Annotated in this window: 110 protein-coding genes and 2 riboswitches (1 of these 112 running past the window's edge); of the genes, 50 read left to right on the plus strand and 60 right to left on the minus strand. The window is 64.5% G+C overall.

Annotation, left to right across the window (positions count from 1 at the left end):
- Positions 1-508: the 3' end of a flavin-containing monooxygenase gene (locus P6U30_RS34495; protein WP_407170610.1), read on the plus strand. The gene continues 1,280 nt to the left of window position 1, outside the view; 508 of the gene's 1,788 nt are visible here — the last part of the coding sequence; its start codon lies beyond the left edge, outside the window; its stop codon occupies positions 506-508.
- A gap of 95 nt (positions 509-603) precedes the next feature.
- Here the strand turns inward: P6U30_RS34495 and P6U30_RS34500 are convergent, their stop codons facing one another.
- Positions 604-2,367 (minus strand): chloride channel protein, encoded by a 1,764-nt coding sequence (locus P6U30_RS34500; RefSeq protein ID WP_407167139.1) that lies wholly within the window; start codon positions 2,365-2,367, stop codon positions 604-606.
- Between the two features lie 193 nt (positions 2,368-2,560).
- Here P6U30_RS34500 and P6U30_RS34505 point away from each other — a divergent pair, with 193 nt between their 5' ends.
- Together P6U30_RS34505 and P6U30_RS34510 are read left to right on the plus strand one after the other, a co-directional pair.
- The gene (locus P6U30_RS34505) at positions 2,561-3,118 is read left to right on the plus strand and encodes an HNH endonuclease (RefSeq protein WP_407148928.1); all 558 of its coding nucleotides are present in this window, start codon (positions 2,561-2,563) and stop codon (positions 3,116-3,118) included.
- Between the two features lie 191 nt (positions 3,119-3,309).
- Positions 3,310-4,365 carry a hypothetical protein gene (locus P6U30_RS34510; RefSeq protein ID WP_407167140.1) on the plus strand — a complete coding sequence of 352 codons (1,056 nt, stop codon included), beginning with the start codon at positions 3,310-3,312 and terminating at the stop codon, positions 4,363-4,365.
- A 76-nt stretch (positions 4,366-4,441) separates the two neighbouring features.
- On the opposite strand, the gene P6U30_RS34515 is transcribed toward P6U30_RS34510, so the two are convergent.
- The 6 genes from P6U30_RS34515 to P6U30_RS34540 all read right to left on the minus strand — a co-directional run bounded on the left by P6U30_RS34515 (position 4,442) and on the right by P6U30_RS34540 (position 13,763).
- Complete coding sequence (locus tag P6U30_RS34515) at positions 4,442-5,593, minus strand: efflux RND transporter periplasmic adaptor subunit (protein ID WP_407167141.1); 1,152 nt, start codon at positions 5,591-5,593, stop codon at positions 4,442-4,444.
- Positions 5,594-5,673: 80 nt separating this feature from the next.
- The gene (locus P6U30_RS34520; protein WP_407167142.1) at positions 5,674-8,862 is read right to left on the minus strand and encodes an efflux RND transporter permease subunit; all 3,189 of its coding nucleotides are present in this window, start codon (positions 8,860-8,862) and stop codon (positions 5,674-5,676) included.
- 361 nt (positions 8,863-9,223) lie between these two features.
- Positions 9,224-10,465 (minus strand): S1C family serine protease, encoded by a 1,242-nt coding sequence (locus tag P6U30_RS34525; protein WP_407167143.1) that lies wholly within the window; start codon positions 10,463-10,465, stop codon positions 9,224-9,226.
- Positions 10,466-10,628: 163 nt separating this feature from the next.
- The gene (locus P6U30_RS34530; protein WP_407167144.1) at positions 10,629-11,858 is read right to left on the minus strand and encodes a PQQ-binding-like beta-propeller repeat protein; all 1,230 of its coding nucleotides are present in this window, start codon (positions 11,856-11,858) and stop codon (positions 10,629-10,631) included.
- Positions 11,859-12,226: 368 nt separating this feature from the next.
- Positions 12,227-12,553, minus strand: a complete 327-nt coding sequence (locus tag P6U30_RS34535; RefSeq protein WP_407167145.1) for an antibiotic biosynthesis monooxygenase family protein — start codon at positions 12,551-12,553, stop codon at positions 12,227-12,229.
- A 19-nt stretch (positions 12,554-12,572) separates the two neighbouring features.
- Positions 12,573-13,763 (minus strand): NADH-quinone oxidoreductase subunit D, encoded by a 1,191-nt coding sequence (locus P6U30_RS34540; RefSeq protein ID WP_407167146.1) that lies wholly within the window; start codon positions 13,761-13,763, stop codon positions 12,573-12,575.
- A 208-nt stretch (positions 13,764-13,971) separates the two neighbouring features.
- On the opposite strand from P6U30_RS34540, the gene P6U30_RS34545 reads away from it, so the two are divergent.
- Genes P6U30_RS34545 through tal form a run of 3 tightly spaced genes read left to right on the plus strand, consistent with a single transcriptional unit; the run spans position 13,972 to position 16,994 of the window.
- The gene (locus P6U30_RS34545) at positions 13,972-14,892 is read left to right on the plus strand and encodes a hypothetical protein (protein WP_407167147.1); all 921 of its coding nucleotides are present in this window, start codon (positions 13,972-13,974) and stop codon (positions 14,890-14,892) included.
- Positions 14,879-15,826: an NAD(P)-dependent oxidoreductase gene (locus tag P6U30_RS34550; RefSeq protein ID WP_407167148.1), complete on the plus strand. Its 948-nt coding sequence runs from the start codon at positions 14,879-14,881 to the stop codon at positions 15,824-15,826. Before P6U30_RS34545 ends, P6U30_RS34550 begins: the two co-directional genes overlap by 14 nt.
- A gap of 43 nt (positions 15,827-15,869) precedes the next feature.
- A complete protein-coding gene (gene tal / locus P6U30_RS34555; protein ID WP_407167149.1) occupies positions 15,870-16,994 on the plus strand; it encodes a transaldolase in 1,125 nt (374 codons plus the stop codon).
- A gap of 173 nt (positions 16,995-17,167) precedes the next feature.
- Here tal and P6U30_RS34560 read toward each other — a convergent pair whose 3' ends face one another.
- The 5 genes from P6U30_RS34560 to P6U30_RS34580 form a co-directional block, all read right to left on the minus strand.
- The gene (locus tag P6U30_RS34560) at positions 17,168-17,317 is read right to left on the minus strand and encodes a hypothetical protein (protein ID WP_407167150.1); all 150 of its coding nucleotides are present in this window, start codon (positions 17,315-17,317) and stop codon (positions 17,168-17,170) included.
- Between the two features lie 100 nt (positions 17,318-17,417).
- Entirely contained in the window at positions 17,418-17,990 is a 573-nt protein-coding gene (locus tag P6U30_RS34565) for a hypothetical protein (protein ID WP_407167151.1), read from the minus strand.
- On the minus strand, positions 17,872-18,126 hold the full coding sequence (locus tag P6U30_RS34570; RefSeq protein WP_407167152.1) for a hypothetical protein: 255 nt from the start codon (positions 18,124-18,126) through the stop codon (positions 17,872-17,874). Before P6U30_RS34570 ends, P6U30_RS34565 begins: the two co-directional genes overlap by 119 nt.
- Before the next feature lie 2 nt (positions 18,127-18,128).
- Positions 18,129-18,311, minus strand: coding sequence for a hypothetical protein (locus P6U30_RS34575; RefSeq protein ID WP_407167153.1), 183 nt, complete (start codon positions 18,309-18,311; stop codon positions 18,129-18,131).
- Positions 18,312-18,361: 50 nt separating this feature from the next.
- Entirely contained in the window at positions 18,362-18,808 is a 447-nt protein-coding gene (locus P6U30_RS34580) for a DUF2267 domain-containing protein (RefSeq protein WP_407167154.1), read from the minus strand.
- 330 nt (positions 18,809-19,138) lie between these two features.
- Between P6U30_RS34580 and P6U30_RS34585 the strand changes: the two genes are divergently transcribed.
- From P6U30_RS34585 to P6U30_RS34595, 3 genes are all read left to right on the plus strand, one after another.
- The gene (locus tag P6U30_RS34585; protein ID WP_407167155.1) at positions 19,139-19,573 is read left to right on the plus strand and encodes a CBS domain-containing protein; all 435 of its coding nucleotides are present in this window, start codon (positions 19,139-19,141) and stop codon (positions 19,571-19,573) included.
- A gap of 63 nt (positions 19,574-19,636) precedes the next feature.
- Positions 19,637-20,101 carry a YbhB/YbcL family Raf kinase inhibitor-like protein gene (locus P6U30_RS34590; protein WP_407167156.1) on the plus strand — a complete coding sequence of 155 codons (465 nt, stop codon included), beginning with the start codon at positions 19,637-19,639 and terminating at the stop codon, positions 20,099-20,101.
- 80 nt (positions 20,102-20,181) lie between these two features.
- The gene (locus tag P6U30_RS34595; RefSeq protein ID WP_407167157.1) at positions 20,182-20,376 is read left to right on the plus strand and encodes a hypothetical protein; all 195 of its coding nucleotides are present in this window, start codon (positions 20,182-20,184) and stop codon (positions 20,374-20,376) included.
- Between the two features lie 111 nt (positions 20,377-20,487).
- Here P6U30_RS34595 and P6U30_RS34600 read toward each other — a convergent pair whose 3' ends face one another.
- The 3 genes from P6U30_RS34600 to cobU all read right to left on the minus strand — a co-directional run bounded on the left by P6U30_RS34600 (position 20,488) and on the right by cobU (position 24,331).
- Entirely contained in the window at positions 20,488-22,755 is a 2,268-nt protein-coding gene (locus tag P6U30_RS34600) for a TonB-dependent receptor (RefSeq protein ID WP_407167158.1), read from the minus strand.
- 103 nt (positions 22,756-22,858) lie between these two features.
- A riboswitch (cobalamin riboswitch) is annotated at positions 22,859-23,057 on the minus strand.
- A gap of 118 nt (positions 23,058-23,175) precedes the next feature.
- Positions 23,176-23,808: a 5,6-dimethylbenzimidazole synthase gene (gene bluB, locus P6U30_RS34605; protein WP_407167159.1), complete on the minus strand. Its 633-nt coding sequence runs from the start codon at positions 23,806-23,808 to the stop codon at positions 23,176-23,178.
- Between the two features lie 19 nt (positions 23,809-23,827).
- Positions 23,828-24,331: a bifunctional adenosylcobinamide kinase/adenosylcobinamide-phosphate guanylyltransferase gene (gene cobU / locus P6U30_RS34610; protein ID WP_407167160.1), complete on the minus strand. Its 504-nt coding sequence runs from the start codon at positions 24,329-24,331 to the stop codon at positions 23,828-23,830.
- 127 nt (positions 24,332-24,458) lie between these two features.
- On the opposite strand from cobU, the gene cbiB reads away from it, so the two are divergent.
- Together cbiB and cobD are read left to right on the plus strand one after the other, a co-directional pair.
- Positions 24,459-25,400, plus strand: a complete 942-nt coding sequence (gene cbiB, locus P6U30_RS34615; RefSeq protein ID WP_407167161.1) for an adenosylcobinamide-phosphate synthase CbiB — start codon at positions 24,459-24,461, stop codon at positions 25,398-25,400.
- An 11-nt stretch (positions 25,401-25,411) separates the two neighbouring features.
- Positions 25,412-26,377 (plus strand): threonine-phosphate decarboxylase CobD, encoded by a 966-nt coding sequence (gene cobD / locus P6U30_RS34620; protein ID WP_407167162.1) that lies wholly within the window; start codon positions 25,412-25,414, stop codon positions 26,375-26,377.
- A 4-nt stretch (positions 26,378-26,381) separates the two neighbouring features.
- Here cobD and P6U30_RS34625 read toward each other — a convergent pair whose 3' ends face one another.
- Positions 26,382-27,830 (minus strand): cobyric acid synthase, encoded by a 1,449-nt coding sequence (locus P6U30_RS34625; protein ID WP_407167163.1) that lies wholly within the window; start codon positions 27,828-27,830, stop codon positions 26,382-26,384.
- Positions 27,831-27,850: 20 nt separating this feature from the next.
- Positions 27,851-28,501, minus strand: a complete 651-nt coding sequence (cobO, locus tag P6U30_RS34630; RefSeq protein WP_407170611.1) for a cob(I)yrinic acid a,c-diamide adenosyltransferase — start codon at positions 28,499-28,501, stop codon at positions 27,851-27,853.
- A gap of 42 nt (positions 28,502-28,543) precedes the next feature.
- Positions 28,544-28,754: riboswitch (cobalamin riboswitch) on the plus strand.
- A gap of 90 nt (positions 28,755-28,844) precedes the next feature.
- On the opposite strand from cobO, the gene P6U30_RS34635 reads away from it, so the two are divergent.
- Genes P6U30_RS34635 through cobJ form a run of 7 tightly spaced genes read left to right on the plus strand, consistent with a single transcriptional unit; the run spans position 28,845 to position 36,752 of the window.
- The gene (locus P6U30_RS34635; protein ID WP_407167164.1) at positions 28,845-29,219 is read left to right on the plus strand and encodes a DUF1636 family protein; all 375 of its coding nucleotides are present in this window, start codon (positions 28,845-28,847) and stop codon (positions 29,217-29,219) included.
- On the plus strand, positions 29,216-30,250 hold the full coding sequence (cobW, locus tag P6U30_RS34640; protein ID WP_407167165.1) for a cobalamin biosynthesis protein CobW: 1,035 nt from the start codon (positions 29,216-29,218) through the stop codon (positions 30,248-30,250). Before P6U30_RS34635 ends, cobW begins: the two co-directional genes overlap by 4 nt.
- Positions 30,250-33,498, plus strand: a complete 3,249-nt coding sequence (gene cobN, locus P6U30_RS34645; protein ID WP_407167166.1) for a cobaltochelatase subunit CobN — start codon at positions 30,250-30,252, stop codon at positions 33,496-33,498. Before cobW ends, cobN begins: the two co-directional genes overlap by 1 nt.
- A complete protein-coding gene (gene cobG, locus P6U30_RS34650) occupies positions 33,495-34,658 on the plus strand; it encodes a precorrin-3B synthase (RefSeq protein WP_407167167.1) in 1,164 nt (387 codons plus the stop codon). Before cobN ends, cobG begins: the two co-directional genes overlap by 4 nt.
- On the plus strand, positions 34,658-35,287 hold the full coding sequence (locus P6U30_RS34655) for a precorrin-8X methylmutase (RefSeq protein WP_407167168.1): 630 nt from the start codon (positions 34,658-34,660) through the stop codon (positions 35,285-35,287). Before cobG ends, P6U30_RS34655 begins: the two co-directional genes overlap by 1 nt.
- Positions 35,288-35,289: 2 nt before the next feature.
- Complete coding sequence (locus P6U30_RS34660; protein WP_407167169.1) at positions 35,290-36,021, plus strand: precorrin-2 C(20)-methyltransferase; 732 nt, start codon at positions 35,290-35,292, stop codon at positions 36,019-36,021.
- Positions 36,018-36,752: a precorrin-3B C(17)-methyltransferase gene (gene cobJ, locus P6U30_RS34665; protein WP_407167170.1), complete on the plus strand. Its 735-nt coding sequence runs from the start codon at positions 36,018-36,020 to the stop codon at positions 36,750-36,752. Before P6U30_RS34660 ends, cobJ begins: the two co-directional genes overlap by 4 nt.
- On the opposite strand, the gene P6U30_RS34670 is transcribed toward cobJ, so the two are convergent.
- Positions 36,728-37,477, minus strand: coding sequence for a cobalt-precorrin-6A reductase (locus tag P6U30_RS34670; protein ID WP_407167171.1), 750 nt, complete (start codon positions 37,475-37,477; stop codon positions 36,728-36,730). The two genes, cobJ and P6U30_RS34670, sit on opposite strands and share 25 nt — an antisense overlap.
- On the opposite strand from P6U30_RS34670, the gene cbiE reads away from it, so the two are divergent.
- From cbiE to cobF, 6 genes are read left to right on the plus strand one after another with little or no spacing between them, the layout of a single operon-like run.
- Positions 37,476-38,657: a precorrin-6y C5,15-methyltransferase (decarboxylating) subunit CbiE gene (cbiE, locus tag P6U30_RS34675; protein ID WP_407167172.1), complete on the plus strand. Its 1,182-nt coding sequence runs from the start codon at positions 37,476-37,478 to the stop codon at positions 38,655-38,657. The two genes, P6U30_RS34670 and cbiE, sit on opposite strands and share 2 nt — an antisense overlap.
- Positions 38,654-39,022, plus strand: a complete 369-nt coding sequence (locus tag P6U30_RS34680; protein WP_407167173.1) for a cobalamin biosynthesis protein — start codon at positions 38,654-38,656, stop codon at positions 39,020-39,022. Before cbiE ends, P6U30_RS34680 begins: the two co-directional genes overlap by 4 nt.
- Positions 39,019-39,801 (plus strand): precorrin-4 C(11)-methyltransferase, encoded by a 783-nt coding sequence (gene cobM, locus P6U30_RS34685; protein ID WP_407167174.1) that lies wholly within the window; start codon positions 39,019-39,021, stop codon positions 39,799-39,801. The genes P6U30_RS34680 and cobM overlap by 4 nt, the downstream gene beginning before the upstream one ends.
- Positions 39,801-41,111, plus strand: coding sequence for a cobyrinate a,c-diamide synthase (locus P6U30_RS34690; protein ID WP_407167175.1), 1,311 nt, complete (start codon positions 39,801-39,803; stop codon positions 41,109-41,111). The genes cobM and P6U30_RS34690 overlap by 1 nt, the downstream gene beginning before the upstream one ends.
- Positions 41,108-41,836, plus strand: a complete 729-nt coding sequence (gene cobA / locus P6U30_RS34695) for a uroporphyrinogen-III C-methyltransferase (protein ID WP_407167176.1) — start codon at positions 41,108-41,110, stop codon at positions 41,834-41,836. Before P6U30_RS34690 ends, cobA begins: the two co-directional genes overlap by 4 nt.
- 7 nt (positions 41,837-41,843) lie before the next feature.
- Positions 41,844-42,602, plus strand: a complete 759-nt coding sequence (gene cobF, locus P6U30_RS34700) for a precorrin-6A synthase (deacetylating) (protein WP_407167177.1) — start codon at positions 41,844-41,846, stop codon at positions 42,600-42,602.
- Between the two features lie 26 nt (positions 42,603-42,628).
- Here the strand turns inward: cobF and P6U30_RS34705 are convergent, their stop codons facing one another.
- Both P6U30_RS34705 and P6U30_RS34710 read right to left on the minus strand, forming a co-directional pair.
- The gene (locus tag P6U30_RS34705) at positions 42,629-43,558 is read right to left on the minus strand and encodes a CobW family GTP-binding protein (protein WP_407167178.1); all 930 of its coding nucleotides are present in this window, start codon (positions 43,556-43,558) and stop codon (positions 42,629-42,631) included.
- 2 nt (positions 43,559-43,560) lie between these two features.
- Positions 43,561-45,054: an amidohydrolase family protein gene (locus P6U30_RS34710; protein ID WP_407167179.1), complete on the minus strand. Its 1,494-nt coding sequence runs from the start codon at positions 45,052-45,054 to the stop codon at positions 43,561-43,563.
- A 233-nt stretch (positions 45,055-45,287) separates the two neighbouring features.
- Between P6U30_RS34710 and P6U30_RS34715 the strand changes: the two genes are divergently transcribed.
- Entirely contained in the window at positions 45,288-46,109 is an 822-nt protein-coding gene (locus P6U30_RS34715; RefSeq protein WP_407167180.1) for an alpha/beta fold hydrolase, read from the plus strand.
- A gap of 71 nt (positions 46,110-46,180) precedes the next feature.
- Here P6U30_RS34715 and P6U30_RS34720 read toward each other — a convergent pair whose 3' ends face one another.
- The gene (locus tag P6U30_RS34720; protein ID WP_407167181.1) at positions 46,181-48,037 is read right to left on the minus strand and encodes an ABC transporter ATP-binding protein/permease; all 1,857 of its coding nucleotides are present in this window, start codon (positions 48,035-48,037) and stop codon (positions 46,181-46,183) included.
- A gap of 193 nt (positions 48,038-48,230) precedes the next feature.
- On the opposite strand from P6U30_RS34720, the gene rpmE reads away from it, so the two are divergent.
- On the plus strand, positions 48,231-48,458 hold the full coding sequence (gene rpmE, locus P6U30_RS34725) for a 50S ribosomal protein L31 (RefSeq protein WP_407167182.1): 228 nt from the start codon (positions 48,231-48,233) through the stop codon (positions 48,456-48,458).
- 73 nt (positions 48,459-48,531) lie between these two features.
- On the opposite strand, the gene P6U30_RS34730 is transcribed toward rpmE, so the two are convergent.
- Both P6U30_RS34730 and P6U30_RS34735 read right to left on the minus strand, forming a co-directional pair.
- Complete coding sequence (locus tag P6U30_RS34730; protein WP_407167183.1) at positions 48,532-49,158, minus strand: LysE family translocator; 627 nt, start codon at positions 49,156-49,158, stop codon at positions 48,532-48,534.
- 7 nt (positions 49,159-49,165) lie between these two features.
- Positions 49,166-49,792 carry an FMN-binding negative transcriptional regulator gene (locus P6U30_RS34735; RefSeq protein ID WP_407167184.1) on the minus strand — a complete coding sequence of 209 codons (627 nt, stop codon included), beginning with the start codon at positions 49,790-49,792 and terminating at the stop codon, positions 49,166-49,168.
- A gap of 87 nt (positions 49,793-49,879) precedes the next feature.
- Between P6U30_RS34735 and P6U30_RS34740 the strand changes: the two genes are divergently transcribed.
- Positions 49,880-51,388, plus strand: coding sequence for a PLP-dependent aminotransferase family protein (locus tag P6U30_RS34740; protein WP_407167185.1), 1,509 nt, complete (start codon positions 49,880-49,882; stop codon positions 51,386-51,388).
- 18 nt (positions 51,389-51,406) lie between these two features.
- On the opposite strand, the gene P6U30_RS34745 is transcribed toward P6U30_RS34740, so the two are convergent.
- The 3 genes from P6U30_RS34745 to P6U30_RS34755 form a co-directional block, all read right to left on the minus strand.
- On the minus strand, positions 51,407-51,919 hold the full coding sequence (locus P6U30_RS34745) for a DUF1465 family protein (RefSeq protein WP_407148977.1): 513 nt from the start codon (positions 51,917-51,919) through the stop codon (positions 51,407-51,409).
- 530 nt (positions 51,920-52,449) lie between these two features.
- Positions 52,450-53,253: a transposase gene (locus P6U30_RS34750; RefSeq protein ID WP_407167186.1), complete on the minus strand. Its 804-nt coding sequence runs from the start codon at positions 53,251-53,253 to the stop codon at positions 52,450-52,452.
- A 501-nt stretch (positions 53,254-53,754) separates the two neighbouring features.
- Entirely contained in the window at positions 53,755-53,946 is a 192-nt protein-coding gene (locus tag P6U30_RS34755; RefSeq protein ID WP_407148978.1) for a DUF1192 domain-containing protein, read from the minus strand.
- Positions 53,947-54,217: 271 nt separating this feature from the next.
- On the opposite strand from P6U30_RS34755, the gene metG reads away from it, so the two are divergent.
- The 3 genes from metG to P6U30_RS34770 all read left to right on the plus strand — a co-directional run bounded on the left by metG (position 54,218) and on the right by P6U30_RS34770 (position 59,968).
- Entirely contained in the window at positions 54,218-55,897 is a 1,680-nt protein-coding gene (gene metG, locus P6U30_RS34760; RefSeq protein ID WP_407167187.1) for a methionine--tRNA ligase, read from the plus strand.
- A gap of 72 nt (positions 55,898-55,969) precedes the next feature.
- A complete protein-coding gene (locus P6U30_RS34765; RefSeq protein WP_407167188.1) occupies positions 55,970-56,971 on the plus strand; it encodes an NAD(P)H-quinone oxidoreductase in 1,002 nt (333 codons plus the stop codon).
- Positions 56,972-57,091: 120 nt separating this feature from the next.
- A complete protein-coding gene (locus P6U30_RS34770; RefSeq protein ID WP_407167189.1) occupies positions 57,092-59,968 on the plus strand; it encodes an EAL domain-containing protein in 2,877 nt (958 codons plus the stop codon).
- A gap of 127 nt (positions 59,969-60,095) precedes the next feature.
- Here the strand turns inward: P6U30_RS34770 and P6U30_RS34775 are convergent, their stop codons facing one another.
- The 3 genes from P6U30_RS34775 to galU all read right to left on the minus strand — a co-directional run bounded on the left by P6U30_RS34775 (position 60,096) and on the right by galU (position 63,381).
- Positions 60,096-61,271, minus strand: coding sequence for an IS481 family transposase (locus P6U30_RS34775; protein WP_407164520.1), 1,176 nt, complete (start codon positions 61,269-61,271; stop codon positions 60,096-60,098).
- Positions 61,272-61,381: 110 nt separating this feature from the next.
- Positions 61,382-61,654: a hypothetical protein gene (locus P6U30_RS34780; protein ID WP_407167190.1), complete on the minus strand. Its 273-nt coding sequence runs from the start codon at positions 61,652-61,654 to the stop codon at positions 61,382-61,384.
- Between the two features lie 851 nt (positions 61,655-62,505).
- A complete protein-coding gene (gene galU, locus P6U30_RS34785) occupies positions 62,506-63,381 on the minus strand; it encodes a UTP--glucose-1-phosphate uridylyltransferase GalU (RefSeq protein ID WP_407167191.1) in 876 nt (291 codons plus the stop codon).
- Positions 63,382-63,603: 222 nt separating this feature from the next.
- On the opposite strand from galU, the gene P6U30_RS34790 reads away from it, so the two are divergent.
- Both P6U30_RS34790 and P6U30_RS34795 read left to right on the plus strand, forming a co-directional pair.
- The gene (locus P6U30_RS34790) at positions 63,604-64,992 is read left to right on the plus strand and encodes a lytic murein transglycosylase (protein WP_407167192.1); all 1,389 of its coding nucleotides are present in this window, start codon (positions 63,604-63,606) and stop codon (positions 64,990-64,992) included.
- Between the two features lie 213 nt (positions 64,993-65,205).
- Complete coding sequence (locus tag P6U30_RS34795) at positions 65,206-66,891, plus strand: SGNH family hydrolase (RefSeq protein WP_407167193.1); 1,686 nt, start codon at positions 65,206-65,208, stop codon at positions 66,889-66,891.
- Between the two features lie 324 nt (positions 66,892-67,215).
- Here P6U30_RS34795 and P6U30_RS34800 read toward each other — a convergent pair whose 3' ends face one another.
- Both P6U30_RS34800 and P6U30_RS34805 read right to left on the minus strand, forming a co-directional pair.
- Positions 67,216-67,590 (minus strand): CsbD family protein, encoded by a 375-nt coding sequence (locus P6U30_RS34800; protein ID WP_407167194.1) that lies wholly within the window; start codon positions 67,588-67,590, stop codon positions 67,216-67,218.
- A gap of 67 nt (positions 67,591-67,657) precedes the next feature.
- Positions 67,658-68,392 (minus strand): SDR family NAD(P)-dependent oxidoreductase, encoded by a 735-nt coding sequence (locus tag P6U30_RS34805; protein ID WP_407167195.1) that lies wholly within the window; start codon positions 68,390-68,392, stop codon positions 67,658-67,660.
- Between the two features lie 183 nt (positions 68,393-68,575).
- Here P6U30_RS34805 and P6U30_RS34810 point away from each other — a divergent pair, with 183 nt between their 5' ends.
- A complete protein-coding gene (locus tag P6U30_RS34810) occupies positions 68,576-69,355 on the plus strand; it encodes an SDR family NAD(P)-dependent oxidoreductase (RefSeq protein ID WP_407167196.1) in 780 nt (259 codons plus the stop codon).
- Between the two features lie 162 nt (positions 69,356-69,517).
- Positions 69,518-70,405, plus strand: a complete 888-nt coding sequence (locus P6U30_RS34815; protein WP_407167197.1) for a TauD/TfdA dioxygenase family protein — start codon at positions 69,518-69,520, stop codon at positions 70,403-70,405.
- A 294-nt stretch (positions 70,406-70,699) separates the two neighbouring features.
- Here the strand turns inward: P6U30_RS34815 and P6U30_RS34820 are convergent, their stop codons facing one another.
- Positions 70,700-71,350 (minus strand): YqgE/AlgH family protein, encoded by a 651-nt coding sequence (locus tag P6U30_RS34820; protein WP_407167198.1) that lies wholly within the window; start codon positions 71,348-71,350, stop codon positions 70,700-70,702.
- A 136-nt stretch (positions 71,351-71,486) separates the two neighbouring features.
- Between P6U30_RS34820 and P6U30_RS34825 the strand changes: the two genes are divergently transcribed.
- The 4 genes from P6U30_RS34825 (at position 71,487) to P6U30_RS34840 (ending at position 74,398) form a co-directional block, all read left to right on the plus strand.
- Positions 71,487-72,323 carry a protein-disulfide reductase DsbD domain-containing protein gene (locus P6U30_RS34825; RefSeq protein ID WP_407167199.1) on the plus strand — a complete coding sequence of 279 codons (837 nt, stop codon included), beginning with the start codon at positions 71,487-71,489 and terminating at the stop codon, positions 72,321-72,323.
- 112 nt (positions 72,324-72,435) lie between these two features.
- Positions 72,436-73,827 (plus strand): lipopolysaccharide biosynthesis protein, encoded by a 1,392-nt coding sequence (locus tag P6U30_RS34830; RefSeq protein ID WP_407167200.1) that lies wholly within the window; start codon positions 72,436-72,438, stop codon positions 73,825-73,827.
- A gap of 104 nt (positions 73,828-73,931) precedes the next feature.
- Positions 73,932-74,096 (plus strand): hypothetical protein, encoded by a 165-nt coding sequence (locus P6U30_RS34835; RefSeq protein ID WP_407167201.1) that lies wholly within the window; start codon positions 73,932-73,934, stop codon positions 74,094-74,096.
- Positions 74,093-74,398: a type II toxin-antitoxin system RelE/ParE family toxin gene (locus P6U30_RS34840; RefSeq protein WP_407167202.1), complete on the plus strand. Its 306-nt coding sequence runs from the start codon at positions 74,093-74,095 to the stop codon at positions 74,396-74,398. The genes P6U30_RS34835 and P6U30_RS34840 overlap by 4 nt, the downstream gene beginning before the upstream one ends.
- Before the next feature lie 98 nt (positions 74,399-74,496).
- Here the strand turns inward: P6U30_RS34840 and P6U30_RS34845 are convergent, their stop codons facing one another.
- The 12 genes from P6U30_RS34845 to cysG all read right to left on the minus strand — a co-directional run bounded on the left by P6U30_RS34845 (position 74,497) and on the right by cysG (position 86,178).
- Positions 74,497-75,285: a 3-hydroxybutyrate dehydrogenase gene (locus P6U30_RS34845; protein ID WP_407167203.1), complete on the minus strand. Its 789-nt coding sequence runs from the start codon at positions 75,283-75,285 to the stop codon at positions 74,497-74,499.
- Positions 75,286-75,297: 12 nt separating this feature from the next.
- Positions 75,298-76,467 carry a DUF3734 domain-containing protein gene (locus P6U30_RS34850; RefSeq protein WP_407167204.1) on the minus strand — a complete coding sequence of 390 codons (1,170 nt, stop codon included), beginning with the start codon at positions 76,465-76,467 and terminating at the stop codon, positions 75,298-75,300.
- A gap of 105 nt (positions 76,468-76,572) precedes the next feature.
- On the minus strand, positions 76,573-77,070 hold the full coding sequence (locus P6U30_RS34855) for a CAP domain-containing protein (RefSeq protein WP_407152682.1): 498 nt from the start codon (positions 77,068-77,070) through the stop codon (positions 76,573-76,575).
- 272 nt (positions 77,071-77,342) lie between these two features.
- Positions 77,343-78,392: a sulfate/molybdate ABC transporter ATP-binding protein gene (locus P6U30_RS34860; protein ID WP_407167205.1), complete on the minus strand. Its 1,050-nt coding sequence runs from the start codon at positions 78,390-78,392 to the stop codon at positions 77,343-77,345.
- Positions 78,382-79,224 (minus strand): sulfate ABC transporter permease subunit CysW, encoded by an 843-nt coding sequence (gene cysW, locus P6U30_RS34865; protein WP_407170612.1) that lies wholly within the window; start codon positions 79,222-79,224, stop codon positions 78,382-78,384. The genes P6U30_RS34860 and cysW overlap by 11 nt, the downstream gene beginning before the upstream one ends.
- A 123-nt stretch (positions 79,225-79,347) precedes the next feature.
- Positions 79,348-80,133, minus strand: a complete 786-nt coding sequence (gene cysT, locus P6U30_RS34870) for a sulfate ABC transporter permease subunit CysT (RefSeq protein ID WP_280978298.1) — start codon at positions 80,131-80,133, stop codon at positions 79,348-79,350.
- 181 nt (positions 80,134-80,314) lie between these two features.
- Complete coding sequence (locus tag P6U30_RS34875; protein ID WP_407167206.1) at positions 80,315-81,304, minus strand: sulfate ABC transporter substrate-binding protein; 990 nt, start codon at positions 81,302-81,304, stop codon at positions 80,315-80,317.
- Positions 81,305-81,511: 207 nt separating this feature from the next.
- Positions 81,512-82,237, minus strand: a complete 726-nt coding sequence (locus P6U30_RS34880) for a phosphoadenylyl-sulfate reductase (RefSeq protein ID WP_407170613.1) — start codon at positions 82,235-82,237, stop codon at positions 81,512-81,514.
- A 2-nt stretch (positions 82,238-82,239) separates the two neighbouring features.
- A complete protein-coding gene (locus tag P6U30_RS34885) occupies positions 82,240-82,758 on the minus strand; it encodes a DUF934 domain-containing protein (protein WP_407167207.1) in 519 nt (172 codons plus the stop codon).
- Positions 82,745-84,400 carry a nitrite/sulfite reductase gene (locus P6U30_RS34890; RefSeq protein ID WP_407167208.1) on the minus strand — a complete coding sequence of 552 codons (1,656 nt, stop codon included), beginning with the start codon at positions 84,398-84,400 and terminating at the stop codon, positions 82,745-82,747. Before P6U30_RS34890 ends, P6U30_RS34885 begins: the two co-directional genes overlap by 14 nt.
- Before the next feature lie 27 nt (positions 84,401-84,427).
- The gene (locus tag P6U30_RS34895; RefSeq protein WP_407167209.1) at positions 84,428-84,745 is read right to left on the minus strand and encodes a DUF2849 domain-containing protein; all 318 of its coding nucleotides are present in this window, start codon (positions 84,743-84,745) and stop codon (positions 84,428-84,430) included.
- Positions 84,742-86,178 (minus strand): siroheme synthase CysG, encoded by a 1,437-nt coding sequence (gene cysG / locus P6U30_RS34900; protein ID WP_407167210.1) that lies wholly within the window; start codon positions 86,176-86,178, stop codon positions 84,742-84,744. Before cysG ends, P6U30_RS34895 begins: the two co-directional genes overlap by 4 nt.
- Before the next feature lie 248 nt (positions 86,179-86,426).
- Here cysG and cysD point away from each other — a divergent pair, with 248 nt between their 5' ends.
- From cysD to P6U30_RS34915, 3 genes are all read left to right on the plus strand, one after another.
- Positions 86,427-87,221, plus strand: coding sequence for a sulfate adenylyltransferase subunit CysD (gene cysD, locus P6U30_RS34905; RefSeq protein ID WP_407170614.1), 795 nt, complete (start codon positions 86,427-86,429; stop codon positions 87,219-87,221).
- Positions 87,222-87,245: 24 nt separating this feature from the next.
- Positions 87,246-89,165, plus strand: a complete 1,920-nt coding sequence (gene cysC, locus P6U30_RS34910; RefSeq protein WP_407167211.1) for an adenylyl-sulfate kinase — start codon at positions 87,246-87,248, stop codon at positions 89,163-89,165.
- A 255-nt stretch (positions 89,166-89,420) separates the two neighbouring features.
- Positions 89,421-91,583, plus strand: coding sequence for a malate synthase G (locus P6U30_RS34915; protein WP_407167212.1), 2,163 nt, complete (start codon positions 89,421-89,423; stop codon positions 91,581-91,583).
- A 71-nt stretch (positions 91,584-91,654) separates the two neighbouring features.
- On the opposite strand, the gene P6U30_RS34920 is transcribed toward P6U30_RS34915, so the two are convergent.
- The 3 genes from P6U30_RS34920 to P6U30_RS34930 form a co-directional block, all read right to left on the minus strand.
- A complete protein-coding gene (locus tag P6U30_RS34920; protein WP_407167213.1) occupies positions 91,655-91,810 on the minus strand; it encodes a Thivi_2564 family membrane protein in 156 nt (51 codons plus the stop codon).
- Between the two features lie 98 nt (positions 91,811-91,908).
- Positions 91,909-92,541 (minus strand): DUF2865 domain-containing protein, encoded by a 633-nt coding sequence (locus P6U30_RS34925; RefSeq protein ID WP_407167214.1) that lies wholly within the window; start codon positions 92,539-92,541, stop codon positions 91,909-91,911.
- A 7-nt stretch (positions 92,542-92,548) separates the two neighbouring features.
- On the minus strand, positions 92,549-93,358 hold the full coding sequence (locus tag P6U30_RS34930; RefSeq protein ID WP_407167215.1) for a L,D-transpeptidase: 810 nt from the start codon (positions 93,356-93,358) through the stop codon (positions 92,549-92,551).
- A 230-nt stretch (positions 93,359-93,588) separates the two neighbouring features.
- Here P6U30_RS34930 and P6U30_RS34935 point away from each other — a divergent pair, with 230 nt between their 5' ends.
- The 3 genes from P6U30_RS34935 to P6U30_RS34945 all read left to right on the plus strand — a co-directional run bounded on the left by P6U30_RS34935 (position 93,589) and on the right by P6U30_RS34945 (position 95,771).
- Positions 93,589-94,701 (plus strand): AI-2E family transporter, encoded by a 1,113-nt coding sequence (locus P6U30_RS34935; protein WP_407167216.1) that lies wholly within the window; start codon positions 93,589-93,591, stop codon positions 94,699-94,701.
- A gap of 169 nt (positions 94,702-94,870) precedes the next feature.
- Positions 94,871-95,206: a YqjD family protein gene (locus tag P6U30_RS34940; protein ID WP_407167217.1), complete on the plus strand. Its 336-nt coding sequence runs from the start codon at positions 94,871-94,873 to the stop codon at positions 95,204-95,206.
- A gap of 130 nt (positions 95,207-95,336) precedes the next feature.
- Complete coding sequence (locus tag P6U30_RS34945) at positions 95,337-95,771, plus strand: hypothetical protein (RefSeq protein ID WP_407167218.1); 435 nt, start codon at positions 95,337-95,339, stop codon at positions 95,769-95,771.
- A 956-nt stretch (positions 95,772-96,727) separates the two neighbouring features.
- Here the strand turns inward: P6U30_RS34945 and P6U30_RS34950 are convergent.
- From P6U30_RS34950 to P6U30_RS34965, 4 genes are all read right to left on the minus strand, one after another.
- Entirely contained in the window at positions 96,728-97,222 is a 495-nt protein-coding gene (locus tag P6U30_RS34950) for a hypothetical protein (protein WP_407167219.1), read from the minus strand.
- Between the two features lie 190 nt (positions 97,223-97,412).
- Positions 97,413-98,339, minus strand: a complete 927-nt coding sequence (locus tag P6U30_RS34955; RefSeq protein WP_407167220.1) for a DMT family transporter — start codon at positions 98,337-98,339, stop codon at positions 97,413-97,415.
- A gap of 78 nt (positions 98,340-98,417) precedes the next feature.
- Positions 98,418-99,098, minus strand: coding sequence for a transglutaminase family protein (locus tag P6U30_RS34960; RefSeq protein WP_407167221.1), 681 nt, complete (start codon positions 99,096-99,098; stop codon positions 98,418-98,420).
- A gap of 170 nt (positions 99,099-99,268) precedes the next feature.
- The gene (locus P6U30_RS34965; protein WP_407149017.1) at positions 99,269-99,493 is read right to left on the minus strand and encodes a hypothetical protein; all 225 of its coding nucleotides are present in this window, start codon (positions 99,491-99,493) and stop codon (positions 99,269-99,271) included.
- Between the two features lie 180 nt (positions 99,494-99,673).
- Between P6U30_RS34965 and P6U30_RS34970 the strand changes: the two genes are divergently transcribed.
- Positions 99,674-99,934: a hypothetical protein gene (locus P6U30_RS34970; RefSeq protein WP_407167222.1), complete on the plus strand. Its 261-nt coding sequence runs from the start codon at positions 99,674-99,676 to the stop codon at positions 99,932-99,934.
- A 642-nt stretch (positions 99,935-100,576) separates the two neighbouring features.
- On the opposite strand, the gene P6U30_RS34975 is transcribed toward P6U30_RS34970, so the two are convergent.
- Both P6U30_RS34975 and P6U30_RS34980 read right to left on the minus strand, forming a co-directional pair.
- On the minus strand, positions 100,577-100,774 hold the full coding sequence (locus P6U30_RS34975) for a hypothetical protein (RefSeq protein ID WP_407167223.1): 198 nt from the start codon (positions 100,772-100,774) through the stop codon (positions 100,577-100,579).
- A complete protein-coding gene (locus P6U30_RS34980; protein ID WP_407167224.1) occupies positions 100,731-100,916 on the minus strand; it encodes a hypothetical protein in 186 nt (61 codons plus the stop codon). The genes P6U30_RS34975 and P6U30_RS34980 overlap by 44 nt, the downstream gene beginning before the upstream one ends.
- A gap of 178 nt (positions 100,917-101,094) precedes the next feature.
- On the opposite strand from P6U30_RS34980, the gene P6U30_RS34985 reads away from it, so the two are divergent.
- A complete protein-coding gene (locus tag P6U30_RS34985; protein WP_407170615.1) occupies positions 101,095-101,343 on the plus strand; it encodes a hypothetical protein in 249 nt (82 codons plus the stop codon).
- Positions 101,344-101,389: 46 nt separating this feature from the next.
- On the opposite strand, the gene P6U30_RS34990 is transcribed toward P6U30_RS34985, so the two are convergent.
- The 3 genes from P6U30_RS34990 to P6U30_RS35000 all read right to left on the minus strand — a co-directional run bounded on the left by P6U30_RS34990 (position 101,390) and on the right by P6U30_RS35000 (position 103,443).
- Positions 101,390-101,530 carry a hypothetical protein gene (locus P6U30_RS34990; protein ID WP_407149022.1) on the minus strand — a complete coding sequence of 47 codons (141 nt, stop codon included), beginning with the start codon at positions 101,528-101,530 and terminating at the stop codon, positions 101,390-101,392.
- A 78-nt stretch (positions 101,531-101,608) separates the two neighbouring features.
- Positions 101,609-102,490, minus strand: a complete 882-nt coding sequence (locus P6U30_RS34995; protein ID WP_407167225.1) for a DMT family transporter — start codon at positions 102,488-102,490, stop codon at positions 101,609-101,611.
- 143 nt (positions 102,491-102,633) lie between these two features.
- A complete protein-coding gene (locus P6U30_RS35000; protein ID WP_280982628.1) occupies positions 102,634-103,443 on the minus strand; it encodes a response regulator in 810 nt (269 codons plus the stop codon).
- A gap of 283 nt (positions 103,444-103,726) precedes the next feature.
- Between P6U30_RS35000 and P6U30_RS35005 the strand changes: the two genes are divergently transcribed.
- Both P6U30_RS35005 and P6U30_RS35010 read left to right on the plus strand, forming a co-directional pair.
- A complete protein-coding gene (locus P6U30_RS35005) occupies positions 103,727-103,930 on the plus strand; it encodes a NepR family anti-sigma factor (RefSeq protein WP_280974221.1) in 204 nt (67 codons plus the stop codon).
- A complete protein-coding gene (locus P6U30_RS35010; RefSeq protein WP_066515735.1) occupies positions 103,930-104,478 on the plus strand; it encodes a sigma-70 family RNA polymerase sigma factor in 549 nt (182 codons plus the stop codon). Before P6U30_RS35005 ends, P6U30_RS35010 begins: the two co-directional genes overlap by 1 nt.
- Positions 104,479-104,660: 182 nt before the next feature.
- On the opposite strand, the gene P6U30_RS35015 is transcribed toward P6U30_RS35010, so the two are convergent.
- Positions 104,661-107,564: an EAL domain-containing protein gene (locus tag P6U30_RS35015; protein ID WP_407167226.1), complete on the minus strand. Its 2,904-nt coding sequence runs from the start codon at positions 107,562-107,564 to the stop codon at positions 104,661-104,663.
- Between the two features lie 235 nt (positions 107,565-107,799).
- Here P6U30_RS35015 and P6U30_RS35020 point away from each other — a divergent pair, with 235 nt between their 5' ends.
- The gene (locus tag P6U30_RS35020) at positions 107,800-108,141 is read left to right on the plus strand and encodes a methylamine utilization protein (RefSeq protein WP_407167227.1); all 342 of its coding nucleotides are present in this window, start codon (positions 107,800-107,802) and stop codon (positions 108,139-108,141) included.
- Between the two features lie 32 nt (positions 108,142-108,173).
- Here the strand turns inward: P6U30_RS35020 and P6U30_RS35025 are convergent, their stop codons facing one another.
- Positions 108,174-109,157, minus strand: a complete 984-nt coding sequence (locus P6U30_RS35025; protein WP_407170616.1) for a hypothetical protein — start codon at positions 109,155-109,157, stop codon at positions 108,174-108,176.
- 297 nt (positions 109,158-109,454) lie between these two features.
- Between P6U30_RS35025 and P6U30_RS35030 the strand changes: the two genes are divergently transcribed.
- A complete protein-coding gene (locus P6U30_RS35030; RefSeq protein WP_407149026.1) occupies positions 109,455-109,616 on the plus strand; it encodes a hypothetical protein in 162 nt (53 codons plus the stop codon).
- A gap of 17 nt (positions 109,617-109,633) precedes the next feature.
- Here P6U30_RS35030 and P6U30_RS35035 read toward each other — a convergent pair whose 3' ends face one another.
- On the minus strand, positions 109,634-110,659 hold the full coding sequence (locus tag P6U30_RS35035; RefSeq protein WP_407167228.1) for a cytochrome-c peroxidase: 1,026 nt from the start codon (positions 110,657-110,659) through the stop codon (positions 109,634-109,636).
- 198 nt (positions 110,660-110,857) lie between these two features.
- Positions 110,858-112,522, minus strand: coding sequence for an HWE histidine kinase domain-containing protein (locus P6U30_RS35040; protein WP_407167229.1), 1,665 nt, complete (start codon positions 112,520-112,522; stop codon positions 110,858-110,860).
- Positions 112,523-112,776: the final 254 nt, after the last annotated feature.

The raw sequence follows: 112,776 nt of genomic DNA on the forward strand, positions 1-112,776 counted from the left end.
GGACAAGCCGCTGCTCGATGACCTCGCCCGGGTCGGCTTCAAGCTCGATTTCGGCGACGGCGGCACGGGCTGGCAGTTCAAATACCTCACCCGCGGCGGCGGTTACTACTTCAACGTCGGCTGCTCGGACCTCGTCGCGAGCGGCGCGATCAAGCTCAAGCAATTTGCCGACATCGAGACCTTCGTAGCCGAGGGCGCGCGGCTGAGGAACGGCGAGACGCTTGCAGCCGACCTCATCGTGCTCGCGACCGGCTACCGGCCGCAGGAGGAGCTGGTGAAAAAGCTGTTCGGCGAGGCGATGGCCGCGAAGGTCGGCTCGATCTGGGGCTTCGGCGACGGCCAGGAGCTGCGCAACATGTACACGCGCACGCCGCAGCCCGGCCTGTGGTTCATCGCCGGCAGCCTCGCGCAATGCCGTATCAACTCGCGCTACCTCGCCCTGCAGATCAAGGCGATCGAGGAAGGCCTGTTGCCGCGCGACGTCGGGCCTGTGGCAAAACTTCCGTAACCTTCAGCCCGCGCAGCCAGATGGATTGCTTCGCTGCGCTCGCAATGATGGCCGCCTCACTCCGGCTTGACACTGGACGCCGTCACTTCGCGAAGTCAAACCTCCCCGATCACCTCGCGCCGGCGCTGCTCGGACTCTTCCGCATAGCGCCGCATCGCGTGGGCCTCGGTGAGCAAGCCGATCGGCCGCCGGTCGCTGTCGTCCTCGACCACGGCAAGCGACTCGGCCTCGGCGGCGTCGAACACTGCGATCGCCTCCTGGATGTTCATCACCGGATGCAGCACCACATCCGCGTAGCGCAAGATGGTAGCAAGCCCCTTGTCGGCCGCGAGATCGGGCGCGTGGGCATCCGCGACCAGCGCCAATCCGGCATAATGCCCCTGGCCGTCGATCGCGACGACCTGCGTCTTTGAACCCGGCGGGAATTTCTCGCGGAATGTCTTGATCGGCATCGCGGCATCCACCGTCGCCATGTCCTGCCGCATCATCTTGCCGACGGTGAGATCGCGGATCCAGCCGACGTCGGCGGCGCTGCGGATGGTCTCGCCGCGCAAATGCAGCCGCCAGGTCGCGAACGAATAGCCGAACAGTTCGCGCGTGATCATCGTCGAGATGATGACAGCGACCAGCACCGCGGCGGAGAGCCAGAGATTGCCGGTCGATTCCAGCGCGATGAACGACATCGTCAGGGGACCGCCGATCACCGAGGCCGACAGCGCGCTCATGCCGATCACCGCATAAGCGTTGGGATCGAGGCTCAAGCCCGGCCAGACCACGTCGACGCCGGCGGCGAACAGGCGGCCGCCGAGCGCGCCCATGAACAGCGTGGCAAAGAACAATCCGCCGCGAAAGCCGGTGCCGAGCGAGACAATGGAGGCCATCGCCTTCAGCACGAAGATGCCGGCGATGACGGCGAGCGGCATCGCCGCAAGTCCGGCGACATACAGCGCGCCGTGGCCCGACGACATCACCTGCGGCGTCACCAGAGCCATGGCGCCGACAGCAAGCCCGCCGAGCGCCGGCCGCAACGGTGGCCAGAGCCGGATCTTCGTCAGCAGCGTCTCGCACAGCGTGACCCCGCGCATGATCGCAATGCCGGTCAGCGCTGCGATGATGCCGAGCAGCGTGGCGATCGCGATATCCCGCCCGAGCAGATCGCCGACGGTTCCGACGCCGACCCCGAGTGGCAGCAGCGCGAAGGCGTGGGCCACGAAATAGCCGGTGACCGCAGCCACGCCGACCGGCGTCAGGCTCGCCGGCGTATAGCCACCGATCACAAGTTCGAAAGCATAGAAGGCGCCCGCCAGCGGCGCACCGAACGCGCCGGCGATCGCCGCCGCCGCACCACATCCGACCATGATTCGCTGGTCGTTGCGGCGCAGATGGAAACCACGGCCGAGCGAGGCGGCGAGGCCGCTGGCGAGCTGAGTGTAGCCGGCCTCGAGCCCGACCGAGGCGCCGACGCCGCTCGACCAGATCGTCTGCAACGCCACGATCAAGCTGCCGCGGAACGACATCCGCCCGCCATAGAGTGCGTTGGCCTCGATCGGGTCGATTTCGCGGGCCGGCCGAACGCGCAGCAGCAGGAGGAACGCGATCCCCAGCAGCAGTCCGCCGAGCCCGGGAACCACGATCGCACGCAGCGGATCGATGCTCGGCTGGCTCGACAGCCGCTCACCCCACGGCAAATTGAACAGCATGGCATGCAGCGCCGTGACCAGCCCGCTCATGGTCGCCACAACGAGCCCGCCCACGGCCCCGATCAGCGCGGCCAGCACCACCAGGCTTGTTTCGTGCGCGCGCACGAATGCGCGGAGCCGGCGCGGCGCCTCCAAATAGCTGGACGTCGTGGTCGTCATCGGCAGGATCCGTCGGTGGCCGACAAAGGCCTCCCGGCTCCCTTTAGCGGGCCTGACGGGGCGGATGCAATCGGGGCAGGAACATGGCAGCGCAGGGCGGATAAGCCGCGCAACGCTCTTCACAATCCCGTCACGCTGCCTGTAGTATGTGAGTGCATGCTGCTTCGCAGCTAATGGGAGTCAGGAGCGTTATTTGAACGCACATGTCTCGCAAGGCGGATGGCCGGTCCTGGTGCTGAACGCGGACTTCCGGCCGCTGAGTTACTACCCGCTGTCGCTCTGGTCCTGGCAGGACGCGATCAAGGCGGTGTTCCTCGATCGCGTCAACATCGTCGAATACTACGACAGGGCGGTACGAAGTCCTTCCTTCGAAATCCAACTGCCGAGCGTCGTATCCCTCAAGTCCTTCGTCAAGCCGACCACCCACCCCGCCTTCACCCGCTTCAACGTCTTCCTTCGCGATCGCTTCGTCTGCCAATATTGTCTCTCGGGCGACGACCTCACCTTCGATCACATCATTCCGCGCAGCAAGGGTGGCCAGACCACCTGGGAGAACGTCGTCGCTGCCTGCTCGCCCTGCAATCTGCGCAAGGGCAACCTGACGCCGCAGCAGGCCAAGATGTTTCCGAAGCAGACCCCTTTCGCGCCGACGGTGCACCAGCTCCACCGCAACGGCCGCCTGTTCCCGCCAAACTACCTGCACGAAAGCTGGCTCGACTATCTCTACTGGGACACAGAGCTCGATCCGTAAACGTAGGTCGACGCTTACAAGCGCCCCACTATTTGTTCCCTTACCTTGCAGTCTGCCAACTGCCGCGCGGTCATCCGCTATTGCGGGGCCAGTGCGTATCCGGCTAACCTTTTGGTGGCGGGGCTTCGTTGGAGGCAGGGATTGTGCATCCACGCTTGGTCGTTCTGTCAGCCCTGTGCCGCGACATCACGATGCCGATCCTGGTCGTGCTCATTGTGGCGTCGTCTGGCCCGATGCGCCTTCGCGACGATCTTGGCCTGACGCCCGCAACACGCAGCGCTCCGCCATCTCTGCCCCACGCCGCGACCGACGTCACCGTAGATTTGAGCGCGCACGCCAGTGTCAACGCGCCGGTCACTGACGTGTCCGCAAACGAGCCCGCGACATCGATTCCAGCGACATCGATTGACGGGCTGGCCGGGACAGACATTGAAACAATTCCACCGGCTGCGTTGACGCCCGAGCGAGAGGCTGTGCAGCCGACAGCTCTTCCCCCGTCGGGCAGTAGCGACGACCAGAACACAGAGGCGACCGACGCCGCCGTTGTTGACGAATGCCTGGTCCTGGAAGTTTGCGTCGATCGATATCTGTGGGCGCTCTATCAGCGCGCTCCCAAGGAGGACACAATAAAGACCGAGACGTCCGAACAGGTCTCTGCGAAGAAGAAGGGCAAACTGGTCACGATCACAAAGACGATCGCAAAGCTCACCGATGAAGATTTTTCGTGGAAGGACGCGAAAGCTGCCGACAGGGCCGGCATGTCTCTGGAGGCCTACGTCATCGGTGGGATGGATCGTGACTTCAAACTGAAGCTATTCTACATGCTTCATGCGGCCCAGAAGGAAGGCCTGTCGCCCGGCATCACCAGCGGCTTTCGTGACGACTATCGCCAATCAATTGCAAGCGGCCTGAAGGCTGCCGACAACCGTTCCTATCACGGCGGTACTCTTCGCGGAGGCTATGGCCACGGACTGGCGGCCGACATCGTCAGCATCGACGGCGCAACGCGGACACAGCGATATGCTTCGAGTCAAATTCTCTGGAAGTGGCTTGATGAGCACGGCGGCGAGTTTGGCATCGGACGCCCCTACCTTGATAGAGACCCACCCCACGTCGGCCCGATCGACGGACAGGAATACGCCGAACACCGTCTTGGTGTCCGGACCAGGCGAGTTGAAGCGGCAGAAAAGCAGAGCTCACCTGGAAAACACACGATCGGAAAGCGCGCCAAAACAGCGAGGCTGTGACCAGATCAAGATGCGATTGAATTGAGATCATGCTCACGCTCAAAGCGCGGTAACGCTTCAACTCAATCGCATCGCTCTAGTGCGTCGAGGCAGTCTGGTCATTTGCAGCGCCGTCCTTGACCGGCATGCCGTCGGCAATGTCGATGGGCGGATTCAGTATGACCCGCTCACCCGGATCGAGGCCTTGCTTGACCTCGACCTCGGCGCCATTGTCCGCTGCAAGCTCGATATGCCGCAAATGTGCGCGGCCGCCTGCGGCGATCGCAACGCTGAGGCCCCGCTCATCGAAGATGACGGCTTCGGCCGGCACGATGATGACCGGTCGCTTGCGCGGAATACTGAACCGGACCGTGCAGTAGAGGCCGGGATGAAGCGTGCCGTCCGTGTTGTCGACGTCGACTTCCGTCAAGAGGGTCCGCGTGCCGGCCTGCAAAGCGTTGGCATTGCGGGAGATCGTCCCCCGGAAGGTCCGCCCCGGAATTTCCGGCACGATGACGTCGGCCTGCGCACCGTCCTCGATCGCCAGCGCTGCATCTTGTGGCACGTAAGACTGGACGCGCAGAGTATTGGTGCGCGCGATCGAAAACAATGGTGTCCCGGTGGCGGTATCCGCGGTCACCAGGCTTCCGACATCGACTTGACGCGAAGTTATGATGCCGTCAAAGGGCGCGGTCACGCGCTCGAAGCCCGTGAGTTGCTCAAGCCGCGAGACTTGCGCCTGTTGCGCGGCGAGGTTGGCCGTGGCGACGCGGACCCCGGCCGACTGCGCCGCGAACCCCAGGCGGTCGGTGTCGCCCTGCTGCTGGGACTGCCAGCCCTGCCCCACAAGGCGGGATGTCCGTTCGTTGTTCGAGCGCGCGAGTTGCTCGTTGGCGCGGGCTTGTTCGAGCGCGGCTTCGAGCTGAGTCTCCTGCGCCCGCGCCTGAACCAGTTGCTGGTCAAGATCCGGCGCAGCTATCGTCGCCAGGAGATCACCGGCATGCACACGGCTGCCGATGTCGATCCTGCGCTCCTTGATGTATCCCGTCGCCCGCGCAAAAAGCGTGGCGTTCTCGAATGCCTCCGTCGTACCCGTCAGGCTAAATGTTCTCGGATTGGTTGTTGCGTTGGCCGACCGGGTGCGCACGGCCGGCACCATGTTCTGCTCATGCCTCAATGTTTGTTGCGCCATCGCGCTGCTTTGCCCGCGCCGCCAGGCGCCATAGCCGATGAGGCTGCCGATCAGCACAACGGCAACCAGCAGCGCGCCCCAGGCGACGCGGCGGCGCCGCCCGGATTGATCATGGTCAGGCTGCCGTTCGGGTTCGATCATTGCTGGTCCTCACCTGCATTCCGGCGTTGAGGTCTCGTCCGGACTTGCTCATGGCGGCCCAGTACGGAATAGAGATATGGGACGATCAGCAACGTCGTGATGGTGCCCATCAGGACCCCTCCAATGACCGCGCGCGCGAGCACGGCGTTCTGCTCGTTGCCCGCACTGCCGAGCGCCATCGGAATCATGCCAACCACCATGGCGGCTGCCGTCATCAACACCGGGCGCAATCTGGTCTTGCCCGCCTCGTGCGCCGCCTCTGTTGCCCCGACGCCCGCCTGGCGCCGCTCCCGCGCGAACGCCACGAGGAGGATCGAGTTTGCGGAAGCGACTCCTATCGCCATGATCGCGCCCATCAATGAAGGCACGCTCAACGGCGTTTCAGTCGCAAACAGCATGAGCACGATGCCACAGCCCGCGCCCGGCAGCGCCAGAAGCACGGCGAGCGGATCGAGAAAGCTCTGGAAGTTGACGACCATCAACAGGTAGACGAAGAGGACGGCGAACAGAAGTCCGATCAGCAGATCCTTGAATGCGGAGTTCATGCTTTCGATTTGGCCGCGTACGGCGATGCGATTACCCGGCTTGAGCTTGCCCTGGAAATCGCTGACGATCGCCTGGATCTTCCTCGCCGTTGTGCCGAGATCGGAATCCTGCACGCTGCCGTAGATGTCGTAGGCCGGCTGAACGTTCGAGTGATTGAAGACGGATTGCACCGACTGCCGTGTCATGCTTGCGATGTTTCCGAGCACATTGGGGACCGGCGCTTGCGTGCCGGCTTGGCTTGTAATCGGCGTATTCTTGATGTCGTCGACGCTCCCGATCCGGTATTGCGGCGTCTGAACTGCAAGATAGTAGGGAATTCCGGCCTTTGGATCCGTCCAGAAGTTGGGTGAAACCTGCTCCGACGAACTCAGGCTGGTATTGATGTCGTTGGCGACGCTGTTGACGGTGAGCCCCAGTTCCTGCGCGCGATTGCGGTCAATGTCGTAGTGCAGTTCGGGCGCATCGAGCTCCTGTTGGATGTGCACGTCCACAAGACCCGGCAGAGCGCTCAAGCGCTGCTTCAGCGTCTTGGCAAGCTCGCGATTGCCGGCGCGGTCCTGCCCTTGCACCTCGACGTCGATCTGCGAGGGGATACCGAAGTTGAGGATCTGGGTGACCATATCGGCCGGCTGAAAATAGAAGAGAACGTCGGGGAACGCCTGATGCAACTCCTCGCGCAGGCTTCTGACATAGTCGGCGGTGGGACGATGGCCTTCATTGAGCGAGATCAGGATTTGTCCATCATTCACCCCGATCGTGGAGCCATCCGTGAAGGCGAGGTTATAGAGCCGCTGGGGCAATCCGATATTATCGAGAACGAGACCAAGATCCTCCGGCTTGATGTGCTCGCGGATCTTGTTCTCGACGGCCTGGAAGGTGCGCTCGGTATCCTCGATGCGCGTTCGCGCAGGTGCGCGCACGTGAAGCTGAATCAATCCAGCATCGACCGGTGGGAAGAAATCGAGACCGACGAACGGGGCGAGTCCAATCGCTCCGCCGACGATGGCGACAGCGACGACCGGGACCACGATTCGGCGGGCCAGGAGACTGCCGAGCAGCCAATCATAGAACTCACGGAAGCGCTCGAAACCGCGGGTAAAGTGCCCGTGAAACCACGCCAGGAATCTCGCGGGGGCCGACTGGCCGGAATCCCCCGCATGTTCGCTCCGCAGCAGGAAGCTGATGATGATCGGGGTGAGCGTGCGTGCAATCAGGTAAGACGCAAGCATCGCAAATGATACGGCAAGCCCCAGTGGCGTGAACAGGAAGCGCGCTGGTCCCTGCAGGAAGAACAGCGACACGAAGACCGAGCAGATAGCCAGCGTCGAGACGAGGGTCGGAAGGGCGATGCCGGCGGAGCCCTCAAGCACGGCCTGATCGAAATCCATACGGCGCTCGAACAGCCGGTGCGTGTTCTCGATCGCTACCGTGGAATCATCGACGAGGATACCGATAGCCAGTGCAAGGCCGCCGAGCGTCATGGTGTTGATGGTCTGTCCCATCACTGCAAGTACGGCGATCGAGGTGAAGATCGAGAGCGGAATCGAAACCGTGACGATCAACATCGAGCGCCACGACCCGAGGAAGAGCAAGATCATCAGCGCCGTCAGCGCCGTCGCGATCAAGCCCTCGCGCACCACCCCGTCGATCGCCTCGGATACAAAGGCAGACTGATCGAACAGAGGCCGAATCTCCATTCCGGGCGGAGCCGCCTTCTGAATCTCCGGAAGCGCCGCCTTGACGCGATTCACAACGTCGAGGGTGGACGCGTCGCCGTTCTTGATGATTGTAAGCAGGATCGAGTGGCGGTCCTCGGCGCGTACCACGTTCTGCTGCACAGCCCAGCCATCACGGACATGAGCGACGTCCTTGAGCGCCACCGTCGTATTGCCGACTTGGCGAATCGGCACGCTGTTCAACGCTTCGACGGTCGACGGTTGCGCGTTGATGCCGACGATGTATTGCTTGCTCCCGATCTTGGCGTCGCCTGAAGGCAGCGTCAGACTTTGCGCATTGACGGCGTTGACCACGTCAGTCGGCGTCACGCCTTTCGCGCGCAGCGCCTCCGGGTCTATATCAACCATGACCTGACGATACTTGCCGCCGTAAGGCGTGGGTAGTGTGATGCCCTGGATCGGCGCAAGCGCTTGCCGCATGCGATAGATGCCGTAATCATAGAGTTGCTGCTCGTTGAGACGATCTGAACTCAGGCTCAGTTGGAGCACCGGCACGCTGGACGCGTTGTACTGGACCACGATAGGCGGCTGAATGCCTTGGGGCATCAGGCTGCGGATCGAGTTGCTCGCCGAGACAATCTGACTCATCGCGAGATCGACATTGACGTTGGGCTGAAAGTAGATTTTCTCGACACTGATGCCGGACAGCGTCTGCGACTCGATGTTGCGCACATTATTGACGCTCGAGCTGATCGAATACTCGCTATATGTGGTGACCCGCTGTTCCATCTCCTCCGGCGTGAGGCCGGTATATTGCCAGATCAGCGTGATGACGGGGACATCGATCCGCGGAAAAATATCCTTAGGCGAGCTCAGGATCGCGCTCACGCCAAGAACCAGCATGGCCAGCGCCATGACATAGAACGTATGTCGATACTTCAGAGCAAAGTGTACGATCGCCATCAGAGCATTCCGGTGTCGCGGATGATCTGCGCCGAGCCGGGTCTTTGCGATCCCGTTCTGACACGACGGCTGGGTAAAGCGAGCGCATGTTGGATCGTTCCGACAGACGCGTAGCGCGCGCATGCATCGCGTGATTTTGAAGCTCTGCGGCCGCGAGCGACGATCATACCCGTCCGCTCGCGCCGGACTTAGTCAGCACTGCTGCTGCATACCGGCCTTGCGGATAGAGCGGCCATCCCTGCGAAACACGAATGGCCTGCCTCGCGCGGCCTCCTGGACGCCGGACAAGCCCGACGAGTGCGACTCGATTGTTTATCGATGCGCGCGTCGGGGAGACTTGGCCCGGCCATTGGTCCTCCACTTATCCCGGATCGGGGGACGAAGACTCGGATTGATCGGGCAGCCGGTCCAAGGTCACATTTAGTGAACTCTCCTGCCCATTGCGAATCATCGCGACTCGAATCGAGGAGCCGGGTGACATCGCATGGATCTTCTTTGTCAGGTCGTTGGCAGTCTTGATTGGCTGACCATCAACCGACGTGATCACATCTCCGCTCTTTAATCCGCCTTTCGCGGCGGGGCCGTCGCTGCGAACATTCGCAACGATCGCACCATGAAGATTGCTCATGCCGAGACTGTCAGCGATTTCGGGCGTCACCGATTGGACTTCGGCCTGCATGGATCCGCGCGTGACGCTGCCCTTGTCCTTCAATTGGGGGATCACGGATTTGGCGGTATCGGCCGGTACTGCGAAAGCTACTCCTGCCCAGCCTCCGGATGGCGAGACGATCATACTGTTGACGCCGATGACCTCGCCGCTGGTGTTAAAGCTCGGTCCGCCCGAGTCACCGGTGTTGATTGGCGCATCGATCTGGATGAATCCTTCGCTGGCGCCGGTCCCGATTTCACGCTCGCGCGCCGAAACGATGCCCGCCGTGACCGTCCCACCGAGCCCAAACGGACTGCCCGCGGTGAGGATCCATTCCCCCACGCGAGGAGGCTGGTCGGCGAGCCTCACGTAGCTGAAATCCGTCCGCCCATCGACCTTGAGCAAGGCAAGGTCGCTGAGCGAATCCGCCCCGACGACTCGCGCCTGATAGGTCTTGTTATCGTTCGTCCGGATCTGAACAGTCTTGTTGTGTTCGACAACATGGCTGTTTGTCACGGCATAGCCGTCTGATGAGATGAAGAAGCCTGATCCAACCGCAACCGCTTCACGCGCATTCGGCTTCTGCGCTGAGCCCGATCCATCGGAGTCCGGCATCTTTTCCTCGTCTTCGTCGTTCGGAGTGCGTTGATCGGGCACACCAAACTGGAAGGGCTGACCGGGAAGCACTTTCCGCGTCGCTGCGGTCCGGGAGACGACTCCGATCACCGCGGGCTGCACTTTTTCCGCGAGGTCGGCAAAGTTAGGTGCACCGTCATGCCGGGTATCCGCCACACGATGCATCCAGACCGGCGCCCTCATGGAGGATCCGGCGATATTGGGTTGATTGGGTTGCGAATGCACGATGCTCGCACTCACCAGGGTCGCAGGAGCGATGATGCTCCCTATGAGAAATGCTCGGGCGTAGAAGGACAGGTTTGGGTATTCCATTCTCATGTCCATGTCTCGTTGTTGCCCAGCCGGCTTGCCATTGTTCCCGAGGTCCAACGATTTGCCGGGAGGGCCGTTCCAATTGCCCTCTCGCCAAGATCAGTCGTGCGGGCTTGCGTGCACGGGATCAGGCGCGTGCATAAGGGCTCGTACCGAGGCGGTACGGGGCTCAGAACTTGAAAGCGTAAACACGTTCATCGGCCCCGATATACAGCCGGTCCTTCGTCGCGATGACCGACTGAAAGCGTCTGAGGCCGCGCAGGGTCTCGCTGGCATAAATCTGCTCGCCGGTATCGCCCCGGAACGCGTGCAGCCGATTGTCCCCTTCAGCGCCGAGCATCCACACGATCGGATTGGAATGCCCGTCCGTGGTTGTCACAATGGGAGAGCCACGGCCGCGGACAGCGCCGCACCACGCCGTGGCCATCGCCGGCTTGGCGCCTGCCGTGATCTTTAAGACGGTCAGTTCACCCCGCTTCTCCGGGCACTGCGCGCCCTGAGCCCGGAACGCGACAAAGACGCCGTCGTCGGCGCGGTAGGAGGCGGGCGAGGTGATGATCAACGACTGCGATACTACTTTCACCGCCAACTGGCCACCGATGCCACCGAGATCATTGCGATCGAGAAGATAGGCCTTGCCATCCTTGCCCAGTGCCAGGATCAGCGCGTGATCGCCGCCCGCGCTGGGAACGTCGAGAGGAATTGGATTGCTACCTCCAAGATCGACATCGCCGGCATCGAGTGTTTTCCAGTCTGACGGGGCAAAATAATCCTTCTTGTCGTCGCTGCGGTGCAGGTCCGCGCCAACACGAAACACGGCTTCGCCGTCGCTCCAAGTTTGCGCGCCAAATGTATTGCCGGTGGTGAAATAGATGTCATGTCCGACAACGCTCGGTCCGCCAGGCGACCAGCTCCCGCCCCCACGCGCCCGTGTCTGGAAACTGATCAGCTTGCTCGGATCACGCAGGGGAATTCCGACGATCCAGCCATGATAATTGCCGCAATCGCCGAAATGGCCGCCGAAGGCGACGTAGAGCGTGCCGTCAAGCAATGTAAGCGCGCTGCGTTGGTTCTGCACGCTCGCATCGAAGTGCCGCCCCGTCGTTTGCAACACACCGGCAACGTCAATCGGCCAGCCGGGAAGAACGCTGCCATCCCTCATCGAAAGGGCGAACACCTGATGGCTCGGCCCGCTTGCCCGCTCGACCGCCGCATCGAAATAAATGGCTTGCGTTGCGGGATCGATGACCGGTGTGCCGGTGATGCCAAGCGGATTGATGTTTCCGCACGGCAATGACGACGCCCGCACGGGACGCCCGACCGTGCGTTTCCACAGTTCCTTGCCAGTGGTCGCATCCAGGGCATACACGACGTCGTCTTCAGTCGCCACGAACAGCATCCCGCTGTTCGCTCCGGGAGGCTGCCAGTAAAGCGGCTGGGCATATGTGGGCCCCGCGATACTGGCGTTGAACATCCCGTCGGTCTGGATCGATTTGGCCTTCTCCCAGGACAGTGCCGGGACGACATAGTGGCCGCTCCGGCCGCTATCAGCGTGGTAGGTCAGGACTGCACTGTCCTGGGCGCCGGCCGATGGGGCTGACAGCGCAAGAGAGACGGCTCCAGCCAGCGCAATTGAAATCGACGAGGCGCGCCGGCTGTAGATGTGCCCGACGACCCTGCTACTCGGCGCCCACCAACACGGGGAGCCGTTCGCATCATCCTGATGGCTTGCTCCGCGGCCCAACAAAGCTCCGAGGCAAAGCCAGCTCACTGTCGATCACCAAGGACCTCGGTAATTTCATAGAGGTGGGGATCGATCCCGTCAGTCACGCTTTCGAACTGGCTCCAGGCCTTCCGGAATTCGGGCGATTGGTGTGCTGCCCGGAGCTGGTCGCGGGTTTCCCATTGAACATAATTCACGATCCGGCGCCCATCGAGGCTTCGATGCAGGCTGATCGAAATGAATCCCGGTTGACGCTGCATGAAGCGAGCGCGCTCCGTCATGAGCGACAATGCCTCGGCCTGCTTCTGCGGTTCAGCTTCGATGATGGTAATCTGCGTGACGGGCCGTTGTTTGGTTTCGGTACGCGGCATGATGCTCTCCTTTGCAAGGTTATCGATCGATCTCTCCGAAAACGATATCCAGCGAACCGATGATCGCGGCGACATCGGCCAGCAAATGTCCGCGACAGAGCAGGTCCATCGCCTGCAGATGCGCGAACGAAGGTGCGCGGATCTTGCACCTGTAGGGCTGGTTCGTCCCGTCGGAGACCAGATAGACACCGAATTCGCCCTTGGGAGCCTCTACGGCCGCATAGACCTCGCCGGCGGGAACGCGAAAGCCCTCCGTGTAAAGCTTGAAGTGGTGGATGAGAGCTTCCATCGAACGCTTCATCTCACCGCGGCGTGGGGGAAACACCTTGTTGTCCTGCACGGCGACGGGACCCTGCCCATCGGGTTCGCGGAGCTTGCTGATACACTGTCGCATGATGCGCACCGACTGGCGCATTTCCTCCATGCGAACCAGATAGCGGTCATAGCAATCGCCGTTCTTGCCAATTGGAATATCGAAATCCATTTCCGGATAGCATTCGTAAGGCTGCGCCTTGCGCAGGTCCCAGGCGGCGCCGGAGCCACGCACCATGACGCCCGAAAAGCCAAGCCCCCAGGCTTGCTTCAGCGTGACCCTGCCGACGTCGACGTTGCGTTGCTTGAAGATGCGAAGTCCCGTCAACAAGCGATCCAGATCGTCCACCACACGCAAGAACGGATCGCAGAAGGTCTCAATGTCGTCGATCAGCTTCGGCGGCAGATCCTGATGCACACCACCGACACGGAAGAAGGTGGCGTGCATGCGCGCGCCGGATGCCCGTTCGTAGAACACCATCAGCTTTTCGCGCTCTTCAAATCCCCATAACGGCGGAGTGAGCGCTCCGACATCCATCGCCTGGGTCGTGATGTTGAGAAGATGGGAAAGCAGGCGTCCGATCTCACAATAGAGCACGCGGATCAACTGGCCGCGGCGCGGCACTTCGAGGCCGAGCAGCTTTTCGGCGGCAAGGCAGAATGCATGTTCCTGATTCATCGGCGCGACATAATCGAGCCGGTCGAAGTACCCGATCGATTGCAGATAGGTCTTGTGTTCGATCAGCTTCTCGGTGCCTCGATGCAGCAAGCCGATGTGAGGATCGACACGACGAACCACTTCGCCATCGAGCTCGAGCACCAGACGAAGCACCCCGTGGGCCGAAGGGTGTTGCGGACCGAAATTGACGGTGAAATTGCGAAGCCCTGCTTCAGCCATGGCAAACTCGCGGTTATGGCGCCGGTGGATCCGTGACCGGCGTAGCTTGATCACGCGTACTGCTGGCGCGGTAACCCCCGGCGCAGTGGCGCCGCCACGAGCGATCAATGGCGCCGACGGCTAAAGGACGCTTGCGGAACGTACGACGCAGCCTCGGAAATGGGTCGTCGGATGATCAGTATGGCGTCGAACGCAGCCCAGCTCGCGTTTGTTCCTAAAGCTCGCGCGGCCTTCGCGGGAAGTTGTACGAGCTCACCATGCTCCGGATGGAACTCAGGAACGCCTGCACCTGCATTCAGTTAGCCAAATGCAAGAGGCACAAGATTCTGAGCATGGCCGCGAGATGGCTTCTGTAGGACGCAGACGCGGCGGTCGTCAGGCTGAAGCTTCGGAGGAGATCGTCGAAAAAGGCGACATCTATTTCGCCTACCGACCGCGGGTCGGGGAACACAGTGCCGAAGGCTTGGCTGACGTCCAGCGCTTTTACATGGTGATGAAACCGGAAAAGCAGCCGCGGCTTCGCGTGGCTGTCCTCGGGCGCAAGCGACTACCTGAAGCGCGTGACCACGAGCGCATATGGGGCTTCGTCGAGGCAATCGAGCGCGGTCCTAATGTCGAGGAGGAATTCCGAACCCATCGTTATGCGAGCAGGACGCGCGGCGAACGCACGCAGCCGCCGGTGCGGCCAGCCGGCGAAGGGGTTTACGCGCTGATCAGGCGTGACCGCAGCCTGCATCTGACCTACGAACTCGAACTGCCGGAGCGGCCGGGCGACGTTCAGCAGGAGCTGAATATCGAGCGCGAGGCGGCCTACATTCTCTCCATCAAGAATCCCGACGCCGGCTCACCGCCCGGCGCGGGACTATCGGAACGAGATGAGGCGCGCTACCCGAGACCGCTTGAGAGGGAATTCCGCGGTCGGCGCTTTGCATCTGAAGACCCACGCCTTCTCGACTATGAGGGCGCCGAGTTCATCCTCATTGGTGCCCGCGCCGACCCCGAGCGCGCCTATGCGGTCGACATCGAGACCGAGCGCGAAACTGCCCGCAGTGCCGACATCTTCCGGCAGCTCAAGATGTCGCGGCGCGAGCATCCGATCGGTCCGCTGATCAAGGGTGAATGGCGATAGCCGAGGCTCCTGCGGAGCCAGAATTTGCGGAGGAACAGGGATGGACGTTGGCTTTATCGGGCTAGGAGCCATGGGATCCGCCATGGCGCGCCGGCTCATCGAACTCGGTCACCATGTGCGGGTCTGGAATCGCTCGCCTGAGCCCATTGACAGCATCGTGCGAATGGGGGCGCATCGTGCCGACACGCCGCAGGATGCGCTTTCCGCACCAGCCGCCATCACTATGCTGGCCAACGACGAGGCCGTGCGCTCCGTGCTGCTTGAAAGCGGAGCGCTACGCTCGTCTTCGCGTGGGCTCGTTCACGTGGTGACCGCCACGATCTCGGTCGATCTGGCGAAGCAACTGGAGAAGGTCCACTCCGAGTGCGGCGTCGCTTACGTGGCGGCTCCGGTGCTCGGTCGGCCCGATGTCGCTGCGCAAGGCGGGCTGCACGTGCTTGCGGCGGGAGACGCATCGGCGATCGGATGCGCCCAACCGCTGCTCGATGCCATCGGCAAGAAGACCTGGTACGTGTCGGACCAGCCGCATAAAGCCAACGTTGCAAAGGTCGCCGCCAACCTGCTGCTGGCATCCGCGATTGAGACGATGGCTGAGGCGATCACGCTTGCGGAGCGTCACCAGCTCGATCCAGCGCGCATGATGGCGGCGCTGACGGGAAGCTTGTTCTCGGCTCCCGTATATCAGACCTATGGCGAGCTTATCTTGAATCGGACATTCGAGCCCGCCCTCTTCAAGGCGAGCCTCGGCTTGAAGGATGTGAACCTGGCGGTTTCAGCCGGCGAGTCGGCCGGCGTTCCGTTACCGATCGCCGGCCTGGTGCATGACTCGCTGCTCGACGCCATCGCGCATGGTCATGGTGAGTCCGACTGGGCCGCGTTGGCCACCGCATCGGCACGGCGGGCGGGTCTCGAGGGCAATTTCCGAAAGCATTGATGCTGGCACGTCGTCGGCCCGTGCTCGAAATTGGGAGACGAACATGAACCGAACAATCGAACTCCTGGCGCAGGGACAAAGCTGCTGGATGGATGATCTCACCCGGCAAATGATCCGCAGCGGCGATCTGGCACGGCGGGTTGGTGAGGAAGGCCTGCGCGGCATTACCTCGAACCCGGCGATCTTCGAGAAGGCGGTGGCGGACAACGCGGACTATGCCGATGACATCGCCCGGGCTACCGCCGCAGGCCAGTCGCCGGCCGGGATCTACGAACGGCTGATCACCGCGGACGTCCGTGACGCCTGCGACATCCTGCTTCCGGTCTACAAGGAGACCGATGGCATCGATGGTTTCGTCAGCCTGGAGGTGTCGCCTCACCTCGCTCATGACGCCGAGGCCTCAATGGAGGACGCGCGCAAGCTGTGGAAGGAAGTCGACCGGCCCAATCTGTTCATCAAGATCCCGGGCACGCCGGCGGGCGTTCCCGCCGTCGAGCAGTTGCTGTTCGAGGGCATCAACATCAACATCACGCTCTTGTTCTCGATCGCCCGCTATGAGGCCGTGGCCGAGGCCTATCTGCGGGCTCTCGAGCGGCGGCTGGCCGCCGGTCGATCACTCAATCATATCGCGTCGGTGGCAAGTTTCTTCCTCAGCCGCATCGACGTGCTGGTGGATCGGCTGTTGCGGCAGCGCATCGTGCCGGACCGTCCTCCTCCCGATCCCGATCCGCGTACGCTTCTGGGAAGGGTCGCGATCGCCAACGCCAAGCTCGCCTATCAGGCCTTCAGCCGTCACCTCACAAGCAATCGCTGGATGGCGCTTGCCGAGAAAGGCGCGCGCCCGCAACGCATGCTGTGGGCGAGCACCAGCACCAAGAACCCGGATTATCCCGACCTCATGTATGTCGAGCCGCTGATCGGCCCGATGACCATCAACACCATGCCGCGCAAGACGATTGCGGCGTTCCAGGACCATGGCACCGTGCGGGCGACCGTCCAGCAGGGCGTCCCGGACGCGCGACGCGTGATGGCCGACCTGGAGCGGCTCGGAGTGTCATTCGACCTTGTCACCGCTCAGCTCGAGAACGATGCGGTCCAGAAGTTCATCGATCCCTTCGATTCCCTGCTCAAGCAGCTCGCCGCCAACAGTGAGCGGGCCAGGGCCTAGCGATCAAGTCGCGGGGTGAGGTGAATCAGGCGCCGCCTCGCCGGCGGCGCCTGATTCCTTCGCGACCTCGCTGGCACATGTGGAACCCAGCCTAAGCCTCACGCTCGAACGATAAGGATCACCGTCGAACAAGGAGAGGACTCATGGTGCGATCAATCCAGTCGCATCATGATTTAGCCGCGCCCCTTGTTCGCGACATGGTCCTGCAGTTGCTCGGTCGCGATCCATTTCCTGTCTTGGCCCCGCTCACGCGAATGCTCGGCCTTGTCGCGATTGGACAGGATCATGTTCTCGCCGATCAGATCGTCCCGCGGGTTGCTCAAACCTCCACTTCCGGCTCCCTTGCCCTTGTTTGTCGCGCCGGATCCGAAATGCTTTCCTGCTTTGTTCGTCATGCATTCGACCCTTATGGCTTCCGTCCTCTCACTGCCCCGTTTTTCGTTTCAGGGCCGGACGATTGTGCTTGTTGTGCTGGCTCTCCTGATTGAGACCGCCGCGACTCACCGGAAATTCCGACTGCCGCGCACTGCGGTTGGCGAGCCGAGGGGCGCTGTCTCCTTCCGCGCGGGCAATGTCCTGCTCGACCTGCCGCGCATCCGGGACATCAGGCTTCCGTTCCAGGATCCGCAACTGCTGTTCGTGGGTCATTCTGCCCTGCAGCTCGATCGAACGAGACGGACCGCCATGGTCCGAGCCTCGACGCGAGCGGCCCGCGCGACGGCGCGGTTTCTCGAGACCGCCTTGCGGATTGGTATCGTTTTCGACGTCGCCTTCGAAGGTGTTTTCGCCTTCCAACGCATCGACATCGTCGGGCAGCGCCTGCGCCATTGTGACGCCCTTCGATCCGCCAATCAGCGGATTGCGACGGAGATCCGTATCAATCGGCTTCCTCAGTTTCAGATGTCTGCTCATGAGATCCTCTTCTCGATCGCCGTGTTCCTCCGCCCTTGTCCGCAGGGCGATGAGCATGGTGAAGGTCGCGTTCGCCACCGCCACCGGACACTTTACTGTGCCGCCGCAAAGGATCGTCCGCGGCCGGCTTCCTGACTTCGAGTGCGGCCTTTGCGTTTTCGCGCGCGGCTCCAGGGCCGCCCTGCCGGATGCTCGCGCGTGTCTTCGTGGAAGTCGACATTGCTACCGGTCCTGCTGATATCCTTGGTGGGTCGTGTTCTGCCGGGTGTTGCCCTGGTGGGCCTGCTGATCGGGTTTCTCGATATGCTTTTTTCCGGTTTGAGCTTGATGCGGATTTCCCGATTTCGGATCACCAGGCCCCTTGTGGCTTTGATTGTCATGGGGAACTGGAGGAGGCTTCGTCATCATTTGCTCCCTGGTTTTAGCTGCTCCCTGGTTTCCTGCCTGGCTTCGCGTCACGCAGCCGACGGGACACCTTGCGCTGGCCATAGCGCGCGAACCTCCTCGGGGAGCGAATGCCGGACTTTTTCGGCCTGGTTGGGATCGATGTGGTGGTTCAATACACGGAACACCGCACGCGCCGCCTCGGCCGAATCGACCGGCTTATCCGAGTTCATTTGCGCCGATATGAGTGCAAGGAATTCCTGCTGCGAGCGCCACGTTCGCGGCGTCTCGCTTGGCCGCCATTGTTCGAAGTAGGTCCCGCGTACCAAGAGCGGCAGTTGCGCCCCAAGGTGAACAGCGAGATTGAGCGGAACGCGATCACGCACCGTTCGCAACACTGCACCCAAGACGTGCCACGCTAGCTGCTTGTCGCGGGGTAGCGTCGCCATGATTTCATCCAACCATACATTCGTAAGGTGGATCGTTCTGTCGAATACATCGAGACCTGTTGCGCTCATGGGACTCATCCATCGTTGGTCCAACATGGGGGCAATACGACGTCCGCAGATAGGTTCCGAAGTGTTGATTTTGAGAGAGCATTGACAAGATGGAAAAGCAAATCGCAACCAATCAACGCGCCGCTTCTTCGTGATCGCGGCGCCGTTGTGGTTGTTCCGTTGAAGCATCCGTTCGAACAATCACGCCAGCCGCGGAACGCTTGAAGAGAACGCTGGAAGAGATTTGGTCGCTCGACCTGACGCACTTCGACGCGATGATCGGCGTGAAGGGAAACCCAACGCCGCGCGGGACGTTGACTGGCAATCGATGCAGGCTTGAGGAGGACGCCTATGCAGGTGAAGCAAATCATGCAGCAGAAGGTAGCAATTGCTGACCCGAACATGACGATCCGCGACGTTGCCCGCAAAATGCGCGCCGGAAATATTGGTTGCTTGCCCGTCGGCGAGAACGACCGATTGATCGGCATGGTTACGGATCGCGACATCGCCGTGCGGGCGGTCGCGGATGGCCGCGCGCCGGGAAACACGTCGGTTCGTGACGTGATGTCAGAGGGCGTCGGGTACTGCTTTGAAGATGACGATGCAGAAGCGGCGGCGCAGATCATGGCCAAGCATCAAGTCCGGCGATTGCCGGTACTCAATCACGACAAGCGGCTGGTCGGGGTGATCGCGCTTGCCGATCTCGGCCGGTCTGAGGCGCGCTCGGCGCAAGGCGCCCTGCAGGGTGTCTCCGAGCCGACCGACAAGGAACGTCGTCACATCTAGGATTAGCGGCTGCAAAGCCGTGAGCGACGGCAATCCCATTGACCACTGGAGAAGGAGACGGTCATGACGTTCAGCTTGACAAGTCCTGCGTTCGCTGACGGCGGTCAGATTCCGGCAAAATATACTGCGGATGGCGAAAACGTCTCTCCGCCGCTGGAGTGGTCCGACGCGCCGGCGGAAACCAAGAGCTTTGTGCTGATTGTCGAGGATCCCGATGCGCCGTCCGGCACCTTCCGCCATTGGGGATTGTACAACATTATGGGCGAAAGAGCGATGTTGCCCGAGAGGGTTGGCCGCGGCGCGAAAACGGAGAAACTGGGCAAGGGCGTCAACGATTTCGGCGAACCGCGTTACTGCGGCCCCGCGCCGCCCAAGGGACATGGAACACATCACTACCATTTCAAGCTTGCGGCGCTAGACGTTGACGCGTTGTCACGAGCCCCCAAAATGTCCGTCGAGGACATCTGGAAAGCCGCCGAAAAACACAGGCTCGCTGAAGCTGATCTGGTCGGAACGTACAGCCGCTGATGAACCCATCTAGCCGCCTACCCTGCAACGCATCCACCAGCTCAGCATTGCCAGCAGGCCTGGTGCGCTGGAGTGGGGTTATGAAAGCAAAACGTGAGCAGAGCTTTGAAGAGGCTGCGGACTTGGTCCTGCATGCAGAGGTGGCGAACGGCTATCTGAGGGAGCTATGCGTGGCCTGTGCAAATGGCGACAAGCCCGCGGCGCGCAGATTCCTGCGCGAAGCGATTAGCGAGCTCGATATTGCGCGGGCGCTCTTACGGACCGGGATCGAATGACCCCGCGGACCATCTTCGTTCGTCGGATGGCCGCGAAACCCCGCGAGGCCACATGCCTTCCATCCGGCCCCCTTGCCTACGCGGGCCGGTGGATCGGTGCGCTCCTCACGATCAGAACTTCACGTTGATGGACAGTTCCGCCGTACGCGGCATGCCCAGCAGCCACTGCCCCGTACCGTTCGAAGTCACCGCGTAGACCTTGTCGAGCAGGTTGTAGACGCGGAACGCGACCGTGGTGCGGTCATCCGGCTTCCACCTGACACCGCCGTTGACCACGTTGTAGCCTGGCCTCGCCTGGGTGTTGGCAAGATCGGAATACATCTGGCCGACGATCTGCACCCCGCCATAAACCGACCAGTTGGGCGCGAAGTCCCAGGTCAGCCAGATGTTGGAGACCTGCTGCGGAACGTTGACCGGCACATTGCCGTCATAGCTGACGATCTTGCCGCCGACGACCTGGCTGTTGTTGTCATACCGGGCGCGCAGCACGGCGAGATTGGCGTCGATGCGCCAGCCGTCATTCAGCGCGAGCCCGATCGATCCCTCGACTCCGCGGGATGATTGCTGGCCGATCTGAAGCGCCAGGCCGCCGGTGGGATTGCTGGGATCAGGAATGGTCAGCCCGGTCTTGATGATCTCATAGGCCGCCAGAGTCCACTCGCCGCGGCCGCCCCAGAACGACTGCTTGACCCCGATCTCGGTCTGCTTGCCCGTGGCGAGCTGGAAGGTCTTTTGCGTGGTCGAAAGTGAAATCAGATTGGTGACCGGATCGACGCCAACGGCATATTGGCCGTAGAAGGCGAGGTTCTTGACCGGCTCATAGACGAGGCCGGCGCGCCAGCTGGTGCCCGACAGCGTGACGTCGAAGCTGTTCGACGGCACGCGATAGTCGGTACGATCGACCTCGGGGCGGTCATACCTGACACCGGTGACGAACGACAGTTGGTCGGTCAGCGAAAGCCGGTCCTCGGCAAACAGCGCGTATTGGTTGACGATTGCATTGAAGCCCGGTGCGGTTGGAGACGTCGTCGCGAAGAATGACCCGGGATCGAAGACGTAAGGATTGACCGACGATGCGCCGGCGTAGGGCGAATTGTTGGTGTGGGTGAAGTCGATGTGGTTGACGTCGAATCCCGTAACGAACTGGTTCGCAAAGCCGAAGATATGACCGCTGAACGTCGTATCCATCCGGTTGCCGAGCTGCTTCTGGTCGTGGAAGATCTCGATATAGCTGGAGCGATCGATTAGCTGGGTCGCCGGATTCCAGGTGTAGTTCTCGATGTCGCGCCAATGCCGCTCGCTGGTCAGATAATAGAGCGTATTGTTGACCTTGATGCCGTCGGCGACATCCCATTCGGTCTTGAATTGGGTCCAGTTGTCCCGATAGCGAATGGTGCTGTCCGATGCGTTGTAGTTCCTGAAGCGTAGCGCATCGAGGATTCCGCCGTTGATGACAGGCGTGCCGAAATAGCGCGACGGGCTACGGTCGCCGTAGTCCTCGGAAAGCGTGAAGGCGAGATTGTCGGACGCCTGCACCCGCACTGCCGCGGAGACCGCCACATTCGATGTCTTGTCGCGATCGACCCAGCCATCCGACATGTTACCGGTGGCATTCACGCGATACGATACATTGGGATTGATCGGCCCGGCGCTGTCGAGCGCGAGCCGTCGCGTCATGTTGCTATCAAGCGAGACCTCGGCGTCGTTGTAAGGCGTTGCGAGCGGCTTTTTCGGGATCACGTTGATGACGCCGCCGATCGCGCCTTCGCCGTACAAGACCGAGGCCGGGCCGCGCAGCACCTCGATGCGCTGCGTCGACCAGGTGTCGTATGGGAAGGTCAGGGTTCCAGAGCCGACATAGAAGCGCGTGCCGTCATACAGCGTCATCACCGAGTTGCTGCCGGCGAAGCCACGGGTACTGAACGACAGGCCGCCATTGCCGGGAGCCGGCGTTGCGATGAAGCCGGCCCCGTCCTGGGTGACGGCGTCGATCACATTGTGCTGACCGCGTTCGGCGATGGTCTCCGACGAGATGACCTCGACGCTGGCCGGCGTTTGCAGCGGTGTCAGGTTGAGGCGGCTGCCAGTTGCTTCCGGCTTGGTAGCATTGAGCGTCGGTGACGCCGATGCGGACGACACAGCGGACTGCGACGTGTCATGGGCTGCCGGATTTGTCGTGAGCCTCGATCGCGACCGAACAGCGGCCGTGTTGTTGCGCGAGGGACGCTTCGGCTTCGCGGCCTCGGGAGGCGAGATCTGGATCGGATCCAGCCTGGTTGACGGAGCGGTCTGCGCCCAGCTTTCGGCCGGCAGCAGCGATGACAACGAGCAAACGAGGCCAAGGCGCCATCCGAGCGCAATGGGGGAAGATGAAGACATAAAGGGACTCGCGGTTAACGTGGCACGTCACCGCGAACGCGGGCACCGCATGCCCAAACGGCAATGCGCCGACCCCACCAGGACGCCCCGCCCGATGTGCTCGCGTGTGACCACGACTGACGGCAGGTCTCCTGGCTCACGGGTTATCGCCTGTCGACGCCTTCCCGGGCAGCTCGGCCCAGTGGCATAGTGACGAAAGGCTCGCCGTTTACAGTTGCGGGGACAGCTACGGCCTTGGGCCGACGCCCGCACCGCATTCCCTTTTGATCTCCCGAAGGAGAACCGTCGCCATCAAGATAGGTTTATTCGGAAACGACTGTCAACGATTCGGCCGCGCGCACTGCAAACCAGACAAACCAGAGTACTCCCGTAGTGGCGTGGGGCTTCGCGACGAACAGTCAAAGTGCGGCACGCGAACCATCAGCGTCGCACGGTGAACTCGTCCGAACTTCGTCGCGATTCCCATTTGGCCTGCTCGAGCTCCGGCCGGTCACACTCGGCCTCGGGGTAGCCGATGCAGAGATAGCCGATAAACTTCCAACTCTCGGGTACGTCGAGAATACCGTGAACGCGGATCGGATCGAGGATCGACACCCAGCCGAGCCCAATGCCCTCCGCACGTGCGGCAAGCCACATCGAGCAGATCGCGGCGACGACGGAATATTCGGTGGTTTCGGGCATCGTCGCGCGCCCCAGGCCCGCACCGATGCTGCTCGTTTTGTCCGCGAAAACGGCCAGATGGCCCGGCGCCTCCTCGAGCCCCGAAAGCTTGAGGGTGGCATACTTCGCCGCGCGCTCACCGGAATAGGACTGCAGGGCATCGGCATTGCAGAGCTTGAAATCCTCGATCACCGCGCTGCGCCTCGCCCTGTCCTCGACGATGACGAACCGCCACGGCTGGCTGAGGCCAACCGACGGAGACAGGCAGGCGGTCTCGATCAGCCGCTCCAGCGCGCCGTCCGGCAGCGGATCTCTTCGAAAGCGCCGCACGTCACGGCGCCACACGAACAATTCGTGCAGTTGCCGGCGAAACGTATCGTCGAATGAGACCATCAGGCTCGTCATCCGATCTTTATTTAAGCTTCAGCGGCAGGCCTGCCACCACGAACTCCACCTCTTCTGCGACGCCGGCAATGGTCTGGTTCATGAGGCCGGCGCCGTCACGGAAAGTGCGCGCTAGCGCATTGTCGGGCACGATGCCGAGACCCACCTCGTTGGTCACCATGATCACCGGGCTGTGCTGCCGAGGCAGCGCCTCGGCAAGACGTGCAACGTCCTGCGACCAGTCGCGCCCGGCATGAAGCAGGTTCGACAGCCACAGCGTAAGGCAGTCGACCAGCCTTGCCCCGCCGCCGTCGGTCTCGGCCAGGGCCGCGACGAGGTCGAGCGGCACTTCCCGTTCGATCCAGTCGCCGCCTCGCCGCGCGCGGTGGCGCGCGATGCGCTCCACCATCTCCGCATCGAGCGCTTCGGCCGTCGCAATATATATGGGCTGTCCCGGAAACGAGCGCGCGCGAGATTCGGCCCGTCGGCTCTTTCCCGATCGTGCTCCGCCCGTTATCAGAATGACGGCCATCATGAACTCCTGTCGGGCCAGCACTAATCACCAAACGCTGCCAAAGACAAAGCCGAAATCGATCACGGGAGGGCTTGCGCTCGCGCGGGGTCTTGCGCATCAGGAGAGATCGAGGCGGGAGACGTGCGTGAGCTTTGCGGGAGCGATGGCGGTGGCGATGGCGGTCGACGCCTTAATCGGCTGGCCGGATTGGCTGTTCGCGCGCGTCGGTCATCCCGTGACCTGGCTCGGCCGGCTGATCACCGCCGTCGATACCGGCTGGAACCGGACGTCGGCTTCGCCTGCGCAGCGTCGCGCAGCCGGCATCGCGGCGGCAACTCTGGTGATCGCACTGGCAGCATCGCTCGCCTGGGCTGTTCAGATCGTGCTCCCCGCAGGCTGGACCCGCATTGTCCTGATCGGAATTCTGGCATGGCCGCTGGTTGCCTTGCGTTCACTCCATGACCATGTCGCCGCGGTCGCGGATCCGCTTGCGTCCGGCGATGTCACGGGCGCACGCGCGGCGGTTTCGCGCATTGTCGGACGCGATGCCGCTACGCTCGATGATGCCGGCATTGCGCGCGCGACGATCGAGAGCCTGGCCGAGAATGCGTCCGACGGCATCGTCGCGCCCGCGTTTTGGGGCGCACTGTTCGGACTACCCGGCATTGTCGGCTACAAGGCGATCAACACGCTTGATTCCATGATCGGCCACCGTACCGCGCGGCATGAGGCGTTTGGCTGGGCTTCCGCCCGCATCGACGACCTTGCCAATCTCATCCCGGCGCGCCTCACCGGCCTGCTGTTCGTACTGCTTGCGTCGCAGCGGGCGCAGGCGTGGTCATGCATGCTGCGGGACGCGAGCCGTCATCGCTCGCCGAACGCCGGTTGGCCGGAAGCCGCGATGGCCGGCGGGCTCGGCGTGCGGCTGAGCGGTCCGCGCATCTACCACAGCAGCGTTGCGAAGGAGCCTTGGTTGAACGAAGCGGCGCGCGATCCCGTCGCCGCCGATATCCGCCGCGGACTGAAACTCTATCGTCGCGCCATGATGCTGCTGGCCGCGATATTCGCGATCCTGGCCTTGGTGTGAGGGAGCCACAAATGCGTGAGCACGGCGGCAATCTCGATATCGCGCAGCAACGGTTCGGTGGCCGGCCGGACGACTGGATCGATCTGTCGACCGGAATCAACCGGCTGCCTTATCCCGTGGTCGATGTGGACCCGAGACTCTGGAACGCGTTGCCGTCGCGGACCGACATCGAATCGCTCCATGATGCGGCACGGCACGCCTATGCCACCGATGCGCCGATCGTGGCGCTGGGCGGCGCGCAGGCGGCCATCCAGTTGCTGCCGCATGTATCGACGCGGGGCCGGGTGCGCATCCTTGCGCCGACCTACAATGAATACGCCGCGGTTCTCTCGGCCTCCGGCTGGGACGTCACCGAGGTTTCCGATCTCGAAGCCCTCGCGGGCGCCGATCTCGCCGTGGTGGTCAATCCCAACAATCCCGATGGAACACGTCACGATCGGAGCGAGCTGCGGGCGCTGCGGCCGCGTGTCGGCCGGCTCGTGATCGACGAGAGTTTCGCCGACACCGTTCCGGACCTGTCGCTTGCATCACGGGCCGCGCAAGATGGTCTCCTCATCCTGCGTTCGTTCGGGAAGTTCTACGGGCTCGCCGGCCTGCGGCTCGGTTTTACGATCGGCAGCGAGCGGGAGATCGCCGCGCTTGCGGCGATGGCCGGCCCGTGGCCGGTGTCGGCTGCCGCGATTGCGATCGGGCGGCGCGCATTGCGCGACGATGCCTGGAAAATGGCCACGTCGGCACGTCTCGCAAGCGATTGCCTCAGGCTCGATGCGATGGTCCGATCGCAGAGCTGGACATTGGTCGGCGGCACGCCGCTGTTCCGGCTCTACGAGACCGGCGACGCCCTGGCTGCGCACGAGAAGCTGGCGCGGGGCCAGATCTGGTCGCGCGTCTTCCAGCAACGCCCGGGATGGCTACGCCTTGGTCTGCCCGGGAGCGAAACGGAATGGTCCCGTCTTGCCGCGGTGCTGTCGAGCTAGCGCTTCACCGCGCCAATGCAAGCAACCCATCCACGTCAAGATGCGCCTCGATGTGATCGGCGAGTGCATCGAGCGCGCCGTCAACCCTGGCGCCGTACGCCTGGTCCGTGGCGGGAACGTCGAGTTGCGCCAGAAAAGCCTTGCGGAAATGGTCTGACGCGAACAGGCCGTGCAGGTAACTGCCCTGAACGCGTCCATCGCTGGACACAGCGCCTTCCGGCGCGCTGTCAACAAACGCGAACGGCCGGGCCCGATCCGGGCCGTCGGTTCGCCCGATATGGATCTCGTAGGCGCTGATCGGTTGACTGGTGGCGGCATTGATAGCGTCGACGCGTATCAGCGTCTTCTGCTCGGTCATGACGGTCGCAACATCAAGAAGTCCGAGGCCGCGCGTCTCACCGGCGGGGCCTTCGATCCCGTCCGGATCGGCCACGCTCTGTCCGAGCATCTGATATCCGCCGCACAGACCGAGCACATGGCCGCCGCGGCGATGATGCGCCAGAAGATCGATATCCCAGCCCTGCGCGCGCAGAAAGGCAAGGTCCCCGCGGGTTGATTTCGAGCCCGGTACGATCACGAGCCTGGCGTCGCCCGGAATGGCTTCGCCGGGACGCACCATCACGAGGTCGACGCCCGGCTCGAGCTTGAGCGGATCGAGATCATCGAAATTGGCGATGCGCGACAGCGCCAGAAACGCGATCTTGCGCTGGCCGGGCTTGCGCGCCTCGCCAAGTCCGAGCGCGTCCTCGGCCGGAAGCTCGCCGGCGCGGATGAAGTAAGGCAGCACGCCAAAGCCGCGCCACGACGTACGGGCTTCGATCAGCCGGTAGCCGTCGTCGAACAGGGTCGGATCGCCGCGAAATTTGTTGATGATGAAGCCGCGGATCATCGCGGCATCCTCGGGATCGATCACCGTCTTGATGCCGACGAGTTGCGCGATGACGCCGCCGCGATCGATATCGCCGATCACCACCACCGGGACGTCGGCCTTGCGCGCGAAGCCCATGTTGGCGATGTCGGCCTTGCGCAGATTGACTTCGGCGGGGCTGCCGGCCCCTTCGACCAGCACGAGATCGGCACGATGCTTCAGCCGCTCGAAACTCTCCAGCACCGCACCCATCAGCGAGGGCTTTATGGCGGCATATTCCCAGGCACGGGCGGTTGCGACGCGCTTGCCCTGCACGATGATCTGCGCGCCGACATCGCTCTCCGGCTTCAGCAGCACCGGGTTCATGTCGGTATGCGGCTCGACGCCGGCGGCGAGCGCCTGCAGCGCCTGCGCGCGTCCGATCTCGCCGCCGTCAGCGGTGACGGCCGCGTTGTTCGACATGTTCTGCGGCTTGAACGGCAATACACGGAGGCCACGCCGCTTCGCCGCGCGCGCAAGGCCCGCGACGATCAGCGATTTGCCGACGTCCGAGCCCGCTCCCTGGATCATCAATGCGCGCGCCATCGCGTGGTCCAGCTACGCCGTCAGAACTCGACGCCCGGCTGCGCCTTGATGCCGGACCGGAACGGATGCTTCACCAGCGTCATCTCGGTCACGAGATCGGCGATCTCGATCAGTTCCTCCTTGGCATTGCGCCCGGTGAGCACGACATGCGTCATCGGCGGCTTCGAGGTCTTGAGAAAATCGACGACGTCGGCGATCGCCAGATAGTCATAACGCAGCGCGATGTTGATCTCGTCGAGCACGACCATGCGCAAGCTTGGATCGGAGATCAGTTGCTTGGCTTTTTCCCAGCCGGCTTGGGCGGCGGCGATGTCGCGGGCGCGATCCTGCGTTTCCCAGGTGAAGCCTTCGCCCATCGCGTGGAATTGACAGAGGTCGCCGAAGTGTCCGGTCAGCAGGCGGCGTTCACCGGTATCCCAAGCGCCCTTGATGAACTGCACCACCGCGCAGGGAAACCCGTGCGCCACGCAGCGGACGATCATGCCGAAGGCGGAGGACGATTTTCCCTTGCCCGCGCCGGTATGGACGATGATCAGTCCTTTCTCACCGCTCTTGGTCGCCATGATTCGATCGCGAGCGTCTTTCTTTTTAGCCATCTTGGCGGCATGGCGAGCTTCCAGCGCAGCCTCGGAGCCACCGGCTTCGTCCTCGGCGGCATCTCGTTCGGACATCATCTGACGTTCCTTCGGCTTGACAAGTTCCGGGCTTGGACGAATGGTGAGCCCTGCGTTGGTGCCTGTCCTACGACAGGCGAAGAGGGAATGCGATAGGGCTCAAGTCGGCCCGAAGCGCAGCCGCCCCCGCGACCGTGACCGGAGAGATGCCCAAAGCCACTGATTCCAAAAGGAATCGGGAAGGCGGGGATCGAAGGGATAACCCCCTGCTCCGCAAGCCGGGAGACCTGCCAGCGCAGACGTTGAGACCAGCGGACGGGGTGTTCCGCGACGGGGAACGAACCTTTCCATCGAACGGTTCGTCTGCCTCATCGCCTCCCGCTGTCAATCAGGAAGGGCGATGAGCGTTACACTTCATGTCTGCATCACCTGCCGCGCCGGCCAGACGCTCGCGGAAGGCGAGACCACGCCTGGTGCGCGCCTGCATGCCGCGATCCGCGATGCCGGTGTGCCTGACGGCGTCAATCTGATTCCGGTCGAATGCCTGTCGGCGTGCAGCCAGGGCTGCTCGGTCGCGCTCAGCGCGCCGGGACGGTGGTCGTATGTCTATGGCCGCCTGTCCGAAGCCAATGCGACGGATGTGGTCGCCGGTGCGTCCGCCTATGCGGCGGCACCCGACGGCATCGTGCCGTGGCGCAGCCGGCCGGAAATCTTTCGCAAGCAATCACTCGCCCGCATTCCACCCATCGCCGTTGTGCCAGAGGCCGCAGAATGACCACGCTCACCAAGGTGCCCGTCACCGTCGTCACCGGCTTTCTCGGATCGGGCAAGACGACGCTGATCCAGCATCTGATCAGGAATGCCAACGGCAAGAAGCTTGCGGTGCTGGTGAATGAGTTCGGCGGCGAAGGAGTCGACGGGGACATCCTGAAGTCCTGCGCCGACGCCAATTGTCCAAGCGAGAACATCGTCGAGCTCGCTAATGGCTGCATCTGCTGCACAGTCGCCGACGATTTCATCCCGGCGATGGAGCAATTGCTGGCGCGCCGCGTGAAACCCGATCATATCGTGATCGAGACATCGGGGCTCGCGCTGCCTAAGCCGCTGCTGAAGGCGTTCGATTGGCCGGAGATCCGTTCGCGGATTACGGTCGACGGCGTGATCGCACTGGCCGACGCGGAGGCTGTTGCGGCCGGCCGCTTTGCCCCCGACCCGGCCGCGGTCGACGCACAGCGCGCCGCTGACGACAATCTCGACCACGAGACGCCGCTGTCCGAGGTGTTCGAGGATCAGATCGCCTGCGCCGACATCGTGCTGCTGACCAAGGCGGACCTCGCCGGCGCTGACGGCCTCGAGGCCGCGAAGTTGGCGATCGCGGCCGAAATGCCGCGGCAGGTGCCGATGTTGCCGGTCGTCGACGGCGCGGTCGACGCGCGCGTGATCCTGGGTCTCGCGGCCGCCGCCGAAGATGACCTCGCGGCGCGTCCGTCTCACCACGACGGCGAGGACGAGCACGAACACAATGACTTCAACTCCGTGGTGATCGATCTCCCGGAAGTCTCCGATGTCGATGCTCTAGTTGCATCGGTCAAGGGACTGGCGCGCGAGCAGAATGTGCTGCGCGCCAAGGGCTATATCGCGATCCAGGGCAAGCCGATGCGGCTACTGGTGCAATCTGTCGGCGAGCGGGTGCGACATCAGTTCGACATGCCCTGGGGCGCGCGGCCGAGGCAGTCGAAGCTGGTCGTGATCGGCGAACACGGCGAAATCGATGAGGCCGCCATCAAGGCGCGACTTGGTGTCTGATGCACATCGTCTTCCGCGAGAGCCGCGGTCTCGAGGAGACCGCGACACCAAGGGATCTCGGCCAGGCTCCAGCCGAGCTCGTGGTGCTCTCGTTCTCCGACAGCGATCTTGCCGCGTTTGCTTCCGGCTGGCGGCGCGGCCGTCGATCGCTGCCGTCGCTGCGGCTCGCGAATCTGGCCGACCTGCGCCATCCGCTGTCGGTCGACACCTATATCGAGCGGACCTTGTCGCAAGCGCGCGGCATCTTTGTGCGCCTGATCGGCGGCGAACCCTACTGGCCATATGGGCTGGCCGCGCTGCATCGCCTGGCGAAGGAGCGCAACATCGCGCTTGCGGTGCTGCCGGCGGACGGTCGCGATGACCTGCGGCTCGATGAATTCTCCACCCTGCCGGTCTCAACCCTGCGCAGGCTCAAGGTGCTCTGCGACAAAGGCGGCCCGGTCGCGGCGCAGGCCGTGATCGCCCAGCTCGCGCTGGCGTCGGGACTGTATGCCGGACCGGTCGTCGGCGAGATCGACCTTCCGGAGTTCGGCTTCTACGATCCCGGGCTCGGTGCCGCCACGGCGGCGCCGTCACCAGATCACCGGCCACGGGCGCTGGTGACCTTCTATCGTTCCTATCTCGCAGCCGGCGACACGGCACCGGTCGACGCGCTGATCACGGCGTTGCGGCAGAAGGGCTTTGATGCTTACGGCGTGTTCGTCACCTCGCTGAAGGCAGCGGGCGTCGCCGAGTGGATGCGCACCCAGTTCGCGCATTGTCCTCCCGCCGCCATCGTCAATGCGACCGCCTTTTCCGCAATCGGCGACGACGGCACGACGCCGTTTGAGTCCGCGTCCTGCCCGGTGTTCCAGGTCGCGCTGTCGACAGCGCGGCGCGATGATTGGGCCAAGTCGCTTCGCGGTCTTTCTCCCGGCGATCTGGCGATGCACGTGGTGTTGCCGGAGGTCGACGGTCGTCCGTTTGCGGGCGTCGTGAGCTTCAAGTCGCCCGGCGAGCGCGATCCCGATCTCCAGTTTGCGCGTCTTGCGCACCGGCCGGACGACGAGCGTGTCACCGCTGTGGCCGCGCGCGTCGCCGCCTGGCACCGGCTCGCGACCAAGCCGGCGCACGAGAAGCGGCTCGCTGTCGTGCTCTCGAACTATCCCGGCCGTCCCCATCAGATCGCGCATGCGGTCGGGCTCGATGCCCTCGCTTCGGTCGACGTGCTGCTGTCCGATCTCGCAGCCGCGGGCTTCGGCATTGCGACCGTAGGGCCGCTCGGCGCCGTTCTGCTGCGGCAGAAATTGACGTGGAGCGTCGACGACTATCGCGCTGTGCTGTCCTGGCTTCCGCGGCAGCTTCAGGATGACCTCGCGAGCGCCTGGGGCGCGCCGGAGGATGATCCAGATTGCCGCAACGGCGAATTTCACTTCGCCGCAATACAATGCGGCAAGTCCGTCATTGCCGTTCAGCCGGAGCGCGGCAACATCAACCAGCGCGACGCCGACTATCACGATCTCGCGCGCACGCCTCGCCACGCCTATGTCGCGTTCTATCTCTGGCTCAGGCAGCAAGGCATCGACGCCATCGTGCACATGGGTGCGCATGGCACGCTCGAATGGCTGCCGGGCAAATCGGTCGCGCTGTCGCCCTGCTGTTGGCCGGAGGCGTTGATCGGAGACCTGCCGGTGATCTATCCGTTCATCGTCAACGATCCCGGCGAGGCCGCACAAGCTAAGCGGAGGATCGGCGCCGTCACGATCGGCCACCTGCCGCCGCCGCTCACGAACGCCACATTGCCGGAGGGCATGCGCCGGCTCGAACGGCTGCTCGATGAATATTCGACCGCCGACGGCCTCGATCCCGCACGGCGCCAGCGCCTGATTGCTGATATCCGCGAGGAAGCGCGCCTCGCCGGGCTGGAGGACGATCTGGGTCTCGCCGCATCCGTTTCGGCGGCTGAGGCCATTCCGCAGATCGATCGCTTCGTCTGCGATCTCAAGGAAAGCCAGTTCGGCGACGGCCTGCATGTGTTCGGCCAGGGCGCGTGTGGCGAGGCAGAGAAGCGTGCGCTGCGCGATGCGCTCTCCGGCCGCCGCGTTGCGCCGGGACCTTCGGGCTCGCCCTATCGTGGGCGCCGCGACGTGCTGCCGACCGGACGCAATCTGTTTGCCGTGGACCCACGCGCGGTGCCGACGCCGTCGGCGCATGCACAAGGCGTCAGGCTTGCCGAGGAGCTGCTGCGCCGTCACCTGCAGGACCACGGCGACTGGCCGAAAGGGCTCGTCGTCGACCTCTGGGGATCGTCGACCATGCGTACCGCCGGCGAGGATTTTGCGATGGCGCTGCATCTCGCAGGTATCGCGCCGCGCTGGGATCACGGCTCGGGCCGGGTGACGGGCTACGACATCATCGCACCGGCAGAACTGGGCCGCCCGCGCATCGACGTCACGTTGCGCGTGTCGGGGCTGTTCCGCGACGTCTTCTCAGGCCTTGCCCAACTGTTCGAGGCCGCCGCCGGGGCGTTGTCGGACCGCAGCGAGGAAGGCGACGAGAATCCGTATACGCAGCGCGTCTCGCGCGTGTTCGGGCCACGTCCCGGACGATATGGCGTTGGCGCCGGCGCGACACCGGATGTCTACACACCAGAATCGCGCGACGCAGCCGGCGAGGCCTGGCTGTCGGCGTCATCCTGGTCATTTGCGTCCGACGGCGAGATGCGCTCCGACCGCGCCGGCATCGAGGCCCGGCTCGCTGCAGCCGATGCCTTCGTTCATACCCAGGATCTCCCGGAGACCGACCTGCTGCTGGCAGCGGACTATGCCGCGCATGAGGCCGGTGTCGCCGCGGCGGCCGAGCGCCTCGGCGCGAAGGCCCCCTCGCTCTATCACCTCGATGCGACACGGCCGGATCAACCGCACGCCCGCCCGCTCACCGAGGAAATATCGCGCGTGGTGCGTGCGCGCGCCACGAACCCGGCCTGGATCGCGGGCATGATGCGTCATGGCTTTCGCGGCGCGGCTGAAATCACCGCGACGCTCGAACACATGGCGGCCTTCGCCCATCTTGCCGGCGCGGTGCCGCCGCATCTGTTCGATCTCTACTATGATGCGACACTCGGCAACGGCGACGTTCGCGCCTTCATGGCGCGCGAGAACCCGGCAGCGCTGACGGCGATGGAAACGTGCTTCACGCGATTGCATGAGGCTGCACTCTGGAAGACGCGACGCAATTCGATCGCCGCCGCGCTGCGGGAGGTCTCATGAGCGCCGTCGCGATCAAGGGCTGGTGTCCCGGCGCGCTGCGCCCGATGCAGTCGGGCGACGGGCTCGTGGTACGCATTCGCCCGCGTGGCGGACGGCTGGACGCAGCGCAGGCAGCGGGAATCGCCGAGCTTGCCGGACAATACGGCAACGGGCTGATCGATCTGACCAGCCGCGCCAACCTTCAGATCCGCGGCGTCGAAGATGGTGGCCATCTGCCCTTGCTCGACGGGCTCGCGCAGCTCGGATTGCTCGATCCTGATCCGGAGACCGAAGCGCGGCGCAACGTTCTGGTGACGCCGTTCTGGACTGAAGGCGAGGAGACTTGCGTGCTCGCGGCCGAACTCGAGCTCGCTCTTGGCGGCGCTTCGCCCGAACTTCCGACCAAGTTTGGCTTTGCGATCGACGATGGCCGCGAGCGGGTGCTGGCCGGCGCGTCTGCCGACATCCGGATCGAGCGCGACGCCGCCGGCAGGCTGCTGGCGCGCGCCGATGGCGAAAAGTTCGGCCGTTACGTCACACGAAGCGAGGCCGTCCAGGTCGCCCTCGCGTTGGCCGAATGGTTCATCGCGTCGGGCGGCGCCAACGGCGACAGGCGCCGGATGGCAGCCCATCTCGCCACCGGCGCGCACCTGCCCGATACGTTTCGCGGCGATGCTGAGCCGGCGCCCCGTGCGGCCGATTCGCTTCCCGGCCTTTATGCGCAAGGCGCGATGGTGGGAGCTGCGTTCGGCCAATTGACGCATCGGACGCTCGGCCGCCTCGCCGCCGGCGCGCAAGCCCTTCGCCTGACGCCGTGGCGGATGCTGCTGGCGGAAGGGATGCGCCAGATGCCGCACGATACCGACCTCATCACGCGGGGCGACGATCCGGCGCTGCGCGCGATCGCCTGCAGCGGTGCGCCGCGCTGCCGTGAGGCGCATGCCGATACGCGCGCGCTGGCATCCGTGCTTGCACGGCATGTTCCGGCCGATGCCCGGCTGCACGTATCTGGCTGCGCCAAGGGCTGCGCGCACGCCGGACCGGCCACGATCACGCTCGTTGCCACACGCGAGGGTTTTGACCTCGTCCGAAACGGCTCGACGCGCGATACGCCTGTGATGCGGGGACTGCGCGTCGCGAGCATCGTCGCGGATCCCGCCTTGCTGGTGAGGGACCGTTGATGCCGTATAGCTATGAAACCGATGGCGCCGCTATCTATCGGCAATCCTTCGCCACCATCCGGTCCGAGGCCGACCTCGCCCGCTTCACGCCCGACGAGGAGCCGGTGGTTGTGCGCATGATCCATGCCGCCGGCATGGTGGGGCTCGAAGCGCATATCCGTTTCACGCCCGGCATGGCCACTGCTGCACGCGCCGCCCTGCAGGCCGGCGCGCCGATCCTCTGCGACGCGCGCATGGTGTCGGAAGGAATTACGCGCTCGCGCCTGCCGGCCGGCAACGCCGTGATCTGCACGCTCGGCGACGCCGCCGTTCCCGCGCTCGCGCAATCGATGCGCAACACGCGCTCCGCGGCAGCGGTCGAGTTGTGGCGGCCGCGTCTCGCCGGCGCCATCGTCGCCATCGGCAATGCGCCGACCGCCCTGTTTCATCTGCTCAACATGCTGGAGCAGCCCGATTGCCCGAGGCCGGCGGCGATCATTGGCTGCCCGGTCGGCTTTGTCGGCGCGGCCGAATCCAAGGCGGCGTTGATGGCCGATCCACCTGCGCCTGCGCTGACGGTCGAGGGGCGTCTTGGCGGCTCGGCGATCACCGTTGCCGCGATCAACGCGCTGGCGAGCCGGAGCGAATAACGATGGGGCGTATCATCTGCTGTGGCCTCGGGCCAGGCGATCCGGACCTGATGAGCGTACGTGCCGACCGCACCGTGCGTGCGGCAAGGCACGTCGCCTATTTCCGCAAGAAGGGCCATCCCGGTCAGGCCCGCCGCATCGTCGAAGGGCTGCTCGCCGCTGACGTCTGCGAATACCCGATGGAATATCCGGTCACCACCGAGATCGCGTTCGACAGCCCGGACTATGCCCGACTGCTCGCTTCCTTCTATGACGAATGGACGGAGCGCCTGGCGCGGCTGGCGCGCGCCGTCGACATCGTCGTGCTTTGCGAAGGCGATCCCTATTTCTACGGCTCGTTCATGCATCTGCATTCGCGGCTGCAAGGCCGCGTCGAGATCGAGGTGATCGCCGGCGTTCCCGGCATGGCGGGCTGCTGGAATGCCGTCGGCCGGCCGATCGCGCTCGGCGACGACGTCACGACTGTCCTGATGGGCACGCTGCCGGAGGCGGAGCTCGAGCAACGGATGCGCAATTCCGACGCGCTGGTCATCATGAAGACCGGACGCAACCTGACGAAGGTTCGCCGGGCGCTCGCATCCGCCGGCCGCCTCAACGAGGCATGGCTGGTCGAACGCGGCACCATGCCGAATCAACGCGTCGCGCGACTCGTGGATGTCGACGCGGCCGACTGCCCATATTTCGCGATCGTGCTGGTGCACGGGCAAGGCCGTCGCGGGGGGTCAGTGGAATGACCGGGACTTTGACCATCGCGGGACTGGGACCGGGCGACGAGGCGCTGATCACGCCGGAAGTGTCCGCGGCGCTGGCGGCCGCAACCGACATCGTCGGTTACGCGCCCTATGTCACGCGCGTGCGCCCACGCGACGGGCTGACACTGCATCCCTCCGACAACCGCGTGGAGTTGCAGCGCGCCGCCGAAGCGCTGCGGCTCGCATCCGAAGGACGCCATGTCGTCGTGGTGTCCTCGGGCGATCCTGGTGTATTTGCGATGGCGTCCGCCGTGTTCGAGGCACTCGAGGCGTCCCCGCACTGGCGCGACCTACCGATTCGGGTTCTGCCCGGTGTCACAGCCATGCTCGCGGCGGCGGCGAGCGCCGGCGCGCCGCTGGGCCACGACTTTTGCGCGATCAATCTCTCCGACAATCTGAAGCCGTGGCCTGTGATCGAGAAGCGCCTGCGCCTCGCCGCCGAAGCTGATTTCGCGATCGCGATGTACAATCCGCGTTCAACGAGCCGGCCCGATGGCTTCGGCCGTGCACTCGAGATTTTACGCGAAGCCGGTTGCGGCGAGCGCATCGTGGTGTTCGCGCGGGCGGTGAGCACGCCCGAGCAGCGGATCGAAACGGTCAAGCTGGATGAGGCGAGGCCCGAAATGGCCGATATGCGGACGCTGGTGATCCTGGGCAATTCAGCGACCCGCCGCGTCGGCCGCTGGGTTTATGCGCCGAGGCATATGCGATGACCGAGCCACTCCATCACCTCGGGGACACTTTCCGCCCGCGGCCTGTCGGGCAATTGCGGCCGCGAGAGCATGATCACGGGAAGGCCGAGCGTGCGGGCGGCATCGATCTTGGCGCGCGCCCCCGACCCGCCCGAATTGCGGGCGACGATCCATTCGATCCCGCGCGCACGCAGCGTCTCCAGTTCACCGTCGAGCGTGAACGGTCCACGCGACACGATGACGTCGGCATCGGGCAATGGCAGCGCGCCTTCAGGAGGATCGACGAACCGCAACGTATAGGCATGCTGCGGCCTCGCGCCGAAAGGCGCGATGTGCTGACGGCCGATGGCGAGAAGCACGCGAGCGCGGCGCTCCGGCAGGGCCGCGACGGCGGAGGTGATGTCCGCGACCTCGATCCAGGTGTCGCCCGGCGTCTTGACCCATGGCGCGCGCTCGAGTGCGAGCAGCGGCGTGCTGGTTTCCGCGCAAGCGGTGACCGCGTTGCGGCTGATCTCGGCGGCGAACGGATGGGTCGCGTCGATCACATGGGTAATGCCTTCGCGACGAAGATAGTCCGCGAGACCTGTGACGCCGCCGAAGCCGCCGATCCGGGTCGGCAGCTTCTGGCCGGCAGGCGCGCGGGTGCGGCCGCCATAGGAGTAGACCGCCTCAAGCCCTACTTGCACGATGGTCTCGGCGAGCAGATTGGCGTCGGCGGTTCCGCCCAGGATCAGGGCGCGCGTCATGGGTAATCCCTGGTTGACCATCATCGGCATCGGCGAAGATGGCCTTGCCGGCCTCTCCGACGCAAGTCGAAAGGCGCTACGCGACGCCGAGACGGTGTTCGGCGGCGAACGGCATCTCGCTTTGGCCGGGATCACCGAGCGCGGCCGTGCCTGGCCGGTGCCGTTCGATGCGGAGATCGTGCTGAGTTGCCGTGGCCGTCCGACCGCAGTGCTCGCCTCCGGCGATCCGTTCTGGCATGGCGTCGGCAGCAGTCTGACCGAGAAGCTCAAGGCCGGCGAATGGGTCGCGCATTCCGCGCCGTCGACGTTCTCGCTTGCGGCCGCGCGTCTGGGTTGGCGGCTTGAGAACATCGTTTGCCTCGGCCTTCACGCCGCGCCGTTCGAGCGGCTGTTGCCGCATCTGGCGCGCGGCGCACGGATCGTCTGTCTGGTGCGTGACGGCAGGGCGGCCAGCGATCTCGCGCGCTGGCTCTCGGAACGCGGCTGGGGAGCATCGTCGATGTGGCGCCTGTCCGCGCTGGGCGGTCCGCGCGAACGCATCACGCAACATCGCGCGGACAACTACGCGGCCGATCCGATCGAGAGCCCGATCGCGGTTGCGCTAGAGGCTGCGGGATCACAGGGCATCGCGCACAGCGCGGGGCTTCCGGATACACTCTTTGTACATGATGGGCAGCTCACCAAGCGGCCGATCCGCGCGCTTGCACTATCGGCGCTTGCACCGCGGCTCGGCGAGAGATTGTGGGACATCGGCGCCGGCTCCGGCTCGATCTCGATCGAATGGGCGCTCTGCGGCGGCACGGCGATCGCCGTCGAGGTGCGCGGCGATCGCGCTGACAATATTCGCAGCAATGCCGCAAGCTTTGGAATGACGCACCGGATCACCCTGATCGAGGATGCAGCGCCTGGAGTCCTGGCGAGCCTCGCGACGCCGGACGCCGTCTTCATCGGCGGCGGCCTCGATGCCGCGATGTTCGATGCCGTGTGGTCGCACATCGCGCCTGGAACCCGGCTGGTTGCGCATGCCGTGACCCTGGAGACCGAAGCCCTGCTTGCCGATCTGCATCAACGCCATGGCGGCGAGTTGATGCGGGTCGAGATTGCCCATGCAGACCCGCTGGGCAAGTACCGCTCGTGGAAAGCCACGCGGCCGATCGTGCAATGGAGCGCGGTCAGATGAAGGTCGCAGGATTCGGATTCAGGCGCGATGCCACGCTCGCCTCGCTGCGCGAGGCGCTCCGCGAAGCCGGCGGCTCCGAAGGCCTTGCAGCCGTCGCCACGGTGAGCGACAAGGCCGACGCGCTTGCGCTGAAATCGCTGGCGCACGAATTGGGGCTGCCGATCAGGAGCGTTCCCGCAGACGTGTTGGCCGAAATCGTCACCGTGACACAGTCTGAGCTCATCAAGGAAAAGTTCGGCGCGGGCTCCGTCGCTGAATCTGCGGCGATCGCAGCCGCGGGGCGCGGGGCCCGCCTGATTTCCGCGCGGGCCGTTTCACAGGATCGGATGGCCACCGCGGCGATCGCGGAAGGAGACGGCAAATGACGGTGCATTTCATCGGCGCAGGACCGGGCGCGGCCGATCTGCTGACCTTGCGCGGGCGCGATCTGATCGCCTCCTGCCCGGTATGCCTCTATGCGGGCTCGCTGGTGCCGGAGGGCGTGCTGGCGCATTGCCCGCCGAATGCACGCATCGTCAACACCGCGCCGTTGTCGCTCGACGACATCATCGCGGAGATCGCTGCCGCGCACGCCGACGGCAAGGATGTCGCGCGGCTGCATTCCGGCGATCTTTCGATCTGGTCGGCGATGGGCGAGCAACTGCGCCGGCTGCGCGCGCTGCAGATTCCCTACTCGATCACGCCGGGCGTGCCGGCCTTCTCCGCCGCGGCGGCCGCGCTCGAGACCGAGTTCACGCTGCCCGGCCTTGCGCAATCCGTGGTGCTGACGCGGACGCCCGGCCGGGCCAGCGCGATGCCAGAGAGTGAAACACTTGCCGCCTTTGCCGCAACCGGTGCGGTACTCGCCATCCATCTGTCGATCCATCTGCTCGACAAGCTTATTGTCGAGCTCACGCCACACTACGGCGCGGACTGCCCGGTCGCGATCGTGTGGCGCGCGAGCTGGCCGGACCAGCGGATCGTGCGCGCGACACTCGGCACGCTCGATGCCGCCGTCGGTCCCGAGCTCGAGCGGACCGCACTCATCCTGGTCGGCCGGACGCTGGGCGCGGAAGAGTTCGCCGAGAGCCGGCTTTACGCCGCCGACTATGACCGCCGTTACCGGCCGCTCGGTCCGGCGCCGCGCTTTCCCGAGGCATCGTGATGACCGCCGGGCTTGTCATCTCCGCGCCCGCATCCAGCGTCGGCAAGACGACGCTGACGCTGGCGCTGGCGCGCACTTACCGGACTCGCGGGCTGAAGGTGCAATGCCTGAAGAGCGGGCCCGACTATATCGATCCCGCCTTTCATGCGGTCGCGACGGGGCGCGTTTCCGTCAATGTCGATAGCTGGGCCATGCCGAGCGCTGCGATCCGGCATCTCGCCAGCCGCGGCGCGGATGCCGATCTCGTCCTGACCGAAGGCTCGATGGGCCTGTTCGACGGTGTCGCCGTGCGCGGCGCTTCCGGCACCGGCGCTACCGCTGACATCGCCGAACTGACGGGCTGGCCGGTCTTGCTGGTCATCGACCCTTCCGGCCAGGCGCAAACGGCGGCGGCGGTTGCGGCCGGATTGCGCGACTTCCGCGCCGGCGTGACACTTGCCGGCGTGGTGCTCAATCGCGTCGCGAGCCCGCGGCACGAAGACCTGGTGCGCCACGCGATGGCGAACGCCGGCATTCCCGTGTTCGGGGCGCTACCCCGCCACGCCGAGATCACTTTGCCGAAGCGGCATCTGGGCCTGGTGCAAGCCGAGGAGCAAACGCAGGTCGACGGCTTGATCGAGGAGGCGGCGCGCTTCGTCACAGAGCATGTCGATCTCGATGCCGTGCTGCAATCGGCCCGCGCCTGGTCACCGCCACCGGGCACCGAAGGATTCAAGATCAATCCACCCGGACAGCGCATCGCCCTGGCGCGCGACGCCGCATTCTCCTTCATCTATCCGCACATGCTGGAAGTCTGGCGCAACGCCGGCGCCGAGATCACGATGTTCTCACCGCTGGCCGACGAAGGCCCCGATGCGAGCGCCGATGTCTGCTGGTTGCCGGGCGGCTATCCCGAACTGCACGCCGGCAAGATCGCGGCCAACACGCAGTTTCTCGGAAGTCTGCGGGCTTTTGCCGAGACGCGCGCCGTGCATGGTGAATGCGGAGGCTATATGGTGCTCGGCAGCGCCCTGACCGATGCCGGCGGCGTGCGCCACGCGATGGCGGGCCTACTCGGCCTGGAGACCAGTTATGCCAAGCGCCGCATGCATCTCGGCTACCGGCTCGCAGAGCTTGCCGCGCCAATGCCCGGGCAGCGCCCGGGCACGCGCCTGCGCGGCCACGAATTCCACTATTCCACGATCATCTCGCAGCCCGATACGCCTCTGGCGGTGGTCCGCGATGCGACTGGGGTAACCGTTGCGGAAACCGGCTCGCGGCGCGGCCACGCGACCGGGACATTCTTTCATTTGATCGCGGAGGACCGGTGAGCGGTTTCGTCTCCTTTGTTTCGGCCGGCCCCGGCGACCCCGAGCTCCTCACGGTGAAGGGTGCCGCGCGCCTGCGCGACGCCGACGTCGTGCTCTATGACGATCTCGCGTCGGGTGCGATCCTCGACCTTGCGCGGTCGGGCGCCAACCTCGTCGCAGTCGGCAAGCGCGCTGGCCGAAGGTCGACCAATCAGCAGCATCTCAACCGGCTATTGATCGACTACGCCGCCACCGGCGCCCGCGTGGTGCGCCTGAAATCCGGCGACGCGGGAATCTTCGGCCGGCTCGAAGAAGAGATCGAAGCGCTGCGCGCGGCCGGCATCGGCTACGAGATCGTTCCTGGCGTGACCTCCGCCTGCGTCGCGGCCGCTCAGGCCGGCATCCCCCTGACGCGACGACACACCTCGCGCCGGGTCCAGTTCGTGACCGGCGCCGACGTCACCGGCGAGTTGCCGGCGAACCTGAACCTGGCGGCGCTGGCCGATCCGGACGCGACGACCGTTGTCTACATGGGGCGACGCACGTTCCCGGCCCTGGCCGCGAAGCTGATCGCGCACGGTCTCTCGCCGGACACCCCCGCACTGTTCGGCGAGTCGCTGGGCCGTGCCGACCAGCAGCTTGCCCGCAGCACGATCGCAGAACTCGCCGAGCAACTCACGAATGCGGGCCCGGCGACTGCAGCGACGGTCATTTTGTTCGGTCCGCTGGCCGGCGATCACGCGTGATGCGGTCATGTTGACGCTTTCCCTGATCGGCATCGGCTGCGGCGACCCCGCCCAGCTCACGCGCGCCGCAATCGGCGCCATCAACGCCGCTGATCTGATTCTGATCCCGCGCAAGGGGGCCGCGAAATCCGATCTTGCCGACTTGCGCCGGACGATTTGCGCCGACGTGCTGACCAATGACCGGACGCGCGTTGCGGAATTCGACCTTCCAGTGCGCGACACGGCCGAGGAAGACTATCGCAAGGGCGTGGACGATTGGCATGACGCCGTCGCCGCAGCGTGGTCGCGGCAAATCGCCGACCATCTCGGACGCGAGGGACACGTTGCGCTGCTGATCTGGGGCGATCCGTCGCTCTACGATTCCAGCCTGCGGATCGCGCAGCGGCTCGATCCCTTACCAAAGATCGAGGTGGCGCCGGGCATCACCTCGATCCAGGCGCTGTGCGCGGCGCATGCGCTGCCGCTCAACGAGATCGGCGAGCCCTTCCTGGTCACGACCGGGCGGCGGCTGCGCGACGGCGGCTGGCCCTCCGGCGTGGATACGGTCGTCGTGATGCTCGACGGCGGCGCGGCGTTCCAGACGCTTGACCCCAAGGGGCTGGAGATCTGGTGGGGCGCCTATCTCGGCATGCCCGACCAGATCACCATCGCGGGTGCGCTCGCCGAAGCCGGTCCCCGCATTGTCGCCGCGCGCCGCGAGGCACGCGCGCGGCACGGCTGGATCATGGACTGCTACGTCCTCAAGCGGCGTGATCCGCCGATTTGATCGACCGATCCGCCCCGGCTGATGTGTTATCCGGGCTCGACGCACCCTTGCATGATCGCATCGATCTCGGCGCGCGACAGAGCGCCCATCTCGGCAATGAACACGATCCGCGTGCGCGGCACACCCGGCGCCGGCGCCTCGCCGGCCGCGAGCGTTGCGCGTCCGCCGGCAAGCTGAAACACCGTCAAGCGTCCGGGCTGCTCCACCGTCTCGAACAATCCCTTCGCCCGCGCGAGCTTCGGCGCCATCCGGCTGATGGCCTGCTGCAGTCGCGGCAGGCTTACCTTGCGTTCCGAGGTCCAGCTCAGCGTCTCGAACCGCTCGACCGCGGGCCGGCGCGGCTCCGTCTCGCGCGGCGGCGGCACATGGTCGAGGTCGGCGGGAAACAGCAGCGCCGCGGGCAGCTCGCCATTGATCGCATCGACCACCACGGCCGCAGGACGGCGCGCCCGGACCGCCTCGCGCATCTGCGCACGCTGCTCCGCGCTTGCCAGATCGACCTTGCTCAACGCCACCACATCGGCCGCGCGCAGTTGCGATCGCAACAGCGCATCGTCGAGCTTGGCCGCGGGCTGCGTCGCGTCCACCACGCACAGCACGGTTTCCAGCGGCGCCTCCCGCCAGATCACCGGATCCATCAGATTGCGCACGACGTCGGCGGGATCCGCCACGCCGCTGGTCTCGATCACGATCAACTCGGGGCGCGGATCACGCCGCAGCAGCGTGGCGAGCGTGCGAATGAGGTCACCTTCCAGCGTGCAGCAGATGCAGCCATTGCTCAATCTCACCACTCCGTCGCTGGCGCCGGCGATCAGCTCGGCGTCGATATTGATCGCGCCGAAATCGTTGACCACGGCGGCGATCCGCCGGCCCTCGGCATGCGCCAGCAGATGGTTCACGACCGTGGTCTTGCCCGCCCCCAGAAAGCCCGCGACCAGCAGGATCGGGACCGGCACGATCAGCTCTCGGCGGTAACGGGCCGACGCACCGGCCGGCCGGGCCGCGCAGTCACATCGAGCACGCCGTCGGTGATCAACGGCTGGCCGCTGACCACGAGGTGCCGCACGCCATCGGCCGGACGATTCATCGCGGTGAAGGCCGCGCGATCGCTCAAGGTCTCGTAGTCGAACACCACGATATCGGCATCCGCGCCCACCTGCAGCCTGCCCTTGGCGCGCATCGCCGGCGTGCTCGCGGCCAGGATCTCCGCCGGGATCAGCGCGCATTTGCGGATGCCTTCGAGCAAGGAGATCGCCCGCCGCTCGCGCACCCACTCGCGGATAAAGCGCGTGAAGCAGCCTGCCGATCGCGGATGCGAGGTTGCATCATCCGGCAACGGCCAGGCATCGCCGGTATAGACCTTGCCGCTCGACAACGTCCAGGGCATCGCGTCGGACGCGATCGCGCCACCGGGATAGAGCACCGAGATGTCCAGGAGATCGCGGTGATGCGGATTGTTCTCGATATCGAGCACGTGCCACAGCACCAGCGTAGACGGTTCCTCGGCCTGCGCCGCCAGCAGCTCCTCGCGGCTGCCGAAGCGGTGGCCGTCGGTCACGCGCTGCACCGAATCGTAGCCGAGGCCGTTGCGCTCCTCGAACTGCGGATCGCTGAAGAAGGTCGCCGCCAGCACGGTCGAGCCGGTGCCGTAGGGATAGGCCTCCACCGTGATCGGCAGGCCTTGCGCCTGCGCCTTCGCGATCAGCGCCGCGCAGCGCTCGACATCGGTCTTGCTGGATGAGTTGAAATGGCAGATGTGCATATGCGCGCCGGTGGCGCCGGCATAACCGATCAACCGGATATAGGCCTCGGCCGCGCTTTCCGGATCGATGCGCGACATGTAGGCGACATGGGTGAAGGTCGGCACGGCATGCGCCGCCGCCAGTTGGCACACCGCGGTCAATTCCTGCACGCCGGCGCCTGGGGCATAGGCGTTGAGAATGCCGATCCCGATGCCACCCTCGTTCAAGCCGTTGCCGAGGCGCGCGAGGATACCGGCCACCTCGCTCTCGCTCGCCACGTTCTCGATCCAGCGGCGGTCGCGCATCGCGCTGCCGAACGATTCCAGCGAGCTCTCCTCGTTGGAGCCGGTCATCGCGCCGATGCGCGCGAACGCCCAGTTGGCGGCGGCGCCATAGTTCAGCACGCGCCCCTTCTCGGCCTGCCGGCGGTACCAGGACGCGACCGGCAGCACGCCCGCTTCGAGATCGAGCGTCGTCGTCACCCCGTCAAAGGCCTGCATGCGGTCCGCCGGAATAGTCTGGCCGTGCGCGTGCAGGTCGATGAAGCCGGGAGCGACCACAAGACCGGTCGCGTCAATCTGCCGCTCAGCGCCACCCAGCCCGGTACCAACAGCGGCGATCCGGCCATCCAGCACCGCCACGTCGCCGACAGCATCCATCCCGCTGGCCGGATCCACCACCCGGCCGCCGCTGATCACCAAACCGCCCATAGTGCCACTCCCGCATTCCAAAGCTGAGGTCTCACGCTTACGACCGACTGCACGCAACGCCAAGACACAAAAAGGCATCGCATCCCTGACGCGACCGGCTGGTCTGAATCGGCGGGCCTGAAGGCGGGCCGGCGCTCGTCATCGGCGCGGCGTCATTTTGCGGTACCATTGTTCCTCCAGGCGAGATTGCTGCCCAGAATCTCACCACCTACCGTAACAACGGAGCCATGACGATGAGCTACATCACGACGAAGGACGGAACGAGGATCGCCTACAAAGACTGGGGAGCAGGACAGCCGATCGTGTTCTCCCATGGCTGGCCGCTCGCCGGCGATGCCTGGGACGCCCAGATGCTGTTCTTCGGCCAGAACGGATATCGCGTCATTGCTCACGACCGCCGCGGTCACGGCCAGTCGGACCAGCCGTGGAACGGCAACACGATGGACCAGTATGCCGACGACCTCGCGGAGCTGATCGAGAAGCTCGACTTGAACAATGTGGTTCTGGTCGGTCACTCCACCGGCGGCGGTGAGGTGGCGCATTATATCGGCCGGCACGGATCGAACCGCGTCGCCAAGGTCGTGCTGGTCGGCGCCGTACCGCCGCTGATGCTGAAGACCGACGCCAACCCGGAAGGCACGCCGCTCAGCGTGTTCGACGAGATCCGCAAGGGCACGGCGACCAACCGGTCGCAATTCTTCAAGGATCTCACCATGCCGTTCTACGGATTCAATCGTCCCGGCGCGAAGGTCAACGACGGCCTGCGCGAATCGTTCTGGCTGATGGGCATGCAGGGCGGCATCAAGGGCGAGTACGACTGCATCCACGAATTCTCGGAAGTCGATTACACCGCAGATCTGAAGAAGATCGACAAGCCGACGCTCGTGATCCACGGCGACGACGACCAGATCGTTCCGATCGCAGCCGCGGGCGAAAAAACCGCAAAGATCGTCGAGGGCGCGCAGCTCAAGGTCTACAAGGGCGGCTGCCATGGCCTCGCCCAGGTCGATGTCGCGACGTTCAACGCCGACGTTCTCGCCTTCATCCGGGCGTGAGCCAAGCAGCCGGACCGGCTTCGGCCGGTCCGGTTGCTACGTCCCCGCGGCACGTCGCGAAGATAGACCTCTCAAATGCCCTCGAATTGCAGCCGCGCCAGCCGCGCATAGAGGCCGTTGGCAGCAACCAGCTCGGCGTGGGTGCCCTGCTCCACGATCTTGCCCTGGTCCATCACCAGGATGCGGTCGCAGGACAGGACGGTTGCGAGACGGTGCGCGATGACCAGCGTGGTGCGGTGGCGCATCAGTTCCTCCAGCGCGGTCTGCACCAGTGTCTCGCTTTCGGCATCGAGCGCCGAGGTCGCCTCGTCGAGCAACAGCAGCGGCGCGTCGCGCAGGATCGCGCGTGCGATCGCGATGCGCTGGCGCTGGCCGCCCGACAGCGTCACGCCGCGCTCGCCGAGCTGGGCCTCGAAGCCGCCGGGCAGGCGGCTCAGGAATTCGCTGGCATGCGCGAGATCGGCGGCGCGTTCGACCTCGGTATCGGTGGCATCGGGACGGCCGAAGCGGATATTTTCGCGCGCGCTGGCAGCGAACACGACGGAGTCCTGCGGCACCAGCGCGATGCGCGCCCGCACGTCGGCCGGATCCGCCTCGCGGATCGGCACGCCGTCGAGCGAGATCGTGCCCGACTTCGGATCGTAGAAGCGCAGCAGCAGATGGAACAATGTGCTTTTGCCGGCGCCGGATGGACCGACGATCGCAACCTTCTCGCCCGAGCGCACCGATAGCGACACGCCGTCGATGGCGAGCGCCTTGGGCCGGGTCGGATAGGCGAAGCTGACCTGATCGAAACCGACATCGCCGCGCGACGGTTGCGGCAGCGCCCGCGGCGTGGCGGGCGCGGCGATCGCCGGCTTGACGCGCAGAATCTCGAACAGCCGCTCGGCGGCGCCTGACGCGGCCGAGACCTCGCCCCAGACCTCGCTGAGCTGGCCGAGGCCGGTTGCGGCGAACGCGGCGTAGAGGATGAATTGACCGAGCCGGCCCGGGCTGATCGTGCCGACCAGCACGTCGTGCGAACCGACCCAGAGGATCACGACGACGCTGGTGAACACGATGAAGATGATGATCAGCGTCAGCACCGCGCGCGCCTTGGTCGAGCTGCGTGCCGCCTCATAGGCCTGCTCGACCTCGCGGCTGAAGCGGTTCTTGGCAAACCGTTCGCTGGTGTAGGCCTGCACGGTGCGGATCGCGGTGACAAGCTCGGACGCATAGGCGCTGGCGTCGGCCAGCGTGTCCTGCGCGTTGCGCGACAGCCGCCGCACCCAGCGCCCGAACGCAACCAGCGGAAGCACGATGATCGGGATCGCCAGCAGCACGAAGCCGGAGAGCCGTGGGCTTGTGATCACCATCATCGCGGCGGCACCGATGAACAGCATCAGGTTGCGCAGCGCGATCGAGACCGAGGCGCCGACGGCGGACTTGATCTGCGTGGTGTCGGCGGTGAGCCGCGACACCAGCTCGCCGGAGCGCGCGGAATCGAAGAACGACGGCGACAGCGAAATCAGATGCGCGAAGACGTCGCGCCTGAGATCGGCGACGATGCGTTCGCCGATCGTCATCACGAGGTAGTAGCGCGAGGCGCTGGCACCGGCCAGCACCGCGACGACCGCGATCATCACGCTGAAATAGCTGTTGATCATCGCGACGCCTTCGCGCGTGAAGCCCAGATCGATCATCCGCCTGACGGCGACCGGCACGATCAGGGTGGTGAGGGCCGCGACCGTCAGCGCGATGAAGGCAAGGATCGCGCGTCCCTTGTAGCGCGCCACGTAGGGTGCGAGCGCAAGCAAGGGCTTCAGCCGCGCGCGGCTCTTCGCCGGCTCCGTCAACTGGCTCTCGATGAAGGCTTCCTCCTCGAGCAGCGCATCGCGCGGGGGCTGCGGGGCGCCACGAGGGGTCTCAAGCTGTTCGGCTACGCTCATAAATCCGGACCGGTTTCTTTGCCCCCAGATAGGCCCGCCGACCCCCGGCTGGCAAATCCGGTAAAGTCCCAATCCGGTGATGGGCTTAGCCCGTTTCTTGGCTTGTTTTAGGGGGTCCCTTGCGTTATAGAGCCGGCCAAATCCCGTATCCGTGACATCTTGAGACGGGCGCCGGCGCGCCGAAGGAACTGCCATGAAAGCCGATATTCATCCGAATTATCATACGATTAAGGTCGTCATGACCGACGGCACCGAGTACCTGACCCGCTCGACCTGGGGCAAGGACGGCGACACGCTGAACCTCGACATCGACCCCAAGTCGCACCCGGCCTGGACCGGCGGCACCCAGCAGATCATGGACCGCGGCGGCCGCGTATCCCGGTTCCAGAAGAAGTTCTCGGGCTTCCTCAAGAAGGACTAAAGTCGTCCGGACCGACCGCCATCGCGGTCAGATGCAAACGCCCCCTTCGCGGGGGCGTTTTATTTTGGGGAGGTTAGCGATCCTGGAAGGCGAGCCGCGCCCCGAGCGCGACCAGGATGCTGCCGCCGATCCGCTGCATGATCCGCTGCGAACGGTGCGAGCGCCGCAGGTTCGACATCACGGCGCTGGCGAAGATCACGCAGACGATGTCAACCAGCGAGAACGTCAGATTGACGATCGTGCCGAGCGCAAGGAGCTGAGCCCAAACCGGCAGGCTCGCCGAGGCGTCGACGAATTGCGGCAGGAACGCCAGGAAGAAGATCGCGGTCTTCGGATTCAGGATCTCGACGACGACGCTTTGCGCAAACGCGCGCGTCACGCCGAGCGGCGCGAGATCGGGGCGCTTCGCGCCACCGCGGTCACGAAACAACGACAACCCCAGCCAGACCAGATAGGCCGCGCCGGCGAGCTTCATCGCCACGAACAGCGGCGGCACCGCGTGAAACAGGAACGCAAGGCCGGCAGCCGCAGCGACCACATGGACGTAGCCGCCGAGATGCAGGCCGAGCGAGGCCATCAGGCCTGCGCGCCTTCCGCCGGCGAGCGCGCGAGCCGCGGCGTAGAGCATGGCGGGTCCCGGGATCAGCGCAAAGGTTACGGTCGTGGTCGCGAACGCGAGGTACAATTCCATTGCAGGCATTCGTGCCTCAATCCATCGGGATCATCGCCGCCACCTCGCGGTCGACCGGATTGTCGCTGGCGCTGAGCCCGGCGACGACGCCCGCGCGATCCTCGAGCTTGCGGTTCTGGCTCATCTTCTTCTTGGCGTCGATCCGCGTGATCGGCATCCGGATGCCGACGATGCCGCGCAGTTGCGCCTTGATGAAATCGGCCGGCGCATCGCTGAGCTGCCAGACTTCTGCGCGCGAACTCTCGTGCAAGTTTGTGAGGCGCGTCACGACGTCGAGCAAACGATCCGCGTCCTCGAAGAACTCGGCCGGCCCATATGCGTGCACGGCGACGTAGTTCCAGGTCGGCACCACCTTGCCGTGCTCGGCCTTGGTCACGTACCAGGACGGCGTCACATAGGCGTCGGGTCCGGTGAAGATCGCCATCGCCTCGCCGACCGCTGGCGCCTTCCACTGCGGGTTAGGCCGTGCGACGTGACCGTATAGGGTACCGTAATCGCCCTCGCCTTCGTCGAGAATGAGCGGCAGTGGCGTGCCCATTAGCCCGTCCGCAGTTGCGGTGACTAGTGTCGCGAGCCGCGATGCCCGCATCGTGGCGTGGATCGCGCCAAGCTCGTCGATCTTGAAATGTGGCGGCACGTGCATGGAAAACCTCATCGGCTATCAGCTCGCACAATAGCCCCATAGTGGTCTATGATAAGGACCATTTTCGACCATACTGACCGAACCACTATGCCACGCCCGCGCGCCATCATCAGCATTCCCTCGCTCGGCGCGGTCGACCGCGCCGGGGGGCAGGTCGGACGCCAGATCGCGCAGGCGCTGCGCGCGGCGATCACCAAGGGCGAATTGAAGCCGGGTGAATTGCTGCCCTCGACGCGCGCGCTTGCGGCCTCGCTGCGGGTCGCGCGCGGCACGGTGGTCGAGGCGTTCGAGCAGTTGCAGGCCGAGGGCTACCTGGAATCGCGCATCGGCGCAGGCACCCGCGTCGCCTCGACGCTGGCCGAGCCGTCTCGCCCGGTCCGCGCGCGGATCGAGCGCGATCCCAAAACTCAGCCGATTCAGTTGCCGCCGCGCGCGCCGCGACTGGCCGAGGTTGCCACAGCCTTCACGCCGATGCCGGAGACACCGTTTGCGATCGCCGTTCCCGGCGGCAGCGTGGCGCCCGATGCCAGTTGGCGACGGCTCGGCAACCGGGTGCGGGCGTCGCGCGCAGCGGCACCCGCGAGCTACGGCGATCCGCGCGGCGTGATGGAGTTGCGGCGCGCGATCGCCGACTATGTCCGGACTTCGCGCGCGGTGCATTGCGAGCCTGAGCAAGTCGTGATCACCGCCGGCACGCAGCAGGGCCTCTACCTCGCCGGCCGCGTGCTGCTGTCGCGCGGCGATCATGTCTGGGCCGAGGACCCGGCCTATCCCGGCATGACCGCCGTGCTCGACGATCTCGATCTCGTCACGACGCGCGCGCCGGTCGACGCGCAGGGCATCGATGTCGACGCCGGCCTTGCTGCGCGTCCCGATGCACGCGCCGCCTTTGTGACGCCATCGCATCAATATCCGCTGGGCATGCCGATGAGCATGGCGCGTCGCAACGCGCTGCTGGCATGGGCGCAACGCCAAGGTGCCTGGATCGTCGAGGACGATTATGACAGCGAGTTGCGCTATGCCGGCCATCCCTTCCCGTCGTTGCAAGGTCTCGACCCGTCGCGCGTGATCTATTTGGGCACGCTGAGCAAGGTGCTGTTCCCATCGCTGCGGCTCGGCTACGTCGTCGCGCCTGCGCCGCTGGTCGATGCCTTTGCCGGCGCGCGGGCGCTGCTCGACCGGCATTCACCGACCAGCGACCAGCACGTGCTGGCAGCCTATATGCGGGAAGGCCTGTTCGAAGCGCACATCAGGCGCATCCGCGGGGTCTACGCCGCGCGGCGCGCCACGCTGATCGCGGCGCTCGACCGTCACATGCCCGATGACGTTACGCTGCAGCCGAGCGACCAGGGCATGCATCTGCTGTTGTGGTTGCCGCAAGGCACTGACGACGTGCAGCTCGCGAAGGCCGCATTGGTCGACGGAATCGTCGTGCGGCCGATTTCGCCGATGTACCGGGCCACACCGCAGCCCGGCCTGATGCTTGGCTTCGGCGGGTTCGCGCCGGAGGAGCTGGAGGCCGCCGCGTTACGTCTGCGACGTGTGATGGATCAGCACGGCTCGCAGCGGCGCAGCCAACCACGCCGCGCGTCGTGACGACGCTTGGCGTCGGCCTTACTGCTCGAACGCCGCCTTGAGGCGGTTGAGCTGCGGCACCAGCGGGTTGCCGATCGCCGAAGGATCGAAGGCCGGGGCGTGGATAGTGGTGTCGAGCCGGCGGACGCGGGCCTGCAGGTCCATCGAGCGCGCGATCAGGCCCTGCAACTGCTCGGGCAGCTTCGCGATCATATCGGCCGGGCCGGGATCGGCGGCCGACAGCTTGACCTTGGTCTTCTCGCGATTGGCCTGGGTGAGCGTCATCTCGCCCTCCTTGACCGCGCGATGCAGCAGCAGCCACGAGGCGAGCTGCATCAGTCGGGTGGTGAGGCGCATGCTTTCGGTGGCATAGGTCAGGCTCACCGACCGTTCGAGCGCCTTGGCCTCGGCGCGGCCGTCGCCGTCCAGATAGGCGGCGGTCTGCTCGACCAGATCCATGCCTTCCCGGAACAGCACGCCAAATGCTGCCGAATTGGTCAGCCGTTCACTGAACAGCACAAGCCCGGCTTCGCTCTGTGAACGATCCGCCATGGTTAACGCCCTCACACCACCGTAACGCCCGCCGGCGTCTGTCGCGCCGGCTTATGATGAACAAATCATTGCGCGGGCGTGGCGAAGAGTCCAGCCGCAACCGGATTTATGGTTTCCAGCCGGTGGGACGCATAAAAAAGAGCCGCCGTTTCCGGCGGCTTTTGAAGTTGATAACAGGGAGGCGTCAAACAGAGTGGACAGGAGCCACTCGGTGTCCAAACGAGGACAATGCAGTCATAATCGAGAAAGCTTAATTGATCGTAAATGAATGGTTTTCTTCAGGCTTTGTTTGCCATGTCGGCCAGCGACCTAGTTTGAGACAGTCCCCTCACGAGTCGTCCCGGCGAAGGCCCATAGGCGCTAAGGTAGTTGGATTGCTTGATAGCGACGCTTGTGTCTGGGCGGCTCGCGGAGGTGCCGTCGGAGCGTGGAGCGGAGTCTGCGGAGGCAAGCGATTGCGGGCTGGGGAATGATGGCTTGCCGGAGCGAAGCGACGAGCTGGTGCAGGAGTCGCCACGCCCCTGGGCGGGTCAGGCGGCGTCGGCCAAGCGGGGAGAGTCCTCGAGTTCGTCGACGAGCGGCTCGAGCAGAAGAATGATCAGCAGATGGGCAAGGATATGGGGTCTGGCGGATCGCTCGTCAGTTCCGGGCGGCCCCTTCAGGCCAATCAAGCTTTTCAGCCGCTTGAAGCCGAGCTCGATGCGCCATCGCAGCCGATAGAGGGCGAGAATGTCGGCCGTCGTGAAGTCCTTTGGTTTGAGTGAGGTCACCAGGATCACCCAATCTGCGGCGTCCAGTGTTTGGCTGGAGAGCTGATGGCCTCCCTTTTGTGCGGTCCGGCGTGCCTTGCGTCGCGCAGCCGCGGCAGCTTGCGCCGGCTTCCTGATCGCAACCAGACGCACGGCGAGCGGCGCGCCAGACTTGCGTTTTATCCAGATCGGCCGATCGATCATGCCGCCTGCCGTGGCTTTGCGCAGTTCGGCCGTGAGATCAACCAGACCACCTTCGGCATCAAGCCAACGCGCGCTCTTCCAGCCGGACCGGATCACGAAGTCCGCACCGGCATCGCGCAGACGTGCCATCCGCTCGGGCTGCAGATAGGCGCGATCGGCAAGACGGATTTCGCCGGCAACCGCCGGTATCCGATCCAGCGTCTCGCCCCCGCGCTCATCAGTCAATTCGAAGTGACCAAAACGCTCCCGCGGAAGATCGAACGCACTGTGGACGCGCCACACCGCGTTCTTGTTCCTGCCGCTCGTCCCAGCCTTGGGGACCGTCGTGGCGTCAACAATGCGGATCAGGCGACCGCGGCTCGCCTTCGGTGCGCCGCTCACAAGCGCTTGGCCTACCAGGCGCGCCAGCCAATCCCCGCATTGACGCAAGCGATACAACAGAGCCACGTTGGAGATATCGACAAGGCCCACCGAGGTTGCCCAGGCCGTTGTCAACCGCAGACCCCCTCGCCGAGACAGTACGCAAGGATCAGACGCAGCAAATCGACTGCATTGCTAATCTCTCGCGGCCGGACAAACGCCTTCGTCTCGCGGGCGCTGACCTCCAGAGCATCGGCTCCGCCAAGCCGCGCAACAACACGCGCCCAGTCTTCGTTCACAAGCGATTCGTGTCTCATCCCATCTTGGAATCACAAGCAAACCCAACCCGCAAATCCTATTTTAGCGCCCATGGGCGAAGGCCGGGACCCATAATCACCAATGCCCGAGTGGCGCTCGGCCGTGGACCAGCCGTACGCGGCAAGGAACAGCCGTGGTTATGGGTCCCGGATCGCGCTCGCCTTGCTCGCTTGTCCGGGACGACGTGATGTGATGTCGGCAGCGCTACGACTTGAAGAAGGCGTTGGCGGCATCCTTCGACGCGCGCTTCTTCGTCATCGCCTCTTTCAATCGATCCACTTCCGCGGTGAGCAGCGCGATCCGCTCGGTCAATTCCTCAACCGACAGCAGCGAGAGATCCTGTCCGATCTCATGCGTGATTTTCTTCCGTGGCCGGTCGTCGTCCTCAATCGGCATGTGTCCTCCCGGCGATGATGATCTGGCGCCTCACGCCCAGAGATGATAAATGATGATGCAGGGAGAATTTTGCAGTGACTTTCGCACGCGTGCAACAGCAGACGCGAATGCCCCGGCCCGACCGCGAGGAGTCTGACCGGACGGGATAGCGCGCGTCCGCGCGCGAGGCATCAGCCGACCCCAAGCCCTTCCGATCATGCGGGAGGGCTTTTTGATTTTCCGATTTGAGTTCTCGGGGGTCGGCATCGTCAAACGCGAAAGACCGCATCCCATGAGCAAGATTCTCATTACCAGCGCGCTGCCCTATGTGAACGGCGTCAAGCACCTCGGCAATCTGATCGGCTCGCTGCTGCCCGCCGATGTCCATGCCCGCTTCAGACGGCAGATCGGTGACGACGTCCTCTTCATCTGCGCCACCGACGAGCATGGCACACCCGCCGAACTCGGCGCCGTCACGGCCGGCCAGGACATTGAGACCTTTTGCGACCAACAACATGCGATTCAGGCCGACATCTACCGCCGCTTCGGCCTCTCCTTCGATCATTTCGGGCGAACCAGCTCGGCGCACAATCATGCCTTGACGCAACACTTCTATCGCCGGCTCGACAAGGCCGGCCTGATCGAGGCGCGCGAGTTGCAGCAAATCTGGTCGCCGGTCGACCAGCGCTTCCTGCCCGACCGCTACGTCCTCGGTACCTGCCCGCATTGCGGCGACGCTTCGGCACGCGGCGATCAATGCGATCAGTGCGGCACGCTGCTCGATCCAACCGAGCTGATCGCGCCGCGATCCGCGCTGTCGGGCGACCACGCGCTGCAAATCCGCGCGAGCCGCCATCTGTTCCTGCGCCAATCCGAGCTCGTCGCACAGCTTGGCGCATGGATCGACGGCCGCACCGGATGGCCGCCTTTCGTGGTCTCGACCGCGAAGAGCTGGCTGACCTGCGAGCTCAGGGATCGCTGCATCACCCGCGACCTCGCCTGGGGCATTCCGGTGCCGCGCGAGGGCTTCGACGGCAAGGTGTTCTACGTCTGGTTCGATGCCCCGATCGGCTACATCGCCGCGACACAGGAATGGGCTGCTGCAGCACTGGGCCGCGACTGGCGGCAATGGTGGTGGCAGGCTGACGATGTCAGCTACATCCAGTTTCTTGGCAAGGACAATATCCCGTTCCATACCGTGAGCTTCCCGGCGACATTGCTCGGCTCGGGCGAGCCGTGGAAGACGGCCGACGTGATCAAGGGATTTCACTGGCTCAGCTATGAAGGCGGCAAGTTCTCGACCAGCCGCAATCGCGGCATCTTCACCGACCAGGCGCTGGAGGAATTGTCGGCAGATCTCTGGCGCTGGTGGTTGATCGCAAACGCACCGGAGAGCGCCGATACCGATTTCAACGTCGCGAAGTTCACAGCCGATGTGAACAAGGATCTCGCCGACATCTTCGGCAATCTCGCCAACCGCATCATCAGCTTCGCCCACCGCGCCTTCGACGGCCGCATTCCCGATGGCGGTACGCCTGGTGATGCCGAACGGCGGCTCGCTGAGGAATTGCAGCAGCTCATCGCAGCACTCCGCCGTCATCACACGGCGCTGGAATTTCGTGCCGCTGCCGCCGCGACCCGCGCGATCTGGGACGCAGCGAATGCCTACCTGCAGCACACAGCACCATGGGCTGCCGTCAAATCCGATTCCGTTCGCGCGGCCGTCGTGACACGGACCGGACTGAACCTGGTCGCGATTTGCGCCACCTTGGCGTGGAGCATCATCCCTCACCTCGCCGAACGCGTGCTGCGCGCGTTCGGCCGCGACGAAGCCGTTCCGCGCTGGCCCAATGGCCCACTCGCGCCGCTGCTCGACGGCGATGCGGGCGCGCCGGTCGCAAGGCTCGGCCCATTGGTTGAAAAAATTGCGCCCGAGAAGGCCGCCCATCTTGTGACACGGTTCGGGGCTTAACGGCGTTCCACTCCGCCTGAAAAGGCGATATGCCATCCATCCGCCGAGCCCTTCATTGACCAAGGACGAACCATGCCCAAGCTGCCCGCGCAAATGACCGTCGTCGCCATCAGCAAGCCGGGTGGCCCGGAGGTGCTGCTGCCGGAGACCCGCGCGGTGCCGGTTCCGGGCCCGGGTGAAATCCTGGTCAAGGTCGAGGCCGCCGGTGTCAATCGTCCCGACGTCGCGCAGCGCTCCGGCTCCTATCCGCCGCCGCCCGGCGCGAGCGATCTGCCCGGCCTCGAGATCGCCGGCGAAGTCGTCGCGCTCGGCGACGGCACTGTCAGGCACAAGATCGGCGACAAGGTGATGTCGCTCGTCGCCGGCGGCGGCTATGCGCAATATTGCATCGCGCAGGACGGACAGGCGATGACGGTACCGCCTGCGCTGTCGATGCAGGAAGCCGGCGCGCTTCCGGAAACGCTGATGACGGTCTGGCACAATGTGTTCGAGCGCGGCGCGCTCAAGGCCGGCGAGACGCTTCTGATTCATGGCGGCTCGTCGGGCATCGGCACGATGGCGATCCAGCTTGCGAAAGCGTTCGGCGCCAAGGTGATCGTCACCGTCGGCTCGCAGGACAAGGCGGATGCCTGTCGCAAGCTCGGCGCCGATCATGCCGTGAACTACAAGACCGAGGATTTCGTCGACGCGGTGAAGAAGATCACCGGCGGCACCGGCGCCAATGTCATTCTCGACATGGTGGGGGGCGACTACATCGAGCGAAACTACGAGGCCGCCGCCGTCGAAGGCCGCATCGTCCAGATCGCGTTCCTGTCGGGAACCCCCAAGGCCACCGCCAATTTTGCCAAGCTGATGGTCAAGCGGCTGCACCACACCGGCTCGACGTTGCGCCCCCGTAGTAATGCGGACAAGGCGGAGATGGTCGCGGCGATCGAGGCGAAAGTAATGTCGCTGCTGCGCGATGGCCGCATCAAGCCGCTGATGGACAGCACTTTCCCGCTGGAAAAGGCCGCTGACGCGCACCGGCGGATGGAGACCAGCGAACATATTGGCAAAATTGTGTTGGCCGTCTAACGATCGCACCGGGAGCGAAGGCGGAAACCCTTTGATTCCCTTCGCTTTCATGGCATCTATCGCGCCACCCCTGAGCCGATCGTCAGGCTGGGGCCGTTTGTCGATCGCGGAGTACTGACATTGCGTCTGATCAGGTGCCTTGCGCTCTTGGCGCTGGGTCTCATGATGTTTGCTGCTGCGCCCGACGCGTATGCACTCGACGCCGTCAGCGTCCGCAGCGACGCGCCCGCCATCGATCTCACCGGCGTCCTTGACCATCAGCGCAGCGAGACCGATCGCATCCAGGTATCCACGGCACCTGGAACCGATGGCATCGTACGCCGCATCGAGGTGCGCGCCCGCGAAGGTGGGACGAACTGGGTGGTGTTCGCGCTCGCCAACAACACCGACGACCAGCTCGACCGTCTGATCGTCGCGCCGCATTATCGTATCGTATCGTCCGGACTGCTGTGGCCCGATCTCGGTCTGTCGCGCATCGCCACGATCACGCCGTCGGTCGGTGATCGTCCCGAGCGGCAGGAGAGTCCCACCGCCGACGTGTTCCGCATCACGCTCGATCCGGGCGCGGTCGTCACCTATGTCGCGGAACTGCGCACCGACAAGCTGCCGCAGCTCTATCTGTGGGAGCCCGAAGCCTACAAGGACAAGGTCAATTCGTTCACGCTCTACCAGGGCATCGTGATCGGCATCTCCGGCCTGCTGGCGCTCGTGCTCACGATATTGTTTGTGGTCAAGGGCAGCATCATGTTCCCGGCCGCCGCGGCGCTGGCCTGGGCGGTGCTGGTCTATATCGGCGTCGACTTCGGCTTCTGGGGCAAGGTGCTCGACATGTCGAACAACGCCGAGCGCGTCTGGCGCGCCGGCGGCGAGGCGATGCTGGCGGCGACACTGCTCGTGTTCCTGTTCGCGTATCTCAATCTCAGTCGATGGCACGTGCGCTATTCGCACATCACGATTGGCTGGCTCGCCTTCCTCGGTTCGCTGGTGGCGCTCGCGCTGTTTGATCCGGCGGTCGCCTCCGGCATCGCGCGCATGTCGCTCGTGATGATCGCCTTCGCCGGCTTCGCCCTGATCGTCTATCTCTCGACCCACGGCTTCGACCGCGCGGTGCTGCTGATCCCGACCTGGTTCCTGCTGGTGGTCTGGGTGATCGCGGCCGGCATGACGGTGGCGGGCTCGGTCACCAACGACATCGTCGGTCCGGCCTTGCTCGGCGGTCTCGTGCTGATCGTCATGCTGATCGGATTCACGGTCATGCAGCACGCCTTCGCCGGCGGCGGCGCCACCACCGGCGTGGTCTCCGATGTCGAGCGCCGCGCGCTGGCGCTGACCGGCTCGGGCGACCTGATCTGGGACTGGGACGTTTCCGCCGACAAGGTGTTCACCAGCCCCGAGACCGAGGCCTTGCTCGGGCTGAAGCGCGGCACACTGGAAGGCCCGGCCGCCAAATGGCTCGAGGTGCTGCACCCGCTCGACCAGGACCGGTTCCGCGCCGCGCTCGACAGCGTGCTCGACCAGCGCCGCGGCCGCCTGGTGCAGGATTTCCGGCTGCGCACGCCGGACGGCCATTTCATGTGGTTCGCGCTGAAGGCGCGACCCGTGGTCGGCTCCGACGGCGAGGTCTCGCGCGTGGTTGGCACGCTCACCGACGTCACCGAGTTCAAGAACTCGGAAGAGCGGATGCTGCATGACTCCGTGCACGACAATCTGACCGGCCTGCCGAACCGCAAGCTGTTCATGGATCGGCTCGGCGCGGTGGCGAACCTCGCCAAGACGATGCCGAACCTGCGGCCGACGCTGATGGTGATCGACCTCGACCGCTTCAAGCAGGTCAACGATTCCGTCGGCATCGCGGTCGGCGATTCCATCCTGCTCACGCTGGCGCGGCGCCTCACCCGCATCCTCAAGCCGCAGGACACGCTGGCACGGCTCGCCGGCGACCAGTTCGGCCTGATTCTGTTGTCCGAACAGGACGCGGCACGGATCACCAATTTCGCCGAGACCATCCGCAAGACCATCCGCGCGCCGATCGCGTTCAACGACCGTGAGATTTTCCTGACCGCCTCGATCGGCCTTGCCTTGTCCGATCCGCAGGCGCCGCTCACCGACGAGATCATCAAGGACGCCGAGCTTGCGATGTATCACTCCAAGCGCATCGGCGGCGACCGCATCGACGTCTACAAGCCGGCTATGCGCGCGCGGAAGACCGACCGCCTGACGCTGGAGAGTGATCTGCGCCGTGCCATCGAACGCCAGGAGATCACCATCCTGTACCAGCCGATCGTGCGACTGGAAGACCGTTCGATCGCGGGCTTCGAAGCGCTGGCGCGCTGGGATCATCCCAAGCTCGGCCGGATGTCTCCGTCCGAGTTCATCAACGTCGCCGAGGAGATCGGCCTAATCGTCGATCTCGGCATGTTCGTGATGGACCAGACCGCCCGCCAGCTCGCGGTGTGGCAGCGCGCGATGCGCGCCCGCGAACCGATCTTCGCCTCCGTCAACGTCTCCTCGCGGCAATTGCTGCGCCACGATCTGATCCATGACATCCGCACGGTGCTGTCGCGCTCCACCGTGGCGCGCGGCACGCTGAAGATCGAATTGACGGAATCGCTGGTCATGGAGAATCCGGAGCACGCGGCCCAGATGCTGGCGCGGATCCGCGAGCTCGGCACCGGGCTCTCGCTGGACGATTTCGGCACCGGCCACTCCTCGCTGTCTTATCTGCAGCGCTTCCCGTTCGACACCATCAAGATCGACCAGTCCTTTGTCCGCACCACCAGCCGCGGCACCCGCCCGGTGATCCTGAAATCGATCATTGCGCTGGCGCACGATCTCGGCATGGAAGTGGTGGCCGAAGGCGCCGAGACGGATTCGGATGCGGTCGAGCTCTACCAGCTCGGCTGCGAATACGCGCAGGGCTTTGCCTTCGGCGAGCCGATGGATGCCGACGCGGCGACCCGGCTGCTGACCGAGGAACGCCTGGAGGCCGCGAGCTAGGCTCGGCGGAGGCACTTCGCCGCCGCTTTCGCGGACGTCATACTCCGCGAACGCGGAGTATTCAGTACGCTGCGGCTTGTCCGTATTGCTTCGACGGTTCTGGAATACTGGATCGCCCGCCTGCTGTTTAGCCCGAAGACATGGCTGACACCTGTTCGGACACATCACTGACAGGTTGGCCATCGGTCAAGTCGATTGATGCGATTTGCCAACTGGCGAAGAAGATTCCGTAGTGGCCGTCGCGATCGAGCGGCCGGATAGCAAGACGCTCGCCGAAGAAGGCCTGCGGAACTTTCCAGAACCGTCCCTTGAAGGAGATGTAGCTTCGGGTCGACGAGACGGTCCGAACCGTCTCGCCGACGTCGTATTGCACCTGCGGAAGACGCGCCGGCATCGCGCGTGAACTCGGCCGAAAGCGATCGGCGGGCACCTGCATAGCGAGCCCCTCGTGAGGCCGCTCCAGATTGTAGATCATGCGCCAGGCGTCGAGCGCGCGTTGGACCTCCGGCAAGGTGCGGAAGAGATGCATGGCAAACACTTCCGCGTTGAGGGTGCGATGGAAGCGCTCGTTCTTGCCGCGGCCCTGCGGGTGACACGGTCTGGCATGCACCACCCGGATGCCGAGCTTGAGCAGCCACACCTTCAATCCGGTCCAGCGCACGCCGGATGTGTCGCCCCAAGGTGAGCCATTATCGATATAGAAGGCGTCGGGCAGCCCATAGCGGCGGAACGTGGCCGTCAGATGCTCCTGCACCATGGGTCGCTGCTCGTTCGCACATGCCTTCAGGCACGGGACATAGCGCGAGTGATCGTCGACCACCGTCAGCGGATGGCAACGCATCCCGTTGGCGAGCGGTATGTGGCCTTTGAAGTCCATCTGCCACAATTGATTGGGAGCTTCCTTCTCGAACCGATGTCCAGGGTTGGGCGGCGCATTCTCGCTCGGCTTGATTCTGTCGTTCCGACACAGGATCCGATGCACGGTGGACGGGACAGGCACAGCCTGCCCGCCACGCTTGAGGCAATGGGCGATCTTGCGTGCTCCCCAAGCCGGATGCTTGTCGCGGACGGCGACAACTTCCGCTTCCACCACAGCGGCGCTGCGCTTGGGCATCCTCTTCGGACGGCGCGACTGATCCGCCAACTCCCGATCTCCGGCCTGCCAGCGCCTCAGCCATTTGTAGCCGACGTCAGGGCTGATCCCGAACCGGCGGCATAGCTCCCGCCGGTTCGCTCCTTCCTGCATCGCAAGACGCACGAACTCGCGTCGCTGATCCATGACTGACACCTCGCTCCACGGCATGGACGGCCTCCCGAATCGGACCAATCCAGCCATTCTTGATGTGTCAGCTATGTCTCCGAACACCTGTCAGTGATCTGTCCAGACTAAACATCAAGCCGGGCGATGACGACCTAGGGAGTCGCCCCTCTCGCGCCCCGCGGCATCCGCTTGAACTTGACGCTCTTGCCGTCGGCCTGACGCGTGGCGATGTAGCCGCCGTCGAGACAGGCTTCGCGCTGCGGCATCTTCTCCTGCGGGCTGCGCAAGCTGTCCCACCACGATGCGCGCTGCGCGGCGCGCGGCAGCGACGCATCGATGATCGCCTCGATCTCGTCGAAGGTCAGCACGAATTCGGGGAGATGCTGCTTTTTCAGGTAATCGCGCAGCGCGTCGTAGTCGTTCACAGCGGCCTCGATGGCAGGATTCGACGTTCCAGCGACCACCGGTTAACTCATTCGGCGGGCGTTGTCGCCATTTAAGGCGGCAACACGATTTCCGAGCGCAATCGGCATCGGCATTAACCATTGTGGGTTATGGCGGTAGGCGGCCACCTGGTGTACGCTGATCGTGGTGGGCGCTCATTCATCAACGGCAGCGGGGTATCGCCATGCCATTGTTGGAATTGCCGCACTGGTTGATCATTTCGGGAATACTTCTCGTGGTGATCGGACTCGTTGGCCTGGCCTTCAGGCCAAGGACGGACGCAGAACGCGAACCCGAGCTGCTTCCGGGGCACCTCGACGCCTGGAAGGCCGAGCAGCATCGATCCTCGGAAGACCAGCACAAAAGCGCAGCTTGACCGCTGAGGCGAGCTGACGGGAGGGGCGGAATCCACCGCTCCACTGTGCAGCCAGCAGCGGATGATGCTTGCCGCCGAGATCGTTCCGGCGAGAGCCGAAAGCCGATGTCGCGCGAGACCCACAGCCGTCGTCCTGGCGAGCGCCGCGCCACCCGTCGTCACCGGGTTGAGTTGGGAAGAGGATTGTGGCCCCAGCGTCGCGCGACAACTGACATTTGGGGTAATGGGTCCCGGCCTGCGCCGGGACGACGCTAAGGATAGTTCTGACGTGATGTCTCAACACCGTGATTGGGCAACACTGAGTTGCACTTCTTGAAAACCGAAATGATTTGCGCAAGGAGCTTGCCACGTCGGGCAACTCAGTGATTGGCGCGCCAGGGAGCCCTTCCGCTAGTGCTTACCTCACACGAGCGAAAGCGGCAGACTCTGGAATGACAGCGACAGCGCGGACCGCTGTCACCTCTCCAGATACTTCTTCATGTCCGCGCGCAGGCCGTCGCGCAGATCATCGCGCTTGAGGCCGAAGGCGATGTTGGCGCGCAGGAAGCCGGCCTTCGAGCCGCAATCGTGACGTTCGCCCTCGAACTCGACGCCGTAAAATTTCTGCGTCTTCGCCAGTCCGATCATGGCGTCGGTGAGCTGAATCTCGCCGCCGGCGCCGCGCTCCTGCTTCGCCAGGATATCGAAGATCTCCGGCTGCAGGATGTAGCGGCCGGTGATCGAGAGGTTTGAAGGCGCAGTGCCCTTCGGCGGCTTCTCCACCATGCCGTCGACCTCGAAGATCTTGCCGGTGCGCTTGCCGACACCGCAGATGCCGTACTGATGGGTGAGATGATCAGGCACCGCCTCGACCGCGAGCACATTCGCCTTGTCGCCGAGCTTGGCTGCGGCCTCGATCATCTGCTTGAGGCAGCCCGGGGTATTCAGCACCAGCTCATCCGGCAACACCACGGCGAACGGCTCGTTGCCGACGATGTCGCGCGCGCACCACACGGCATGACCCAAACCCAGCGGCGCCTGTTGCCGGGTGAAGCTCATCGCACCGGCCTCGGGCTGGTTCTGCGCCAGGATCTCCTGTTCGGCCTTCTTGCCGCGCTGTGCGAGCGTGGTGTCGAGCTCGAACATCCGGTCGAAATGGTCTTCGATCACGCCCTTGTTGCGACCGGTCACGAACACGAAGTGCTCGATGCCGGCTTCCCTGGCCTCGTCGACCACGTACTGGATCAAGGGCTTGTCGACGATGGTCAACATCTCCTTCGGCATCGCCTTGGTGGCGGGCAGCACACGGGTACCGAGACCGGCGACGGGAAAGACGGCTTTGCGGATTTTCATGGGATTATCGGAAGCCTTCAAACAAGTGGGAGGGGCAATCGGCCCTTGGTAGCTCGTTTGCAGCCGCTAACAAAGGCAGATGAAAGGCAGATGTAATGGAGCGGCTTATTTCCGCCGTTCCAGTCGGCCAGATGACGCGCCATCAAAATCTCGCCTTTGTTAAGCCGTTGGAAACCGTGACGGGGCCTTCTGAAACGGCGGATTTTTGGGCAGGCGCACCATATGCGGTCGACGGGAACATCGAGAACCTACCGGATTAGCGCGATCACAATCGCGCTGTCGCTGCTGATCCCTGTGCTGACGCCCGGCAGCGCCCGTGCCCAGTCGGCGAGCAACGGGCTGACCGACCTGATCGACAGCATCTTCTCAAAGGCGAACCAGCCGCCGCAAGCCGCCACCGGACCGGACGGTGCCGCGCCGCCCTGGAGCGGCGAGGACGGCGCCTCCGGCCATCCGTTGATGACTGCGAGCGCGATCCGTCAGGCGGCGGCGAATTTCCCGAACTGCATCGCGCAGATGTGGCCAGATGCCGCACGGCGGAACATCAGCCAGGAGAACTACGAGCGCTTCACCGCGAGCCTCCAGCCCGACCTGCGCATCATGGATCTCCTGGACTCGCAGCCGGAATTCACCAAGGCGATCTGGGACTATCTCGACATTCTCGTCAGCGACGCGCGGCTCGCCAAGGGCCGCGAGATCCTCGCGAAATACAAGCCGCAATTCGACGCCACCGAGCGAGCCTATGGCGTCGACCGCTACATCATCGCGGCGATCTGGGGCATCGAATCCAACTACTCGACCCAGATGGGCGACCGCAGCGTGGTGCAGTCGACCGCGACGCTCGCCTGCATCGGCCGCCGTCAGGCCTACTTCAAGGACGAATTCCTGTCCGCGCTCGAGATCCTCAACCGCGGCGATCTGCGTCTCGAACAGATGCGCGGCTCCTGGGCCGGCGCCTTTGGCCCGACCCAGTTCATGCCGACCGCCTTCAAGCGCTACGCCGTCGACGCCGATGGCGACGGCCGCCGCGACGTCGTCGACAATCCGGCCGACCTGATCGCCTCGACCGCCAACAATTTGAAGAAGGACGGCTGGCAGAACGGCGCGAGCTGGGGCTACGAGGTCGTGGTTCCCCAGGGCTTCAACTACATGCTGGCCGATCGCGCCAAGGCGATGCCGTTATCGCAATGGGCGCATCTCGGCCTGAAGCGCGCCAACAACCAGCCGTTCCCGCGGCCGTCCGAAAAAGCCTATCTGCTGGCACCGGCCGGCACCGAGGGCCCCGCCTTCCTGATGCTGCAGAACTTCCGGGTAATCATGAAGTACAACCCGGCGGAGGCCTATGCGCTCGCGATCGGCCATTTCGCCGACCGCCTGCGCGGCGGGCAGCCCTTCGTGCAACCCTGGCCGCGCCAGGAACGGGTACTGTCCCGCGCCGAGCGGCTGGAACTGCAGCAACTCCTCGCCCAGCGCGGCTTCTACAAGGGCACCCCCGACGGCCAGATCGGCGGCCTGACCCGCGATGCGCTGCGCGGCTTCCAGGTCTCGATCGGGGCGCCCGCCGACGGATTCGCCACCTCCGAGGTGCTGGAACGGCTGCGGGGGCGGTGACACCAGGGCTCATGGCTCCGTCCACGTCCCGCGGAAGGGGCCCGCTCCGACGTGGCGGCGTTCCCCGACGCCCAAAGTAACCCTGACATCCGGCATTTTGCCCGCACCTTGACGGCGGCCGGACAAGCCCGATTTAAGGTGGAAAAGCTGCCCGGGTGCGGCCCGATTCCGCTAGTATGCTTGGGCACTTCCAGACTATTGCGACCGAAATTCATGCGACAGCCGAGATCTTTTTTGCGCATCTTCACCGAAGCCGGCCCGCTGGTCGCGCTGACGGTCGCAATCGTGCTCGGCCTCGCCGCACCCGCCTCGGCGCAGTTCTTCAACTTCCCGGGCTTCGGCGGACCGCCGCAGCGACCGGCGCCACATCGTGGTGGCTGGTTCGGGTCCGACTTCTTCGCGCCATTCCAGCATCAGCCTCCGCAGCAGGCTCAGCCGCAGCGGCCGCGCGAGGATTTCTCACATGCCCCGCCGCCGGCCAAGCGCGAGGCTACGGCCGAACGTAATGTACTGGTGCTCGGCGACGCCATGGCCGACTGGCTCGCCTACGGGCTCGAGGACGCCTATTCCGACCAGCCCGATATGGGCGTGATCCGCAAGCACAAGACGACGTCGGGCCTGATCCGCTATCAGCCCAAGGGCGATCCGGCGGACTGGGCGGCCGCCGCCAAAGGCATTCTCGCCACCGAGAATCCCGATGCGATCGTCGTCATGCTCGGCCTCAACGACCGCACGGCAATCCGCGAACCGGCGGTCGAGAAGAAAGCCGACAAGAAGGACGAGAAAGACAAAAAGGACGCGCGCGCCAAGCCGGACGCGAAGCCCGGCGACGCCAAGCCGGATGCCGCGGCCAAGCCCGACGACAAGCCATCCGATTCCGAACCGTCGCCGGACGATGAAAGCGACTCGCCGCAGCCCGCGCCCGAGAAGGCCGCGCGCACGCCGAACGGACTCTACGAATTCCGCGACGAGCGCTGGGCCGAACTCTACAGCAAGAAGATCGAGGAGATGATCAATGTGCTGAAGAGCAAGGGCGTGCCGGTGCTGTGGGTCGGCCTGCCCGCGATCCGCGGCCAGAAGGGCACCTCGGACATGCTGTTCCTGGACGCGCTCTATCGCGACGGGGCCGGCAAAGCCGGCATCACCTATGTCGACGTCTGGGATGGATTCGTCGACGAGTCCGGCCGCTTCCTGCAGAAAGGCCCCGACTTCGAAGGCCAGATCCGCCAGCTCCGCACTTATGACGGCGTGTTCTTCACCAAGGCGGGCGCACGCAAGCTCGCCCATTATGTCGAGCGCGAGGTCAACCGCCTGCTCGCCGCGCGCTCAGGCCCGATCGCGCTGCCAAACGAACCTGCCACCCCCGACACCAACGCCGAGCCCGGCAAACCCGCCCCGCGTCCGTTTGCCGGACCGGTGCTGCCGCTGGTCGCCTCCTCGGTCGGCTCCGATCAATTGCTCGGCGGACCGGGCTCGCGGCCCGCCGCCGTCGATGCGCTGGCCGCGCGCACGCTGGTGAAGGGCGAACCGCTGGCGCCGCCGGCCGGCCGCGCCGACGATTTCGCCTGGCCGCGGCGCGAGATCGAACGCGAGCTGGCGAAGGGCGACGCGCCGGTTGCCGCGGCGCCGCCGCCACCGACCACGCCGGCGCCGGCCAATCCGCCGCCGACGACCACGGCGATCGCCCCCGACGGCTCGATCATTACGCGGCCGCAAAGGCCCAAGCGGGCGTTCCGCCCGGCCCAGGCACAACCGCCGCCGCAGCCGCAACCCTGGTACCGCGAGTTCTTCGGCTTTGGCGCGCCACAGCGCCCGTTGCTGGCGCCGCCACGGCCGCCGCGACCACCCGCCAATGTCGGCCGATCCGCGTCGGTGCCGCCACACAACCCCATGCAGTGAGTAGTGAGCGCTGCGTCGCGTCACGCGGGAACAGTTACGGGCGGATAGCCGAAGCCAATCCGCTGCTGCGCTACGAGGTTTGAAGATGTCATCGGGTCGCCCGTTGCGCGGACCAGTTGGCTGATCCGACTGCGTCACAACTCTTATGGTAATAAGAAGCGCGGAACGCCCGTCTCTGGACAATGCTGCGCATCGTCAGGCCACCATGAGGCCTCATCTGTCGGCCTACATCCTTCGAGACGGCCGCGTTGCGGCCTCCTCAGGATGAGGAGGTACAACTTTCATGACGCAGCAAGACTAACCCCCACGCCTGCGCAACCTCACTCAGCCGAAATAGCGCCAACGCGGCGGCGGACGGCGCGGCTGGCGGGTCATCAGCAGTGCCAGCGCAAATCCGATGCCTCCGGCGATCAATAGCGCGCCGAGCGGATTCTCCTGCACCGACCTCGCCATCGCCTTCTGTCCGCTGCGGATCGTCTCGCCGCGATGCTCATAGGCATCCTTCGCATAGTTGGCTGCGGTGTCGGCGGCGTCGCGCGCGGCATCCTTGGCCTGGCCGTAGAGGTCCTGCATGGTGCCGGCAGCCTCGCGCATGCGGCCCGAGGCCTGCGTGCCGGCGTCACCGGTCGCATCACCGACCGCACCCTCGGCCTTGCCGGCGAACTCCTTGGCCGAACCGTAGATCCGATCCTTGTCCATCGCGTGCTCCCTTGATGTTTCAAGGCTAACCGGGCGCGCGCGAACGAGTTCCTAGAGCATCATCACACTAGAGAATGAGCCCGCCGTCGACCACGATGGTCTGGCCGACGATGTAGGACGCCAGCGGCGAGGCGAGGAACAACGCGGCGCCGGCCATGTCGGCGGGCGTGCCGAGACGCTTCAATGGAATGCGCTCGAGCGCGCCTTCGAGACGCTTTGGATTTGCCGTCGTCACCTTGGTCATCTTGGTGTCGACGAGGCCGGGCGCGATGCCGTTGACGCGGATCCCGTCCTCGGCCCAGGCCTCGCCGAGCGTGCGCGTCAAACCGACCGCGCCGGTCTTCGAGGCGTTGTAGGCCGGATTGCCCATCGTGGAATGATAGGCCGCGGTCGAGCTCACGATGATCAGCGAGCCCTTGCTCGCACCGAGCATGTCGTGGAATTTGGTCGCGCAGGCCATCAGGCTCATCAGGTTGACCTCCATCACCTTGCGGAAGCCGTCCATCGCGAATTCTCCGCGGCGGTAAATCACCGCGCCCTGCGCCAGCACCACCACGTCGAGACGATCGAAGGCCGGCTTGAACGCCTCGATCGCCTGCGGATTGCTGACGTCGAGCTGCGCATAGGTGAGGCCTTCAAGACGTGAGCCGTCCTCGGCGGAGTAATCGCTCGCCTGCGCGCGTGTGCCGCAGACGGCGACGTGCGCGCCTTTGGTGCGGAATGCCTGCGCGATGCCGTTGCCGATCCCGCTGGAGCCGCCGACCACCAACACCTGCTTGCCTGTGAAATCGAGTTCGTTCATCGCGTTCCTCTCTCGCTTTGCTTTTCCTTGATTGAGCATGATCCTTTTCGAAAAGCCACCATCGGACTTGCGTTAATGCGCTGCCGACGCGTGCCGATCGGATGATCGGTTTGACGCGCTTGCGGATCGGTGCCAGCCTTGTCGGCCCCACAACTGATCAAGCATCTTTCCGCGAGCACCATCATGTCCGAATTCAAGCAGCTCAGCCGCTCGGTGAAGGGCCTCACCGTCCTCGTCACCGGCGCAGCCAGCGGCATGGGCCGCGCCACCGCCCGCGTGTTCGCCGATGAGGGCGCCAACGTCGCGGTCACCGACCTCACGGTTGAGGGCACGCAGGCCGTGGCGAACGAGATCACCGCAGCCGGCGGCTCGGCAAGAGCCTGGGTGCTTGACGTCGCCGACCGCGACGCGATCACGAGCGTAGTCAACGACGTCGCCGCGCATTTCGGCGGGCTCGACATCATCGTCAACAACGCCGGCATCTCGGTGCGCGTGCCGATCGATGATCCCACTTACGAAGATGCCTGGGCTAGGGGCATCGCGGTGATGCTGACGGCGCATCCGCGCATCATCCGGGCCGCGCTGCCCTATCTGCGTAAGTCGGCTTCGCCGCGGATCGTCAACATCGCCTCGACCGAAGCACTCGGCGCGACCGCGCTGCACAGCCCCTACTCCGCGGCCAAAGGCGGCGTGACCAGCCTGACCCGCTCGCTCGCGGTCGAACTGGGACGCGAAGGCATCACAGTGAACTGCATCTGTCCGGGGCCGATCCGCACGGCCATCACCGATCGCATCTCCGAGGAGCACAAGACGATCTACGCCAAGCGCCGCACCGCGCTCGCCCGTTACGGCGATCCGGAAGAGGTCGCGCATATGACGCTGAGCCTGTGCCTGCCCGCCGCCTCCTTCCTGACCGGCGCGGTCATTCCGGTGGACGGCGGCCTGATGGCCAGGAACGCGTGAGGCTGTTGCAATAGCTCGGCCTGCGAGCGCAACCACTGCACTGAAGCGGCAACTCAGCGCAACCCCGCATGCGGTACGATGCGTTGACAGGCCGCGCGCCGGGAGTAGCCTTCCCGCAAACGAAAGCGGGTCAACCGCCCGCAACGCACGGGGAGATACGCCATGACGGTCCTGATCCGGCAGCTTCACAAGCATTTCGTCGGCGAGGTCTCCGGCGTCGATCTGCGCAAGCCGCTGACGAAGCAGGAAGCGATCGACATCGAAGCCGGCATGGACAAATACGCGGTGCTGGTGTTCCACGGCCAGGACATATCAGACGAGCAGCAGCTCGCCTTCGCGCTGAATTTCGGCGAGCGGGAAAAATCCCGCGGCGGCACGGTGACGAAGAAGGAGGACTATCGCCTCAACTCCGGACTGAACGACGTCGGCAACCTCGGCAAGGACGGCAAGCCGCTGCCAAAGGATCACCGCACCCATCTGTTTAATCTCGGCAACTGCCTGTGGCACTCCGACAGCTCGTTCCGCGTCATTCCCGCCAAGTTCTCGCTGCTGTCGGCGCGTGTCGTTAACCCGAAGGGCGGCAACACCGAATTCGCCGACATGCGCGCTGCCTATGACGCGCTCGACGACGAGACCAAGGCGGAGATCGATGATCTGATCTGCGAGCACTCGCTGATGTATTCGCGCGGCTCGCTCGGTTTCCTCGACTACTCCGACGAGGAGAAGGAGATGTTCAAGCCGGTGCTGCAGCGCCTGGTGCGCACCCACCCGGTGCATGGCCGCAAATCGCTGTATCTCTCATCGCACGCCGGCGCGATCAGGGGCATGAGCGTGCCGGAGGCGCGGCTCTTGCTGCGCGATCTCACCGAGCATGCCACCCAGCCCGAATTCGTCTATGTGCACAAATGGACGGTGCATGATCTCGTGATGTGGGACAACCGGCAGACCGTGCACCGCGTGCGCCGTTACGACCAGTCGCAACCCCGCGACATGCGCCGTGCCACGGTGGCGGGAACGGCACCGACAGTGGCGCAGGACGCGGCGGCGTAGCACGCGGTTTCTTGCGCGCTACCGTCGCGGCATACTCCACCTCTCCCCTTGTGGGAGAGGTCGGATTGCATCGCAGATGCAATCCGGGTGAGGGGTTTAGGTCTATCGGCGAGTAGAGGTCCCTCGAGAGACCGCGACTCCTCACCCGGACCGCATTTCGCTTCGCTGCATGCGATCCGGCCTCTCCCACAAGGGAGAGGCGCGTTCGAGCAAGCGGCGGCTGCGCGGACTATCACTTTCGCCGGGACGACATCAAGTATGCGGCATGTCCTGCGGCTGATTGGCAGCCACCCCTCAGGCGTGCCCGGCGTCGTTCGAGAGCATGCCGGGATCGATGCCGATCTTGCGCAGGGCGCGTGCGTATTTCTCGTCGACGTCGTCGCCGAAGATCAAATCCGGATCGGCGTCGCAATGCAGCCAGCCATTGTGCTGGATCTCGTTCTCGAGCTGGCCCGGCGCCCAGCCGGCGTAACCCAGCGCGAGGATCGCGTGCCTCGGACCGGCACCCTTGGCGATCGCCTTGAGGATGTCGAGGGTCGCCGTCAGCGAGATGCCGTCGTCGATGTTCAGCGTCGCATCCTGGATGTAGAAATCGCTGGAATGCAGCACGAAGCCGCGGCCGGTGTCGACCGGGCCGCCCTTCATCACCTTCATCATCTCGGCATTCTCAGGCAGCTTGATCTGGTCCGCCTCCTTGATGATGTCGAGCTGAACCAGGAGTCCGGGGAAGTCGATGCTGCCCGCCGGGCGATTGACGATGATGCCCATGGCGCCCTCCGACGAGTGGGCGCACATGTAGATCACGGAGCGTTCGAAGCGAGGATCGCTCATCACCGGCATCGCGATCAGCAACTGCCCATCGAGGTAGCCATCGTCGGCTGCGTTGTGACCGATGCCGGCGCTTCTGCCCGAGACGGTCTTGCGTGTTTTGCCTTCAGGGCTCATCGGCAGAGGCCTTTCCTGCTGATCCGGCATCCTGATATTGGGTGGCGGTTCTGTCAATCAACCTCCGCGCCGGGCGCGGCAATGCATCACAAGCAATTCAATGGTTTGCAACAAAAGTTGCAGGTAAAGACGTTTCATGATCGTTATAGTTCCATTGCGGGCCGCATTCGGCTTTGCCGCTATTTTGTCCGTCGCATGTATGGCAACCGAGGTCCGCGCCGATGACGCCTCGCCGTGGCAGCAGGATGCGCATTCCGCGGTGCGGCTGCTTGCGGGATCGCGCAGCGGTGCGGTGCTGCTCGGCGGCATCGCCTTCCAGCTCCAGGACGGTTGGAAGACCTATTGGCGGACACCTGGCGATTCCGGCGTGCCGCCCAGGTTTGACTTCTCCAAGTCGGACAATGTCGAAGCGGTGACCGTGATGTGGCCGGCGCCGCGGCAGTTCGACGACGGCGCCGGCGGCACGTCGCTCGGCTACAAGCATCAGGTGGTGCTGCCGCTGCGCATCGTCGCGAAGAATCCTGACAAGCCGCTGACGCTGCGCGCCGACATCAACTATGCAGTGTGCGAGCGGCTCTGCGTGCCGGTGGAGGCGAAGGCCGAGCTGACATTCGCGAGCGTCGCCAGCACCGAGGACGGCGCGCTGACGGAGGCCCTCAACGCGGTGCCGAAGCCCGCCAATCTGGGCGATCCGAACCCGGTCACGATCCGCGACGTCAAGCGGGATGGGCACAATGTGCTGGTCGATGTCGCCGCGCCGGAGACCAAGGGCCTTAGCCTGTTCGTCGAGGGGCCGACGCCCGACTGGGCGCTCCCGGTGCCGAAGCTCGTCGAGCACGCGCCGCCCGGCGTGAAGCGTTTCACCTTCGCGCTCGACGGCCTGCCGCCCGGCGCCAAGCCGGACGGCGCCGCGCTGAAGCTGACGCTGGTCGGCGGCGACAAGAGCTACGAATTCAATATCAACCTGAACTGACGCCGAGGGCTGGTTCCGCGGCGCCGGGTGCCCGCGCCCAACCCAATCTTAACGTTTCGTTGATAGATCGGGCCATTGCCGCCGCCTCGCGGCGTCTTGGGAATTTCCCGCTTTGGCCGTGATGGATACCCAGTCCGCAACCACTGCACCGTCAGGCCCGATCGCTCGTCTGCGTGGCGCAACGTCGCGCCTGCTTGGCGGCACCAACGAGGCTTCCGTCACCAAGCGGCTCGCCGGCACCATCTTCGTCATCCGCGTGATCAGCGCTGCCATCGCCTATCTCGCGCAGATCCTGCTGGCGCGCTGGATGAGCGGCTCGGACTACGGCATCTATGTCTATGTCTGGACCTGGGTGCTGTTGATCGGCAGCACGATGGATTTCGGCATCGCGGCCTCCGCGCAGAAGATCATCCCGGAGTACCGCACCAGCGGCGACCACGCCTTGCTGCGCGGCTTCCTCTCCGGCAGTCGCTGGATGACCCTTGCAGCCTCCTCGGCCGCGGCTCTGCTGCTGGCGGGCCTGGTCCGGCTGCTGTCACCCTGGATCGACGCCGATACGATCATGCCGCTCTATATCGGTTGCCTGACGCTGCCGCCCTTCGTCGTCGCCAACACGCAAGACGGAATCTCGCGCGCGCATGACTGGATGCAGCTCGGCCTGATGCCGCAGTTCATCGTGCGCCAGGGGCTGATCATCGCCCTCACCGCCGGGGCGCTGGCGCTCGGCCTCCATCTCGGCGCCACCGTCGCAATGGCCGCGAGCGCGGCAGCGGTGTACATCGCCGCGATCGGCCAGATGATCGTGCTGAACCGCCGCCTCGCCGCGCATGTCGGACCTGGCGAGAAGGCCTACGATATCAGGGGCTGGCTTGCGATCTCGCTGCCGATCCTGCTGGTCGAAAGCTTCTATATGCTGCTGTCCTACACCGACGTGCTGATGCTGCAGCAGTTCCGCCCCTCCGAGGAGGTCGGCGTCTACTTTGCCGTGGTGAAGACGCTCGCGCTGGTCTCCTTCGTCCATTATGCGATGTCGGCGACAACGGCGCACCGCTTCGCCGAATACAACGCGCTCGGCGACAAGGACCGGCTGTCGGCCTATGTCGCGCACGCGATCAACTGGACGTTCTGGCCCTCGCTGCTCGCGACCATCGCCCTTCTCGCGTTCGGCGAGCCTCTCTTGTGGTTGTTCGGCCGGAACTTCGTGGCCGGCTATGACATCATGCTGGTCGCCGCGATCGGGCTGGTCGTCCGCTCGGCGATCGGGCCGGTGGAGCGGCTGCTCAACATGCTCGGCCACCAGCATATCTGCGCGACCGCCTACGCCGTGGCCTTCCTCATGAATGTCGGGCTCTGCATCGCGCTGGTGCCGCGCTACGGCGGCATCGGCGCAGCGGCATCGACCTCGCTGTCGCTGACATTCGAGACCATCCTCTTGTTCTACGTCGTGCGCTCCCGCCTCGGGCTGCATGTACTGGCCTTCGGCAAGGCGCGGCCGGCGCCATAGCTTTTTCGCTGGCTCCAGCATATATTTGCAGAATGACGGCTACAGAACTGAAAGACCTGCTTGCGCGCGTTCAATCCTGGCCGGAGTCAGCGCAGGATGAGCTTGTGTCGCTTGCCAACCAGATCGAAAGCGAGCTGCTCGCAGATGACTACGTCGCGACCCGCGACGAGTTGCGAATCATCGACGCAGCCGTGGCATCCATCGACGCCGGAGAAAGTGCGACCGATGCGGAGGTCGCAGCAGCATTTGCCAAATTTCGGCGCAAATGAAGATCGTTTTCTCGCGGCAAGCGCTGAAAGACCTCGACGAAATCGCAACCTACTATTCAATCCACGCCAGCCCAGCAATTGCTGCGGCCGTCGAACGTCGCTTCCGCGATGTCATTGATCGCGTCGGCCGCACGCCCGAGGCAGCGCCGCGTGTCTCGCACCGCTCTGCGGTTCGCGCAATCACCGTGCTGCGCTATCCATTCCGGATTTTCTATCGGGTCCGCAGCGATACAATCGACATCTTGCACATAAGGCACACGTCCCGCATGCCGTTCTCGCCGCCCGATTTGAAGCCCGGCTAGGCAAGCTGGTTTCCCCGCCCCAACCAAAAGCCGGCCCTGGTCCAACAGAGCCGGCCGCACGTGGTTGACAAATCCCGCATCAGTCCGCGGGAAAGGACTTACTCCGCGGTCCAGCCGCCGTCGATCGACAGGTTGGCGCCGGTGATCTGCGCGGCGTCGTCACTGCACAGGAACAGCGCAAGCGCTGCGACCTGCTCCGAGGTCACGAACTCCTTGGTCGGCTGCGCGGCCAACAGCACATCCTTGATGACCTGCTCCTTGGTCATGTTGCGCGCCTTCATCGTGTCGGGGATCTGGTGCTCGACCAGCGGCGTCCAGACATAGCCGGGGCTGATGCAGTTGCAGGTGATCTTGTGCTGCGCGACCTCGAGCGCGACCGTCTTGGTGAGGCCGGCGATGCCGTGCTTGGCCGAGACGTAAGCCGACTTGAACGGCGAGGCCACCAGCGAGTGCGCCGAGGCGGTGTTGATGATGCGGCCCCAGCCGCGCTTCTTCATGCCCGGCACCGCGGCGCGGATACCGTAGAAGGCGGACGACAGGTTGATCGCGATGATCGCTTCCCACTTCTCCGGCGGAAACTCCTCGATCGGCGAGACGAACTGGATGCCGGCATTGTTGACGAGAACGTCGACCGAGCCGAAGGTCCTCTCGCCGAGCGCGACCATTTCGGCAATTTCCGCCGGCTTGGTCATGTCGGCCGGCGAATGCACCGCCTTCACCTTGAAGTCGGTCTCGATGCCGGAGCGCTCTCTCTCGATGTCGGCCGGAACGCCCATGCCATTAAGGACAATGTTGGCGCCGGCGCCGGCGAAGGCGCGTGCGTAAGCCAATCCGATGCCGCTGGTCGAGCCTGTCACAACGGCGGTCTTGCCTGTCAGCGTACCCATTCTTGTTCGCTCCTATCTGCTTTCGGGGGCTTTGGGTTCGTCCCCCGTGAGGTCGTAAGTCACCATCGTTTCCCCGGACTGCGGCCGTTCTAGCCATTCTTTGTGACGCATCGACAAATGGACATCACGGACACCGGCGTTCCAGTGCTCGACCATGGCGACATGGGAGAAGTCGTAGTCCTTGGAATTGGTCTCGTAGTTCTTGCTCTTGTAGATCAGGTGAACCACCGTGACGGTGTTCTCCTTCGAGGCCTTGCGCAACAGCTCGACCGACGGATCGTTCTTCAGGTAGTCCGGCAGCTTGCTGATGAGGTCGCGCACGGCCATGCGGGCATTGTGGATCTGCTTGTTCTTGTCGGTGTTCATCCGCGTCCGGCTGGAGTAGCGGATGTCCTTTTCGCGCTCGGCGGCTTCCAGCAAGGTCTCCGGCAGCGGTCCCCGCGCGCTGAACAGATCGACCTGGAAGATCAGCAGATCCCGATTGATCTCGTCGTCGAGCACGAAATCGAGCGGCGTATTGGAGGCGATGCCGCCGTCCCAATAATACTCGCCTTCGATGACGACGGCCGGAAAACCCGGCGGCAGCGCGCCGGACGCCATGATGTGCTCCGGACCGATGGTCTTGCCGCGCTTCTTGAACTCGTAATTGTCGAAATAGCGGAAATTGCCCGAGGTGACGCTGACCGCGCCGACCGACAGGCGCGTCTTCAGATCGTTGATGCGATCGAAATCAACCAGGCGCTCCAGCGTCCTTTTCAGCGGCGCGGTGTCGTAATAGCTCAGCGATTGCGAGCTGCCGGGCGGCCACAGCGGCGCCGGCGGAATGCGCGGCGCGAAGAAGCCCGGCACGCCGAAGGTTGCGATGATCGCGGCGCTGGTCTCGTTGAACAGCGAGCGGGCGCGCTCATGGTTCGAAACCGGATTCCAGGGCACCGGCGACGACACCATCTCCCAGAATTCCTTCAGGCGCGGCACCCGCTTGCTCGGCTCGTTGCCGGCGATGATCGCGGCATTGATGGCGCCGATCGAGATGCCTGCGATCCATTCCGGCTCGAAGCCCGCGTGACAGAGCGCCTGAAAGGCACCGGCCTGGTAGGAGCCAAGCGCACCGCCGCCCTGGAGCACCAGCACGCGCTGCGCTTGCGCGGGCGCCGAAGCTGGCGCGGAATCCGACATGTTCATTCGAAACCGTTCGGTCAGAAATGACTTCGGGCGGCACCGTGGCGAGAGTTCGCGACGGCGTCAATCGGTCAGATGCGAGGTCGGATCACGCTGAATTTATCGAAATCAGGTTGCCGCGAGAATGAGCGTCCAGAACACCTTGTATTTGGTGTTCGGAGCATAGACCGCCGCGATGCCCATCTTTGTGACACCGCTCTTCAGCATGTTGGCCTTGTGCGGCGGTGAATCGCGCCAGCCCGAAAATGCTTCCGCGAGCGTGTGGTATCCGGCGGAGATGTTCTCGACCGCGACGGTTGCGGGATAGCCGCCGGCCTCAAGCCGTTTGCCGAGGGGGGCCTTCACATCGTGGTCCATCTTGTTGCGGGCGGCCATTGCCTGCGACTGCTGCTCGGCAAGCCGCGTCAGGTCCGGATCCACCACGACGGTGCCGAGCCCGTTGTTCTGGCGGTATTGGGAGAACATGATCGCCGCCGCCTGGGTGTCCAGCACCGCGCCGGGCTGAGCCATGTTCAAATACATGGCCGGCTCTTCCGGGATTTTGGTCTCGGCGGCGCAGCCGGCAAGCACCAGAAGCCCGAAAAGGGCGACGATCGTCCGTGTCACTGAGAACCCCCAAGGTTGGAGCGCCGTTGTTGCATGCCAACCGTGGCTGAATGGTGAACAGGGGCTGACTTCGACCAGCAAAAGCCGCCATCTGGGCTACGTGGCCCACGGGGCCCCTTGCTTCTCCTTCCCCCTGAAAGGGGGAAGGTCGGGATGGGGGTCAGCCACAGGCCACAGCAGATGTCGTGGAGACAGATCCCCACCCGCTTTGCTCTGGCGAGCAAAGCGACCTCCCTTTTTAAGGGGAGATTTAAGCCCGTAGCCCGGCGGAATTACCTCTGCGCCGCAAAGATGCGGTAGCGGCGGGGCTGCAGCGAGACGATTTCGCCGGCCTGCAGCTCGCGATCGCGCGGGGCGTCGATCTCGATCACGGTCTTGCCTTCGCTCCCGGCCAGTGTGACCTCCGCGCGCTGGATCGGGCCGAACGAGCGGACGTGCCGGATGGCGCCTTCCAGCGCGCCGGCTCCCGCCGGGCCGATCGCCATGTCATGGCGACGGATGAACAGCTTGGCCGCACCCGGTGCCACGCCATCGGCAAGAAGGTTCAGCGGGCGGCCGTCCAGCCGCACCGCGTCGCCGGCAACATCGACCGGCAGCACGATGGATTCGCCGATGAAGCCGTGCACGAAGGCGGTCGCCGGATTGTCGTAGACGTCGCCGGGCGAGCCGATCTGCTCGATCCGGCCCTTGTCCATCACGACCACGCGGTTGGCGACCTCGAGCGCCTCCTCCTGGTCGTGGGTGACGAAGATCGAGGTGACGTGGATCTCGTTGTGCAGCGAGCGCAGCCATTGCCTGAGCTCCTTGCGCACCTTGGCATCGAGCGCGCCGAAGGGCTCGTCAAGCAGCAAGATCCGCGGCTCGATCGCGAGCGCGCGCGCCAGCGCGATGCGCTGACGCTGGCCGCCGGACAATTGATTGGGATAACGGTTGGCGAGCCAATCGAGTTGGACCAGATCAAGCAGCTCCTTGACGCGGGCACGGATCGTCGCCTCGTCCTTGCGGATCGCGCGCGGCTGCACACGCAAGCCGAAGGCGACATTCTCGAACACCGTCATGTGGCGGAACAGCGCGTAGTGCTGGAACACGAAGCCGACCTGACGCTCGCTGGCGCCGCGGGTCAGCGCATTCTCGCCGTCGATCGCGACCTCGCCGCTATCGGGCCAATCCAGTCCCGCGATGATCCGCAGCAGCGTCGTCTTGCCGGAGCCGGAAGGCCCGAGCAGCGCCAGCAGTTCGCCGTCGGCGACTTTGAGATCGACATTGTCGAGCGCGGCAAAGCTGCCGAACGTCTTCACGATGTTCTTGACTTCAATCGCCATCGGGCGCCTCATTTTCATCCAGCCGCCGCTCAAGGATGGTCTTCACGACAAGCGTGATCAGCGCCAGCATCGCGAGCAGCGACGCGATCGCGAACGACGATACGAACTGATATTCGTTGTAGAGAATCTCGACCAGCAGCGGCATCGTGTTGGTCTCGCCGCGGATGTGGCCCGACACCACCGACACCGCGCCGAACTCGCCCATCGCGCGCGCGTTGCAGAGCAGGACGCCGTAGAGCAGACCCCATTTGATGTTGGGCAATGTGACGCGGAAGAAGGTCTGCAACCCCGATGCGCCGAGCGAGATCGCCGCCTCCTCCTCCTGCGTGCCCTGCTCCTGCATCAGCGGGATCAGCGCGCGTGCCACGAACGGGAAGGTGACGAACACGGTTGCCAGCGCAATGCCGGGCACCGCGAACAGGACCTGGACGTTATGCGCCTGCAGCCACGGGCCGAAGTAACCCTGCGCGCCGAACAGCAGCACGAAGACGAGACCGGAGATCACCGGAGAGACCGAAAACGGCAGATCGATCAGCGTGATCAGGAAGGTCTTGCCGGTGAACTCGAATTTCGAGATCGCCCAGGCCGCGATCACGCCGAACACGAGGTTGAGCGTGACCGAGATCGCCGCAATCAGCAGCGTCAGCCAGATCGCGGCCAGCGCCTCCGGCTCGGCCAGCGCGGCGAGATAGGCGCCGACACCCTTCGAGAAAGCCGACGCAAAGACCACGACCAGCGGCAGCACGACGAACACACCGAGGAAGGTCAGCGCCAGCGCGATGATGATGAAGCGGACCGGCCCCGGCTCGGTGCGCAGATTGCGCGGCGCCATGACGGGCTGTGCGCGCGCGATCTCCAGACGCGGCGCCGGAGCCGCGACGCTGACGTCGGTCGCGTAGCTCCGCAACTGCGGCGCGGAGGAGACCCATCCCGTTTGCATCGACATAGCCGGTCCTCAATGCACGGGAATGCGGGCCTGGGCCCAGCGCTGCAGCCGGTTGATCAGGAAGATGATCAGGAACGAGGCCACCAGCATCACGACCGCGATCGCGGTGGCATCGGCATAGCGGAATTCGGACAGCCGAATCACGATCAGAAGCGGCGCGATCTCGGAGACGTTGGGCAGATTGCCGGCGATGAAGATCACCGAGCCGTATTCTCCGATGGCGCGGGCAAAGGCGAGCGCGAACCCGGTGAGCAGCGCCGGGATCAGACTCGGCAGGATGACGCGAAACACGGTGTGCCAGCGATTGGCGCCGAGGCTTGCCGCGGCCTCCTCAATCTCGGGATCGAGATCGATCAAGACGGGCTGCACCGTGCGCACGACAAAGGGGATGCCGATGAAGATCATCGCAACGAAGATGCCGATTGGCGTGAACGCGACCTTGATGCCGAGTTCTGCGAGTGGCGCTCCGAGCCAGCCCTTCTGCGCGAAGAGCTGCGTCAGTGCCACGCCGGCCACTGCGGTCGGCAGCGCGAACGGAATATCGACGATGGCATCGAACAGCCGCCGGCCCGGAAAGCGGTAGCGCACCAGCGCCCAGACAATTATGGTGCCCATCACCAGATTGACGCAAGCCGCGGCGAACGACAGCCCGAACGAGATTTTCAGCGCGCTCAAGGTGCGCCGGCTGGTGATGATGCCCCAGAACTGATCGAGGCTGAGCTCGAACGTTTTCAGGAACAGGCCGGCCAGCGGGATCAGGATGATGACGGACAGCCATGTCAGGGTCAGTCCCATGGTGAGACCGAACCCGGGCAAGGTGCTGCGCCGTGCGACCGCTATGCTCACAAATCCCCCTGTTCGAACCGAAGCACGATCATCGCGCTTTGCCTTTTTTGTCTGCGCATGATCCCTTCAGGAAACCGCTTCACACTTTGCGCTAGCGCGGCCCTCCGGGTCCGGATCATGCGCCAGCCGATCAGTTCTTGTAGATCTGGTCGAAGATGCCGCCTTCGGCGAAGTGATCCTTCTGCGCCTTGGTCCAACCGCCGAAAACGTCGTCGATGGTGAAAAGTTCAACCTTGGCGAAGGATTTTTCGTACTCCTTGGCGATTTCAGGATCGCGCGGCCGATAGGAATTGCGCGCGGCGATCTCCTGGCCTTCCTTGGTGTACCAATACTTCAGATAGGCTTCGGCGACAGCGCGCGTGCCCTTCTTGTCGACGACCTTGTCGACCACCGCGACCGGCGGCTCGGCGAGGATCGACTGCGGCGGCGCCACGATCTCGAACTTGTCCTGGCCGAATTCGCGTTGCGCCAGGAAGGCTTCGTTCTCCCACGCCAGCAGCACATCGCCGACGCCGCGCTCGACGAAGGTCACCGTCGAGCCGCGCGCGCCGGTGTCGAGCACAGGGACGTTCTGGTAGAGATCGGCGACGAACTTCTTCGCCTTCTCGGCCGAGCCATATTTCTTCAACGCATAGCCCCAGGCGGCCAGATAGTTCCAGCGCGCGCCACCCGACGTCTTCGGGTTCGGCGTGATCACGGCGACGCCAGGCTTGATCAGATCGTCCCAATCCTTGATGCCCTTGGGATTGCCCTTGCGCACCAGGAACACGATGGTCGAGGTATAGGGCGAGGCGTTGAGCGGCAGCCGCTTCTGCCAATCGGGAGCGACAAGGCCCTTCGCGGCAATCGCATCGATGTCGTAAGCGAGCGCCAGCGTGACGACGTCCGCCTGCAACCCGTCGATCACCGAACGCGCCTGCGAGCCGGAGCCGCCATGCGACTGCTTGATCTCGACGGTCTTGCCGGTCTCCTTCTGGTACGCCGCGGCAAATGCCTTGTTGAAGTCGACATAAAGCTCGCGGGTCGGATCATAGGACACGTTAAGCAGCGAATAGTCGGCGGCGAAGGCCGAGCTTGCCCACAGCAATCCCGCGATCAGCGGCAGGATACGACGGATCATTTCTGTCTCCATTCAACCCGAGAACGTCGGGGAACACGCCCGGACATAACTCGCGGTGAAGTGGTCTCAAGTCAACGAAACCGCTTTTCATTGTTTGCGGCCGCGCAGCGTAGCTGTGCTACGAAGCTGTCGCGCTGCGACGTCTTTGTCGTGTGAGCCTTTGTTTGGGCGTGATCTCTTCGGAAAACCGCTTCACACTTTTCCGGATCACGCCATCTTGGCCGTATGGATGCCGCATTCCGTCTTCGCCCGGCCACGCCAGCGGCCGGCGCGCGCATCCTCGCCGGGTGCGGACCGGCTGCTGCAAGGCATACACCCGACCGAGAGATAACCCGATGCGACAAGTGGATGCGGCGGCAGCTTGCCGAGCGTGTAGATCGCCTCGATCTCCTCGCGGGAAACGTTGGCGAACGGGTTGAATTTCAGCTTGTTACCGTCGTCCTCGACGACCGGGATGTCGGCACGGGCGCCGCCCTGGAACCGTTTGCGGCCATTGATCCAGGCCGAGAACGGCTTCAACGCCCGCGCCAACGGCTCGACCTTGCGGATCCGGCAGCAGGCGTCGGGATCGCTGAACCACAGCTCGCGATCGGGATCCTCGCGCGACAGCGTCTCGTCGAGCGGCTTGATCGAGCGCACATCAGTGAGGCCGAGCGCCGCGATCAGCGTGTCGCGATAGGCGAGCGTCTCCTCGAACAGCCAGCCGGTGTCGAGGAAGATTACGGGGATCGACGGATCGACATCCGCCATCACCTTGAGCAGCGCTGCGGACTCGGTGCCGAACGACGACACCAGGGCGAGCCGCTCGCGACCGACCGTCTTCAAGGCGGTGGCGATCACCTCGGCGGGCGAAGCTGTGCGCAGCGCCTGAATGAGCGCATCGGCCGATGGCAACGTGCCGGGCGGCGGTACTGTCAGCTCTGGTGCGACGATGCTCACTGGCCGGCGCTCTCCGAGTGACGGAGCTGCATGCGGCGGTTGAGCGCGGTGATGCGGCCATCGCCGGTCGGCTGATAGAACACCGAATAGCGCTTCATGGTCTCGGCGAAGGCATCGGCGTCCGCCTCCTTCTTCACTTCGAAGGCATCGAAGCCGGCGCGCGTCATGAACACGAACTGGTCGCGCAACACCTGGCCGGTGGCGCGCAGCTCGCCGTCATAGCCGTGACGCTCACGCAACAGGCGCGCCTGGCTGTAGGCGCGGCCGTCGCGGAAGGTCGGGAACACCAGCGCCACCGCGGCGATGCGATCGAGATATGGCACCAGCTCGTCGAGGTCGCGGTTGTTTAGCCAGACCACCCCTAGCTTGCCGGAGCGGCGCAGCAGCGCCTCCGGATCGGCCAGGAAGCGCTCTGCCGTGACCAGGATCGCGCCGTCGTCGCCGGGCAGCTCCGCGCCCTCGGCGACATGGACGAAGAGGTCGGTGGTGATCCGTCCGTTCTTAACGAGTGGCATAGACGCGCTCCCTGAAAGGCTCGACGCCCAGACGCTTCACCGTATCGACGAACAGTTCCTCGGGACGGTCGCGCAGCGCGAGATAGGCTTCGACAATGTCTTCGATCACATCGGCGACTTCCGCGAACGGAACGGCCGGGCCGATCAGCGTGCCCATCTGCGCGTTCTCGTCGGCGCGGCCGCCGACCGTGATCTGGTAGAATTCCTCGCCGTTCTTCTCGACGCCGAGAATGCCGATATGGCCGACATGGTGATGGCCGCAGGCATTGATGCAGCCGGAGATGTTGATGTGTAGCCGGCCGATCAGATCGGCGGTGTCATGGTTGGCGAACCGGCGCGTCAGCTCCTGTGCGATCGGTATCGAGCGCGCATTCGCCAGCGAGCAGTAATCCAGCCCCGGGCAGGCGATGATGTCGGTGACGAGGTTGACGTTCGGCGTAGCCAGGTCGAGCCGGTCGAGCGCCTTGAAGAGCTGAGGCAGATCGCGCTTGGCGACATGCGGCAGCGCCAGGTTCTGCTCATGGCCGACACGGATCTCGCCGAAGGAATACTCGTCGGCAAGGTCGGCAATCGCATCCATCTGCTCGGCGGTGGCATCGCCAGGCGGACCACCGACCGGCTTCAGCGACAACGTCACGATCGAATAGCCCTGCACCCTATGCGGCGCCACCGAGTTCTTGCGCCAGCGCTCGAACAGCGGATCAGCCGCGGCTCGCTTCAATTCGTCCGGCATGTGCGGCAGCTTCTCGTAGGTCGGATAGGAGAAGCGCGAGCGAACCTCCTCGATGGCGGCGCGGTCGAGCCGTAGCTCGCCGTCGCCCATCTGCTTCCACTCTTCCTCGACCTCCTTGGCGAACTTCTCGACGCCGAGCTCGTGCACCAGGATCTTGATCCGCGCCTTGTAGATGTTGTCGCGACGGCCGTACTGGTTATAGACGCGCAGGATCGCCTCGATGTAACTGAGGATGTCGCGGCCATGAACGAACGGCTTGATCGACTTGGCGATGAACGGCGTGCGGCCGAGGCCGCCGCCGACCAGCACCTCGAATCCGGTCTCGCCGTCGGCATTCTTGTGCAGGCGCAGCCCGATGTCGTGGATCTTGATCGCGGCGCGGTCATGCTCGGACGCCGTGATCGCGATCTTGAACTTGCGTGGCAGGAACGAGAACTCCGGGTGCAGCGTGGTGTGTTGACGGATCAGCTCCGACCAGATGCGCGGATCCTCGATCTCGCCGGGCGCGACGCCGGCCCATTGGTCCGAGGTGACGTTGCGCATGTTGTTGCCGGAGGTCTGCATCGCGTGGATGCCGACCTCGGCGAGATCGGCCAGCGCATCCGGCAGCTCAGCGAGCTTGATCCAGTTGAACTGGATGTTCTGCCGCGTGGTGAAATGGCCGTAGCCGCGATCGTAGCGGCGCGCGACATGGGCGAGCCGGCGCAGTTGCTTCGAAGACAGCGTGCCGTACGGAATCGCGACGCGGAACATGTAGGCGTGCAATTGCAAATACACGCCGTTCTGCAGCCGCAGCAGCTTGAATTCGTCCTCGGTAAGCTCGCCGGAGAGCCGGCGCTTCACCTGGTCGCGGAATTCCGAAACGCGCTCGTTGATGAGCGTGCGGTCGAGTTCGTCATAAGCATACATGATCGATGAGCCTTACGCCGGCAGACCTTAGGCCGGGACTTGGAGGTCGATGGTGACGCCCTTGGCGCGGATGTGTTCGCGGAGATTGCCGGGCCGGACCTTGCCGCCGTCCTTGAGCTCGACCGGCGCGATATAGGCGCCGACCGCACCGACGTCATCGGCCACCGCGTCGGCCAGCAGCGCACGTGCATCATCGGATGTGCTGACGATCGCCGCATCAGGCAGATCGGTCGACCAGCCCTTCTGGGTGGTGCGGTACACCACAGCACCATCCCAGGTGCGGTTCGCGGTCACCACCGACGGCCCAGTGATCCGGATTTTCTTCTGTTCGAGCGGAGAGGTCATTGGGCAGCTTCCAGCAGTTCTGTGATGACTTGGGTGAGGTTGGATTGACGCCAAGGCGCGGAATGCGCGACCACGTCGCCAATGATGAGGATGGCGGGACCGCCATCGATTTTCTTGACCAGTTCGGGCAGCCGCGCGAGCGTGCCGACCGCGGCTTTGGCGTCTGGGCGCGTCACGCGCGCGAACACGCCGACCGGGGTTTCCGGCGAGCGGCCTGCGGCAAGCAGACCGGCGCTGATCGCAGGCGCCGCGGTCATGCCCATGTAGACGACGACGGTCATCTTCCTGTCGGTCAGCACCGACCAATCGACGTTACAGGCGTCGTGCGCCTTGTGCGCGGTGAGAAAAGTGATGCGCAGCGCCTCGTGCCGATAAGTCAAGGGCGCCTCGAACTGCGCCGCAGCCCCGAGACCGGCCGTGATGCCGGGAACGATCGAATAGGCGACGCCGGCGTCGCGCAGCGCCTCGATTTCCTCGCCGCCGCGGCCGAAGATGAAGGGATCGCCGCCCTTTAGCCGCACCGCGCGCTGGCCTGACTTCGCGGCCTCGATCATCAGCTTGTTGATCGCGTCCTGGCCGATGCCGGGCTTGCCGACACGACGGCCGACCGGAATTCGCGCGGCGTCGCGCCTGATCCGATCCAGAATCTCTGGTGACACCAGCTCGTCGTAGAACACGACGTCGGCGTCCTGCAGCGCGCGCAGCGCCTTGACGGTGAGCAAATCGGGATCGCCCGGACCGGCGCCGACCAGCGTCACATGCCCTTCGGCCTTGCCTTCCGCATTTGCACCGGCAAAGGCGACCGGATCGGCGATGGCACCCAGCGCCTGCTCGGCCTCGTCGTTGCGGCCGGCCAGCACCAATGCGCCGATCGGACCGTCCACAATCCGCTCCCAGAAGCGGCGGCGCAGCGAAAACTCAGGAAGGCGAGCGTGGATCGATTTGCGGAAGCGTCCGATGAAGCCTGCGAGATCGCCGATGCGCGCCGGCAGCACCGCCTCGATGCGCTCGCGGACACGGCGCGCCACCACGGGCGATGCACCACCGGTGCCGACCGCAACCACGACATCGCCGCGATCGACGATCGCCGGGAAGATGAAGCTGGAATGCGCGAGATCGTCCATCACGTTGACGGGCAGGCCGACCGCCTTCGCGCGCAGAGACATCGCGACGCCGACGTCGCCCGCACCGGCGCACAGAATGGCGATGACATCGGAGAGGTCGGCCGCGAGCGGATCCCCCTCGGCGCGTTCGACGCGCGCCGCTTCGTCTGCCGCAAGGCCCGCGACATCATGATCGCCGTCGGTCGCATACCAGCGAATGTCGGCGCCGGCGGCCGCGAGCAGGCGCAACTTGGCGCGCGCGAGCTCGCCAGCTCCGACGAGCAGCACTTTGCCGCGTTGCAGATCCAAAAAGACGGGCAGGTATCGCATCAGGCACTCGCTTCCCCAACTTGGGGGTTGACTGAAATTATTTTCTATTTATCTCTGGATCAAGGCCGGTAAATAGAAAATTATTTCTTCTCTATTGCGGCGCAACTTTGGAATTTTCACCTCCATCGGCCGAGGGCCAATAGATGCATCTTCTCGACAACGAATCCGCCGCCGCCGGATCGCGGACCGCAGCCCTCCCGAAAGCATTTTCCGTGCCGACTATTTCGGCCGATCGGGCGGCCCCGTCGATGGATCATCTCGACGAGCTCGAGGCGCAGAGCATCTACATTCTGCGCGAGGCGTTCGCGCGGCTGAAGAAGCTCGCCCTGCTGTGGTCGCTCGGCAAAGATTCGAACGTGATGATCTGGCTGGCGCGGAAGGCGTTCTTCGGCCGCGTCCCCTTCCCGGCCTTGCATGTCGACACGGGCAAGAAGTTTCCGGAGATGTATGCGTTCCGCGACCGGTTCGGAAAGGAATGGGAGCTCGACCTCCGCGTCGAGCCCTGCCCGCCGATCGACAGCGTCGATCCGACATTGCCGCCCGCCGCGCGCTCCGCCGCGCGCAAGACCGAGGGCCTGAAGCTGGCTCTGGTCAAGCACGGCTTTGACGGTCTGATCGCCGGCATTCGCCGCGACGAGGAGGCGACGCGCGCCAAGGAGCGCGTGTTCTCGCCCCGCGGCGTCGAGGGTGATTGGGACGTGCGCGACCAGCCGCCGGAGTTCTGGGATCATTTCAATGCTTCGCCGCCGCAGGGCGCGCACTTGCGCATCCATCCGATCCTGCATTGGACCGAGGCCGACATCTGGGCCTACACCAAGCGCGAGAACATCCCGATCATTCCGCTCTATCTCGCCAGGGACGGCAAGCGCTATCGCTCGCTGGGCGATGCCGACATCACCTTCCCGGTTGCCTCGACCGCGTCGAACATCGACGAGATCCTGACCGAGCTCGACGGCACCAAGGTGCCGGAGCGCGCCGGCCGGGCGCTCGACCACGAGACCGAGGATGCGTTCGAGCGGCTGCGTGTCGCCGGTTATCTCTGATCTCATATTGGCGCGAGCGTTTCGATGAACATGATCCTCCCCACCGCCTCGATCTCGGCAACGCCCAACGGCACCACGCGGCCGCAGGTCCGCATCGTCATCGTCGGCCATGTCGATCACGGCAAATCCACTCTGGTCGGCCGCCTGCTGCACGAGACCGGCAGCCTGCCCGACGGCAAGCTGGAAATGCTGAAGGCGGTCAGCGCGCGGCGCGGCATGCCGTTCGAGTGGTCATTCCTGCTCGACGCGCTGCAGACCGAGCGCGACCAGGGCATCACCATCGACACAACGCAGATCCGCTTCCGCACCCGTTCGCGCGACGTCGTGCTGATCGACGCGCCCGGCCACGCCGAGTTCCTGCGCAACATGATCACCGGCGCCTCGCAGGCCGACGGCGCGGTGCTGATCATCGATGCCCTCGAAGGCGTGCGCGACCAGACGCGGCGGCATGGCTATCTGCTGCATCTGCTCGGCGTGAAGCAGGTCGCAGTCGTCGTCAACAAGATGGACCGGGTCGATTTCAGCGCTAGCAGATTCAAGGAAATCAGCGACGAGATTTCGGCGCACCTGATCGGCCTCGGCGTGACGCCGTCGGCGGTGATCCCGATCTCCGCACGCGACGGCGACGGCGTCGCCGCGCATACGCCGCGGATCGGCTGGTACGCTGGACCGAGCGTCGTGGAGGCGCTCGATGCGCTGGAGCCGGCGCGACCGCTGGCGCAGCTTCCGTTGCGGCTGCCGGTGCAGGCGATCTACAAGTTCGACGACCGCCGCATCGTGGCGGGCCGCATCGAGTCCGGCAGTCTCAAGGCGGGCGACGAGATCGTGATCATGCCGGCCGGCAAGGTCGCCAGGATCAAGACGGTCGAGAGTTGGCCGGTGACGCCGGGCGACGGTCCGCAAAGCGCGGGGCGCTCGGTCGGCATCACGCTCGACCGCGAGCTGTTCCTCGAACGCGGCGATATCATCGGCCATCCCGGGCAGAGCCCGCGCGACACCCGCCGCATCCGCGCGCGGATCTTCTGGCTGCACGACAAGCCGCTCGCCAAGGGCGAGCAGATCCTGATCCGGCTCGGCACCCGAGAGAGCCGCGCCACCGTTGTCGCGATCGAGAAGGCGATTGATCCCGGCGCGCTGTCGAATGAGGAGAACGCGGCGATCGCGCGCAACCATGTCGGCGAGATCGACATCTCGCTGGCACAGCCGGTCGCCACCGATCCCTACACCGAGAATCCGCGCACCGGCCGCCTGGTGATCGAGGTCAACGGCCGCATCGCCGGCGGCGGTCTCGTGCTGTCGGTCGACGCGGGCCGTCCTGCCGTGCCTGTCGACATTGTGCCGGTCGAATCCGCGCTGCGTCCCGACGAGCGCTCGGCGCGTTACCGCCACCACGGCGCGGTGATCTGGCTGACCGGCCTGCCCGGCTCCGGCAAGTCGACGCTGGCACGTGCGCTGGAACGTCGGTTGTTCGGCAATGGCGGGTCGCCGATCCTGCTCGACGGCGATACGCTGCGCGCCGGCCTGAACGGCGATCTCGGCTTCTCGCCGCAGGACCGCGCTGAGAACATCCGCCGCCTCGCCGAGGTTGCGACCCATCTTGCGCGCAACGGCCACATCGCGATCGTCGCCGCGGTGTCGCCGTCGGCGGCCGATCGTGCGGCCGCGCGTCGCATCGCCGACAGCGCGTTCCGCGAGATCTACGTCGCGACGCCGGCCGAAGTCTGCGAGACACGCGACCCCAAGGGTCATTACGCCAAGGCCCGCTCGGGCGCGTTGCAGGGCTTCACCGGCATCGGCAACGACTATCAGCCGCCGACTGGCAACGAACTGACCATCGACACTTCGAACCGCTCGGTCGCTGATGCCACCGACGAGATCGAGCGGATGCTGACGAGGACCGGCATCGTGTTCGATGAGCTTACCGATCTCGCGGCTAACATCTGATCTTGCTCGCCTGTCATCGCCCGGCTTGACCGGGCGACCCAGTATTCCAGAGACGTCAACGCCCGAGCCGAGACGCCGCGGCGTACTGGATGCCCCGCATGCGCGGGGCATGACACCTGAGTGGGGCGACAGGGGCCTTCTCAGAGCCGGGTTTTTAGGGCTAAAAGGGCCGTGAACGCGGCCCTTTGGCGCGTTTTTTGCTGTTTTCGCGTGAAAACGGCCTCGAAACGCCCGGTTCTTTTGAGAAAGCCCATCATGACTCGTGTCGACGCCCACGGACTGAAGATCGCCCCTGTCCTGTTCGATTTCATCGCCAAGGAGGCGACACCCAAGACCGGGATTGCGCCCGATGCGTTCTGGGCCGGACTTGCCGCCATCATCCAGAAGCTCGCCCCGCGGAACCGCGAACTGCTCGCCGTCCGCGACACGCTCCAAGCCAAGATCGACGACTGGCACCGCGCCCACAAGGGCAAGGCCTTCGACACCAACGCTTACACCGCCTTCCTCAGGGAGATCGGCTATCTGCTGCCCGAGCCCGCGACCCACAAGGTCGAGACCGCCAATGTCGACGAAGAGATCAGCAAGATCTGCGGCCCGCAGCTCGTGGTGCCGCTGACCAACGCCCGCTATGCGCTGAACGCCGCGAACGCGCGCTGGGGCTCGCTCTACGACGCATTCTACGGCACCGATGCGGTCCCGCATGATCCGAGCGAGACTGGCAAGGGCTACAACAAGGCGCGCGGCGACAAGGTGATCGCCAAGGCCAAGGCCTTTCTCGATGCCGCCGCGCCGCTCGCGAGCGGCAGCCACACCGATGTCACCTCCTATGCCGTCGTTTCCGGGCAGCTCTCAGCCAAGCTGAAGAGCGGCAATGCCAGCGCATTGAAGAACGGCGCGCAGTTCGCCGGCTACCAGGGCGATGCGGCCCAGCCGTCCGCGATCCTGCTGGTCAACAACGGCCTGCATGTCGAGATCAAGATCGACCGCAACAATCCGATCGGCAAGGACGATCCTGCCGGCGTCGCCGACATGATCATGGAAGCCGCGGTCTCCACCATCCTCGACATGGAAGACTCGGTCGCCGCGGTCGATGCCGAGGACAAGGTGCTGGTTTATCGCAACACGCTCGGCCTGATGAACGGCACGTTGTCGGCAGATTTCGAGAAGGGCGGCAAGACCATGAGCCGCTCGCTCAATGCCGACCGCATCTACAAGACGCCCGCGGGCGGCGAATTGAAGCTGCACGGCCGCAGCCTGCTCCTGATGCGCAATGTCGGCCACCACATGTTCACCGACGCCGTGCTCGACGCCAAGGGCGAGGAGATCCCGGAAGGCATCCTGGACGCGGCGGTCGCCGGCCTGCTCGCGATCCACGACCTCAAGGGCAACTCCAAGGTCAAGAACAGCCGCACCGGCTCGGCCTATATCGTCAAGCCGAAGATGCACGGCCCCGACGAGGTGCAGCTCACTTGCGATCTGTTCGCCGAAGTCGAGAAGATGCTCTCCCTGCCGGAGAACACGCTCAAGGTCGGCATCATGGACGAGGAGCGCCGCACCACGGTCAACCTCAAGGCCTGCATCCAGCGCGCCTCCAAGCGCATCATGTTCATCAACACCGGCTTCCTCGACCGCACCGGCGACGAGATCCACACCTCGATGGAAGCGGGGCCGATGATCCGCAAGAACGACATGAAGGCGCAGCCCTGGATCAAGGCCTATGAGGACTGGAACGTCGACATCGGCCTGATCGACGGCCTGCCCGGCCACGCCCAGATCGGCAAGGGCATGTGGGCCGCGCCCGACAAGATGGCAGACATGCTGGCACAGAAGCTCGGCCATCCGCAGGCCGGCGCCACCACCGCCTGGGTGCCGTCGCCGACCGCAGCGACACTGCATGCGCTGCACTACCACCAGGTCAACGTGCTCGCCCGCCAGCAGGAGCTCGCCAAGGGCGGCCAGCGCGCCAAGCTTTCCGACATCCTCACCATCCCGGTGTCGCAATCGAACTGGGCGCCCGACGACGTGAAGCAGGAGATCGACAACAACTGCCAGGGCATCCTCGGCTACGTCGTGCGCTGGATCGATCAGGGCGTCGGCTGCTCCAAGGTGCCGGACATCCACGATGTCGGCCTGATGGAAGACCGCGCCACGCTGCGCATCTCGAGCCAGCATCTGGCTAACTGGCTGCATCAGGGCGTCGTCACGAAGGATCAGGTGATGGAGTCCTTGAAGCGCATGGCCGTCGTGGTCGACAAGCAGAACGCCGGCGATCCGCTCTACCGGCCGATGGCGCCGGCGTTCGACGGCGTTGCTTTCAAGGCCGCCTGCGACCTCGTGTTCAAGGGCCGCGAGCAGCCGAACGGCTACACCGAATACATCCTCACCGCGCGCCGCCGCGAGGCCAAGGCCGCGGGCTGATCCGAGCGACCTCGGTAGCCAGCACAAGCCCCGGCGTGGAGCCGGGGCTTTTTTGTTGGCGATGCACGGCGCTAGAACACCGCGAGATATTTCAGCAGCGAAACGATGCCGATGATGATGACGACGACGCGCGCGATCTGCCTGGCGCGGCCGTCGAGTGGCAGCATGTTGATGAGATAAAGAACGAGAATAACGACAAGGAATGTGACGAGTACGCCGACCAGCATGCGGGCTCCTCAAGACATCGGTGAAAGACAGCCTTCCCCAACGTCCGACATTTGGGGCCAGTTCCGGCCCTGACATCATCCGGACAACGGACCGCGGACTACTGCCGCGCCATCACAGGCGGATGCCCATATTTGGCGCGGATGCGTTCGGGCACCGGCGTGAAGCTGAGCTGCGCGCCGCGCCGGTCCGCGCCGCGGGCAACCGACATCAGCCCATCCTTGCCGGCGACGATGTCGCCCTTGCGCAGAGTCGGATCGTCCTCGACCTTGATCGCGGCCAGGCCGACGGAATCCTTGCCGTTGCAGGTGCACCCCGCGACGATTTCGTCGCGATAGCGGAATGCGTTCGGCAGCTCGGAATACGGCTGTCCGCTTTCGGTGGCGGCACTGTCGATGCCGCTGCCATAGACGACTTTGGTCTCGCTCGCCGGACAGAAGCTGCTGCAGATCTCCGCCTTGCTCTCCCTGCCCGAGGCCGAGATCGGGAAGTAGCGGCCGTCGCAGGTCCGCACGCAATAGGCCTGGCCGCCGCCATAGTGGGGGCGCTCCACCCGCGGCACGACAGGCGCGAATCCGTCGTCGAACGGCATCTGAATAACCGGCTGATGTCCCCGCATCAGGCTACCGAACAGCGCCGAGAAGAAATCCTGGGCCTGCGCGGCGGGAGCAAGCGCGAGGCCGAACAACACGGCCGTCCCGAGCACCCGCCGCCTCGCATTCCATTTCGCCATGCCGTCCTCAATACTGCGCCGAGGAGACCGGGATGTTCATCGCCTGACGGCCCGCGCGCTGCGTCACCACTGCGGGGCGCGCCGGCGTCAGGCCCGGACGGACCGAAATCTCGGCCGCCGCCGGGCCGAGTTCACGAGCGGCGATATGCGGCCCGTTCTTCGGCAGCACCACGACCTTGGTCCCGACATTGACGCGGTTGAACAGGTCGGTGACGTCCTCATTGGTCAGGCGGATGCAGCCCGACGACACGAACTTGCCGATTGTCGACGGATCGTTGGTGCCGTGGATGCGGTATTCGCTCGCGCCGAGATACATCGCCCGCGCGCCGAGCGGGTTGCCCGGGCCGCCCGCCATGAAGCGCGGCAGGTAGGGCTGGCGCTTGATCATCTGGGCCGGGGGATGCCAGTCCGGCCACTCCGCCTTGTGGCTGATGGTCTGCACGCCGGACCAGGTGAAGCCCTCGCGGCCGACGCCGACACCGTAGCGGATCGCGCGGCCGCCGCCGAGCACGTAATAGAGCGCGGTGTTGCCGGTATCGATGATGATGGTGCCCGGCGCTTCAGTCGTGGTGAGCGCGACGGTGGTGCGGCGCAGGCGCGCCGGCAGAGCACCGTCCTCGGTCGCGGGATCGTTCAACACCCCGTCGGTCGGAAACGCGCCGGGCTCGGTCGACGCATAGCCAAACGCCCGGGTGTAGACCTGCGCGTTGGCCGAGCTGGTGGCGATGAATGGCGTCACGAACAGGACGCTGACGAGGGCAAAGGTGCGCGTGGCGCGCGACGAAAGCCGGCGGCTGACGAGAGACTGCTGTGTCATGTGCTGCCCCTGAAGGGATGCGCATCGTGGTGATGCGATGCGGGACAAACGCACGCGGCCGTCTGGCGGTTCCGCCGCGAATCATCTCAAGGCCGCGACTGTCAACCCACGCAGCCTCACGATTCCGCGATGGAACCTTTATCGAAGCGCGCGGTTGTCGTTCGAACAATTTCGACGCGCGGGATGACTTCGCGGCGCGGATGTAGTCGTGCCCGCGCGGGAGAGGTCTGGTGCGCGTTCTTCCTAGCGAACGTTTCCTCACCGACACGCCGGAGGGGACGCCGGTCCCCGACAGCAAGGCCGAACGGCCGCCGCTGATCCGCCGCGCTGAGGTCGTGGCCTTCACGCTGGTCGCGCTTCTCGTGATCGCCGTCGTCACAGTGCTCGACCTGGCACGCGCATTCTTCCTGCCGATCACCATGGCCTTCGTCATCGGCACCATGTTGTCGCCGGCGGCGAGCTTCCTCGAACGCTATCGGATCCCGCGTCCGCTGGGTGCGGTGCTGATCGTGATCGCCTGCGCGGCGGCGGTCGCCGTCCTGGTCGGGTTGATCTCCTCGCCGATCGTGGAGTGGAGTTCGCGCCTGCCCGAGCTCGGTGCCATCCTGAAGCAGAAGCTGCACGTATTCGACCGCCCGCTTGCGCTGTGGCAGGAGCTGCAAAGCATGATCGGCGGCTCCGAGACGCTCCCTGCCCTCCAGCTACCGAAGTTCGAATGGGTGCAGCCTACGCTGGAATTCCTGTCGCCGACCTTCACCGAATTCCTGTTGTTCATCGCGACCCTGATCCTGTTCATCGCGAGCTGGAAGGATCTGCGCCGGGCGCTGGTCATGATGTTCCGCGAGCGGCAGGCGCGGCTGCGTGCGCTGCGGATCCTGAACGAGGTCGAGACGCATCTCGGCAACTACCTGCTGACCGTGACCATGATCAATACCGGGGTCGGCATCGTCACCGGGGCGATCTGCGCAATGACGGGTATGCCCCGCCCGGCAGGTCTCGGCGCGCTCGCCGCGACGCTGAACTTCATCCCGATCATCGGACCGGTCGCGACGTTCGTGGTGCTGGTCACCGTCGGTATCATCGCTTTGCCGAGCATCGGTGCCGGACTGATCGCGCCGGCCTGCTTCACCGTCGTGACCTTCCTGGAAGGACATTTCATCACCCCGACGATCGTCGGCCGCCGGCTGTCGTTGAACGCGCTCGCGGTCTTCCTCTCGCTGGCGTTCTGGACCTGGCTGTGGGGTCCGATGGGCGCCTTCCTGTCGTCGCCGCTTTTGATCGTCGGGCTGATCGTGAAAGAGCATTTGATGCCGGTCAATTCGTCGCAGCTACCTGAAGGCTAGATGCGTTTCCAGGCGAACTGGGCACCGGTTCGCGCGAAGAGAACGCGTCAGACGCGAATGGGCGGTTTCATCGCTGGAACTTTGCCAACCAAGTAGCGTTTTTTCCACGCCAGGCTTTCCGGCAGTGCTTTCGATATCGGGCACGTCCAGCGCATTTGGGATCAAGAACATGACGGACAAAGCGACCTATGAACGTCTCGAACAAGATGTCATCGCCGTGAAGAACGATATTGCCGCCCTCACCCAACAGATCACCGACGCGCTCAATTCCTTTGCCGGCAATGCCGGCAAGCAGGCCCGTCGCCGCTACACCGAGGCGCGTGCCAACGCGGAATCGGCACTCGACGACATGTCGGAGCGCGGCAGCGCGATGATGGGCGCGGCCCAGGATGCGGCCTCCTCGATCGAGGATACGCTGGAGGAGGTGATCACGCAGCGTCCGCTGGCGACCGTCGGGCTCGCGCTCGGCCTCGGCTTTCTGATCGGCGTCACCTGGCGCCGGTAGGCGGCCAATGGCTTTCCGCGAGTGAGGCGAGCGATGGCCGTCATGCGCAAATCACGTCCCTTGGCGAGGTGGCGGCGCTGGCGCGTCGCCACCTCGTTTGTCGAAGCATTTTACAGGGCGAGGCATCGCAATGCTTCAACGGCTGATCGATGACGCCAAGCAATCCGCCGGGAATGCCCTGCGGTTGACCTCGCTCGCCGGCGCCATCGCCGTCGCGCTGTTCATCACCATCGTCTTCCTGTGCGCAGCCGCCTTCGTGTTCGTGCTGCAGCACTACGGCCCGGTGGAGGCGTGCCTTGCGGCTGCCGCGCTGTTCTTCGTGATCACGCTGATCGCCGCCGTCGCCTACACGATGCGCAAGCGCGAGATGAAGCGGCACGCCGAAAAGATGGCCAAGGCAGCGGCGGCCAACGCATTCACCGATCCGGTGGTGATCGCCACCGGCTTGCAGATCGTCCGCGCCATCGGCGCCAAACGACTGATCCCGATCCTGGCGGTCGCCGGCCTCGCGCTCGGCCTGATGGTCAGCCGCGCGGAGGGTAACCGCAAGCAAGCGGAGGAGTAGCGGCCCACGCCGCCGTTTCAAAATGTCAAACAGCCTTGCCGCCTTGCCGCGCTGTCGTCACCCGCGAAGGCGGGTGACCCAGTATTCCAGAGGCCTTCGTTCAATTTGAGAGGCCGCGGCGCACGGGATGTCCGCCTGCGCGGGCATGACGACAGTGAGTTTGTGGCGCGACCGCAACGTCGCACTCCCGTCATTGCGAGCCAACGGGTCGCGCGGATGCGCGCCCGATGACAGGCTCCGCGACGCAATCCGTCTCTCCGCCGTCGTCCCCCGCATGCGGGGGATCCGGTACGCTGCGGCCTCTCGGATCAATCTCTGCTGCCTCTGGAATACTGGATCGCCCACCTTCGCGGGCGATGACAGTCATTGAGATATGGCATTGCGTTCTCGCGACATGAATTGTCCGAGCTTTGCATCTCGTTTCGCCCTCTTCGAGCAGAGGGCGCAGGGAAAGCCGGGTGCCGATCGCACCCATGGGCCCGGTGCAATAAAATAGCACCGGAGGTAGGACCACAGGTGTAACCGGAGCAAGCCCGGCTTTCCCTGCGCGATGGGTTACGGCTCATACGTGCTCGCCCCGGCGAGACTGGGCTTGGTTGTCACCGCCGTTGCAAGACGCAATTACGTCTTGCAACAGGACACCTGCCACTAGGGCGTCAGGCCTGCACGACTTCACCGTCCGCCTGGTGCGCCCTCGTCAGTTGCGCAAGCGGCGTCCACCGCATCTCACCCAGCACTCGTGACGATCGCGAAGCGCCCCTCAAGCGGGTGAGACGGGTTATTCATACACTGAGTTGCATTTCATGAAAACAGAAATAGTTTTGCATGAAGGTCTTGCGCCGTCGGGCAACTCAGTGCCAAGGGGCGGCGCGCCATCTGGCGCAAGCCCGGGCTGGCACAGACATGGATCGGGGTCACTCGCCGTGCCGACCCGTCACGGATCGGCGCAACCGGGCTCAGGTCACGCAGCGGCCGGGTTGCAGCAGCTTAGCCACGTCGGTCAACACGCTGACGACAGGCTCGCAGGCGATCTTGCGGGCTTCACCTGGACGAGCCAGGCCAGGCCCCGCCGGGCGGTTGCGCGCCTCTTCCTTGATCACGGGGACGAGGACCAGGACGGAGGTGGCTGGAAGCCCGTCGAACTTCAACGCGACGGTCTTGGTTTTCGCGCCGACCACCGGCGCCGCGACACGGTCGGTTTTGACGGCGCGATTGACGGCGCTCTCGGGCGCCGGGGTCGTGGTGACCTGTTGACCGCCGATCAAATCATGGCCGGACGCGAGCTGAACGGCTCCGAGCGTCAGGCCGACAGCGAGCGCGCCGAAAATTCCCTTTTGAATCTGTGACATGGTGATGTCCTTCGCCCCGTGAAAAATTGCCTTTAAAATTCCCTTGGCGATCCCGGACACAACGCGAACAAAAGCTGTGGAGTTCTGGCCCTCCGCAATCACTTAACCGTGTACAAAAATTTTTTGACTCGCGAGGAACGACTCTGGGGGTTTCCGAGTCGTTACGGCAGCCGGTTATTCCCCCTGCCCCATTGACCGGCGACGTAGGGCGCGATCGTGGTGATGCCGGTCGCGCCCTGCTTTTGTCTGCACGGCGCTGAACCGTTGAGGCCGGCCGCTGTGCGCGCCGTGGCTACTTTCGCAAGCTCGCCCAGACGCCGCCGAGGATCAGCACGCCTCCGACCACGTGAAGCATGGTCGGAGGCTCGCCGAGGATGATCCATGACAGGATCGCGCTTGCGAACGGCGCGACGTAGAGCACCAGTGACGTCCGTACCGAGCCGAACTTGCCGCCGAGCCAAGCGAACCCCGCATAGGCAAGCAGGCCGGGCACGAGGCCGGCGAAGACATAGGCCTCGGCTGCCCTGGCATTGAAGACCTCTGCCGGGTCCATCCAGATCTCGCGGAGCGCGGGCGGCAAGGAGAACAGGGCGCCGGCCGCGGCGAACAGGCTGACCCGCGCCAGCAGCGAGGCCTGCGGCGCGACGCGCGATTGCACCAGCGTGTAGCCCGACCAGCCAAGCATTGCGAACACCACCAGCAGATCACCCCATGCTGCGCTGGATTGCGTCAGCGTTGCCAGATGGCCGCCCGAGACAATCAGAAGCGCGCCCGCGAACGCGAGCGCCGTCCCGAGCCACTGCAGCGGGCCGATATGCTCGATGCCGAGCGCTGCCGAGATCAGCAGCACCATGATCGGCGACAGCGCGAAGATCAGCGCGATATGGATCGCGGTCGTCGTGATGCCCGCGATGTAGACCGGGCCGCCGCACAGGAACATGCCGAGGAAGCCAGCGGCGAGAATCGGCCAGAAAGTCTGCTTCGGCGCGATGTTTCCGTCCCGGATAGCCGCGATCGCAAAGGGCGCCAGTCCGATGGCGATGATGCCCCAGCGGAAGAAGGCCAGCGAAAACGGCGGCACCGAGCCGGCAAGGCCCCGCGCCAGAACCTGGTTGGAGGCCTGCCCGACCGCGACCAGGATGAAGCCGGTCAGCGCGACCGCGTCCTGCCAGCCCGTAGCCGGACGGCTCACAGCTGCCTTCGGCACCTCCGCATCCATGACATCGCTCCCTCAGCCGGCGCGCCATCGATGAAGCCGGTTTGCCCCAGCGCAGGCGCTCGCCGTCACCGTCCGCCGCTACTGCTCCGCCGCCTCGCGCTCCATGTCGCGGCCGGAGAGGTCCTCGCCATGCATGTTGGCGTATTCGCGCGCCATCTCGCGCATCAGGAATTTCGCCGGAACGTCGTGATAGGTGCCGTGGTCGCTGACATACTGCATGTAGGCGCGCCCGGCACCGTCGAACGGATGCAGCAGCGCGTCGGAGTGGCCATCGAAATCGAGCGGCTTGACGCCGAGCTTGGCGCACAGCGTGTCGTTGAAGGTCGGCGTCGCCTTGCGCCAGGCACCGTCGACGAACACCTCGGTGAAGCCGTGCCAGGTGAAGAGGTCGGTCCCCATGCTCTGGCGCAGCTTCTCGGTGCTGAGATGGTTGCAGACATCGGCGAACCCGACACGGGCCGGAATGCCGTGGACACGGCAGGCGGCGGCGTAGAGCGCCGCCTTGCCGACGCAATAGCCGTGACCGGCGGCGAGCACGCTGGACGCCCGGTAACTCTCGGGCGTGCGCATGCTGACATAGGGATTGTAGCGGATGCCGTCGCGCACCGCCTTGTACAGCAGGCTCGCCTTGTCGCGGGCGCTTGCACCGGCAGGGACCGCGGCGCGGGCAAATTGCTCGACGGCCGGATGATCGCTGTCGATATATTCGCCTGCGACGGTGTAGAGGCGGCTGATCGTATCGGGGAGTGTGTCGGCCATGCCGCGTACCCTTCGCCGTTGCGTTGTCCTCGTGCGAGCGGTTTTTTCACCTCGCTTGGCAACGCTATAGCAAGCCCCCTTGCCGCAGTTCAATGCAGCAATCGCACGCCTGCTCCCGACCCTTGTCTTGATGCGTTTTCCTTGCGCGATCCACGTCGCTCAAAAATGCCCTAGTTCCTGAAGCGTTCGTCCCACCGGGGCGGCGGCCTATAGCTGCGCCGCTTCGCCTTGAAATATTCGCGCGCAAAATGGATGCCGATGCCGATTAGAAACGGCGGGGCGAGCGCGCCCGCAAGCATGAGCGCGGTGATCGACTTCGGCGTCAGGATGTCCAGCACCATCGACGCCAGCAGCCACAAGGTGGCAGCAATCACTGCGACGTCGATATGCTTCATTCCCCGTCTTTCCCTGGTCTTTCTTGGCGTTGGGCCCCAAACGGGTTGCATACTACCGACTGGCCCTGCATGAGCCAAGGATTCCGGGCCACGGATCGCGCCTCCAGCCCTTCACATTTTTGGAACGGCACGCGAACGGGCCACGTTCTCCTAGATCAAAAACCGCAAGCGGAGCCCGCCATGGACGATCGCAGCGATATCCACAGCCCCGCCCACGCCGGCGCCTCGGTGAGCCAGCACGGCGTCAATGATCCGGTCGATGGGACCGACGTGAAGCGGACATTCGACGACAACCAGACCTCGCACGAGCGTGAGCAATGGGCGGCCGACGTCCGTGCCGACGCATCGCCCAAGCGCAGCGAGGCGTTCCTCCCCGAGGCACTGCGGCGGAAGCCCGCCGCGCCATTGAACGCGCGCACCGGCCGCCACCCGACCGACTAAAGTCGCGCCAGGACCCAATCGGTTTAATCACGGCCTCGATTCATCTCTGCGCGATGGCGCAAGGTGATTTGCGCAGCAGTTCGGTAAGGAGCCGCGGCGCTAACGAGAGACCGTAATCCCAATTCCTCACCGGGCGCTGCGCCATAGCCGAAGCAGCGCTTCGGCGTTCTCGGATGGCCGCCGAAGGCGGCCTATGCCTCTCCCAAAGGGGAGGTGAAGCACCGCCGCCGCTCCAACTCGACCTAATCACGCTTTGGCGCCGGCTTGAGAGCGCTGCGGCGCGACTGCCCGCACCAGGAACAGGCCGCCGAACAGCGCGCCATCGCGGCAGCAGGCACCTTCCTGACCCTCGGCCTCCCAGGCAATGGATTGATGCAGCGAGCGCTGAACGCCGACCGAAGCGAGCCGCGTCGCTCGGCCGCGGAAGATGCGTCGGACAGAGCTGGATGAAATTAGAATGAACTGATCAAGGCGCTCCGCTTCTTTCGTCTGCCTGCTTGCAGAGGAGAGGGATGGGGTATCCCGCACCCCGGTGGAGAACCCGCCGCGAGAGCCGCGCGCTGATTCAGTCTCGTTGCTTCAATGCCGTGCTCAACGGCGCAAACGCGGCGGTCGCCGAGCCAGCTTGAGCGCGTTGCCTAATCATCGCGACAGCATCGCATTCAGTTCGGCCGCGGCCCGCAATTGCTCGATACGGGCGATGACCTGCTCGCGTTTGGCACCGGCAGGCAGCCGCGCCAATTCGCCCTCAAGCCGCAGCCTGTGCTCCTCGAGACGCTGCTCGAACGTGTGCGGCTCAGATCGTTTCCTTTTTCGAATCGTCTTCTGTGTCGTCTGCATCGTCCACCTTTGGCGGTTGAAGACCAGGACTATTGGCCCAGCGGTCCAATTGCTCGATGACCCGCGCGTGGCTCGGTCGCAGCGGCTCTGGCGCGGCAGGCTCATCGGATAACTTGCGGGGCAGCTTGATCTCGTTGGTCATGGCCACTCTCCACCATAGAAAGAGCCAAACAGCGGATTCGTTCCGCTCAAATTCTTGCAAGCTATTGATTTCATTTGATGATTTTACTAATTTGACTTTTTTGTCGGGACTTGAGGAACCTGCCCCGAATTGGTTTGTTCAGCAAATTGCTCAATTGGCTAAGTTTGGGTGGCTTGCAATGAATGAGCTTCGTGCCGAGCGTCTTCAGGTCATGCTCTCCCCTGAGGAATTGACGGCAATTGACGATTTCCGATTCAGGCACCGGATGCCGACCCGCGCTGCGGCGGTGCGTGAACTGCTCAAGCTCGGCCTCGCCGGCCGGCCGGTCGATGCCGCGATCGGAGTGAAGTCCAGCGAATTTGGGGTATTCAATCGAGGACCTGAGGGGCACACGCACGCCGAGCCGGACGTGCCCGCGAAGGATTGACGGCGCGTCCGCGCGGTCTGTGCACGGGGCACAATGCGGCGCTGGCTCAAGCTCCGCTGAAGAGGTCCACGATCCCCTTCAGGATGCAGACCACGAGCGCCGACGAAAACGTCGCCGTGCCGAGGTCCGCGATATAAAGTAGCTGCGCCCTCTGCTCTTCATCTAGCTGCGCGAGTGCCTTGCGCATGGCTAAGCTCCTCTCTTGCAAAGAACGCGCGCGAACGACGGCGGTTCCGTTTCCGCTGTCGGAGGATGAGCCGCTGCATCAGGCCCGCTGCAGCGCCAGCGTCACGCCGCCGAGGGTGAGCACCATGGCGCCGATTTCGCGCAGGCCCAAGGGTTCGCCCAGGATGACCGCGGCGGAGACCACGCCGATCACGGGCACCAGCAGCATCCCGGTCGACGCCGAGGTCGGCGGCAGACGGCGCAGCGTCTCGAACCAGGTCAGGTAGCAGATGCCCATCGGCATCAGCGTCATATAGACGAAGCAGCCGATGCCGAGCGGCGTGATCGCCGTGTAGTCCGGGTGCTCGAACAGCACACCCAGCACCAGCATCACCAGGCAACCGATGCCGACCTGCCAGGCAACCACGGTGAGCGGCGGCATCGGCAGCGGCTTGCGGTTGAGCACGTTGCCGAGCGCGAACAGGATCGCGCAGGAGAGCGCGAGCGCGATGCCGGTCAGCTTGCCTGCCGTGAAGGCCAGGCCGCCTCCGCCCAGCAGCAGCACGACGCCGGCCACGCCGAGCACCAGCGCCGCAAGGTCCCGCAGCGTCGGCCGGATATGGAGGACCGGCCAGGCGAACAGCATCGCCCAGATCGGCATCGTGTAGGCCAGCAGGGCGCCCTCGCCGACGGTGACGAACTTCATTGCGATGGTGCCGAAGCCCATCCAGGCGAAGACGTTGGTGAACGAGGCGAAGAGCAGCCGCGGAATCGCATCGCGCGGCACCGCGAGCGACTGCCCGCGCGCCAGCGCGAGCAGCCCCAGGATCAAGGCGGCGCAGGTGCCGGCCAGCCCGCGCGCGAACAGCGGCGGCCATTGCTGCAGCAACAGCTTCATCAGCGGCCAATTCAGCGCCCAGCCGCACGCCGTCACCACCAGGCAGAGAAAGCCGATCGATCTATCGCGCTGCGTCGTATCCATGGCCTGCGCTTAGCAGGCGGACGTACCCGGCTCCACCGCTTGCGATGCATGCCGGGCCGCGAAAAATCCGCAGCCATGAAAAAACCGGCGCACCTTTCGGCGCGCCGGTACCAGGTTCTGCCAGCCTATCTGAATTCAGGACATCATGCCGACGCTGCACGCGCGGTGCGGTTGCGCGAGTTGCGCTGGAAGAACAGCGCCTGGCTCGCCACCGCCGACACCATCGCCGGCTGGAACGGCTTCGAGATCAGGAATGCCGGCTCCGGCCGCTCGCCGGTCAGGAAGCGCTCGGGATAGGCGGTGATGAACACCACCGGCACTTCGAACGTGCGCAGCAGTTCGTTCACCGCATCGAGGCCCGACGAGCCGTCGGCAAGCTGGATGTCGGCGAGGATCAGGCCGGGCTTCTTGTTCTTGGCAAGCGCCACCGCATCGGAATGGGTGCGGGCGACGCCGATGACGTTGTGGCCGAGATTCTTCACCAGGCTCTCGAGGTCCATCGCGATGAAGGTCTCATCCTCGATGATCAGCACGTCGGTGGCGATCTCGGCGGCCATTTCGCGGCCGGCGGCGTCGGTGAGCTTGCGCGTCTCGGCGATGTCGGTGCCGAGGATGTAGCCCACCTCTTCCTCCGAGAAGCCTTCCAGCGACAGCAGCAGGAAGGCCTGGCGCGGCAGGGGCGTGATGTTGGAGAGCCTGCGCTCCGGCGGCAGCGACAGCGTCGCAACATCGGCGTTGTCATTATTCACCGACACCGAATTCCAGATCTGGGTAAACAGCCGGAACAGACCGGCGCGCGGGCCGTGCGTCTGATCCAGCAATGATCCATCCTGCAGCAGGGCCTCCAGCATGGCGCCCACATAGGCGTCTCCCGACGCCTGGTTTCCCGTCAGCGCGCGCGCATAACGGCGCAGCAACGGAAGATGTTCAGCTACGACCTGCGATCGGGACATTCCGACTCCATCCTGTTTTTAAGCCCTGCGGCCTGAAACCCGTTGTCCTGCGCCGATGTGTCAAGCGGCGACGTATCAAGCTCCTAGGGCAACCCCGGTTCCCCTGCATGCCCGACTACGCGCGAAAGGCAAAAAAGTTCCACGAAATTGTTCCAGCATCCCGGAACTTTCTGCGCAACTTTGCATTAGCTCCCAACCGACGAGGCGACGCGGCCAACCTCTCTGTTCGAGGAAATGACTTGGAAATCAGAGACTTAACTCCCGGGGAAACGTGGATCAGATCATGAAGGAAGTAAAGAAGCAGGGCGGTCTCAACGCCGAGATTCAATCGAGAATCGGCCACCAGCTTCGCGCCATGTATGACGACGTGGTGCGACAGGGAGTGCCCGACCGCTTTGCGGAGCTGATCCGCAAACTCGACGGACCAGAGGCTGCTGCGGCCGCGGTTGCCGGGGGCGATGCTGACAAGAACAATGGAGGGGACTAATGCCTCTCACGAATGAGCTCCGCGACGACATCCTGGCGTCCGTGCCGAGTCTGCGTGCGTTCGCGATCTCGCTGTCCGGTAATGGCGACCGCGCCGACGATCTGGTGCAGGAGACGCTGCTGCGCGCGATCGCCAACATCGACTCGTTCCAGCCGGGCTCGAACCTGCCGGCGTGGCTGTTCACCATCCTGCGCAACCTGTTTCGCTCCGACTACCGGAAGCGGCGGCGCGAGGTGGAGGACGCCGAGGGCAACTATGCCAAGACGCTGAAGAGCCAGCCGTCGCAGGCCGCGCATCTCGAGTTCGAGGAATTTCGTGCCGCGCTCGACAAGCTGCCGCAAGACCAGCGCGAGGCGTTGATCCTGGTCGGCGCCTCCGGCTTCTCGTACGAGGATGCCGCGGCGATCTGCGGCTGCGCAGTCGGCACCATCAAGAGCCGCGTCAACCGCGCGCGATCGAAGCTGAGCGCCCTGCTCTACGTCGACAGCGCCGAGGATTTCGGCCCCGACAACACCGTGCGCGCCGTGATCGGCGGCAATGGCGGCTAGGCAACAGACACACCGAAGCGAAAAGGCGGCTCGACTGGGCCGCCTTTTTCGTTTTGGGTCGTGCAAGGTTGACTCGGCGAGCGCGATCACGCCGCTGAGCCTGCGGCGAGATCACGCTCAATCGTCACGGCGCCTTGTTCGAGCATGATCTCTTCGCAACGCCGTTTCGCACTTTTCCGGATCTAGCTCGCCATCGCATTCCTGAATGCGTCGGCCTTGAAGCCGTTTCTCAGCTCCAGGATCTTCGCGGCGATTTCGGTCACCGGGACCGGATGACTGAAGAGGAAGCCCTGGGCCTCGTTGCAGCCTTCAGCCCTCATATGGTCGAGTTGCTCGACCGTCTCGACGCCCTCGGCGATCGTCGTCATGCCGAGGCTTCTGCCAAGGCTGATGACGGCGCGGACGATCGATTTCGATCCGTGGGCCGCCGTCGCGTCCCGGACGAATGACTTGTCGATCTTGAGCTTGTCGAAGGGAAAGCTGCGCAGATAGCTCAGCGACGAATAGCCGGTGCCGAAATCGTCCAACGCGATCCGCAGCCCCTGCGCCTTCAGCTTGTGGAGCGTTGCAATGGTCTCGCTGCTGTTCGCCAGGAAAACGGATTCGGTGATCTCGAGCTCGAGCCGGCGCGGCGACAATTTTGAAGTCGTGAGCGCGCCGGAAATGATGTCGATCAGTCCCGGGTCGCGAAACTGCGCCGCGGAGACATTGACCGCAAGCTTCATCTCGCTCGGCCAGGTGACGGCCTGTTCGCAGGCGCGGTTGAGCACCCATTCCCCGAGCTGCACGATGAGCCCGATCTCTTCCGCGATCGGGATGAACTGGTCGGGCGGCACGAGCCCCCGCTTGGGATGATGCCAGCGCAGCAAGGCTTCGAAGCCGCAGATGCGGTCGAGATGCAGATCATAGAGCGGCTGATAAAACAGCGCGAACTCGTCCCTCACCATGGCCTCGCGGAGATCGAGCTCGAGCGCGCGGCGCCGCTGCAGGCTGGCGTCCATCGCCGGTTCGAAGAACCGCCAGGTCCCCCTGCCCTCCATCTTGGCGCGATACAACGCCACGTCGGCGTTCTTCAGGAGCTTCTCGCCGGTCGTTCCGTCGTTCGGCGATACCGACATTCCGACGCTGCATCCGACGACCACGCGATGCCCGCTCAGTTCGTATGGGGCGCCGACACACTCGACGATGCGCCGTGCAAGCCGCTCGGTGTCCTCGGCGTTCTGGATGCCGCATTGTATGACCGCAAACTCGTCGCCGCCCAGGCGCGCCACGGTATCGACCTCGCGGACACAGGCATTGAGCCGGTCGGCGACCGCGCACAGCAATTCGTCGCCCACCGGATGCCCGAGCGTGTCGTTGACCTGCTTGAAATTATCGAGGTCGAGGCAGAAGACGGCAAAGCCGAGACCGCGGCCGGCCTGCGCCACCGCCTGCTCGATCCGTTCGGCGAGCAAAGTTCGGTTTGGCAGCTTGGTCAGGGCATCGTGCCGGGCCATGAATGCGATCTGCGACTCGGCCCGTTGTTGCTCGGTCACGTCCTCGCAGGTGACGAGCCAGCCGTCGTCGGATGTCGGCCGCTGCGCGATCGAGATGATGCGCCCATCGCTCAGATGCTGGAGATAGTTGCCTCCTTCGCGCCCGTCGATCGACCGGTCGCGCTCCGCCAGCAGATCGGCCACGGTACGGCTGCCATGATTGCCCGCGGCAACGCTCATCTCGAGGACGTCCTCCAGCGTCATCCCCGGCACGATCAGTTCGGGCGAAACATCGAAGATCTCGCAGAAGCGCGGATTGACGACCTGCAGCCGCCCGTCGCGGTCGTAGAGGCACAAGCCCTGCGACATGTGGGTCAGCGCCGCATCGAGCCGCAGATTGGTCGCGTGCAGCTCCGCCTTCTGCTCCTTCAGCGTGGTGATGTCGCTGTAGACGAGGACGACGCCGCCTTCCTGCGTCTCGCTCCGGCTCACGCGCAACCATCGGCCGTCGGAAAGCTGCGCTTCGCTCGCGAATCCATTGGCCTCGCCATCGGCCGGCGCCGCCGTATCGATCCGGTCCGAACGTAGAAGCTGGGGTGAGAGGCGGATGAGCTCGCTTGCGCGCGAGTTCGCCAGCGCGATCTCGCCGTCCGCGTCCAGCAGCACGACGCCTTCACGCGATGTCTCCAGCGCATCGGACAGCCTCGTCTGCGCCGACCGGCGCTGCGACACCTCCTGATCGACCGTCCGCCTGATGTTGTCCCGCATGGTTTCCATCGCGGTCAGGAGGGTGCCGAGTTCGTCCGTGCCACCCTTGGGAATCGTCGCGTCGAGATCGCCGCCGGCGATACGCCTTGCCGCCTTCGACGCGATGGCAACCGGTCCAATGATGCGGCGCGCCAACAACCAGGAAAACAGCGCCGACAAGAACAGCGCAGCGGTCAACCCCGCCACGTTGAGTTGCAGATCGCGCTTGATCGTCGAGAGCGCCCGCTGCCGAAACAGAAAGCCATCGCCCGCCGTATAGTTGACCAGCAGTTCGACTTGCTGACTGACGATCTCGGAGTATCGATCGACGTCGCCGACCGACGTGCCCGGCGCATGCAGGCCTGACGCAGCGCCCGCCTCGGAAGATGATTCGACGGCGCGACGATGCAGCGCCATCCAGGCGTCGGCGGCTTCCTGCACCTTAGCGGCGGCCTTCGCGGCCCGCGACGATTGCGACCGATCGGCCGCGACGCTGAGATCTTCCGACAGCGTCTTCGCCAGCGATTCGATCTGACCGTCGAGCCTGGCGCGGGCCGCCGGATCGGTGGTCAACAGGCGTTGCGACGACGCCACTCGCATGGCGGCAAAGTCCGCCCCCGCGGCCCGGGCATAGTTGATCGACATCAACGATTTGTCGAACGTCCTCGCCACCAGATCGCCGGCATGGCGGATCCCAAGCACGGAGTATCCGCCGAGCGCGACTGCGATGGCGCTCATCGCGAGGGAGAAAATGAGAATTTGAGTACGAATTGAGCCTTTGGTCAAAGCAACACGCGACACGCGCTCGGCAACAAACCGAAACACTGCAACACTTCCCGTTCTCAGGCTGGAGCGAAGGTCCATGTCCGTGTCCCGCCGCAGTACACGTTACTCAAGCCACGCAGAACACCTGACGCAGCGGAAAGAAAACTGCATGCGTAAATAGCGCTAGTTGTGACGGCAACTCATGCCAAAATCGTTAAGATCAACCACCGATAATCACCATCACGGGTAATCCTGGACGCACCATTTGCGCCGTAGGATGTCTGATGTCCGACTTTCAAGCGGGGGTCAAATGCAGTCAGGCTTGTTGCGCGATATGAGGCTGGGCAGGTTCGGCGGCGTGCAGGTTGCGGCCGCAATGATCGCGGGAGCGCTGGTCGGAACGGCCCTGGGCGCAAGCCCTCTTGCCATCTCACAGAAGGATCGGGAATTCAGACCTGCGGAGATCTCGATCAAGCGTGGCGAAACTTTACGGTTCATTAACGACGACGGCGAACTCCTGCATCACGCATATTTGAGCTCGGACAAGTTCAGCTTCGATTCCGGCGACCAGCAGCCGGGCAGCAAATATGACGTCGCCTTTCCCGTCTCCGGCGACTACACGGTGTTGTGCGGCATTCATCCGAAGATGAAGCTGACCGTCCACGTCGCCAAATAGCGGTCTCAAGCAGAGAGCGCAGGCGTGCGATCCTACAAGATCGACGTCTTGAACAGCGCGGCGTGACCGGCATAGTAGACGAACAACGTCACCGTCAGCGCCGCGCAAAGGCTGACGGGCGCGAGCCACGCCGCACGAACGTCGCGCGCGGACGTCCGATCGTCGCAGGCGATCGCGAGCAGGACGGCCACGATCGCCGAGTGCCCGATCGTATCGATCTTTCCGAATTCGAAGCATGCGCTGATGAACATCCCGGTCAGCACCACGGCCGCACAGCGCCGGATCAGCGGCGTCCATAGCAGCGCGAAGGCCAGCGTAAATTCCACCATGCCCGCGGCGCGCATGTAGAATTCGTTGTCAAAGCCGAACGTGATGGTGGCGTGCTCGATGAGCAGAGGGAAGCTCCATTCCGGGTAAGCCCATTTTTCGATCGAGGCCCACATCAACGTCACGCCGGCCGAATACCTGACCACATCGAGCGGCGAAATTCCGAATAGATCCTTCTTGAGTCCGACCAGCGCCAGGTAGGCGGCGACGCCGAGAAAGATCGGATAGTCGGCAAGATGAAAGACGCCGTAGTCGTGCACGCCGATTCCGAACAGGATCACGATCCCGACTGCGGACAGCGGCAGTGTACGTCGCGACAGCATGCCGGCGGCGATGCCAAGCTGCAGCACGCCCACGAGAGGCGAGGTCGTCTTCAACTCCGGGGTCAGCAGGATTCCGCCGACGGCCCAGATCGAGATGAAGAAGAAAGCACAGACGGCGCGGATCATCGTCTCCGTGCGCAGCCGCAACGGCTCGGTGATCCGGTCGAGGGCGCGGATCGTTGCCGTACCCAGAGCGGTCGGCTCGATCAGACAGCCGGCGAACAGCCAGAAGACCGCTACGCCGAGCAGCAGTTCGAAATCCTGACAGAGAACATTCTCGAGACCGCGGGGCTGCCCGGCGACATCATAGGCACAGAACCATTTGACGTGCGCCTCGGCCGCTTGCGCCGCTATGACGCAAAACAGAATCCCGAGAATGCACTTGGCGAACACAGAGCGCCCAACCGGTGCCGAACTGGCACCGCGCCCCCACCCATTAAACATTTTAACTACCGCCCAACATCAACGATTTATTCATCTTACATCAAATTTTAACGGTTTTTGCCAGCCAACACCCACTGGTTGTTTCGTGGTTAACAATGCCCGGCAGCCCCCTTCCGCCGCTTTCCGCCAATTATCTCGGATTTTAACTAGTTCCGGCACGGAGCCTCAATTCGACCTGTCGTAATGAAGCGCCGACAAGGCGGACAGGGAGGCCGGTACATGCTCGGAGCGTTGAGCGTCGTGAGCGTCGGGGTAGGGTCGGTGCTGGCCCTCGGGGCAAAACGGTATCCGGAGCGGACCGACGCCCTGGAAATCTGCGCGGGCGCGCTTCTGGTCGTGGGTCTCGGCCTGATGGGATGGGTGCTGCCGAGCGTATCCTGACGCGCGTCAGTCGGCCGTCAGCGCGGCAGCCTTGGCACGGCGGACGGTGGCGAGGATGCGGTCAGCGTCTGAAGGAAGGCGATCAGGTCCTTCTTCTCGCTTGCCGTCAGGGACAGCGGCTTGATGTCCGGCGACCGGCTCGGCCGATCGATCCCGCCCTTGTTGTACAGCTCGATGACGTCTTCCAGGGTCGCGACCGATCCGTCGTGCATATAGGGCCCGCGGCGCGCAACATCGCGCAATGTCGGCGTCTTGAATGCGTACCGCAGCTTCACGGAGGTCGGAAAAAAGCTGCCCCGCCCGATGTCCTTGCCCTTGGCGGTGCCGATGTCCTGAAACGATCCGTCCGAGAAGGACGGGCCGCTGTGGCAGGACGAGCAACGCGCCTTGCCGTTGAAGATTCGAAAACCGTGCTGCGCGGCCGCGCTGATTGCCGCATCGTCTCCGTTGATCCAGCGGTCGAACGGCGCCTCGCCTGCCACAATTGAGCGTTCAAAGGTCGCCAATGAGGCTTCGATCCGCGACCGCGTGATCGCGCCGTCGCCAAAGGCACGGGAGAACGCATCGACGTAACCGGGAATCGCCGAGAGGCGGGCAATCAATTCCGGCTCCGTCATATTCATGTTGGCCGGGCTCTCGATCGGTCCGAATGCGACGGACTCGAGAGTGCCGAACTTGCCGTCCCACCCGAGCGGTTCGATGAAGGCCACGTCGATCAGGGTTGGTGCGCGAAGCGGCAGCCCCTTGGGATCCTCGCCGATGGCACGGGGGAGGCCGTCGGCCCACGACAGCGATGGGTTGTGGCAGGACGCGCATGAGTGCGTCTTCGACCGCGAAAACAGCGGGTCAAAGAACAGCATTTCTCCAAGATCGGATTTCGCCTTGGAATAGGGGTTGCTGCTTGGGAAGGGAACGGCATCTGGCCGGCGATAGCTGGCCCGGACCTTCGCAAGGTCGTCCGGCGTCTCCGTCCCGGTCAAGGCGAACGACAGCCCTGCCGGCAAAATTGCCGCCAGCAAAGTCAGGCTGACCCAAAGCCGCATCGGGGTCCTCAGACGGTATCCTGGTCCATTAGCCTCAAGCATGCTCAATGAAGGTTTAACAATGAGTTGCAAAGCAGCCGGGAGGGCGGCGAATGTCCCAGGGGAGGTTCCGCGGACCGGTCGTAACGCCATTCGCGGCAACGCGAAATGACGGCCACCTGCCCGTGATTGGCCCCCCGGCGCGATACCGCCGGCCCGCTATTTGATTTTGATGGGACGGACCGGGGCCGAGAACTGCTCGGTGCGGTCGCGTTCGGTCATGTCGACGACGGTATCCATCGGCGCGATCAGCTCGTAGACATAGGAGACGTCGGTGAAATAGCGCTTCGCCGTCCCGCCCAGCGCCTCCGGCGCGACGCGATCGAGCAGGATCAGGCCGAAGTCGCTGTCCGGCCGCCGCGTGGCCTCGCTGGTGTTGAACTCCTCCCAGCGGAAATGGAAGATCGCGTCCGCGGCGTCGCCGTTGACTTCCCAATTTGCGACGATGTGCGGGTGCTTGCCGACCAGCGACAGCCCCTCGTCGGAATGCGAGGCAAGCTCGAAGAACAACAGCGACAGCGATTGCGCCGCGCGGGCGCTGACGGTGATGTCGGGGCCGTTCACCGCGATCCGGTCGGCATGCGGGATCGATCGCGATTCGAACAGGCCCTTCAGCTTGACGCCCTGCCACTGGCTCTCGCTAAGCAGCGTCACGACATTCGACATTGCGTGGATGCGGCCGATCAGAAGCTCGCGTGCGACCTCGATGTCGGAACCATGGCGCAGCGTTCGCGTCACAATCGACTGGATCACCGCGAGGATGTTTTTGACGCGATGGTTGAGCTCGTCGATGACAGCGGTCAGCCGCCGCTCGAAGCCGATCCGCACTTCGATCTCGCGGCTCAGACGCAGGTTGTTGTAAGCGACATAGCCGAACAGGCCGCAGACAATGCCGGTCAGTGCGAGTCCGATCGCGGCGACGATGGTCGCGGTCTGCTGCGCGCGCATCGTGGCGTTGCTCTTGGCGTAGTAATCCAGCGACCAGTCACGCCCGCCGAAGGTCACGGTGCGGACCATCGACGGCGCCGGCCCCTCCTGGCGCACCGCGCGCGAGGTGACGACGCCCTGCTCGTTGGCGATGAACTCGTCGTTGGAATCGCGTGGGTCCTTCAGCGCCACCGAAAACAGCGAGGTATCGTCATTGGTCAGCATCAGCGATGACAGCTCGTACGAAAAGGTGATGAAGCCGGCCGGCTCCGACGCGTGCTCCTGGAACACCGGCGCGGCGAGCGCGACGCCGACCGGGCCGTTCTGTCGCAGCAGCGGGATCGGGTCCGACGCAACCGGCTTGGCCTCCGCCATCGCCCGTGCCAGCATCGGGCCGACCACCGAATGGCGATCGAACGCGCGGCCCGGGATGCTCAGGGTTTCCTGGTTGCGCGGCTCGACGTCCATCAGCACGTTGATCGGCCGGTCGAGCGCCTTGAGATCGAGCGGCTGATCGTCGAAGTCGCGGATCGACGGGTTGGTGAAGCCCGCGGCTTTCAGCTCCGCCACAGCCGCCGACAGCTCGTTCGGCTTCAGCCGCGCAATCCAGGCGGCGACAACGAAATCGGTCTTGAAAGCGTAGATCGCCGAGCGCAGCGGCTGCAGCATATTGGCCTTCACCGTCGAGGGCGAGCGGAACAGTCCCGAAGCCACCCGTGCCAGCAGCTCGCGCTCGGTCAGACGGTCCTGCACCAGGCTGGCGTGGACATCGATCGCCCGCGCCAGCGCGATGCTGTCGAGCGCGAGCTCCTGATCGTGCACACGATAGGCCGCGAGACCGGACAGCAGCACTCCGATCAGCGCGATCAAGGCAACGATAAAGCCCAGCCGAACCACTCGCTTACTCGGCAATCAGGGGGTGACAGAAGGCGATGGAAGGCATCTGAAGTCTGCGGGGGCGGCGACAAATCAGGGTGCGATGAACGCCAATCGCTGCGGAATATGGAGTAGCGATCATCGGTACGCAACAAGAGCTGCTCGGCAACATTAACGCCGACGCCACTGGCTGATCTGTGGCGACGCCAGAGATTGCTAATCGGCGAACTGGGAAATTGTTCCGGCGATTGCGCAGCTTTTTTGCGGCAAGCGGA

The sequence above is a fragment of the Bradyrhizobium sp. ORS 111 genome, assembly GCF_045571485.1.
Taxonomy (GTDB): Bacteria; Pseudomonadota; Alphaproteobacteria; order Rhizobiales; family Xanthobacteraceae; genus Bradyrhizobium.

Bases quoted from the DNA above. Each gene is read 5' to 3' on its own strand.
- P6U30_RS34960 (WP_407167221.1), bottom strand. From the start codon at position 99,098: ATGGCCGACACACTCCCCGATACGATCAGCCGCCTCTACACCGTCGCA.
- cysT (WP_280978298.1), bottom strand. From the start codon at position 80,133: ATGGGACTGACCCTGACATGGCTGTCCGTCATCATCCTGATCCCGCTG.
- P6U30_RS34895 (WP_407167209.1), bottom strand. From the start codon at position 84,745: ATGACCTCTCCGCTCGAACAGAAGAAAATCCGGATCACTGGGCCGTCG.
- P6U30_RS35030 (WP_407149026.1), top strand. From the start codon at position 109,455: ATGCTCGGAGCGTTGAGCGTCGTGAGCGTCGGGGTAGGGTCGGTGCTG.
- P6U30_RS34510 (WP_407167140.1), top strand. From the start codon at position 3,310: ATGCCGATCCTGGTCGTGCTCATTGTGGCGTCGTCTGGCCCGATGCGC.
- P6U30_RS34660 (WP_407167169.1), top strand. From the start codon at position 35,290: ATGGGGCGTATCATCTGCTGTGGCCTCGGGCCAGGCGATCCGGACCTG.
- P6U30_RS34890 (WP_407167208.1), bottom strand. From the start codon at position 84,400: ATGTATGCTTATGACGAACTCGACCGCACGCTCATCAACGAGCGCGTT.
- P6U30_RS34535 (WP_407167145.1), bottom strand. From the start codon at position 12,553: ATGCCGCGTACCGAAACCAAACAACGGCCCGTCACGCAGATTACCATC.
- P6U30_RS34930 (WP_407167215.1), bottom strand. From the start codon at position 93,358: ATGACACAGCAGTCTCTCGTCAGCCGCCGGCTTTCGTCGCGCGCCACG.
- rpmE (WP_407167182.1), top strand. From the start codon at position 48,231: ATGAAAGCCGATATTCATCCGAATTATCATACGATTAAGGTCGTCATG.
- P6U30_RS35005 (WP_280974221.1), top strand. From the start codon at position 103,727: ATGAAGGAAGTAAAGAAGCAGGGCGGTCTCAACGCCGAGATTCAATCG.
- P6U30_RS34860 (WP_407167205.1), bottom strand. From the start codon at position 78,392: ATGGCGATTGAAGTCAAGAACATCGTGAAGACGTTCGGCAGCTTTGCC.
- cobW (WP_407167165.1), top strand. From the start codon at position 29,216: ATGACCACGCTCACCAAGGTGCCCGTCACCGTCGTCACCGGCTTTCTC.
- P6U30_RS34580 (WP_407167154.1), bottom strand. From the start codon at position 18,808: ATGAGCGCAACAGGTCTCGATGTATTCGACAGAACGATCCACCTTACG.
- P6U30_RS34820 (WP_407167198.1), bottom strand. From the start codon at position 71,350: ATGAGCCCTGAAGGCAAAACACGCAAGACCGTCTCGGGCAGAAGCGCC.
- P6U30_RS34800 (WP_407167194.1), bottom strand. From the start codon at position 67,590: ATGGACAAGGATCGGATCTACGGTTCGGCCAAGGAGTTCGCCGGCAAG.
- P6U30_RS34755 (WP_407148978.1), bottom strand. From the start codon at position 53,946: ATGCCGATTGAGGACGACGACCGGCCACGGAAGAAAATCACGCATGAG.
- P6U30_RS34955 (WP_407167220.1), bottom strand. From the start codon at position 98,339: ATGGATGCGGAGGTGCCGAAGGCAGCTGTGAGCCGTCCGGCTACGGGC.
- P6U30_RS34635 (WP_407167164.1), top strand. From the start codon at position 28,845: ATGAGCGTTACACTTCATGTCTGCATCACCTGCCGCGCCGGCCAGACG.
- P6U30_RS34625 (WP_407167163.1), bottom strand. From the start codon at position 27,830: ATGGCGCGCGCATTGATGATCCAGGGAGCGGGCTCGGACGTCGGCAAA.
- cobO (WP_407170611.1), bottom strand. From the start codon at position 28,501: ATGTCCGAACGAGATGCCGCCGAGGACGAAGCCGGTGGCTCCGAGGCT.
- P6U30_RS34985 (WP_407170615.1), top strand. From the start codon at position 101,095: ATGAATGAGCTTCGTGCCGAGCGTCTTCAGGTCATGCTCTCCCCTGAG.
- P6U30_RS34765 (WP_407167188.1), top strand. From the start codon at position 55,970: ATGCCCAAGCTGCCCGCGCAAATGACCGTCGTCGCCATCAGCAAGCCG.
- P6U30_RS34845 (WP_407167203.1), bottom strand. From the start codon at position 75,285: ATGGGTACGCTGACAGGCAAGACCGCCGTTGTGACAGGCTCGACCAGC.
- cbiE (WP_407167172.1), top strand. From the start codon at position 37,476: ATGGGTAATCCCTGGTTGACCATCATCGGCATCGGCGAAGATGGCCTT.
- galU (WP_407167191.1), bottom strand. From the start codon at position 63,381: ATGAAAATCCGCAAAGCCGTCTTTCCCGTCGCCGGTCTCGGTACCCGT.
- P6U30_RS34530 (WP_407167144.1), bottom strand. From the start codon at position 11,858: ATGCTGTTCGTGGCGACTGAAGACGACGTCGTGTATGCCCTGGATGCG.
- P6U30_RS34575 (WP_407167153.1), bottom strand. From the start codon at position 18,311: ATGACGAAGCCTCCTCCAGTTCCCCATGACAATCAAAGCCACAAGGGG.
- P6U30_RS34915 (WP_407167212.1), top strand. From the start codon at position 89,421: ATGACTCGTGTCGACGCCCACGGACTGAAGATCGCCCCTGTCCTGTTC.
- P6U30_RS34680 (WP_407167173.1), top strand. From the start codon at position 38,654: ATGAAGGTCGCAGGATTCGGATTCAGGCGCGATGCCACGCTCGCCTCG.
- P6U30_RS34655 (WP_407167168.1), top strand. From the start codon at position 34,658: ATGCCGTATAGCTATGAAACCGATGGCGCCGCTATCTATCGGCAATCC.
- bluB (WP_407167159.1), bottom strand. From the start codon at position 23,808: ATGGTCTCATTCGACGATACGTTTCGCCGGCAACTGCACGAATTGTTC.
- P6U30_RS34710 (WP_407167179.1), bottom strand. From the start codon at position 45,054: ATGGGCGGTTTGGTGATCAGCGGCGGCCGGGTGGTGGATCCGGCCAGC.
- P6U30_RS34670 (WP_407167171.1), bottom strand. From the start codon at position 37,477: ATGACGCGCGCCCTGATCCTGGGCGGAACCGCCGACGCCAATCTGCTC.
- P6U30_RS34595 (WP_407167157.1), top strand. From the start codon at position 20,182: ATGAAAGCAAAACGTGAGCAGAGCTTTGAAGAGGCTGCGGACTTGGTC.
- cysD (WP_407170614.1), top strand. From the start codon at position 86,427: ATGGATCATCTCGACGAGCTCGAGGCGCAGAGCATCTACATTCTGCGC.
- P6U30_RS34525 (WP_407167143.1), bottom strand. From the start codon at position 10,465: ATGAGAATGGAATACCCAAACCTGTCCTTCTACGCCCGAGCATTTCTC.
- P6U30_RS35035 (WP_407167228.1), bottom strand. From the start codon at position 110,659: ATGCGGCTTTGGGTCAGCCTGACTTTGCTGGCGGCAATTTTGCCGGCA.
- cysG (WP_407167210.1), bottom strand. From the start codon at position 86,178: ATGCGATACCTGCCCGTCTTTTTGGATCTGCAACGCGGCAAAGTGCTG.
- P6U30_RS34970 (WP_407167222.1), top strand. From the start codon at position 99,674: ATGGACGATCGCAGCGATATCCACAGCCCCGCCCACGCCGGCGCCTCG.
- P6U30_RS34815 (WP_407167197.1), top strand. From the start codon at position 69,518: ATGACGGTCCTGATCCGGCAGCTTCACAAGCATTTCGTCGGCGAGGTC.
- P6U30_RS34940 (WP_407167217.1), top strand. From the start codon at position 94,871: ATGACGGACAAAGCGACCTATGAACGTCTCGAACAAGATGTCATCGCC.
- tal (WP_407167149.1), top strand. From the start codon at position 15,870: ATGAACCGAACAATCGAACTCCTGGCGCAGGGACAAAGCTGCTGGATG.
- P6U30_RS35010 (WP_066515735.1), top strand. From the start codon at position 103,930: ATGCCTCTCACGAATGAGCTCCGCGACGACATCCTGGCGTCCGTGCCG.
- P6U30_RS34540 (WP_407167146.1), bottom strand. From the start codon at position 13,763: ATGGCTGAAGCAGGGCTTCGCAATTTCACCGTCAATTTCGGTCCGCAA.
- P6U30_RS34980 (WP_407167224.1), bottom strand. From the start codon at position 100,916: ATGACCAACGAGATCAAGCTGCCCCGCAAGTTATCCGATGAGCCTGCC.
- P6U30_RS34590 (WP_407167156.1), top strand. From the start codon at position 19,637: ATGACGTTCAGCTTGACAAGTCCTGCGTTCGCTGACGGCGGTCAGATT.
- P6U30_RS34690 (WP_407167175.1), top strand. From the start codon at position 39,801: ATGACCGCCGGGCTTGTCATCTCCGCGCCCGCATCCAGCGTCGGCAAG.
- P6U30_RS34805 (WP_407167195.1), bottom strand. From the start codon at position 68,392: ATGAACGAACTCGATTTCACAGGCAAGCAGGTGTTGGTGGTCGGCGGC.
- cobD (WP_407167162.1), top strand. From the start codon at position 25,412: ATGCGTGAGCACGGCGGCAATCTCGATATCGCGCAGCAACGGTTCGGT.
- P6U30_RS35000 (WP_280982628.1), bottom strand. From the start codon at position 103,443: ATGTCCCGATCGCAGGTCGTAGCTGAACATCTTCCGTTGCTGCGCCGT.
- P6U30_RS34850 (WP_407167204.1), bottom strand. From the start codon at position 76,467: ATGAACATGTCGGATTCCGCGCCAGCTTCGGCGCCCGCGCAAGCGCAG.
- P6U30_RS34945 (WP_407167218.1), top strand. From the start codon at position 95,337: ATGCTTCAACGGCTGATCGATGACGCCAAGCAATCCGCCGGGAATGCC.
- P6U30_RS34500 (WP_407167139.1), bottom strand. From the start codon at position 2,367: ATGACGACCACGACGTCCAGCTATTTGGAGGCGCCGCGCCGGCTCCGC.
- cobJ (WP_407167170.1), top strand. From the start codon at position 36,018: ATGACCGGGACTTTGACCATCGCGGGACTGGGACCGGGCGACGAGGCG.
- P6U30_RS35020 (WP_407167227.1), top strand. From the start codon at position 107,800: ATGAGGCTGGGCAGGTTCGGCGGCGTGCAGGTTGCGGCCGCAATGATC.
- P6U30_RS34600 (WP_407167158.1), bottom strand. From the start codon at position 22,755: ATGTCTTCATCTTCCCCCATTGCGCTCGGATGGCGCCTTGGCCTCGTT.
- P6U30_RS34825 (WP_407167199.1), top strand. From the start codon at position 71,487: ATGATCGTTATAGTTCCATTGCGGGCCGCATTCGGCTTTGCCGCTATT.
- P6U30_RS34745 (WP_407148977.1), bottom strand. From the start codon at position 51,919: ATGGCGGATCGTTCACAGAGCGAAGCCGGGCTTGTGCTGTTCAGTGAA.
- P6U30_RS34995 (WP_407167225.1), bottom strand. From the start codon at position 102,490: ATGGATACGACGCAGCGCGATAGATCGATCGGCTTTCTCTGCCTGGTG.
- P6U30_RS34585 (WP_407167155.1), top strand. From the start codon at position 19,139: ATGCAGGTGAAGCAAATCATGCAGCAGAAGGTAGCAATTGCTGACCCG.
- P6U30_RS34965 (WP_407149017.1), bottom strand. From the start codon at position 99,493: ATGAAGCATATCGACGTCGCAGTGATTGCTGCCACCTTGTGGCTGCTG.
- cobN (WP_407167166.1), top strand. From the start codon at position 30,250: ATGCACATCGTCTTCCGCGAGAGCCGCGGTCTCGAGGAGACCGCGACA.
- P6U30_RS34990 (WP_407149022.1), bottom strand. From the start codon at position 101,530: ATGCGCAAGGCACTCGCGCAGCTAGATGAAGAGCAGAGGGCGCAGCTA.
- cysC (WP_407167211.1), top strand. From the start codon at position 87,246: ATGAACATGATCCTCCCCACCGCCTCGATCTCGGCAACGCCCAACGGC.
- cobM (WP_407167174.1), top strand. From the start codon at position 39,019: ATGACGGTGCATTTCATCGGCGCAGGACCGGGCGCGGCCGATCTGCTG.
- P6U30_RS34720 (WP_407167181.1), bottom strand. From the start codon at position 48,037: ATGAGCGTAGCCGAACAGCTTGAGACCCCTCGTGGCGCCCCGCAGCCC.
- P6U30_RS34735 (WP_407167184.1), bottom strand. From the start codon at position 49,792: ATGCACGTGCCGCCACATTTCAAGATCGACGAGCTTGGCGCGATCCAC.
- P6U30_RS34925 (WP_407167214.1), bottom strand. From the start codon at position 92,541: ATGGCGAAATGGAATGCGAGGCGGCGGGTGCTCGGGACGGCCGTGTTG.
- metG (WP_407167187.1), top strand. From the start codon at position 54,218: ATGAGCAAGATTCTCATTACCAGCGCGCTGCCCTATGTGAACGGCGTC.
- P6U30_RS34885 (WP_407167207.1), bottom strand. From the start codon at position 82,758: ATGCCACTCGTTAAGAACGGACGGATCACCACCGACCTCTTCGTCCAT.
- P6U30_RS34975 (WP_407167223.1), bottom strand. From the start codon at position 100,774: ATGCAGACGACACAGAAGACGATTCGAAAAAGGAAACGATCTGAGCCG.
- P6U30_RS34570 (WP_407167152.1), bottom strand. From the start codon at position 18,126: ATGTCGACTTCCACGAAGACACGCGCGAGCATCCGGCAGGGCGGCCCT.
- P6U30_RS34795 (WP_407167193.1), top strand. From the start codon at position 65,206: ATGCGACAGCCGAGATCTTTTTTGCGCATCTTCACCGAAGCCGGCCCG.
- cobG (WP_407167167.1), top strand. From the start codon at position 33,495: ATGAGCGCCGTCGCGATCAAGGGCTGGTGTCCCGGCGCGCTGCGCCCG.
- P6U30_RS34810 (WP_407167196.1), top strand. From the start codon at position 68,576: ATGTCCGAATTCAAGCAGCTCAGCCGCTCGGTGAAGGGCCTCACCGTC.
- P6U30_RS34875 (WP_407167206.1), bottom strand. From the start codon at position 81,304: ATGATCCGTCGTATCCTGCCGCTGATCGCGGGATTGCTGTGGGCAAGC.
- P6U30_RS34840 (WP_407167202.1), top strand. From the start codon at position 74,093: ATGAAGATCGTTTTCTCGCGGCAAGCGCTGAAAGACCTCGACGAAATC.
- P6U30_RS34790 (WP_407167192.1), top strand. From the start codon at position 63,604: ATGCGGTCGACGGGAACATCGAGAACCTACCGGATTAGCGCGATCACA.
- P6U30_RS34740 (WP_407167185.1), top strand. From the start codon at position 49,880: ATGCCACGCCCGCGCGCCATCATCAGCATTCCCTCGCTCGGCGCGGTC.
- cobF (WP_407167177.1), top strand. From the start codon at position 41,844: ATGTTGACGCTTTCCCTGATCGGCATCGGCTGCGGCGACCCCGCCCAG.
- P6U30_RS35015 (WP_407167226.1), bottom strand. From the start codon at position 107,564: ATGGACCTTCGCTCCAGCCTGAGAACGGGAAGTGTTGCAGTGTTTCGG.
- P6U30_RS34775 (WP_407164520.1), bottom strand. From the start codon at position 61,271: ATGCCGTGGAGCGAGGTGTCAGTCATGGATCAGCGACGCGAGTTCGTG.
- P6U30_RS34920 (WP_407167213.1), bottom strand. From the start codon at position 91,810: ATGCTGGTCGGCGTACTCGTCACATTCCTTGTCGTTATTCTCGTTCTT.
- P6U30_RS34730 (WP_407167183.1), bottom strand. From the start codon at position 49,158: ATGCCTGCAATGGAATTGTACCTCGCGTTCGCGACCACGACCGTAACC.
- cysW (WP_407170612.1), bottom strand. From the start codon at position 79,224: ATGGCGCCGCGCAATCTGCGCACCGAGCCGGGGCCGGTCCGCTTCATC.
- P6U30_RS34715 (WP_407167180.1), top strand. From the start codon at position 45,288: ATGAGCTACATCACGACGAAGGACGGAACGAGGATCGCCTACAAAGAC.
- P6U30_RS34520 (WP_407167142.1), bottom strand. From the start codon at position 8,862: ATGGCGATCGTACACTTTGCTCTGAAGTATCGACATACGTTCTATGTC.
- cobU (WP_407167160.1), bottom strand. From the start codon at position 24,331: ATGGCCGTCATTCTGATAACGGGCGGAGCACGATCGGGAAAGAGCCGA.